Source organism: Pseudomonas sp. EZ-C24, from assembly GCF_014525325.1.
Lineage (GTDB): Bacteria > Pseudomonadota > Gammaproteobacteria > Pseudomonadales > Pseudomonadaceae > Aquipseudomonas > Aquipseudomonas shirazensis.
Map to the genome: position 1 here is coordinate 56411 of NZ_JACDIU010000003.1, position 115343 is coordinate 171753.

94 protein-coding genes and 3 pseudogenes (2 of these 97 running past the window's edge) are annotated in these 115343 nt (G+C 62.8%); 44 read left to right on the forward strand and 53 right to left on the reverse strand.

Annotation, left to right across the window (positions count from 1 at the left end; all coding sequences use genetic code 11):
• Positions 1–105 carry the final stretch of a ParA family protein gene (locus IDM28_RS00730; protein WP_150571527.1) on the forward strand. 669 nt of this gene lie to the left of the window's left edge, so the window shows 105 of its 774 coding nt (coding positions 670–774); its start codon lies beyond the left edge, outside the window; the stop codon is at positions 103–105.
• Here IDM28_RS00730 and trxC read toward each other — a convergent pair.
• From trxC to IDM28_RS00750, 4 genes are all read right to left on the reverse strand, one after another.
• Complete coding sequence (gene trxC, locus IDM28_RS00735; protein WP_101315575.1) at positions 102–536, reverse strand: thioredoxin TrxC; 435 nt, start codon at positions 534–536, stop codon at positions 102–104. The genes IDM28_RS00730 and trxC overlap by 4 nt on opposite strands.
• Positions 537–713: 177 nt before the next feature.
• Positions 714–2174 (reverse strand): protein adenylyltransferase SelO, encoded by a 1461-nt coding sequence (selO, locus tag IDM28_RS00740; protein WP_188035166.1) that lies wholly within the window; start codon positions 2172–2174, stop codon positions 714–716.
• Between the two features lie 75 nt (positions 2175–2249).
• On the reverse strand, positions 2250–5567 hold the full coding sequence (gene mscK, locus IDM28_RS00745) for a mechanosensitive channel MscK (protein ID WP_188035167.1): 3318 nt from the start codon (positions 5565–5567) through the stop codon (positions 2250–2252).
• Positions 5568–5614: 47 nt separating this feature from the next.
• Positions 5615–7357 carry a potassium/proton antiporter gene (locus IDM28_RS00750; protein ID WP_103435727.1) on the reverse strand — a complete coding sequence of 581 codons (1743 nt, stop codon included), beginning with the start codon at positions 7355–7357 and terminating at the stop codon, positions 5615–5617.
• Between the two features lie 160 nt (positions 7358–7517).
• Here IDM28_RS00750 and IDM28_RS00755 point away from each other — a divergent pair, with 160 nt between their 5' ends.
• The gene (locus IDM28_RS00755) at positions 7518–9671 is read left to right on the forward strand and encodes a dermonecrotic toxin domain-containing protein (protein ID WP_188035168.1); all 2154 of its coding nucleotides are present in this window, start codon (positions 7518–7520) and stop codon (positions 9669–9671) included.
• Between the two features lie 36 nt (positions 9672–9707).
• Here the strand turns inward: IDM28_RS00755 and betA are convergent, their stop codons facing one another.
• From betA to betI, 3 genes are all read right to left on the reverse strand, one after another.
• Positions 9708–11405 (reverse strand): choline dehydrogenase, encoded by a 1698-nt coding sequence (gene betA / locus IDM28_RS00760; protein ID WP_101315586.1) that lies wholly within the window; start codon positions 11403–11405, stop codon positions 9708–9710.
• Positions 11406–11482: 77 nt separating this feature from the next.
• Positions 11483–12955, reverse strand: a complete 1473-nt coding sequence (gene betB, locus IDM28_RS00765; RefSeq protein WP_188035169.1) for a betaine-aldehyde dehydrogenase — start codon at positions 12953–12955, stop codon at positions 11483–11485.
• 30 nt (positions 12956–12985) lie between these two features.
• The gene (gene betI, locus IDM28_RS00770; protein ID WP_101315590.1) at positions 12986–13651 is read right to left on the reverse strand and encodes a transcriptional regulator BetI; all 666 of its coding nucleotides are present in this window, start codon (positions 13649–13651) and stop codon (positions 12986–12988) included.
• 423 nt (positions 13652–14074) lie between these two features.
• On the opposite strand from betI, the gene IDM28_RS00775 reads away from it, so the two are divergent.
• Positions 14075–16078: a BCCT family transporter gene (locus IDM28_RS00775; RefSeq protein ID WP_150572675.1), complete on the forward strand. Its 2004-nt coding sequence runs from the start codon at positions 14075–14077 to the stop codon at positions 16076–16078.
• A 167-nt stretch (positions 16079–16245) separates the two neighbouring features.
• Positions 16246–20910 carry a dermonecrotic toxin domain-containing protein gene (locus IDM28_RS00780; RefSeq protein WP_188035170.1) on the forward strand — a complete coding sequence of 1555 codons (4665 nt, stop codon included), beginning with the start codon at positions 16246–16248 and terminating at the stop codon, positions 20908–20910.
• A gap of 3 nt (positions 20911–20913) precedes the next feature.
• On the opposite strand, the gene IDM28_RS00785 is transcribed toward IDM28_RS00780, so the two are convergent.
• From IDM28_RS00785 to gpmI, 4 genes are all read right to left on the reverse strand, one after another.
• A complete protein-coding gene (locus IDM28_RS00785) occupies positions 20914–21678 on the reverse strand; it encodes a divergent polysaccharide deacetylase family protein (protein ID WP_188035171.1) in 765 nt (254 codons plus the stop codon).
• A gap of 7 nt (positions 21679–21685) precedes the next feature.
• On the reverse strand, positions 21686–23002 hold the full coding sequence (locus IDM28_RS00790) for a S41 family peptidase (protein ID WP_150571520.1): 1317 nt from the start codon (positions 23000–23002) through the stop codon (positions 21686–21688).
• 74 nt (positions 23003–23076) lie between these two features.
• On the reverse strand, positions 23077–24378 hold the full coding sequence (locus IDM28_RS00795; protein WP_150572673.1) for a murein hydrolase activator EnvC family protein: 1302 nt from the start codon (positions 24376–24378) through the stop codon (positions 23077–23079).
• A 118-nt stretch (positions 24379–24496) separates the two neighbouring features.
• Complete coding sequence (gene gpmI / locus IDM28_RS00800; protein WP_188035172.1) at positions 24497–26029, reverse strand: 2,3-bisphosphoglycerate-independent phosphoglycerate mutase; 1533 nt, start codon at positions 26027–26029, stop codon at positions 24497–24499.
• A 204-nt stretch (positions 26030–26233) separates the two neighbouring features.
• Here gpmI and IDM28_RS00805 point away from each other — a divergent pair, with 204 nt between their 5' ends.
• The 3 genes from IDM28_RS00805 to secB are packed head-to-tail and all read left to right on the forward strand — an operon-like array spanning position 26234 to position 27427.
• Positions 26234–26647, forward strand: coding sequence for a rhodanese-like domain-containing protein (locus IDM28_RS00805; RefSeq protein ID WP_101315604.1), 414 nt, complete (start codon positions 26234–26236; stop codon positions 26645–26647).
• Between the two features lies 1 nt (position 26648).
• A complete protein-coding gene (gene grxC / locus IDM28_RS00810; protein WP_101315605.1) occupies positions 26649–26903 on the forward strand; it encodes a glutaredoxin 3 in 255 nt (84 codons plus the stop codon).
• Between the two features lie 38 nt (positions 26904–26941).
• The gene (gene secB, locus IDM28_RS00815; RefSeq protein WP_103435737.1) at positions 26942–27427 is read left to right on the forward strand and encodes a protein-export chaperone SecB; all 486 of its coding nucleotides are present in this window, start codon (positions 26942–26944) and stop codon (positions 27425–27427) included.
• A 51-nt stretch (positions 27428–27478) separates the two neighbouring features.
• Here secB and trmL read toward each other — a convergent pair whose 3' ends face one another.
• On the reverse strand, positions 27479–27934 hold the full coding sequence (gene trmL / locus IDM28_RS00820) for a tRNA (uridine(34)/cytosine(34)/5-carboxymethylaminomethyluridine(34)-2'-O)-methyltransferase TrmL (protein WP_103435738.1): 456 nt from the start codon (positions 27932–27934) through the stop codon (positions 27479–27481).
• Here trmL and IDM28_RS00825 point away from each other — a divergent pair.
• A complete protein-coding gene (locus tag IDM28_RS00825; RefSeq protein ID WP_150571220.1) occupies positions 27933–28370 on the forward strand; it encodes a hypothetical protein in 438 nt (145 codons plus the stop codon). The genes trmL and IDM28_RS00825 overlap by 2 nt on opposite strands.
• A gap of 485 nt (positions 28371–28855) precedes the next feature.
• Here IDM28_RS00825 and ntrC read toward each other — a convergent pair whose 3' ends face one another.
• From ntrC to glnA, 4 genes are all read right to left on the reverse strand, one after another.
• Positions 28856–30292, reverse strand: a complete 1437-nt coding sequence (ntrC, locus tag IDM28_RS00830) for a nitrogen regulation protein NR(I) (RefSeq protein ID WP_101315613.1) — start codon at positions 30290–30292, stop codon at positions 28856–28858.
• Positions 30289–31374 carry a nitrogen regulation protein NR(II) gene (gene glnL / locus IDM28_RS00835; RefSeq protein WP_101315616.1) on the reverse strand — a complete coding sequence of 362 codons (1086 nt, stop codon included), beginning with the start codon at positions 31372–31374 and terminating at the stop codon, positions 30289–30291. The genes ntrC and glnL overlap by 4 nt, the downstream gene beginning before the upstream one ends.
• A gap of 262 nt (positions 31375–31636) precedes the next feature.
• On the reverse strand, positions 31637–32170 hold the full coding sequence (locus IDM28_RS00840) for a chorismate mutase (RefSeq protein WP_188035173.1): 534 nt from the start codon (positions 32168–32170) through the stop codon (positions 31637–31639).
• 156 nt (positions 32171–32326) lie between these two features.
• Complete coding sequence (glnA, locus tag IDM28_RS00845) at positions 32327–33733, reverse strand: type I glutamate--ammonia ligase (protein WP_101315620.1); 1407 nt, start codon at positions 33731–33733, stop codon at positions 32327–32329.
• Positions 33734–34235: 502 nt separating this feature from the next.
• On the opposite strand from glnA, the gene thiI reads away from it, so the two are divergent.
• The 4 genes from thiI to IDM28_RS00865 all read left to right on the forward strand — a co-directional run bounded on the left by thiI (position 34236) and on the right by IDM28_RS00865 (position 39262).
• A complete protein-coding gene (thiI, locus tag IDM28_RS00850; protein ID WP_150571217.1) occupies positions 34236–35690 on the forward strand; it encodes a tRNA uracil 4-sulfurtransferase ThiI in 1455 nt (484 codons plus the stop codon).
• 127 nt (positions 35691–35817) lie between these two features.
• Positions 35818–37638 carry a translational GTPase TypA gene (gene typA, locus IDM28_RS00855; RefSeq protein WP_101315624.1) on the forward strand — a complete coding sequence of 607 codons (1821 nt, stop codon included), beginning with the start codon at positions 35818–35820 and terminating at the stop codon, positions 37636–37638.
• A 235-nt stretch (positions 37639–37873) separates the two neighbouring features.
• A complete protein-coding gene (locus IDM28_RS00860) occupies positions 37874–38458 on the forward strand; it encodes a 2OG-Fe(II) oxygenase (RefSeq protein WP_150571216.1) in 585 nt (194 codons plus the stop codon).
• Between the two features lie 6 nt (positions 38459–38464).
• Positions 38465–39262 carry a hypothetical protein gene (locus IDM28_RS00865; protein ID WP_188035174.1) on the forward strand — a complete coding sequence of 266 codons (798 nt, stop codon included), beginning with the start codon at positions 38465–38467 and terminating at the stop codon, positions 39260–39262.
• Between the two features lie 998 nt (positions 39263–40260).
• On the opposite strand, the gene IDM28_RS00870 is transcribed toward IDM28_RS00865, so the two are convergent.
• A complete protein-coding gene (locus IDM28_RS00870) occupies positions 40261–40665 on the reverse strand; it encodes a YkgJ family cysteine cluster protein (RefSeq protein WP_101315626.1) in 405 nt (134 codons plus the stop codon).
• Between the two features lie 183 nt (positions 40666–40848).
• Here IDM28_RS00870 and IDM28_RS00875 point away from each other — a divergent pair, with 183 nt between their 5' ends.
• The 3 genes from IDM28_RS00875 (at position 40849) to IDM28_RS00885 (ending at position 45086) form a co-directional block, all read left to right on the forward strand.
• Complete coding sequence (locus IDM28_RS00875) at positions 40849–43299, forward strand: glycogen/starch/alpha-glucan phosphorylase (RefSeq protein WP_188035175.1); 2451 nt, start codon at positions 40849–40851, stop codon at positions 43297–43299.
• Between the two features lie 176 nt (positions 43300–43475).
• Positions 43476–44486, forward strand: coding sequence for a class 1 fructose-bisphosphatase (locus IDM28_RS00880; RefSeq protein ID WP_101315630.1), 1011 nt, complete (start codon positions 43476–43478; stop codon positions 44484–44486).
• Positions 44487–44489: 3 nt separating this feature from the next.
• Positions 44490–45086, forward strand: a complete 597-nt coding sequence (locus IDM28_RS00885; protein ID WP_101315633.1) for a DUF924 family protein — start codon at positions 44490–44492, stop codon at positions 45084–45086.
• A 53-nt stretch (positions 45087–45139) separates the two neighbouring features.
• Here the strand turns inward: IDM28_RS00885 and IDM28_RS24070 are convergent, their stop codons facing one another.
• Positions 45140–45949 carry a methyl-accepting chemotaxis protein gene (locus IDM28_RS24070; RefSeq protein WP_410524647.1) on the reverse strand — a complete coding sequence of 270 codons (810 nt, stop codon included), beginning with the start codon at positions 45947–45949 and terminating at the stop codon, positions 45140–45142.
• A gap of 45 nt (positions 45950–45994) precedes the next feature.
• A pseudogene (locus IDM28_RS24075) lies at positions 45995–47032 on the reverse strand (cache domain-containing protein); the annotation flags it as partial.
• 222 nt (positions 47033–47254) lie between these two features.
• Here IDM28_RS24075 and bamE point away from each other — a divergent pair.
• Both bamE and IDM28_RS00900 read left to right on the forward strand, forming a co-directional pair.
• On the forward strand, positions 47255–47509 hold the full coding sequence (gene bamE, locus IDM28_RS00895) for an outer membrane protein assembly factor BamE (RefSeq protein ID WP_101315637.1): 255 nt from the start codon (positions 47255–47257) through the stop codon (positions 47507–47509).
• Positions 47506–48078, forward strand: a complete 573-nt coding sequence (locus tag IDM28_RS00900; protein WP_150571212.1) for a lipocalin family protein — start codon at positions 47506–47508, stop codon at positions 48076–48078. The genes bamE and IDM28_RS00900 overlap by 4 nt, the downstream gene beginning before the upstream one ends.
• 4 nt (positions 48079–48082) lie before the next feature.
• On the opposite strand, the gene IDM28_RS00905 is transcribed toward IDM28_RS00900, so the two are convergent.
• Positions 48083–49447: a formimidoylglutamate deiminase gene (locus IDM28_RS00905; RefSeq protein WP_188035176.1), complete on the reverse strand. Its 1365-nt coding sequence runs from the start codon at positions 49445–49447 to the stop codon at positions 48083–48085.
• Positions 49448–49592: 145 nt separating this feature from the next.
• On the opposite strand from IDM28_RS00905, the gene hutC reads away from it, so the two are divergent.
• The 7 genes from hutC to hutG all read left to right on the forward strand — a co-directional run bounded on the left by hutC (position 49593) and on the right by hutG (position 57912).
• Positions 49593–50303: a histidine utilization repressor gene (gene hutC / locus IDM28_RS00910; protein WP_178080811.1), complete on the forward strand. Its 711-nt coding sequence runs from the start codon at positions 49593–49595 to the stop codon at positions 50301–50303.
• Positions 50300–50872, forward strand: coding sequence for a HutD family protein (locus IDM28_RS00915; protein WP_150572665.1), 573 nt, complete (start codon positions 50300–50302; stop codon positions 50870–50872). The genes hutC and IDM28_RS00915 overlap by 4 nt, the downstream gene beginning before the upstream one ends.
• A gap of 167 nt (positions 50873–51039) precedes the next feature.
• Positions 51040–52713 carry a urocanate hydratase gene (gene hutU, locus IDM28_RS00920; protein WP_101315648.1) on the forward strand — a complete coding sequence of 558 codons (1674 nt, stop codon included), beginning with the start codon at positions 51040–51042 and terminating at the stop codon, positions 52711–52713.
• A 72-nt stretch (positions 52714–52785) separates the two neighbouring features.
• Complete coding sequence (gene hutH, locus IDM28_RS00925; RefSeq protein ID WP_181088392.1) at positions 52786–54318, forward strand: histidine ammonia-lyase; 1533 nt, start codon at positions 52786–52788, stop codon at positions 54316–54318.
• 155 nt (positions 54319–54473) lie between these two features.
• Positions 54474–55877 (forward strand): amino acid permease, encoded by a 1404-nt coding sequence (locus IDM28_RS00930; protein WP_188035177.1) that lies wholly within the window; start codon positions 54474–54476, stop codon positions 55875–55877.
• 15 nt (positions 55878–55892) lie between these two features.
• Complete coding sequence (gene hutI / locus IDM28_RS00935; protein ID WP_188035178.1) at positions 55893–57098, forward strand: imidazolonepropionase; 1206 nt, start codon at positions 55893–55895, stop codon at positions 57096–57098.
• Between the two features lie 10 nt (positions 57099–57108).
• Positions 57109–57912, forward strand: a complete 804-nt coding sequence (gene hutG, locus IDM28_RS00940) for an N-formylglutamate deformylase (protein ID WP_188035179.1) — start codon at positions 57109–57111, stop codon at positions 57910–57912.
• Between the two features lie 52 nt (positions 57913–57964).
• Here the strand turns inward: hutG and IDM28_RS00945 are convergent, their stop codons facing one another.
• Entirely contained in the window at positions 57965–58174 is a 210-nt protein-coding gene (locus tag IDM28_RS00945; protein ID WP_188035180.1) for a hypothetical protein, read from the reverse strand.
• Between the two features lie 186 nt (positions 58175–58360).
• Here IDM28_RS00945 and pip point away from each other — a divergent pair, with 186 nt between their 5' ends.
• The 7 genes from pip to IDM28_RS00980 all read left to right on the forward strand — a co-directional run bounded on the left by pip (position 58361) and on the right by IDM28_RS00980 (position 67149).
• On the forward strand, positions 58361–59332 hold the full coding sequence (gene pip, locus IDM28_RS00950; protein WP_101315661.1) for a prolyl aminopeptidase: 972 nt from the start codon (positions 58361–58363) through the stop codon (positions 59330–59332).
• Positions 59329–59766: a D-aminoacyl-tRNA deacylase gene (gene dtd, locus IDM28_RS00955; protein WP_188035181.1), complete on the forward strand. Its 438-nt coding sequence runs from the start codon at positions 59329–59331 to the stop codon at positions 59764–59766. Before pip ends, dtd begins: the two co-directional genes overlap by 4 nt.
• A gap of 263 nt (positions 59767–60029) precedes the next feature.
• Entirely contained in the window at positions 60030–61745 is a 1716-nt protein-coding gene (locus IDM28_RS00960) for a glucan biosynthesis protein G (RefSeq protein ID WP_224785537.1), read from the forward strand.
• On the forward strand, positions 61738–64302 hold the full coding sequence (gene mdoH / locus IDM28_RS00965; protein WP_101315667.1) for a glucans biosynthesis glucosyltransferase MdoH: 2565 nt from the start codon (positions 61738–61740) through the stop codon (positions 64300–64302). The genes IDM28_RS00960 and mdoH overlap by 8 nt, the downstream gene beginning before the upstream one ends.
• Positions 64303–64582: 280 nt before the next feature.
• Positions 64583–65380: a transporter substrate-binding domain-containing protein gene (locus IDM28_RS00970; RefSeq protein ID WP_101322924.1), complete on the forward strand. Its 798-nt coding sequence runs from the start codon at positions 64583–64585 to the stop codon at positions 65378–65380.
• 79 nt (positions 65381–65459) lie between these two features.
• Positions 65460–66422 carry an amino acid ABC transporter permease gene (locus tag IDM28_RS00975; RefSeq protein WP_188035182.1) on the forward strand — a complete coding sequence of 321 codons (963 nt, stop codon included), beginning with the start codon at positions 65460–65462 and terminating at the stop codon, positions 66420–66422.
• Positions 66415–67149: an amino acid ABC transporter ATP-binding protein gene (locus IDM28_RS00980; protein ID WP_101322925.1), complete on the forward strand. Its 735-nt coding sequence runs from the start codon at positions 66415–66417 to the stop codon at positions 67147–67149. Before IDM28_RS00975 ends, IDM28_RS00980 begins: the two co-directional genes overlap by 8 nt.
• Before the next feature lie 41 nt (positions 67150–67190).
• On the opposite strand, the gene IDM28_RS24080 is transcribed toward IDM28_RS00980, so the two are convergent.
• From IDM28_RS24080 to ubiE, 13 genes and pseudogenes are all read right to left on the reverse strand, one after another.
• Positions 67191–68063 (reverse strand): methyl-accepting chemotaxis protein, encoded by an 873-nt coding sequence (locus tag IDM28_RS24080; RefSeq protein WP_371918906.1) that lies wholly within the window; start codon positions 68061–68063, stop codon positions 67191–67193.
• Positions 68046–69134, reverse strand: a pseudogene (locus IDM28_RS24085) (methyl-accepting chemotaxis protein); the annotation flags it as partial. The gene IDM28_RS24080 and the pseudogene IDM28_RS24085, both read right to left, overlap by 18 nt.
• 151 nt (positions 69135–69285) lie before the next feature.
• Positions 69286–70158: a methyl-accepting chemotaxis protein gene (locus IDM28_RS24090; protein WP_410524648.1), complete on the reverse strand. Its 873-nt coding sequence runs from the start codon at positions 70156–70158 to the stop codon at positions 69286–69288.
• A pseudogene (locus IDM28_RS24095) lies at positions 70141–71202 on the reverse strand (methyl-accepting chemotaxis protein); the annotation flags it as partial. The pseudogene IDM28_RS24095 and the gene IDM28_RS24090, both read right to left, overlap by 18 nt.
• Positions 71203–71302: 100 nt before the next feature.
• Positions 71303–72010 (reverse strand): 16S rRNA (uracil(1498)-N(3))-methyltransferase, encoded by a 708-nt coding sequence (locus tag IDM28_RS00995; RefSeq protein ID WP_101315675.1) that lies wholly within the window; start codon positions 72008–72010, stop codon positions 71303–71305.
• Positions 72007–72798, reverse strand: coding sequence for a twin-arginine translocase subunit TatC (gene tatC, locus IDM28_RS01000; RefSeq protein ID WP_101315677.1), 792 nt, complete (start codon positions 72796–72798; stop codon positions 72007–72009). Before tatC ends, IDM28_RS00995 begins: the two co-directional genes overlap by 4 nt.
• Entirely contained in the window at positions 72795–73211 is a 417-nt protein-coding gene (gene tatB, locus IDM28_RS01005) for a Sec-independent protein translocase protein TatB (protein ID WP_188035184.1), read from the reverse strand. Before tatB ends, tatC begins: the two co-directional genes overlap by 4 nt.
• 3 nt (positions 73212–73214) lie before the next feature.
• Positions 73215–73499 (reverse strand): twin-arginine translocase TatA/TatE family subunit, encoded by a 285-nt coding sequence (locus IDM28_RS01010; protein WP_101315681.1) that lies wholly within the window; start codon positions 73497–73499, stop codon positions 73215–73217.
• Between the two features lie 124 nt (positions 73500–73623).
• Positions 73624–73959, reverse strand: a complete 336-nt coding sequence (locus IDM28_RS01015; protein ID WP_101315683.1) for a phosphoribosyl-ATP diphosphatase — start codon at positions 73957–73959, stop codon at positions 73624–73626.
• Position 73960: 1 nt separating this feature from the next.
• The gene (hisI, locus tag IDM28_RS01020) at positions 73961–74353 is read right to left on the reverse strand and encodes a phosphoribosyl-AMP cyclohydrolase (RefSeq protein WP_101315685.1); all 393 of its coding nucleotides are present in this window, start codon (positions 74351–74353) and stop codon (positions 73961–73963) included.
• A 73-nt stretch (positions 74354–74426) separates the two neighbouring features.
• Positions 74427–76037, reverse strand: a complete 1611-nt coding sequence (gene ubiB / locus IDM28_RS01025) for a ubiquinone biosynthesis regulatory protein kinase UbiB (RefSeq protein ID WP_101315687.1) — start codon at positions 76035–76037, stop codon at positions 74427–74429.
• Positions 76034–76657, reverse strand: a complete 624-nt coding sequence (locus IDM28_RS01030) for an SCP2 domain-containing protein (RefSeq protein WP_181105772.1) — start codon at positions 76655–76657, stop codon at positions 76034–76036. Before IDM28_RS01030 ends, ubiB begins: the two co-directional genes overlap by 4 nt.
• Positions 76657–77427, reverse strand: coding sequence for a bifunctional demethylmenaquinone methyltransferase/2-methoxy-6-polyprenyl-1,4-benzoquinol methylase UbiE (ubiE, locus tag IDM28_RS01035; protein WP_101315691.1), 771 nt, complete (start codon positions 77425–77427; stop codon positions 76657–76659). The genes IDM28_RS01030 and ubiE overlap by 1 nt, the downstream gene beginning before the upstream one ends.
• A 124-nt stretch (positions 77428–77551) precedes the next feature.
• On the opposite strand from ubiE, the gene IDM28_RS01040 reads away from it, so the two are divergent.
• Entirely contained in the window at positions 77552–77827 is a 276-nt protein-coding gene (locus tag IDM28_RS01040) for a polyhydroxyalkanoic acid system family protein (RefSeq protein WP_101315693.1), read from the forward strand.
• A gap of 98 nt (positions 77828–77925) precedes the next feature.
• Here the strand turns inward: IDM28_RS01040 and IDM28_RS01045 are convergent, their stop codons facing one another.
• Positions 77926–82656: a DUF6543 domain-containing protein gene (locus tag IDM28_RS01045; RefSeq protein WP_188035185.1), complete on the reverse strand. Its 4731-nt coding sequence runs from the start codon at positions 82654–82656 to the stop codon at positions 77926–77928.
• 200 nt (positions 82657–82856) lie between these two features.
• Between IDM28_RS01045 and IDM28_RS01050 the strand changes: the two genes are divergently transcribed.
• The gene (locus tag IDM28_RS01050; RefSeq protein ID WP_101322926.1) at positions 82857–83276 is read left to right on the forward strand and encodes a phasin family protein; all 420 of its coding nucleotides are present in this window, start codon (positions 82857–82859) and stop codon (positions 83274–83276) included.
• A 10-nt stretch (positions 83277–83286) separates the two neighbouring features.
• Positions 83287–84045 (forward strand): phasin family protein, encoded by a 759-nt coding sequence (locus IDM28_RS01055; RefSeq protein WP_188035186.1) that lies wholly within the window; start codon positions 83287–83289, stop codon positions 84043–84045.
• A gap of 121 nt (positions 84046–84166) precedes the next feature.
• On the opposite strand, the gene IDM28_RS01060 is transcribed toward IDM28_RS01055, so the two are convergent.
• From IDM28_RS01060 to gshB, 14 genes are all read right to left on the reverse strand, one after another.
• Positions 84167–84781: a TetR/AcrR family transcriptional regulator gene (locus IDM28_RS01060; RefSeq protein ID WP_101315700.1), complete on the reverse strand. Its 615-nt coding sequence runs from the start codon at positions 84779–84781 to the stop codon at positions 84167–84169.
• Positions 84782–84785: 4 nt separating this feature from the next.
• A complete protein-coding gene (gene phaC / locus IDM28_RS01065) occupies positions 84786–86468 on the reverse strand; it encodes a class II poly(R)-hydroxyalkanoic acid synthase (RefSeq protein WP_150571197.1) in 1683 nt (560 codons plus the stop codon).
• An 87-nt stretch (positions 86469–86555) separates the two neighbouring features.
• Entirely contained in the window at positions 86556–87407 is an 852-nt protein-coding gene (phaZ, locus tag IDM28_RS01070; RefSeq protein WP_101315704.1) for a poly(3-hydroxyalkanoate) depolymerase, read from the reverse strand.
• Between the two features lie 55 nt (positions 87408–87462).
• Positions 87463–89142, reverse strand: a complete 1680-nt coding sequence (gene phaC / locus IDM28_RS01075) for a class II poly(R)-hydroxyalkanoic acid synthase (RefSeq protein ID WP_101315706.1) — start codon at positions 89140–89142, stop codon at positions 87463–87465.
• A 352-nt stretch (positions 89143–89494) separates the two neighbouring features.
• Complete coding sequence (locus tag IDM28_RS01080; RefSeq protein WP_101315708.1) at positions 89495–89872, reverse strand: gamma-butyrobetaine hydroxylase-like domain-containing protein; 378 nt, start codon at positions 89870–89872, stop codon at positions 89495–89497.
• A gap of 144 nt (positions 89873–90016) precedes the next feature.
• Positions 90017–91363, reverse strand: coding sequence for an ATP-dependent protease ATPase subunit HslU (hslU, locus tag IDM28_RS01085; RefSeq protein ID WP_101315710.1), 1347 nt, complete (start codon positions 91361–91363; stop codon positions 90017–90019).
• A 73-nt stretch (positions 91364–91436) separates the two neighbouring features.
• Entirely contained in the window at positions 91437–91967 is a 531-nt protein-coding gene (gene hslV, locus IDM28_RS01090) for an ATP-dependent protease subunit HslV (protein WP_188035187.1), read from the reverse strand.
• Between the two features lie 294 nt (positions 91968–92261).
• Positions 92262–93533 carry a dihydroorotase gene (locus IDM28_RS01095; protein ID WP_150573449.1) on the reverse strand — a complete coding sequence of 424 codons (1272 nt, stop codon included), beginning with the start codon at positions 93531–93533 and terminating at the stop codon, positions 92262–92264.
• Positions 93530–94534 (reverse strand): aspartate carbamoyltransferase catalytic subunit, encoded by a 1005-nt coding sequence (locus tag IDM28_RS01100; protein ID WP_101315718.1) that lies wholly within the window; start codon positions 94532–94534, stop codon positions 93530–93532. The genes IDM28_RS01095 and IDM28_RS01100 overlap by 4 nt, the downstream gene beginning before the upstream one ends.
• Positions 94535–94546: 12 nt before the next feature.
• Entirely contained in the window at positions 94547–95065 is a 519-nt protein-coding gene (gene pyrR, locus IDM28_RS01105) for a bifunctional pyr operon transcriptional regulator/uracil phosphoribosyltransferase PyrR (protein ID WP_103435772.1), read from the reverse strand.
• 51 nt (positions 95066–95116) lie between these two features.
• Positions 95117–95548, reverse strand: a complete 432-nt coding sequence (gene ruvX / locus IDM28_RS01110; RefSeq protein ID WP_101315722.1) for a Holliday junction resolvase RuvX — start codon at positions 95546–95548, stop codon at positions 95117–95119.
• Positions 95548–96117, reverse strand: a complete 570-nt coding sequence (locus IDM28_RS01115; RefSeq protein ID WP_101315724.1) for a YqgE/AlgH family protein — start codon at positions 96115–96117, stop codon at positions 95548–95550. The genes ruvX and IDM28_RS01115 overlap by 1 nt, the downstream gene beginning before the upstream one ends.
• A gap of 69 nt (positions 96118–96186) precedes the next feature.
• A complete protein-coding gene (locus IDM28_RS01120; protein WP_101315726.1) occupies positions 96187–97086 on the reverse strand; it encodes an energy transducer TonB in 900 nt (299 codons plus the stop codon).
• Positions 97087–97171: 85 nt separating this feature from the next.
• A complete protein-coding gene (gene gshB, locus IDM28_RS01125) occupies positions 97172–98125 on the reverse strand; it encodes a glutathione synthase (RefSeq protein WP_188035188.1) in 954 nt (317 codons plus the stop codon).
• Between the two features lie 236 nt (positions 98126–98361).
• Between gshB and IDM28_RS01130 the strand changes: the two genes are divergently transcribed.
• From IDM28_RS01130 to trhA, 7 genes are read left to right on the forward strand one after another with little or no spacing between them, the layout of a single operon-like run.
• Entirely contained in the window at positions 98362–98763 is a 402-nt protein-coding gene (locus tag IDM28_RS01130; protein ID WP_101315730.1) for a PleD family two-component system response regulator, read from the forward strand.
• Positions 98764–98808: 45 nt separating this feature from the next.
• Positions 98809–99174 carry a twitching motility response regulator PilH gene (gene pilH / locus IDM28_RS01135; protein WP_101322927.1) on the forward strand — a complete coding sequence of 122 codons (366 nt, stop codon included), beginning with the start codon at positions 98809–98811 and terminating at the stop codon, positions 99172–99174.
• Positions 99171–99719, forward strand: a complete 549-nt coding sequence (locus IDM28_RS01140; RefSeq protein WP_101315732.1) for a chemotaxis protein CheW — start codon at positions 99171–99173, stop codon at positions 99717–99719. Before pilH ends, IDM28_RS01140 begins: the two co-directional genes overlap by 4 nt.
• 10 nt (positions 99720–99729) lie before the next feature.
• Positions 99730–101790: a methyl-accepting chemotaxis protein gene (locus tag IDM28_RS01145; protein WP_101315734.1), complete on the forward strand. Its 2061-nt coding sequence runs from the start codon at positions 99730–99732 to the stop codon at positions 101788–101790.
• Between the two features lie 10 nt (positions 101791–101800).
• Entirely contained in the window at positions 101801–106762 is a 4962-nt protein-coding gene (locus IDM28_RS01150; RefSeq protein ID WP_188035189.1) for an Hpt domain-containing protein, read from the forward strand.
• Positions 106755–107216 (forward strand): chemotaxis protein CheW, encoded by a 462-nt coding sequence (locus tag IDM28_RS01155; protein ID WP_101315738.1) that lies wholly within the window; start codon positions 106755–106757, stop codon positions 107214–107216. The genes IDM28_RS01150 and IDM28_RS01155 overlap by 8 nt, the downstream gene beginning before the upstream one ends.
• Before the next feature lie 32 nt (positions 107217–107248).
• Complete coding sequence (gene trhA, locus IDM28_RS01160; protein WP_101315740.1) at positions 107249–107866, forward strand: PAQR family membrane homeostasis protein TrhA; 618 nt, start codon at positions 107249–107251, stop codon at positions 107864–107866.
• A gap of 7 nt (positions 107867–107873) precedes the next feature.
• On the opposite strand, the gene IDM28_RS01165 is transcribed toward trhA, so the two are convergent.
• The 3 genes from IDM28_RS01165 to IDM28_RS23705 all read right to left on the reverse strand — a co-directional run bounded on the left by IDM28_RS01165 (position 107874) and on the right by IDM28_RS23705 (position 110424).
• The gene (locus IDM28_RS01165) at positions 107874–108593 is read right to left on the reverse strand and encodes a 16S rRNA (uracil(1498)-N(3))-methyltransferase (RefSeq protein ID WP_101315742.1); all 720 of its coding nucleotides are present in this window, start codon (positions 108591–108593) and stop codon (positions 107874–107876) included.
• A gap of 82 nt (positions 108594–108675) precedes the next feature.
• Positions 108676–110082 (reverse strand): adenosylmethionine--8-amino-7-oxononanoate transaminase, encoded by a 1407-nt coding sequence (locus IDM28_RS01170; RefSeq protein ID WP_101315744.1) that lies wholly within the window; start codon positions 110080–110082, stop codon positions 108676–108678.
• 81 nt (positions 110083–110163) lie between these two features.
• On the reverse strand, positions 110164–110424 hold the full coding sequence (locus IDM28_RS23705; protein ID WP_150573371.1) for a hypothetical protein: 261 nt from the start codon (positions 110422–110424) through the stop codon (positions 110164–110166).
• Between the two features lie 132 nt (positions 110425–110556).
• On the opposite strand from IDM28_RS23705, the gene IDM28_RS01180 reads away from it, so the two are divergent.
• The 3 genes from IDM28_RS01180 (at position 110557) to IDM28_RS01190 (ending at position 113796) form a co-directional block, all read left to right on the forward strand.
• Entirely contained in the window at positions 110557–112431 is a 1875-nt protein-coding gene (locus IDM28_RS01180; protein ID WP_188035191.1) for a flavin monoamine oxidase family protein, read from the forward strand.
• A gap of 203 nt (positions 112432–112634) precedes the next feature.
• Positions 112635–113186: a cytochrome b gene (locus IDM28_RS01185; protein ID WP_101315750.1), complete on the forward strand. Its 552-nt coding sequence runs from the start codon at positions 112635–112637 to the stop codon at positions 113184–113186.
• Positions 113187–113217: 31 nt separating this feature from the next.
• A complete protein-coding gene (locus IDM28_RS01190) occupies positions 113218–113796 on the forward strand; it encodes a YceI family protein (protein WP_101315752.1) in 579 nt (192 codons plus the stop codon).
• A 60-nt stretch (positions 113797–113856) separates the two neighbouring features.
• Here IDM28_RS01190 and IDM28_RS01195 read toward each other — a convergent pair whose 3' ends face one another.
• On the reverse strand, positions 113857–115343 hold the 3' portion of the coding sequence (locus IDM28_RS01195) for a DEAD/DEAH box helicase (RefSeq protein ID WP_101315754.1). 430 nt of this gene lie beyond the right edge of the window; only the last 1487 of its 1917 coding nucleotides appear in the window; its start codon lies off the right edge, out of view; the stop codon is at positions 113857–113859.

The following is a 115343-nucleotide window of genomic DNA, read 5'->3' on the forward strand; positions in this document are numbered from 1 at the left end:
CGCGAATCGCACCATGCCAGCCTGCCGCTGATCCACCTGGATCCGCGGCACAAGCTGACCCAGCAGTTCGTCGAGCTGCACGCGTTGCTCGAAGAAAACGCCTAAACGCCCTGGCTGCGCAGCCACTCCAGTAATGAGTGGAGTGGAAATGCGCCAGCCTGACGGCTGATTTCGCGACCGTTCTTGAACAGGATCAAGCTTGGGATCGAGCGGATGCCCAGTTGGCTGGCCAGATTGCGGTTGGCTTCGCTATCGAGCTTGGCCAAACGGCAGCGACCGCTCAGTTGCGCCGCTGCCTGGGTGAAGATCGGCGCGAACGACTTGCACGGCCCACACCAGTCGGCCCAGACGTCCAGCAACAAGGGCAGATCGCCTTTGATCTGGCTGGCGTAGTTTGCCTCGCTCAGATCGAACGGCCGGCTCAGCAACACGGCCTGTTTGCAGCGGCCGCATTTGGGCGTGTCGTTCAGGCGCTCGGCCGGCAGGCGGTTGAGGCCGTTGCAGTGTGGGCAGGGGATCACTAGTGGATCGGACATTGTGACTCCTTATGAATGCGATTCTGACCGGAAATTCTGGGGCTGCTTTGCAGCCCTTTCGCGGCACAAGGCCGCTCCTACAGTTGACCGCGTACGTCGGTATTACGCGGTGCCTGTAGGGGCGGCCTGGTGTCGCGAAAGGGGCGCATAGCGCCCCCCGACGTCCTCAAAAGTTACTCACGACGAGCAACTGATTTCCAGATGCTTGCCCCACTCCGGCGGGCGCTCGGCGTAGGCCTGCATGCCCGGCTGCTCTTCGAACGGCCTGCTCAACACCTGATGCAGGCGGCGCACTTCGGTGTAGTCACCGCCATTGGCCGCTTCGATGGCCTTCTGTGCCAGGTAATTGCGCAGCACGTACAGTGGGTTGACCGCATGCATACGCTCGCGGCGGCCCTCGGCGTTGGCTGGCTCGCGCTCACAGCGGGCCAGATAGGTCGCGCTCCAGGCATCGAAGCCGGCCAGATCGACAAAATCGTCGCGTACTGCCTGCAGGGCCGCTGCGGCGGGCTGATCGCCAAGCCGGCGGAAGAACAGCGTGTAGTCGACGCCGCCGCTCTGCATACGTTGCAGCAGGGTTTCGACCAATTGCAGGTCGTCGTCCTCGGCGGTAGTCAGGCCCAGGCGGCGGCGCATCAGGTCGAGGTAGTGGGTCTGGTACAGCGGCAGGAACAGGCCCAGCGCCTGCTTCAGTGCCTCGACCTCGACAAACGGAGTCAAGGCCTGGGCCAGTGCGCTGAGGTTCCAGTGGGCGATGGGCACCTGATTGCTGTAGCTGTAACGCCCCTGATTGTCAGAGTGGTTGCAGATGAAGTTGGCGTCGAAGTCGTCGAGGAAGGCAAACGGGCCGAAGTCGAAGGTGATGCCCAGGATCGACATGTTGTCGGTGTTCATCACCCCATGGCAGAAACCATAGGCCTGCCAGCGCGCGACCAACTCGGCGTTGCGCTCGACGATGGTCTGGAACATCGCCAGGTACGGTTGCTCGGCGCTGCGGCATTCAGGGTAATGCTGCTCCAGCACATGGTCGATCAGCAGCTGCTGCTGTTCTGGCTGGCGGGTGTAATAGAAATACTCGAAGTGGCCAAAACGGATATGGCTCTGTGCCAGGCGCAGGATCATTGCCGCGCTCTCCTGGGTCTCACGCCACACCGGCGTGCTCGAGCCGATCACGCACAGCGCGCGGCTGCTGGGGATGCCCAAGGCGTGCAGGGCTTCGGAACCGAGGAACTCGCGGATAGACGAGCGCAGCACGGCGCGGCCATCACCCATACGCGAATAAGGCGTTTGCCCGGCACCCTTGAGGTGCAGGTCCCAGTGCTCGCCGGCATCGTTGACTACTTCGCCCAGCAGCAATCCGCGGCCATCGCCCAGACGCGGCGTATAGCCGCCGAACTGGTGCCCGGAGTAGACCATCGCCCGTGGGTCGGCGTCTTGCCAGGACTGGTGGCCGCTGAACAGCTCGGCAAACAGCGGCAGCGCTGCCTGCGCCGGGTCGAGATCGAGCAGGGCCATCGCCGACTCGCTGGCCACTACCACCCGCGGCTCGGCGATCGGGTCAGGCAGTACCTGAGTGGAGAAGGCATCGCCGAGGCGGGCGAAGCGATTGTCGAAGGTCAGTTGGTCTAGGGCTTTCACGGGCCGGCTCCTGGCATGGCGGACGAGGGCCAGGCCCTCGCCGCGAGTGTGCGGTGCATGCCGGTTTGAGTCCAGTCAGAACGGTTGAGTGCCTTCGGGTTTTGTCCCGTCGCCACCTTCAACGGCGATCAGCTTCTGTTTGTGGCCCTGGGTGTCCATCAGGAACACTTCGACCTGGCGCACCGAGATCTTGATGTCGTGGGCCTTGAACTCGCGGCTGATGTAGCGGTTGATCTCGTCCAGGGTCGGGTTGCGGTCACCGAGGTCGCGCACGTGCATGCGCAACTCGTGATCCAGCGAGCTCTCGCCGAAGTTGAGGAAATACACCAGCGGTTCTGGGTCTTTCAGCACGCGCGGGTTGTCATGTGCGCCCTTGAGCAGCAGTTCACGTACCAGGTCCAGGTCCGAGCCGTAGTCGATGCCCAGTTTCAGCGTGACCCGGGTGACCGTGTCGGTCAGCGACCAGTTGATCAACTGGCCGGTGATGAAGGTCTTGTTGGGGACGATGATGTCCTTGCGGTCGAAGTCGGTGATGGTGGTGGCGCGGATGCGGATCTTGCTCACCGTGCCGGACAGGTTGCCGATGGTGATGGTGTCGCCGATACGCACCGGGCGCTCGAACAGGATCATGATCCCGGAGATGAAGTTGGCGAAGATTTCCTGCATGCCAAAGCCAATCCCCAGCGACAGTGCAGCCACCAGCCATTGCAGCTTGTCCCAGCTGACGCCCAGGGTCGACAAGGTACTGACGAAACCGACCCCGGCAATCACGTAGGACAGCAGTGTGGTGGTGGCATAGGCGCTGCCCTGCGCCAGGTTCAGGCGTGACAGCACCAGCACTTCGAGCAGGCCCGGCAGGTTGCCGGCCAGGGCGAAGGTGATGCCGATGATCACCAGTGCGCCGAGCAGGTCACCCAGGCTGATCGGCACCATGCTGGCGGCGGCGCCGGTACCGCTGGTGTACTCGTAAAGGGTGAAGTTGTTGAGGTAGGCGAACACCGAAAGCAGGTCTGCCCAGACCCAGTACAGGCCACCGATGAAGCCGCCGAGCAGGGCCAGGCGGATCAGGCGCAGCGATTGCTGGTTGACCTGTTCGATGTCCAGGGTCGGCTCCTCGACGATCACCTCGCCGTCGAGCCCTTCCTTGCTTGCCTGGCGCTTGCTCAGCGCGCGCTGATAGGCCAGGCGCCGCGCGGCAACCGACAGGCCGCGTACGAACGCTGCCTCGATCACCAGCCAGAACAGCAGCAGGTACAAGGTGTAGATCAAACGGTCGGTGAGTTTCAGGGCGGTGTAGTAGTAGCCGAAGCACACGGCCACGAACAACGCCATCGGCAGCGCCGTGAAGGCCACCCCGACGATCTTGCGAAACAGTGACGTGTCGCGGTGCGCCGGGCTACTCAACAGCAGGCGGCTGAGCAACCAGGCCATCAAGGCATAGCAGGTCAGTACTACGCCGATGCCAAGCACGTCACTGGCCAGCGCCGACGGCTGGTGTTCGGCCACGGCGACCACCCCGACCAGCGCCAGCACCACGGTACCCAGACGCCGCACCCAGCCACGCAGGAACTGCACCTGCGGCTTGTGCCAGCGGAAATGCACCTCGGCCACGCCGCCCGGCGCGAGAATCCGGTAGGCGGTGTAGAACACCAGCCAGGCCTGAGCCAGCTGCCACAAGGCAGCACTCAGGTTGGCATTCTGCCCGCGTGCATCGACCTGGAGGATATACGCGCACAAGGCCAGGGTCAGGCTCAGCGGCATCGCCAGCAGCACGTTGATCAGCAGCGCCTGCGGCGTGTGCCACTGGCTGTCGCGTTTGAAGTGGCCGATGTCCTGATGCACCTTGCTCAAGCGCTGATACAAGTAGCGCCGGCGCCACTGCAGCACTCCTATCAGCAGCAATAGCGGCAGGAACAGCAATGGCCGCAGGCTGAGGCCTTGCAGCACTTCCTTGACGCCCGAACCCCACGGCAGGTTGGCCACCTGATCGATCAGGCGCCCGGGCACGCTGCTCAGCCATTCCCAGTCCAGCGGCTTGTTACTGGGGATCCAGAACATCTGCTCTTCCAGGGTGGTGCGCAACCCCTGAGCGGTGCTGACCAGCTGCTTCTGGTTCAGCTGCAGGGTGATCGATTCGTTGAGCAATGCCGAAAGCTCACGGTTGAGCCGTTCGAGCAGGTCGCTGCGGGTGATGGCCACTTCCAACAGTGCCTTGCGCAGTTCGGGCGTGACGTCCTCGGCAGGCTGGCTGGCGAGCACGCCATCGACGTAGCTGACGGGGCTGCTCATCTGCTCGCGCTGCTGGTTGACCTCGAACTGATACAGGCGGATATCGGCGATCTGGTCGGCCAGGTCGCGGTCGAGCTTCAAATGCGGCAGGCTCTGTTTTTGCTTGTAGAGGATCTTGGACAGCAACAGGCTGCCCTTGAGCACGTCGATCTGTTCATCAAGCACCTGATCGGCCTGGGTCAGGCTGTCGAGCTGAGTTTTGGTCTTGAGGTTCTGCTGGGTCAGCTCGTTGAGCCGGTCGGTACTCTTGAGCAGGTAGTCGGAGAGCTTGAGGTTGGCGGCGCTCTCATTGGCCAGCAGGACACTGCCGCCGGACTTCTGCGCTTCCAGCGATTGCTGGGTCACCGCTTGCTGCGACTGCGCAAGGCGTTTGTCGTTGATCAGCGTCTGCAGTTGCTGGATTTCCTGCTCCAGGCGCGCGGTGCGCTCGACCAGCAGGTCGTGCTGAGCGCTGCCCAGGTCCTGCAGCAGGCCGTTGCCGGCCAGTTCCTGGCGGCGCAGCAGGGTTTGCGCGTTGAGCGAGGCGAGCTCGGCGGCGAGCTGATTGCGTTGGTCGGCGGAGAGGGCCTTGCCAGCGTCCTTGCCGGACTTGAGGCTGCTGTTGATCTGCTGGATGCGCGTCTGGTTGTTGCTGATCTGCGCTTGCGCCCGTTCCGGGCGGGTCTGCGAACTGATCATCAGGCTGTTGGCATCGGCCAGCGCCTTTTGCAGCTCGCCTTGCAGCGTGCTGCGCTCGCTGAGCAGTTGCTCGAGTTGCGGCACGCTCAGGTTGGCATAGCGCTGGGTGACGGGAGCCGGTGTGCTCGCCTTGAGCTTGGCCAGCTCGCGTTGGGCCTCGCTGGTCAAGCGCGGCGCGTCGGCCAACTGCTGCTTCAGCGCCTTGAGCTTGGCCGCGCTGTCCTGCTGGCTGGCGAGCAGGCTCAGGGTCTGCTCGAGCACTTGCTGCAGGCTCTTCTGGTCAGCCTCGGGCAGCTTGCGCTCGGCGATCTTGTCGAGGCTGTTCTGCACGCTGGCAGTGGTCGGGGCCTCGGCAGCGGTGGCGCCGAAAGAGAGGGACAGGCACAGCCCGAGCAGGGCTGCGCGAAGGTGCACGCGCAGGGACATAAGCAGAGTCTTGTCAGGGGTTCGTGTGATACGAGGCAAGTCGAGGGCTACAGGAACAAGCCCGGGCCGGGGCGAGTTCCTTCGGGGAATTTGACGCCGACTTTGTCGATCTTGTTCCCGTCCATGACTGCGACCGTCCAGATTGTGCCGTGCCATTCGATCTGATCGCCTACTACTGGAGCGCCTCCGACCTTTTGTCGGATGAACTGCGCCAGCGCCATATCGGCGTTCAAACCGTCCAGTTGCAGGCCATAAAGTGCTGCCACCTGGCCCAGTTCGGCATCGCCTTCGAGAACGAAATCGCCAAAGAAACGCAGGTCCAGGCCACGTTGTGGCGCCTGGCTGAACAGCTTGCCCAGCGCCGGCAGGTTATGCTCGTGGCCGATCACGCAGAGCATGTCGTCCACTTCCAGCACGGTACTGCCGGATGGGTGCAGCAGCTGCTCGCCGCGAAACAGCGCGGCAATCCGCGTGCCTTCGGGCATCTTCAGCTCGCGCAGGGCGGCGCCGATGCACCACTTTTCTGCGCCGAGGCGGTAGACGAACATCTCCCACTCGCTGGTGATGTGTACCTCCAGCGCCGAGCGCGAGATTGGTGCCGGGTCTGGCGGTACCGTGACCTTGAGCAGCTTGGCCATCCACGGCAGGCTGGTGCCCTGCACCAGCAGCGAGATCAACACGATGAAGAAGGCCAGGTTGAAGAACAGCTGCGCTTGCGGCAGCCCCGCCATCAGCGGGAACACGGCCAGAATGATCGGTACCGCGCCGCGCAAACCGACCCAGGCAATGAAGCCCTTTTCACGGTCATGGAAGGCCTTGAACGGCAGTAGCGCGGCGAGCACCGACAGTGGCCGCGCCACCAGGATCATCCACAGCGCCAGGCCCAGCGCCGGCACTGCAATCGGCAGCAGGTCATGTGGCGTGACCAGCAGCCCGAGCACCAGGAACATGCCGATCTGCGCCAGCCAGGCCATGCCGTCGAGCATGTGCAAAATACCGTGGCGGCTGCGGATCGGCCGGTTGCCGAGCACCAGGCCGCACAGATAAACCGCGAGGAAGCCGCTGCCGTGCAGGGCGTTGGTCAGCGAAAACACCACCAGCCCGCCAGCCACTACCAGAATCGGGTAGAGGCCGCTGGCGAGGTTGATGCGGTTGACCATCTGCAGCATCAGCCAGCCGCCGCCCAAACCCAGCAGGCCGCCGATACCGAACTCGCGCAGCAGGTGAGTGAGCAGGCTCCAGTGCAGGCCGGTCTGGCCGCTGGCGATCATGTCGATCAGGGTTACGGTGAGGAATACCGCCATCGGGTCGTTGCTGCCCGATTCGATCTCGAGCGTGGCGGTGACCCGCTCGTTGAGGCCTTTGCCACCGAGCAGCGAGAACACCGCCGCAGCGTCGGTCGAGCCGACGATGGCGCCGATCAACAGGCCCTGGATCAGGCTCAGATCGAACAGCCAGGCCGCGACCATGCCGGTCAGCGCCGTGGTGATCAATACCCCGACCGTGGCCAGCGACAGCGCCGGCCACAGCGCTACGCGAAAGCTCGCCACCCGTGTGCGCAGGCCGCCGTCGAGGAGGATTACCGCCAGCGCCAAGTTGCCCACCAGGTAGGCAGTCGGGTAGTTGTTGAAAATGATCCCGCCGCCGTCGACGCCGGCCACCATGCCGACCGCCAGAATGATGACCAGAATCGGAATGCCCAGGCGCGATGACAGCGAGCTGACCAGAATACTTGCACCCACCAGCAATGCGCCGATCAGGAACAGGCTGTTGATGGTGCTTGCATCCAAGGGCGGTACTCCGGAGAAACGGGGGGACAGGCGGCGCTGTTACGCAGGTTGCGTGCCAACTGATTCTAACCCGAGGCGCTCGCGGGCTGTAAAGCGTTACCGCATATTGATGCGGCATCCAGGTTGAAGTGCGGGCTCCCATTTGCACAGGCCACCGCGCATGATCCACCCCGACGATATACCTCTGGCGGACATTGCCCGCCGTTATCTGGGCCAGTTCCCTGACCTGCATGGGCTGGCCCGTCAGGCCGCCGGCCATGTGCTGCGCCGTCAGCTCGGTCACTGGCTCGACCCTGATCAGGTGTTCTGGCATGAGTTCGACAGCGCCAGCAGCAGCCCGCGGACCTACACCGGTTTTTGCCACGGCGGCCCACCGCGGCGCTCGATGAGCCTGACCGAGCTGATGATCCAGCGCTTCAGCCCGGCGCAACAGGCCAATATCGACCAGTTGTCGGTGTACGGCGGCTTTTATCGAGTGGACGCCAGCCATACCGTTTTCGATGAGCGCAACGAGCTGCGTCTGGCGGCCCAGAGCGTGCTGGAGCAGTGTTGGGCGATGGACTTCGCGGCAACCTACCGCAAGCGTTTGGCGCGGTTTCGAGCCGAGCGCGGCGAGGACTTCTGCCTGTTAGCCCGCTCGCGGTTTCTGGCTGTACTCGGCCAGGCTGCACTGAGCAACGATGAGCGGCACGAAATACTCGCGGCCTCGCTGGTCCGCTCGCAGTTGCCAGCGACCCGCAAGGCTCTGCGCCTGTCGTATGGCGACAACCACCTCAGCGGTTGGGCTCGCCTGAGTCTGGGCGGGGTTGCGGCGCGAACCCTGCTGCTGCGTACGTTGCCCAGTGGCAAACGCTGCCTGTATCTGGCAGGCGAGCATGCCGGCATGGTGCTGCTCAACGATGAGCAGACGCTTGAGGCGTGGCTGGTCGAGCAAGCGGCAACAGCGCAGGGGCAGGAGCGGTTGATGAGCGATTTTGTCGGCAGTGACTTGCTGAGCCAGTCGCTGCGTCCGCGTCTGCAAAAGTACCTGGACTTGCTGGCGCAGCCCGATCATACGCTGCTGATCAGCAGCCAGCCGCTGCGCGGAGATGTGTTCGTGCGCCTGCGTGATCAGGCGTTGGTTACCCTGGCCAGTGATGCCGATGAGCGCCTTACTACCAACGCTCAGTTACGCAGGCAGCGCTGGCTGTCCGGGCTGCAAACTGCGGCGTTGATCCTGGCGCCCATGAGCATTGCGGGTTGGCCTGTGGCCCTGACAGCGTTGGGCATCGGTGTCGGTTGCCTCGCGCTGCATGTGGACCAGGCCATCAATGGTAAGCGCGAGTGGCGCGCAGCTGCCTGGTGGGCGGTGTTGCTGGATATCCTGTTCATCCTCCTGGACAGCGCACTGATGCGCTCCACCGAGCTGTTTGCTCCAGGTCGGTTACCACCGCCGCGCACGCTCCAGGCGCCGCTGGCGATTGCCGACGACAGCTGGGAAGAATTCATGCAGCCCGCCGCTGACGCGCTGTTGGTCCGTTCCGATCAAGCTCTGGCCCGTCAGCAAACGGCGCTGGCGCGGGTGCCGTGGGCCGACGCCGGCCAGGTCGATGAGCGCGGGTGGTATCTGGATGCGTTCAGTGAGCCTTACGCGGTCTATCGCGATGAACTCGGCTATGGCGCACCGGCGATAGCCGAGTACAGCCATGCGCCGCAGCGCTACAACAACCTGTGGCGCGGGCTACCGCTGGACGATCGGCTGGCGGTCTGTATCGACCGTAGCCATGCCCTGGCCGAGGCACTTGAGCAGATTGGTCAGTACAGCCCGGTCACCTTGTATCGCGCTGCTTCAGGTATGCGCAGCACCGGTACTGCGGCTTTTCGCAGTGGTCAGGTCACGGTGGGAGATGTACTGGTGAGTACCGAGTTCACCTCGTTCACCGAGAATCCCTACGTGCTTTGGGAGGTGTTCAACAGCCCTGAGGTGCAGATATCCGGCAGGCCAGCCTTCGATGATGGCGCGGTGGTATATGTGCTGGAAACAGGCGAGCATGTGCGGGCGACACCGGTCGCGGCGTTTTCCAGCAGACCTGATGAGGCTGAGTCGTTGATGCTACCTGGGCGCTATGTCGAGGTCACGCGCATCACCGCCGTCGACAATGCGCGGTATCGCTTTATCGAGGTGCGCCTGAGGGCGCTGGCGCAGCCTCTGCAAGGAGGCCTGGTGCATGATCTGCGTAGTGGCGAGGTGTTTGATCGGGAGGTGCTGGCGCAGCGGTTGGGGGCAGGCGGAGATGATTCATTGATGCGGCGGTTCTTTCCGCTGCCGACGTAACGATTGGGGCCGCAAAGCGACCCCATTTAGCCTGAGTTACGGCTGCTTCACTTCCCGCATCGGCTTGCCTTTGACCGGCGCGCCGTTGGCCACGTAGTACTTGGCGGTGCTGCGCGGCAGCGGCTGGCGGCCACGGATCTTGTCGGAGATTTTCTCGGCGATCATGATCGTGGTGGCATTGAGGTTGCCGGTGATGATGATCGGCATGATCGACGCATCGACCACCCGCAGCCCTTGCATGCCATGCACACGGCCCTGATCGTCGACCACGGCCATCTCGTCGGTGCCCATCTTGCACGAGCAGGACGGGTGGAATGCGGTTTCGGCATGCTCGCGGATGAACTTGTCGAGCTCTTCATCGGTTTGCACGTGGGCGCCCGGGCTGATTTCGCGGCCGCGGTACTGGTCCAGCGCAGGCTGGGCCATGATCTCGCGGGTCAAACGGATACCGTCGCGGAATTCCTGCCAGTCCTGTTCAGTCGCCATGTAGTTGAAGAGAATGCTCGGATGCTGGCGCGGATCCTTGGACTTGAGCTGAATACGGCCGCGGCTAGGCGAGCGCATCGAGCCCATGTGCGCCTGGAAACCGTGTTCCTTGACGCCATTCGAGCCGTTGTAATTGATCGCCACCGGCAGGAAGTGGTACTGGATGTTCGGCCACTCGAATTCAGGCCGGGAGCGAATGAAGCCGCCCGCCTCGAACTGGTTGCTGGCGCCGATACCGGTGCCGTTGAACAGCCATTCGGCACCGATGGCCGGCTGGTTCCACCACAGCAGCGATGGGTACAGCGAGACTGGCTGGGTGCAGGCGTACTGCAGGTACAGTTCAAGGTGATCCTGCAGGTTTTCACCAACGCCTGGCAGGTCGTGTACCACGGGCACGTCGAGGCTTTCGAGCAGTGCACGCGGGCCGACGCCGGAGCGTTGCAGCAGTTGCGGCGAAGCAATCGCGCCGGAGCTGACGATGACTTCCTTGCGCGCACGGGCTTCCATGCGCTCTTCACTGTCGCCGACCAGGTAGGTCACGCCGACAGCGCGTTTGCCTTCGAACAGGATCCGGTCACTCAGGGCATGGGTGACGATGGTCAGGTTCGGGCGCTTCTTGGCCTGGTCCAGGTAGCCGCGCGCGGTGCTCGAGCGACGGCCGTTCTTGGTCACCGAACGGTCCATCGGGCCGAAGCCTTCCTGCTGGTAGCCGTTGAGGTCTTCAGTGCGCGGGTAACCAGCCTGTACGCCGGCTTCGACCATGGCGTGGAACAGTGGGTTGTTGCCGGCTTTGGGCGTGGCAACGCTGACCGGGCCGTCACCGCCGTGATAATCGTTGGGGCCGATATCGCGGGTTTCGGCCTTTTTGAAGTACGGCAGGCAGTCGAGGTAGGTCCAGTCTTCCAGGCCTGGCAGCTTGGCCCAGCCATCGAAGTCCATGGCGTTGCCGCGGATGTAGCACATGCCGTTGATCAGCGACGAGCCACCCAGGCCTTTGCCACGGCCACATTCCATGCGACGGCCGTCCATGTGCGGCTCTGGATCGGTTTCGTAGGCCCAGTTGTAGCGACGGCCCTGCAGCGGGAAGGCCAGCGCGGCCGGCATCTGGGTGCGGAAGTCGAAGCGGTAGTCAGGGCCGCCAGCTTCGAGCAGCAGCACGCTGACGTTGGCGTCTTCGGTCAGGCGGGTGGCGATGGTGTTACCGGCCGAGCCGGCACCGACGATGATGTAATCGAATTGTTGGGACATGCAAGTACCCTCGTTGTGGCGGTGTCAGGGAGCAAAGCGCCCGCGCCATAAGGCGCGGGCCTAACTACACAGGGTGCTTAGAACACCGAGGTGTAGCCGCCGAGCTCGACCTGAACCGACTTGATGCGGGTGTACTGGGCCAGCGAGCTGACGCCGTTTTCGCGGCCGACACCGGATTGCTTGTAACCACCGACCGGCATTTCTGCCGGCGACTCGCCCCAGGCGTTGATCCAGCAGATGCCGGCTTCAAGCTGGTGAATGATGCGGTGGGCGCGGCTGATGTCGTTGGTGCAGACGCCGGCAGCCAGACCGTATTCGGTATCGTTGGCACGGCGGATGACTTCTTCTTCGGTCTCGTAGCTGAGGATGCTCATGACCGGGCCGAAGATCTCTTCCTTGACGATGGTCATGTCGTCGCTGCAGTCGGTGAACACGGTCGGCGCAACGAAGGCACCCTTGGCCAGGTCGCCTTCGCTCAGACGCTCGCCGCCGCAGAGGACGCGGGCGCCTTCTTCCTTACCTTTGGCGATGTAGCCGAGCACGCTTTCCATGTGCTGGAAGCTGACCAGCGGGCCGAAGTTGGTGTTCTCGTCTTCCGGGTTGCCAATGCGGATGCGCGCAACGCGCTCGGCGATCTTGGCTTCGAAGGCGGCTTTCATCGGAGCCGGGATGAATACCCGGGTGCCGTTGGTGCAGACCTGACCGGAGCTGTAGAAGTTGGCCATCATGGCGATGTCGGCGGCCTTGTCGAGGTCGGCATCGGCGCAGATGATCAGCGGCGACTTGCCGCCCAGTTCCATGGTGACTTCCTTGAGCGACGAGCTCGAGGCGCTGGCCATGACTTTCTTGCCGGTGGTGGTGCCGCCGGTGAACGATACTTTTTCGATGCGCGGGTGCTCGGTCAGCAAGGTGCCGACTTCACGGCCGCTGCCGGTGAGGACGTTGAACACGCCATTCGGCAGGCCGGCTTCGGTGTAGATCTCGGCCAGTTTCAGGGTGGTCAGCGAGGTAACTTCCGACGGCTTGAAGATCATCGCGTTGCCGGCCGCCAGGGCTGGCGCCGATTTCCACAGGGCGATCTGGATCGGGTAGTTCCACGCGCCGATACCGGCGGTCACGCCCAGCGGTTCGCGGCGGGTGTAGACGAAGGAACTTTCGCGCAGCGGGATCTGCTCGCCTTCGATGGCCGGGACCAGGCCTGCGTAGTACTCGAGCACGTCGGCGCCGGTGACGATGTCGACGTAACGGGTTTCCGAGTAGGACTTGCCGGTGTCGAGGGTTTCCAGCATGGCCAGCTCATCGTTGCGCTCGCGCAGGATGTCAACGGCACGACGCAGGATGCGCGAACGCTGCATGGCAGTCATCGCGGCCCAGACTTTCTGGCCACGTTCGGCGCTCTCGACGGCACGTTCGACGTCAGCGGCAGTGGCGCGCTGGACGTGGGCGAGGACTTCGCCGGTCGCCGGGTTGATGGCTTCGAAGGTGGCATCGCTGCCAGCGTCGACATAACCACCATCGATGTAGAGTTTTTGCGTTCCGAAACGGGCCATAGAATCCTCGCAAGTGCAGTGTGTGATTGGCTAGCCGCGTTGCGCTCCTGCTAATGAGGCAGTCGCTGCGTGCGATCGTTCAGCCGCCTGGGGCGTTGTATCCAGGGCGTGCTGCTTAGCCAGTTGTAAATCCATGTATTCGTAGGCAATCCGAATTGCCTGCTCGGTATCGAACGCGTCGCCCGAGAGTGCGCCACGCAACCACAGGCCGTCGATCAAGGCTGCCAGGCCACGGGCGGCCTTGCGCGCATGGTAGAGCGGCAGGACGCGGCGAAACTGGCAGCACAGGTTGGAATAAAGGCGGTGATCGTTGATCCGCTGCAACCTGTGCAAGGACGGCTGGTGCATGCTGGCGGCCCAGAAGGCCAACCAGGTTTTCATTGCCGGGCCGCTGACCTGGCTGGCGTCGAAGTTGCCCTCGACGATGACTCTCAGGTGCGCCCGCGGGCTGTCGTCGGTGAGGGCTAGTCGACGGGCGACGGTGCCTTCGCTCAACGCATTCATGAGGTGGCGCATGGTCGCTGCGATCAGGCCGTTCTTGTCCTGAAAGTAGTGACTGATGATGCCGTTCGACACTCCAGCCAAACGGGCGATCAGCGCAATGCTGGCATCTCCCAGACCGACCTGATCGACCGCCTGCAGGGTGGCTTCGATCAACTGCTGACGGCGAATGGGTTGCATACCGACCTTGGGCATCTGGCAAATCTCCTCAGGCCTGCGGGCAGACGACAAGCGGCTGCCTCGGCGAAGGCCAGTCTATTTTGTTTTGATTGAACGTTCAATCAATAAAGAATAAGCTCTGCGACAATTTGTGCCATTGACAGTTGTTTAAGGCTGTCGAAAAGGCATCGATTGGCACCCCAGAAAAACGTGCAACCCCCGGAATACAAGGCGTTGACGGGCATGGGCGCTGCGCGATACAGAATCTGCCGAGCGGTCGCGAGACTGCGCGCAGGGCCCTCGGAGCGGGGCTTGGCTCTGTAGTTGTGCATCGTTTCGCTACGGGATCACGGTTTTCCTGAGTGCTTTTATAACACCTGTCGCAGTGGCATTAATTGACCAATTGCACGGGATTGACTGATTAGCCTCCACCCCAGCACTGCCCGGAGCATTCGTGCAATGAGTTCTGCCTCCCTAACCAAACCCCCCGCCGAGAGGGTCCGGGTCAACAACGTGGTGTTCATCACCTCTGCGCTGCTGATCCTTGTTCTGACTGCCTTGCTTATCGCTGTACCCGACACCGCCGGTGAAGTGCTCAACGTCGCCCAGACCTGGCTGACGCGCAGCTTCGGCTGGTATTACATGCTGGTGATTGGCGGCTACCTGGTGTTCGTCATCGTTCTGGCCTTCTCCGGCTTCGGCAAGCTCAAGCTGGGCGGCAAGGATGACCAACCGGACTTCAGCTACGGTGCCTGGGCCGGCATGCTGTTCTCGTCGGGCATCGGTATCTCGCTGCTGTACTTCGGTGCGTCCGAGCCGCTGGATCATTACTTCAACCCGCCCGAAGGCACCTCGGCCAGCGCAGAAGCGGCGCGCCAGGGCCTGCAGCTGACCTTCCTGCACTGGGGCCTGCACGGCTGGGCGATCTATGCCCTGGTTGGCCTGGCAGTCGGCTACTTCGCCTATCGGCACAACCAGCCGCTGGCCTTGCGTTCGGCGCTGTACCCGTTGATGGGCGAGCGCTGGGTCAAGGGCAGCGCCGGCCATGCGGTGGACATTTTCGGCATGTTCGTGACCCTGCTGGGGCTGGTGACCAACCTCGGTATCGGCTCGATGCAGGTTGCCTCGGGGCTCGAGTACCTGTTCGGCATGACGCACAGCAACACTAACCTGCTGATCGTCATTCTGGTCATGGCGACGGTGGCGACGGTGGCCGCGGTATCGGGTGTGGAAAACGGCATCCGCCGCCTGTCCAACTTGAATATCGTGCTGTTCAGCGGCCTGCTGATCTTCGTTTTGCTGGCCGGCGATACCCTGCACCTGCTCAACGGCTTTGTGCAGAACACCGGCGACTACCTCAACGGCATCGTGCTGAAGACCTTCGACTTGTATGTGTACGAGAACGAAGCGGGCAAGTCCGAGCGCTGGTTGGGCCTGTGGACCGTGTTCTACTGGGCCTGGTGGATTTCCTGGGGGCCGTTCGTGGGCATGTTCATCGCCCGTATCTCCAAGGGCCGCACCGTGCGCGAGCTGGTTGCCGGCGTGCTGCTGATCCCGCTGGGCTTTACCCTGGCCTGGCTGTCGATCTTCGGCAACACCGCACTGGACCTGGTGATGAACCATGGTGCGGTGGAGCTGGGCAAGACGGCGCTTGAGCAGCCATCGATGTCGATCTACCAACTGCTGGAATACTTCCCGGCAGCCAAGATCGTCATCGGGGTGGCGGTATTCGTCGGCTTCGTGCTGTTCCTCACCCCGGCCGACTCCGGCGCGGTGATGATGGCCAACCTGTCGTGCAAGGGCGGCCAGGTCGACGAGGACGCGCCGCACTGGATGGTGGTGTTCTGGTCGGTGGTCATCACCCTGGTGACCATTGGCCTGCTGCTGGCCGGCAACTTCGCCGCCATGCAGACCATGGTCGTGCTCGCAGGGCTGCCGTTCTCGGTGGTGCTGGTGCTGTTCATGTTCGGCTTGTACAAGGCCATGAAGCAGGACGCGCAACTGGAGCAGGAGCGGGCCGAGCTGGCCGCCCGTGGCCGTCGCGGTTTCAGCGAGCGGCTCAGTGCGATGGAGTTGCAGCCGACCCAGGCGGTGGTTCAGCGCTTCATGGACAAACACGTCAGTCCGGCCCTCAAGGACGCCGCAGCGCAGCTGCAGGCGCAGGGTTTCGAAGTCGAGACCCGCTTAGGCCAGTCGCGCAATATGATGGGCCTGCGGGTGATGATGGAAGAGGGCAACCCGTTCGTCTACGAGGTCAGCCTGGACGGCTACCTGGCGGCGCCCAACGAGGCACAGGTGCAAGGCGAGGCCGATGTGCGCCAACGTTATTATCGCGCCGAGGTCTATCTGCACGATGGTAGTCAGGAGTACGACCTGATGGGCTTCTTGCCGGAGCAGATCGTTCGCGACGTGCTTGATCAGTTCGAGAGCCATCGCCAGGTGCTGGGTCGCGTGTACAGCTAGAACACGTGCGCAGCTCTGCTTGAAACAGGCCTTGTCCGTTGGACAGGGCCTGTTTCGTTATAGCGCCAACTGCCTGATGGCGCAGTGTCGACCCCAGCAATAACTAACACCGGAGCACCCTGCACTACGCGTTAGGTTGAGCCTTTTCTCCTCAGGAAAGTGCCGCCATGCCCAGCAACCCATCCGCAACAGCTTTTGATTTCCGTGCCAGCGTAGCTGCTCAATTCGCCAACCGCCCTGGCCTGCGCCAGATCGCGGCTGAGCGGATCATGCAACTCTTGATCGAACACCATCCCATTCTCAAGACTGCCAGACCTGACATGCATTCAGCTGAAGGGCTGATGCTGATGACACCTGGACTTCCTCTCCGACCGCTGGTCGACCTGGTGCTGCAAGCGCTGATGGACGGCAAGTTGCTGGACTTGTCGCCGGTAGACAACGTTGCCCAGTACTTCTGCCTGGAACCGGCTAGGCGCTTTTATGCGATCGAAGACTCCATGACCACCGGCGAGGGCGATGTCATAAAGCCTGAGCGGCTGCAGACAGCCTTCGACGAACTGATCAAGCAGTTGCCAGATGACTTCTGTCAGGCCCAGGTCGACTATTGGCGGGCGACTGGCAACATGGGCGTCGACCACCTGAGCTGGCTGCAGCAACTGCTCAAATCGGCGCTACTCTGCAACTTGCCCTGGCAGGCGCTGGACGAACAGCAGGCGCAGTGCGTGCGCGAGCTGCTGGCACGCGGCAATGTGCCGTCCGGTGTGTATCTGGTGCAGGTCGAACTGGACATTGGCGGGGCTACCTTCAGCGAGACATTGCCAAACCTGCTGATTCAGGCGCAATGGGACGAGCGCGAGTCCCTTCTGTGGTGCGCACCCTCGGGGATCATCCGTGCATTCGACTCGTTCGACGAGTTTGCTGCTGCGCTTGCCGACGAGCTCGGCGTGCGTTACCGCTTCGAGGCCATGACCTGGCACCGCTTTGCGTTGGAGGGCGACTGCTTTGTGCAGCAGGCGGCAATGTTGCTGGATATTCTCCTGGCGACGCTGTCGCGGCTGCGCCCCCCCTTGTTGGCAGATGTCAGCGCGCTTGAGCAGGCATATGCCTCACTGAGCGATCCTGCCAGCTTCTTCATCCCGGCCTATTCCAACGTTGGCGATACCAAACTGATCCTGCCTCCAGGACTGAATAGAGCGTCTTCCGAGGACAGCTTTGCCTACCAGTGTGGCCTGTTCGAGCTGGCCTTGGCGCAGGCTGACTCCGATGGTATCGCTGCACTTGATGGCATTCTTGACCTGCATGGCTACGCCAGCCAGCGTTTGCGTGAGCAGATGTTGAGTGATCATCCGATCGACGCCAACTACTTTGCGGATGACCTGTTGCTGACCCTGAGCGTGGCCAGGGGAGTGCCCGGCGGTGCGGGCGCAGGTGTTGGCGGTGGGGTGGTTGAAACGCGCAAGGTTTCGCTTACCCAGCTTGCCGTAGGCAATTTGAGCTCACTGGCTGGAGCTACCGTGACGGCGATCGAGCATCGGGACGATCAACTGATCATGGACTGGATGAACGTCGAGTACGTCAAGGCACTTATCCAGCGTGTCGACATCGGTGCTCATTATCCGGTGTATGTCGCTGACCGCCTGGATGAGCCGGCCCAGCGTGAGCTGCGCGTCAGTCGTTTCGCACGTGAATGGCGTTGTTCCTTCCTGTTCAGTGCCTTGCAGGCAAAACTGGCAGGTAGCCTGAGTGAGGCCGCGCTGCAAGCCGTGGTCAATTACTGCCGGGGGCTGGATGACAAGCAGTTGCCAGGCAGCATGTTGATGCCACTTGCATTTCGGCGCGAGCCCAGCAGTGAGCACTACGACCTGGTGCGTGGAATGTATGTGCTGTTTTGCGTCGAGCCTGCGGTGGTTGTGCTATATCGGCCGTTGTATGCATCGCGCTCGGTGTGCGAGTTTGCCAGTCTGGATGCGATGATGCAGGCGATTCGTTCCGATATGGCCTTGCAGCAGGACATCCTTGAGTGGATCCTGCCACAGGCTCGAAGCGTGTATGCGCACGGCGGATTTACCGAGCCGCATCTGGGTGTGCCGATCATCGATTCCTCGCTCCTGCCCGAGCGCGTGCAACCGCCTGCGTTCTGGCCGCAGTATTGGCGCGTTGATGTCGACGCAAAGATGTATGCAGCAAACCGCGACCTGCTGGTGGAGCTGGCTGACCGGCAGAGTGTGTCGAATGCCGAGAGCCGTTGGGCCATTCTGTGTGAAGGTGCCTGGTTGCTGTTCGACCTGATTACCTTGCAACTGCGCGGGCCGGTGGCAGTGGTGGCCTGGATGGTGCAACTGGCCAAGAGCGTCGACAATGACCTCACCGCGTTGGCTCAAGCTAGTGCCTTCGGGCGCTCAGCGGCGGTTGTCGACCTGATCCTCAATGCCGGCATGGCGCTGCTGCATGCGCGGTTGCCGCAGTTGCAGGAGCCCGTCCCCGTAGAGCAACCGCCGCTGGATCTGTTGCGCGGGCCGACAATCGCAGGCAACGGTGCATCCACGGCGATGACTCGCCCAGTCCAAGGCAAGGTTTACCTGCCTGGCGAGGTGCTCAACCAGGCCAGCGTGAACCTGGACTTTTCCTTCAGTGGAGGGCAGGGCTTCAATGTCCTGCCTCCTCAACGGCGGCAGACCTTGCTGGCGATGCGCAGTGCTGTATCGCTCAACGGCATTCAGCCGCTGAGTGCTGGCCCTGAACAAGGCTTGTACATCAAGGACGGGCAGCATTACGTGTCGCTGCGCGGGGACACCTACGCGGTGGCGCTCAGCGCCGAAGGCGCACGCATTGAAGGCCGGGACGGCGCCGTCGGGCCGTGGCTGCTGCGCGAGTTCGGAGCGTGGCGTATCGATGCTCGGCTGCGCTTGGATGGCGGTATGCCGCGTAATCGCGTTCAGCGCCTGCAGGAAACCAAGAAGCAGCAGCTTGATCTGCTCAAGAATCAGGAAAGTGCGCTTATCGTGGACAGCGAACCACGGCGGCGAGACCTCGAAAAATATATCAGGCAAGAGTTCGAGAACAAGGCGCTGATCCTTGATCTGGAACAGGAGGCATCACTGGACAGCGTTCAAGTAAGCAAGTTGGCGCTGCTCAGGAGCCTTCAGAAGCGCTACAGCGAGCGTGTTGCCGGTGGCTATAAACGACTGATCGAGGTAGACCGCAAGCATGATCGTATTCTGACCGATATCACTGCCGTCAGGTCCGTTGACCCATTGCTGGATCAGGTGCTGGACGCACAGCGCAGCGATATTCGGCGCAGCCTGGTCGAGAACTGTGGGCATTACTACAACCGTCTGGCGGACATGATCAACGAGGAAGACGTGGAGGAGCAAAGGGAGCAGCTGATGGTCCTCCCGGAAACCGAGGTCGAAATCCAGCATTATCGGGACTTCACCAAGGCGCTTGAGGGCGTGCAGGTGTGGGAGCAGGAGTTGATCGAACTGTCCGGGCCGTTCGACGCCCTGCTCGAGGAAACGCTAAAGGACAGCACGATTCATTTCAAATCCGAGGAAGGCGGCAGAGACACCAAGGCTCAGATGCTCAATCGGATCATCGAGACAAGGCGAGCGAACGCGGTAGACCTTGAATTCCGTATGCTGCAGGACCTTGCCGAGCTTAGTCTGGATCGCCTTGGTGGGGCCGACGAAGCGACCTTGAACGAGTACCAGAACTATCTCAACGGCCCGGCGTTGGCCAGTGCTGGTGCTGCGCACGCCGAGCTGGCGGGTGCGGACCTCGCGCTGAGCGAGCGCCTGGAAGTGCTGAACGGTGTGATGGATGCCTACGAGGAAGCAGCAAGTATGGCCGATTACTTGCTGAGCGTGGGCAAGAGAGTCATCCGAGCGGACAAGCTGCGGCTATACCAGCAGACGCTCGGCAAACTCAAGGATTCGGTCAGGATCGAGATTGCCAGCGACCTGCGTGAACTTGAGCTGGCGGATGTACCGAGGGTGCGTACGCCTCTCTATGCGAAGCGTGGCGGCATACGTCGAGTGGTCCGCACGCACCGTGGCCGAAGCGTGGTGGGAGAGGAGGTGCAGGTCGATGGCGAGTCGGTTATCCAGCAAAGAGATTCCTACTCCAAGGTTTTGAAAACTTTCAGACGCCAGAACAGTGCATGGGTCGAAGACGCCGAGTCCAACCCGCTCGACAGAGCTTCCCCATCGACGCAAGGGCTTGCCAGTGTCCGCCGACGCGGGCGCACGCTGTTGGACGAGATGGATTCGGTGGTCAAGATCGCTCGGCGCTATGTTTCATCTGACGAGCCGTTGGGCTTGAGCACGGTATTGGAGCTGCACCGCGAAAAACTCAGCGAGGTGCTCGCAGCACTGCCTCGCAGCGAAGGCGATGCAGCGTTGTATGAAGATCTTGAAACGGGCATCGAGTCATTGCAGGCGACCCAGGATGACTTGCTCAGATCGATCTACTTCAACACCACTCACCCAACGGCACGAGCGCTCAAGTACCTGCACGAGCAGAAACAACTGACTATTGTACGCACCGTCAAACGCAGACCGCTGCCCCGCAACGACTACCTGGATATCTATGAAATCAAGCGGCTGGCCGTGTCCGGACATGGTCGAGGCATTGGCTTGTGGGAGGCGCATTTCCACTACGCCAGCGAGGGCGCAGCTGACCTTGATTTTGTCGCCGGGCACCTCAAGACCTGGGCGCAGCGCGCGTTGGGCCGCGACGCTCAATTACGTGCAGCGCAGAACAGTGAGGTGTTGGAGATCTACCGCAGCAAGCTGACCAAGGCCGATGTGCTCGGCATCATCCCGTTCGAGTAGGCTTCAGCGATTGCTGTAGCGGCCTTGCTTGCCATGTGCAGGCATGGCCAGATTGCTGCGCACGGCGATCATCTGGCGCAGCTCTATCAGTTCGATGCCCTGGCTTTTGAGCCGGGGCATTTCTCTTTCCAGAACCTCCAGCGTTTGTGCGTAGGGGTGGCCAATCAGCACAGCAGAGCCCTGCCTGCGGGCCAGCTCGACGCCTTCACGCAACTGAGCGGTGATGGCTTCGCTGGTGCGCACGTCGTCCAGAAATACATCCCGTGACACGTGTGCCAGGCAGTCTTCCTGCGCCTTGGCGGCAGCCACGGTAGCGGCACTGGTGCGGCTGTCGACGAAGAACAGGTCACGGCGCTGCAACTCAGCCATCAACCAGGCCATGGCAGTTGGCTCAGCGGTCATGCGGCTGCCCATATGATTGTTCACGCCTGCGGCAAACGGCACCTTGAGCAACCCTGCGTCGAGGCGCCGGGCGAGCTCTTCGGTCGGTAGGCCAGGGTGCCAGGCATATGGGCCGGTGGCCGGGTCCATCGGCATGTGCAGGATCACCGTCTTGCCGGCTTTATGGGCCTGACGGGCGAAGTCACTGGCGTGCGGGGTATCAGGCATCACCGCCATGGTCACCGGGCCGGGCAGGGCAAGGGTGCGCTGGTCGCGCTCGATGCTCTGGCCAAGGTCGTCGATGATGATGCTCATGTAAGCCTTGGCCGGCGCCGCATGGGCGGCGCCGGTCAGCAGGCAGAGCAAGGTCAACAGCAGATAACGCATCAGCGGATCATTCGCCCTTGGTGATGTTCAGGCCTTTGAGCAGGCTCAGTGCCTGGCTCAGCTGGAAGTCATCATCCTGCGGACGCTCTTTGCGCTTGCTGCTGCCGGTCGGGCGGTCGGCGCCGCCGTTGCCGTTACCGAGGTGGCCTTGCAGGTCCGCTTCCTTGAAGTTCTCGGTGTCGGCCTCGGCAGTGAGCTTGGCCTGGCGCACTTCGATATCGGGGACGATGCCCTGGGCCTGGATCGAGCGGCCGTTGGGGGTGAAGTACAGCGCGGTGGTAAGCTTCAGGGCGCGGTCGTTGGCCAGCGGCAGCACGGTCTGCACCGAGCCTTTGCCGAAGCTGTCGGTGCCCATCAGCACACCGCGCTTCTGGTCTTGCAGGGCGCCGGCGACGATCTCCGAAGCCGAGGCGCTGCCGCCGTTGATCAGCACTACCAGTGGTACGCCTTCACTGGCGTCGGCCGGGTCGGCCGAGAAGCGCAGCTCGGAGTTGGCGATGCGGCCTTTGGTGTAGACGATCAAGCCTTTGGTCAGGAAGTGGTCGGCCACTTCGACCGCCGACTGCAACACGCCGCCGGGGTTGTTGCGCAGGTCGAGCACGACCCCGCGCAGCTTCTTGCCGTTGTCCTTGCGCAGCTTGGCCAAGGCCTTGCCGACTTCTTCGCCAGTCTTGACCTGGAACTGGGTGATGCGGATATAACCGTAGCCGCTTTCCAGCAGCTGGCTCTTGACGCTCTTGACCTGAATGACCGCACGGGCGAGGGTCACGTCAAACGGCGTGCCGCCATCGCGGACCAGGGTCAGGGTGATCTTGTCGCCGATCTTGCCGCGCATCTTGTCGACCGCTTCGGTCATGCTCTGGCCACGGGTCGGCGCGCCATTGATCTTGACGATCAGGTCGCCGGCTTCGATGCCGGCACGCGAGGCCGGGGTGTCGTCGATAGGCGAGACAACTTTGACGAAACCGTCTTCCATGCCCACTTCGATGCCCAGGCCGCCGAACTCGCCGCTGGTGCTTTCCTGCAGTTCCTGGAAGTCTTCCGGGCCGAGGTAGGCCGAGTGCGGGTCAAGGTTGCTGAGCATGCCCTTGATGGCGTTCTCCAGCAGGGTCTTGTCGTCCACCGGTTCGACATATGCCGCTTTGATGCGGTCCATGACTTCGGCAAAGGTGCGCAGCTCTTCCAGCGGCAGCGGCGACTTCGCCGTGGCCTCGGGAGCTGGCGTTGCGGCTGGCTTGGCCGGCTCGGCGGCATAGGCCAGGGGCGCGCCGATCGCCAGGGCGACGGTCAGGGCCAGTTGGGTGAGGCGAGGCGAGTGCAGCATGTCGAACGAACTCCTGATCCTGTTGGCGCTCCCGCAGGAGCCTCGGTGCAGCCACCGTAAATAAGTTGAAATGCCTAGCCACGGCACCATTGCGCCGGGTCGCTCGGGCGGCCCTGCTGACGAATGGCAAAGTACAGACCTGCGCTTTCCTGGCCACCGCTGTCACCCACGGTGGATATGGCTTCCCCAGCCTTGACCACATCACCGGCGCTCTTGAGCAGGCGTTGATTGTGGCCATACAAGCTCAGATAGCCATTACCATGGTCGAGAATGACCAGAAGTCCAGCCCCACGCAACCAATCGGCAAATACCACTCGGCCGCCATGCACTGCGCGAACCTGGGTGCCACTGCTGGCGCTGATCATCACACCATCCCATTTGGCGCGGGCATCACCACCACGGGCATCACCGAAGCGTGCCAGCAATCGACCATTGACTGGCCATGGAAGTTTGCCCCGCGCTGCAGAAAACGCACCGCCATAGCTGGCGCCATCGCCGGAAACCATCGGGCCGAGGGTGGTCAGGGCCTTTTTCGGTGGCTCGGCCGGCGCCTCGGCTGGGGCCTGGCGTGCGGCCAAGGCCTCCTGCTGGCGGCGTTGTTCGGCTTCACGCTGAGCGATCAGGGCTTTTTGCCGCGCCTCTTCAGCTTCGCGGGCCTGGCGCGCGAGGGTTTCTTCGATGGTCTTGAGCACCTTGCCCAGCTCGGCCTGGTCCTGCTCGCGGGCTTGCAGCTTCTGGTCGCGCTGCTTCAAGTCGCTGTTGAGCTTGGCCAATACCGCCTTGCGCTTGTCGCGCTCGGCTTCGAGCTCATGCCGGCGGCTGTCGAGGTTGCCGCTCTGGGCGAGCAACTGCGCCTGCTGGCTGGCAATGTCCTTCTCGACATTGGCCAACTGACGCAGGGTCTCGTTGAACACGCGCAACTGCTCCATACGCGCCTTGCTCAGGTAATCGTAATAGGTGAGGGTGCGGGCAAATTTCTCTGGGTTCTGCTGGTTGAGCAGCAGTTTCAGGTATTCCTCGCGGCCGTTGTTCTGATAAGCCGAGCGGGCCTGACTGGCAATCAGGCCTTGTTGTTCAGTGCGGGCGGACTGGAGTTTTTTTTTCTCGGTATCAAGGCGCTCCAGTTCGCCCTCGGTCTTTTTTAGTTCTTGCTGCAGGGCCTCCACCTGCTTTTCCAGGTTACCGATGTCGGTTTCGGTGCTCTTCAGGTCTTTTTGCACACCGGATTTTTCTTCCTGGAGCTTGCCCAGCATCTTCTTGAGCTCGGCGATGTCCTGGCGGGTGGCATCCAGTTGTTGCTGGGTCTGTGCGCGCTCATCGGCAAAGGCCGGGCTGAGCAGGCATGACAGGGCGAGAAGGATCAGGGCGCGGAACATGGAGTGGGCGTACCAGGGATGGAGACTGGCCTAGTATGCCCGCCTGGGCCTGCAAACAAAACGCCCCGCGGCATCTGCAGCGGGGCGTTTGTCTGGAAACAGCGGTGTAGCGGGCGGTTTATTCGACCAGAATCGAAGTCCCGGTCATTTCTGCCGGGATTTCCAGGCCGAGCAAGGTCAGCATGGTCGGTGCTACATCGGCCAGCACGCCGCCTTTACGCACCTTGAGCTGGCGCTTGCCGACATAGATGAACGGCACGGGCTCGGTGGTGTGCGCGGTATGCGCCTGGCCGGTGCTCTCGTCTTCCATCTGCTCGACGTTGCCGTGGTCGGCGGTGATCAGTGCTTCGCCACCGACTTTGTCCAGGGCATCGACAATGCGCCCGACGCAGGTGTCGAGCGCCTCGACGGCTTTGACCGCAGCGGCAAACACGCCGGTATGGCCGACCATGTCGCCGTTGGCGTAGTTGACCACGATCACGTCGTAGCGCTGCTGCTCGATCGCTTCGACGATGCGGTCGGTGACCTCAGGCGCGTTCATCTCGGGCTGCAGGTCATAGGTAGCAACCTTGGGCGACGGGATGAGAATACGTTCTTCGCCTTCGAACGGCTCTTCGCGGCCACCGGAGAAGAAGAAGGTGACGTGAGCGTACTTCTCGGTTTCGGCAATCCGCAGTTGGGTCTTGCCGTTTTTTGCCAGGTATTCGCCAAGCACGTTGTCCAGGCTGGCCGGGGCGAAGGCTGCCGGCGCGGGGATCTTCGCCGAGTACTGGGTCAGGCCGATGAAGGCTGCCACTTTTGGCTGGCGGGTGCGGGCAAACTCGTTGAAGTCAGGCTCGACGAACACCCGCGACAGTTCGCGGGCGCGGTCGGCACGGAAGTTCATGAAGATCACCGCATCGCCATCTTCGACAGTGACCGCTTCGCCAATCCGCGTGGCCTTGACGAATTCATCGCTCTCGCCGCGCGCGTAGGCGGCCTCAAGCCCTTCCACGGCGCTAGCCGCAGTGTGGTCGGCACTGGAATCGACGATCAGGTTGTAGGCCGCAGCGACGCGGTCCCAGCGGTTGTCCCGGTCCATCGCAAAGTAGCGGCCGATGATGCTGGCGATGCGGCCCTTGCCCAGTTTGGCGAACGCTGCGTCGACCAGTTCGAGCGACGACTGCGCGCTGCGTGGCGGCGTGTCGCGGCCATCGAGAAACGCGTGCAGGTAGATCTTCTCGGCGCCGCGCTGCGCGGCCAGTTCGGCCATGGCGATCAGGTGATCCTGGTGGCTGTGTACGCCACCGTCGGAGAGCAGGCCGAGGATGTGCACGGCCTTACCGGCGCCGACAGCCTTGTCGACTGCATCGCAGAGCACCGGATTGGTGAAGAACTCGCCATCGCGGATGGCCTTGGTCACCCGGGTGAAGTCCTGGTACACCACGCGGCCAGCGCCGAGGTTCATGTGGCCGACTTCGGAGTTGCCCATCTGCCCGTCAGGCAGGCCGACGTCCATGCCCGAACCCGAGATCAAGCCGTTCGGCTGGGTAGCGCAAAGGCGATCGTAGACCGGCGTCTGCGCGGCAAGGATGGCGTTGTATTCGACGTGTTCGCTGTGCCCGAAACCATCAAGGATGATCAGGACCAGAGGCTTGGGGGTGTTCGTCATCAATCGCACTCACGGTTGCCAGAAGATGATAAAGACCCGATTTTAGGGCAAATGCGCCACCCCAGGCGAAAATTCATCGTGTTTGCCGACTGGCGCTGCAACGTTTGCAGATGAATGCTGCACGCCTGCCCGGCGGGCGGGCTTTGGTGGGCCTTGGCTGCTGTGTATACTGGCCGACATTTTCAATCGCGTGGAACACACCTGATGGTTGCTAACCTGATTACATTTGCCACAAACCACTTCATTCTGGTGGCGATTTTCTTTGTTCTGCTGATCCTGCTGTTGCTCAACGAAATCCGTCGTGGCGGCCAGAGCCTGAGCAACGGCCAGCTGACTGCACTGGTCAACGCCGACAAAGGCGTGGTGCTCGACATCCGCACCAGCAAGGAATTCGCGGCCGGCCACATCGTTGGCGCCCTGAACATCCCACAAGACAAGCTCGCCAGCCGTATGGCCGAGCTGGAAAAGCATAAAGACAAGACCCTGATCGTGGTCGACAGCATGGGTCAGCAATCCGGTACCCATTGCCGTGAACTGCTCAAAGCTGGTTACACCGCGGCCAAGCTCAGCGGTGGCATTTCCAGCTGGAAAGCCGATAACCTGCCCCTGGTGAAGTGATATGAAGCCCGTCATCGTCTATTCCAGCGACTACTGCCCGTTCTGCATCCGCGCCAAGCAACTGCTGCAAAGCAAAGGCGTGCCGTTCGAGGAAATCAAGGTCGACGGCAAGCCCCAGGTTCGCGCCGAAATGAGCCAGAAGGCCGGCCGTACCTCGGTACCGCAGATCTGGATCGGCAGCACCCACGTCGGTGGTTGCGATGACTTGTACGCCCTCGAGCGCGCGGGCAAGCTCGACAGCCTCCTCGCGGCCTGAGTCACACCGCATTCAACCCATTAGGATTAGGATCAGCCATGACTGAGCAACAGAACAACGGCGCTGCCACTGACGACAACGCAGCACAATTCTCCATGCAGCGTATCTACGTGCGCGATCTGTCTTTCGAAGCACCGAAGAGCCCGCAGATCTTCCGTCAGCAGTGGGAGCCGGCTGTTTCGCTGGACCTCAACACCCGTCAGAAAGCCCTCGAAGGCGACTTCCATGAAGTCGTGCTGACCCTGTCGGTGACCGTCAAGAACGGTGACGAAGTGGCTTTCATCGCGGAAGTGCAGCAGGCCGGTATCTTCCTGATCAAGAACCTTGACCCGGCTTCCATGAGCCACACCCTCGGCGCGTTCTGCCCGAACATCCTGTTCCCGTACGCTCGCGAAACCCTGGACAGCCTGGTAACCCGCGGCTCGTTCCCGGCGCTGATGCTGTCGCCAGTGAACTTCGACGCCCTGTACGCGCAGGAAATGGAGCGCATGCAGGCCGCTGGCGAAGCACCGTCGCTGCAATAAGCACGGCTGCCAGACCGAGAAAAGCGCCCTGTTGGGCGCTTTTTTTGTGGCTCAGACAAAGCCCTGCTGGCGCCAGGCCTCATATACCGTCACCGCCACGGTGTTGGACAGGTTCAGGCTGCGGCAGCCCGGGCGCATCGGCAGGCGCAGCTTCTGCTCGGCGGGCAGGGCGTCGAGTACTTCGGCCGGCAAGCCGCGGCTTTCCGGGCCGAACAGGAAGGCATCGCCTGGTTGGTAGGCAACCTCGTGAAACGGGTGCGAGCCCTTGGTGGTGAAGGCGAACAGACGCGGCTGGCCGAGGCTTTCCAGGCACGCCGCCAGGCTCTCGTGGCGCTTGAGCGTGGCATACTCGTGGTAGTCCAGCCCGGCCCGGCGCAGGCGCTTGTCGTCCAGCTCGAAGCTGATCGGCTCGATCAGGTGCAAGGCGCAGCCGCTGTTGGCACACAGGCGGATGATATTGCCGGTATTCGGCGGAATTTCTGGTTGAAAAAGGATGACGTGAAACATGCACGGCTCCAAGCGTGAAGATGACGAGCATTCTACCCCTGAACCGGATCAGCGTTCGAAAGCGTTCCCGCGGGTAATGCTGTCGCTGGCCATCGTCGGGGTGATGGTCGGCTTGATGATCGGCCGCCTGACCACGCCTGAAGAGCGTGTGCTGGAGCAGATCGGAGTAGTGCAGGGCGGGCTTGACCTGTGGTTCAACGAAGAGCCAAAGCTGCATGGCGAGAACGTCGAAGGTACGGTGGCGATTGTGTTCGAAGCGAAGGGCAAGGCGCAGCGCGGGCAACTGATGCTGGAGGAGAAGCCGGTCGGCTGGCGTTTGCAGAACAGCGACAAGGGCTTGCTGCTGACGGTGGTGGCCGCGCGCCCCCTGCAGGGCGAATGGAGCGCTGCAGAGGACGCGGGACGTTGGCGTGTGCAGGTGAGGCTGCACGAATAAAAGAGGGGATTCCCGGCCTGCCTGTACCGAGGTCCCCAGAACTTGCTCGACTTGCGAATAAAATAGGGGTCACCCGGCCTGCCTGTACCAGGGCCCCCGAAACTGGTTGTGCAATAGCTATTGCAGGGGGCGTGCCAGGTTTTCAAACGCTGTGTTTGTTAGGGTTTGCGGGTGATTAGGCCGGGATTTGATGTCGTTTGTGCCTTGCTGCGGTGCGTTGGGCACGATCTCGGTGCATGGTACAGACTGCGCCGATCCGCAACCGAGCGCGGTCCCTGTAGGAGCGGCCTTGCCGGGGCGCCGGACCGGTCGGAAAGGCCAGCGAAGCTGGCCCGGCGATTCTGTGGCGTTGTGCAGATCCTGGGGCCGCTACGCAGCCCTTTCCGACCGGTCCGGCGCCCCGGCAAGGCCGCTCCTAGAGGGGCGCGATGGACCGGTCGAAAAAGGCCGCTATGCGGCCCGGCGTGTATGGCGTCAAGCGTGGATCAATGATCGTCGCCGTCATCCTCATCGCCGCCGTCGATCTTCATCCCCAGTTCTTTGATCTTGCGGGTCAGGGTGTTACGCCCCCAACCCAGCAACACCGCAGCATCACGCCGACGCCCGGCGGTATGCTTGAGTGCGGTCTCGATCATGATCCGCTCGAAACTCGGCACCGCGCTGTCGAGCAGGTTGGACTGCCCCCGCGCCAACGCCTGATCCGCCCACTGGCGCAGTGCTTGCTCCCAGTTGGTCACCGGCGCAGCATCCTGCGGCAGGTTGAGCAGCTCCGGCGGCAGGTCACCCACCAGCACTTCGCGGCTAGAGGCCATTACCGTGATCCAGCGGCAGGTGTTCTCCAGCTGGCGCACGTTGCCCGGCCACGGCAGGTTGCGCATGAACTCTTCGGTCTCCGGCTTGAGCAGCTTTGGCTCGACCGACAGCTCTTGCGCCGCTCGGCCGAGGAAGTGCCTGGCGAGGGTGGGGATATCCTCACGGCGGTCGGACAGTCGCGGAATATGGATGCGGATCACGTTCAGGCGGTGGAACAAGTCCTCACGGAATTTGCCCGCCTGGACCAGGGTTTCCAGGTTCTGGTGCGTTGCGGCAATAATGCGTACATCGACCTTGACCGGGATATGCCCGCCCACGCGGTAGAACTCACCGTCAGCCAATACCCGCAGCAGGCGGGTCTGGGTGTCGGCTGGCATGTCGCCGATTTCGTCGAGGAACAACGTGCCGCCATCGGCCTGCTCGAAGCGGCCACGGCGCAGGTTGGCAGCGCCGGTGAAGGCGCCTTTCTCATGGCCGAACAGCTCTGACTCCATCAGATCCTTGGGGATCGCCGCCATGTTCAACGCAATGAACGGCGAAGCAGCCCTTGGGCTGTGACGGTGCAGGGCGTGGGCAACCAACTCTTTACCGGTACCCGACTCACCGTTGATCAACACGGTGATGTTGGAGTGGCTGAGGCGGCCGATGGCGCGGAATACTTCCTGCATCGCCGGCGCCTCGCCAATGATCTCCGGCGTGCGCGTCAGCGTCGGCGCGACATGCAGGCCTTGCTGCTCCTGAGCATGTTGGTTGGCCCGCTTGACCAGCGAGACCGCCTCGTCAACGTCGAACGGCTTGGGCAGGTACTCGAAAGCGCCGCCTTGATAGGAGGCAACCGCACTGTCCAGGTCCGAATGCGCGGTCATGATGATCACCGGCAAGCGCGGATGTTGTTCGCGAATCTGCGCCAGCAGGTCCAGGCCGCTGGCGCCAGGCATGCGGATGTCGGAAATGATCACGTCCGGCTGCTGCCGGGCCAGGCGACCCATGACTCCGTCAGCGCTGTCGAAGCTCTGGGTGGTCATGCCCTCCTGTTGCAGGGCTTTTTCCAGGACCCAGCGGATGGAGCGATCATCGTCGACGATCCACACGGTTTCACTTCGGCTCATGGGGCAGTGGCTCCTTGTTCCAGAGGCAGGAAGATCGAGAAGGTGGTGTGGCCGGCATGGCTCTCACACTCGATCAGGCCCTGGTGCTGGCTGATGATGTTCTGGGTAATGGCCAGGCCGAGGCCGGTACCGTCCGGGCGCCCGCTGACCATGGGATAGAAGAGGGTGTCCTGCAGTTCCGCCGGGATGCCGGGGCCGTTGTCGGTGATTTCGACGCGTGCTACCAGGCGATGACGGATGTGGCCAATGGTGAACTGGCGCACGGCGCGGCTGCGCAGGCTGATGCGGCCCAGGCGCAATTCGTTCTGGCTGCTGATCGCCTGCATTGCGTTACGCACGATGTTAAGTACGGCCTGGATCATCTGCTCGCGGTCGATCAATACGTCCGGCAGGCTTGGGTCGTAATCACGCACCAAAGTGATGCAGCCTTGGCTTTCGGCCTCGACCAGGCTGCAGACGCGCTCCAGCACTTCGTGAATGTTGGTCATCGCCAGCGACGGCAGTTTGTTCGAGCCGAGCATGCGGTCGACCAGGTTACGCAGGCGGTCGGCTTCTTCGATGATCACGTTGGTGTAATCGCGCAGGCCGTCGTTGGGCAGCTCGCGGGCGAGCAATTGCGCCGCGCCACGAATGCCGCCCAGCGGATTCTTTATTTCATGGGCGAGGCCACGCACCAGCATCTTGGTGGTTTCCTGCTTGGACAGCTGGGCCTCTTCCTTGGTGATACGCAACAGCCGGTCACGCGGGTGCACCTCGAGCAGCAGCAAGGTCTGGCCTTGATGCAGGATCGGCGTAACCGCGTAATCGACGGTGATGCTTTGCCCGGTCAGCGAGGTCAGTTGCGCCTCGCGCTTGGTGAACGGGTGAGCCTGTTCAACGGCCTGGCGCAGTGAGTTGAGCGCCTCGGTCGACTCGGTGAACAGCTCGCTGATGAACTGCCCATGACTGCGCTGACCGCTGACCGCCAGCAGCATCTCTGCGGCCGGGTTCATGTACTCCAGGCGCAGTTCGGCATTGAGCAGCAGGGTCGCTGTGGTCAGGTTGTCCAGGAGTAGACGGTGCTGCGCATCGCTGATGGTCATGGGGCGTCGTCGACCTCTTTTGGCACATGGGTCGCCCTTGGCTGAGCCAAGAGCGGGCGCGCTGGTGATCCGCGTGATGGTTTGAAAATGCAAGAAACAAACCAAGGCTCCGAAAAGAAGCGCAATTACCGGAAAAAGCCCTGTTCATGCGCTATTGCAGGCCAAAAACTATCGATGAAACGATTCACTTGAACCATATTGGGCTGCATGGCAGAGCAGTAGGTCCCGCCATGCACCAATATAGAGCATCTTGGTCGCGTGCTCAGTTGCAGAGCTGTCCGGTGGCGCGGATCATGCCGGCACGGTGCAGTGCATCGCCTTGGCGTTGCGCCAATGCCAGGGCCAGCTTGCGCGCGCACTGGCGGCTGCGGGTTTGATCGAAAGACGCCAATTGGTGCAGCAGGTCTGTCTGCAGCCCGTCCAGCCGCGGGCGGATGATGCGTTGCAAGTCATGTCGTGGCAGTGCCGGCGCGGCTCCGGCGAGCTGCCATTGCGACAGCCGCGCATACTGCACCAGCTTGTTGGCCTCTATCTGATCATCAAAGAACGCCGCTGCACGCGCAGGGTCAAGGCCATAGCCAGGCGCCGCGTTGCGCACGGCAGCAATGATGGCTTGCTCGCGCTCGGTTGCCTGGACGGGCTGGGCGTTATCCCATTTATGCAGCGCCACCACATCGGCCACGGCCAGTCGCCGCTCGACCAGGTCAAGCAGGGGTGAGAAGGTGGGGTCGTCAGAGGTGGCGCTGCAGCCGCTCAGACCGAGGGCGCAGGCGAGGATAAAGGGGGCAAAGCGCATCGGCAGTCTCCTTTTCAGTGGAGGCTGGAAGTGTGCGGTGATGCTGAGGGTGCGCAAGTCGGACGCTTCTGAAAATCCTGTCTGGCGAAACGGAAAACGGCCTCCCGAGGGAGGCCGTCTTCAGTTGATGCCTAGCGACGACAGGCGTCGCTTACATCAGCAGCTGTAGTACAGCTCGTATTCCAGCGGGTGTACGAAGGTGCGCACCTTGATTTCTTCTTCGCTCTTCAGCTCGATGAAGGCATCGATGAAGTCGTCGGAGAACACGCCGCCCTTGGTCAGGAACGCACGGCCTTTATCCAGCTCTTCCAGAGCTTCTTTCAGGCTGCCGCAGACTTGCGGAATGTCCTTGGCTTCTTCTGGTGGCAGGTCGTAGAGGTTCTTGTCGGCAGCATCGCCTGGGTGAATCTTGTTCTGGATGCCGTCCAGGCCAGCCATCAGCAGGGCTGCGAAGGCCAGGTATGGGTTGGCCGACGGGTCCGGGAAGCGCGCTTCGATACGGCGAGCTTTCGGGCTGCTGACGTAAGGAATACGGATCGATGCGGAACGGTTACGGGCCGAGTAGGCGAGCATTACCGGTGCTTCGAAACCTGGGACCAGACGCTTGTAGGAGTTGGTCGACGGGTTGGTGAAGCCGTTCAGTGCCTTACCGTGCTTGATGATGCCGCCGATGAAGTACAGGGCGGTATCGGACAGGCCGGCATAGCCTTCGCCAGCGAAGGTGTTCTTGCCGTCTTTCCAGATCGACATGTGCACGTGCATGCCCGAACCGTTGTCACCGTACAGTGGCTTCGGCATGAAGGTAGCGGTGCGGCCGTAAGCGTCGGCAACGTTGTGCACGACGTATTTCAGGGCCTGGACTTCGTCAGCTTTCTTCACCAGGGTGTTGAACTTGACGCCGATTTCGTTCTGACCGGCAGTCGCCACTTCGTGGTGGTGAACTTCAACGATCTGACCCATTTCTTCCAGTGCGTTGCACATGGCAGTACGGATTTCGTGGTCGTGGTCGAACGGAGGTACTGGGAAGTAGCCGCCTTTGACGCCTGGACGGTGGCCTTTGTTGCCGCCTTCGATGTCAGCACCGGTCATCCACGAGCCTTGCTCGGAGAAGATCTTGAACATCGAACCGGAGATGTCGGACTGGAACTTCACTTCGTCGAAGATGAAGAACTCAGGCTCTGGACCGGCGAACACGGTGTCACCCAGGCCAGTGCTCTTGAGGTACTCTTCAGCGCGCTTGGCGATAGCACGTGGGTCGCGATCGTAGCCGAGCATGCTCGACGGGTCGACGATGTCGCAGGTGATGATCAGGGTTGGCTCTTCGGTGAACGGGTCGAGCACAGCGGTATCGTCAACCGGCATCAGGATCATGTCGGAGGCTTCGATGCCTTTCCAGCCGGCAATCGACGAACCGTCGAACATCTTGCCGACTTCAAAGAAGTCTTCGTCCAGACCATCACGCGCCGGCATGGTCACGTGATGCTGAGTGCCTTTGGTGTCCGTGAAACGCAGATCAATCCACTTGACGTCATGATCTTTGATGAGTTGAACCGACTTCGACATGTTGTCCTCCGGAGGGTCTAGAGCGCGGTGGGCCGCTGCCCTGGAAAAAGGGTGTTGCTGGGCGCGGATAGTCGGCCAAGCTTACCTGCCTCACAAGAGAGCAAATTGCATGCCAGTGCCCGAAAATGGCGAGTCTGAGATAAAAGCGGGCGTTCAGGGGCACTTATTGGTAGTGGTCCGAGCAAAAGCGCACCTTTTAGATGCGGAAATTGCGAACTGCGCACCAAATTAGTGCGCATCTTTGCGGGGGCGTTTTCTGGAACCTCTTCGCGGGTAAACCCGCTCCCACAGAGATAGCGGTGGAGTCGGGCATTGCACCATCCTGTGGGAGCGGGTTCACCGGGACGCCGGATCGCCGCTAAAGAGCCGGCACAGGCGCGGCAAAATCAATCTCTTGCACTCATCTCAAACCTTTCTGTTCAAAAGTTGGTCAAATCCTGAGCAATTTCCGCTATAATTCGCGCCCCTCATTTTCGGCAGGCCCTGGGCGCGCTGTTTACCCATGAAACTCATCGTCAAAGTCTTCCCAGAAATCACCATCAAGAGCCGGCCGGTGCGCAAGCGCTTCATCCGTCAGCTCTCGAAGAACATCCGCAACGTGCTCAAGGATATCGACCCTGAGCTGAAGGTTGACGGTGTCTGGGATAATCTCGAAGTGGTCACCCGCATCGAAGACGAGAAGCTTCAGCGCGAGATCATCGACCGGCTGTCGTGCACGCCGGGGATCACCCATTTCCTTCAGGTAGAGGAATACCCGCTGGGCGACTTCGACGATATCGTCGAGAAGTGCAAGGCGCACTACGGCCATCTGCTGGCCGGCAAGCGCTTCGCCGTACGCTGCAAGCGTGGCGGCCACCACGACTTCACTTCGATGGATGTCGACCGTTATGTTGGCAGCCAGTTGCGCCAGCAGTGCGGCGCCGCCGGTATCGACCTGAAGAACCCGGAAATCAAGGTGCGGATGGAAATCCGCAATCAGCGCCTTTACGTCATCCACAATCAGCATCAAGGTATCGGCGGTTACCCGTTGGGCGCGTTGGAGCAGACTCTGGTGTTGATGTCCGGTGGTTTCGATTCCACCGTGGCTGCCTACCAGATGATGCGTCGCGGCCTGATGACCCACTTCTGCTTCTTCAACCTCGGCGGCCGTGCCCACGAGTTGGGGGTGATGGAAGTCGCTCACTACCTGTGGAAAAAATACGGCAGCAGCCAGCGCGTGCTGTTCATCAGCGTGCCGTTCGAAGAAGTGGTCGGCGAGATTCTCGGCAAGGTCGACAACAGCTACATGGGCGTTACCCTCAAGCGCATGATGCTGCGCGCAGCGGCCAACATCGCTGACCGCCTGCAGATCGACGCGCTGGTCACTGGTGAGGCGATTTCCCAGGTGTCGAGCCAGACCCTGCCCAACCTGACAGTGATCGACCAGGCCACTGACAAGCTGGTCCTGCGTCCGCTGTTGGCCAGCCACAAACAGGACATCATCGATACCGCTTATCAGATCGGCACAGCCGAGTTTGCCAAGCACATGCCAGAATACTGCGGCGTCATCTCGGTCAACCCGACTACCTGCGCCAAACCGCAGCGGGTTGTATATGAGGAGGCCCAGTTCGATATGCAGATCCTGGAGCGCGCGCTGGAACGTGCTCGCTTCATCTCGATCGACCATGTGATCGACGAACTGAGCCAGGACATTCAGATTGAAGAGGTGGCCGAGGCCACTCCAGGCCAGATCGTCATCGACATTCGTCACCCCGATGCGCAAGAGGATCAACCTCTGGTGATCGACGGTATCGAAGTCCAGACCATGCCTTTCTATGCCATCAACAGCCGCTTCAAGCAGCTCGATGGCAACCGTCAGTACCTACTTTATTGCGACAAGGGCGTCATGAGTCGCCTGCATGCGCATCATCTGCTCAGTGAGGGACATGCCAATGTGCGTGTTTATCGTCCGGCATAAACTGCCAGGGCTGTATGGCGGCAGCATCCGCCATCGCCCTCCCGACCCGCGGGCCCGCTGAGCCTTTTACCTTCATATTGGCCGTCTAGAATAGGCGGCAACCGAATCCTCTGATCGAGATACATTTGTGATCGAAAATCTGCGTAACATCGCCATCATCGCCCACGTTGACCATGGTAAAACCACTCTGGTCGACAAACTCCTGCGTCAGTCGGGCACCCTGGAGCGTAACGAGCTCAATGACGAGCGCGTCATGGACTCCAACGACCAGGAGAAAGAGCGCGGTATTACCATTCTGGCGAAAAACACCGCCATCAACTGGAATGGCTACCACATCAACATCGTCGACACCCCCGGCCACGCCGACTTCGGTGGCGAAGTTGAGCGTGTAATGTCGATGGTCGACTCCGTGCTGCTGCTGGTCGATGCCCAAGACGGCCCTATGCCGCAAACTCGCTTCGTGACCAAAAAGGCATTCGAAGCTGGCCTCAAGCCAATCGTTGTAATCAACAAGGTTGACCGTCCGGGCGCGCGTCCTGATTGGGTTCTGGACCAGATCTTCGATCTGTTCGACAACCTCGGCGCTACCGACGAGCAGCTGGACTTCCAGGTCGTCTACGCCTCGGCCCTGAACGGCATTGCCGGTCTGGACCACACTGCCATGGCCGAAGACATGACCCCGCTGTACCAAGCGGTTGTCGACCACGTTCCACCACCTGCTGTTGACCGTGACGGCCCGTTCCAGATGCAGATCTCCGCTCTGGACTACAACAGCTTCCTCGGTGTTATCGGCGTTGGCCGTATCGCCCGTGGTCGCGTCAAGCCGAACACCCCGGTTGTTGCCATCGATACCGACGGCAAGAAGCGTAACGGCCGTATCCTGAAGCTGATGGGTCACCACGGTCTGCACCGTGTCGACGTTGAAGAAGCTGCCGCCGGCGACATCGTCTGCATCAGCGGTTTCGACGAGCTGTTCATCTCCGACACCCTGTGCGACCCGCTGACCGTCGAGGCGATGAAGCCTCTGACCGTCGACGAGCCAACCGTTTCCATGACCTTCCAGGTCAACGACTCGCCATTCTGCGGTAAAGAAGGCAAGTTCGTGACCTCGCGTAACATCAAGGATCGTCTGGACAAAGAGCTGCTGTACAACGTTGCACTGCGCGTTGAAGAAGGCGACTCGGCAGACAAGTTCAAGGTTTCCGGCCGTGGTGAGCTGCACCTGTCGGTACTGATCGAAACCATGCGTCGCGAAGGCTTCGAGCTGGCCCTGGGCCGTCCGGAAGTGATCATTCGTGAAGTGGACGGCGTCAAGCAAGAGCCGTTCGAAAACGTCACCATCGACATCCCAGAGGAAGCTCAGGGCAAGGTCATGGAAGAGATGGGCCTGCGTAAAGGCGACCTGAGCAACATGGTCCCGGATGGCAAAGGCCGTGTGCGTCTGGAATACAACATCCCTGCTCGTGGTCTGATCGGTTTCCGTAACCAGTTCCTGACCCTGACCAACGGTGCTGGCATCCTGACCTCGATCTTCGATCGCTACGCTCCAGTCAAGTCGGGCCACATGTCCGGCCGTCAGAACGGCGTACTGGTTTCGGTTGAAACCGGCAAAGCTCTGACCTACTCGCTGGAAACCCTGCAGGCGCGCGGCAAACTGTTCGTCGAGCACGGTCAAGAGATCTACAACGGTCAGATCATCGGCCAGAACAGCCGCGACAACGACCTGGGTGTAAACCCAACCAAAGGCAAGAAGCTCGACAACATGCGTGCTTCGGGTAAAGACGAAACCATCGCTCTGGTTCCGCCAGTTCGCTTCACTCTGGAACAGGCTCTGGAATACATCCAGGAAGACGAGCTGTGCGAAGTCACGCCTAAGTCGATCCGTCTTCGCAAGAAGATCCTCGACGAAAGCGAGCGTACCCGCGCTGCCAAGAAAGCCAAGATCTGAGTCCAGATCTAGCTGAATGAAAACGCCCCCGGTCGAAAGGCCGGGGGCGTTTTTTTTGCAAGTTTCATAATTCGCTACGATGCACTGCTGAAGAATAGCGCTCGTCGTAGATGTGAGTTTCATAAAGCCATCAGCGACAATACCTCCCCCGCAGCCTATATTTCCCGCTGTGCAGCTCTCTTGTGCTGATTTAACTTCGGTCTTCACTTGTTATGTTTGATAAGGAGATTGAACTATGTCGGTTGTCATTGCGGGTGAACGTATTTGTGTGATTGATGATGGAATAACGGACGAAGAGCATACCAAGATCTTGAAACTGCTGACCGGCTCGCTTTGGCGATATGGCTGGCCCTATCCCTATTCACCTCTTGATCGTCCCTGCTGGCACAGCTTTATTGCAGGTACTCGCAGAGACGAGCTTGAAGATTGTGAGCTAGAGCTGCGGGCTCGACCTGATTGGGCATTTCTCGCGGATATCTGGGCGCGGATCAAAGCGGTGCACCTACCCTCGGCAAAGCTATTAGGTGTCTACGCCAATGGCCAAACAAGTAGTCAGGACGGTCCTATCCACCACGACAATACAGTCGAGCTGCCCGGCAAAACGGTCATGCTGTTCTGCAGTGAGTATTGGGCTACGTGTTGGGGAGGAGAGCTGGTCTTTTACGATACTGCCAAAGAAAATATTATGCTGTCCGTGCAGCCCAAGCCGAAGAGAGTCGTAGTGTTCAATGGCGAGGTGCCGCATGGCGCGCGGGCGCCGGCAGCAAATTGCAACAGGCTGCGCATGAGCATCGCTTTCAAGACTCTGATCAGGGAGTAACGAACGATGTCGAAAAAATTCGAAATCATTCTGGGGTACGTCGATAAGCCCGTAGCGGTTGGCGGCGCAGCTGCCTCCCTTACGGATCAGTACAACACCGATAAGTCCGGGTTCTCCCTCGTCAACCAGACAGCACAAACCGGTGCTACAGTCGCGAGCGTGATCTCTATCGTAAAACTGACCGCGGGATTCACACCGTTTCTCAACATAAAAGCCAACACGCTTGCGGCGACGACGGTATTTCTAAAGATCACAGCTGAATACAAGACTAATCAAAAATTTGATAATGGAGATGTCCTGAGTCTTATTGGTAATGTTGCCGGGATTGTCGCAAGCATTACTTTGCTCGCCGGTGCAAGCGGTCCAGCACTTGTATTTACTGGCGTAGGTGTTACCGCAACTGCCGCGGGGATAGTGACCTCCGATGCGGTTAAAAATTTGTATCAATCTTTGATTTTGCCAGTTGTCGAAAAACATTTCGCCACAAATACGAATGCGGCATATCCAGGTTATTGGGTGGCGCCGGATTTGGCACTTGTGTCGCTCGCGAAAATCAGCGCAAGCTATACGAGCCAAATTGCTGTCAGTCGCTGGGACCCTGACTCACATGAAGTAGGGCTGGGGCGTGACGATACCTATCCGTACGGAATAACCGCCGGCGGTGGGGGGTATTTCGAGCCCGGTGGAGATGGTGGCGTTATGATATTCCCGTTGCCGGAGTATCCAGGGTGGAGCATTGACATCGGACCCATTCAGGTCATCGCGCCTGGTGGGGGTGGTGCTGGGCTTGATAGATATCACTAAGGGCCGGCGGTGCCGATGTGCCCGGCTTGAGTAAGGGGGGGCATTTGTACTCATTTTCCGAGTTCTTGCGATTATTAAAAGTGTCTCCTCCCTTGAGGTCCGCGGGAGCGCTTTCGGCTTGTTTAGTTACCATGCTTGCGTGCATTGCACTTTTTGTCAGTCAGCGTGAAGTGTACGTTGCCCCTGATATGTCTAAGTTGACAGCCCTCGAGGGGAGAGTCTCTGGTTATCCGAGCAGTTGGGAAGTTGATCGTTCGTTGATGCACTTCAGTGTAGCGTACACGCTTGATGGGAAACGGGAGGGAAAACGTATTTATACGCCCCATAAGCTGTACAAAGCCTCTGGCCTTCGGATCAATTCCAAGGTGGTGCTCGTGGCAGAACGCGTAAATGGTGGGAGCGTAGTGCGTGAGCTGGCTACGTTGGACGGTCGAGTTCTCTTCAATGATCGACTCTATCGACAGGTTGTGGATATGAACAACGCCTCGATAGAAGCGGCAGTCGTCATGGGTAGTGTGGTTGCACTACTGCCTGCCATAGGTGTGATAGTCATGCTGGTGCGTCATCGGCGCCAGCGTGTCTCGCAGAGCACGTTCGAAACATAGCGCCTTCACAGTCGCTCTGCTGGGGGTGAGCACCGGCGTTGCAGGCTGCTTTATGTGTACCTGGACCACAGAAAAAAAATGCCCCCTGTCAAAAGGCCGAGGCGTTTTTGTCTGAGGATTTTGGGGTCGCGCAGCAGCGCTAGGATTTCAGCTTCGCGGCCGATATCGCCGGGCCAGCGCTGCTGGCCTTTCGCGACACAAGGCCGCTCCTACAATTGACCGCGCATGCCGATCGTACGCGGTGCGTGTAGGAGCGGCATTGTGTCGCGAAAGGGCTGCGCAGCGGCCCCAGATTTCAGTTTAGCGCTGCTGGCTTTCCGACCGCTCCAGCGCCGCAGCGAGCCGCTCAGGAGGGCGGCTTAGATGGGAGAGGCCGCGACGCAGCCCCGACCATCAGCGCCCGACCACCTTCGGTTTATACGCGCAGAAGCCCGGCCGTGGGCCGACCTTGGGGTGGTTGCGGCAGGTATCGGGGCGCTTGTCATAAATGGTGCACAGGCGGCTCTTACGATCCAGATAGAGACAATCATCGTTGCTCATTCGGGTCAAGGTGAAGATCCCCGACTTCTGGTTGAACCGCTCGATGATGCCGTCCTTCTGCAGGCGCTTGGCAACGTTCTTGGCCGGCTCGTCCTTGTCGAAGTCATCGACCACGCCGATACGGATCAGGTCTTTGATCTTCACTTCCACCGGCAGCGTGCAGCAGGTCGAATGGCAGCCCCCGCACATATGGCTGGAGTAGCGCTGCCAGGTATCGAGGCGGTCGACTTCAGCCGCGGCAATCAGGGTCGGTTTCATAGTTATAAGGAGCGAATCACGGTGGAGGGGCGCGCGATGATACCGGAGTTGTTCAAATTGTGAACAACCTTTCGCCCGATTATGCTTGTCGGCATGAAAACTGCGAACAACAACTGCCAGCCCCTGTCGAAGGGTCTAGTCTGAACACTCTCCTGCCTTCGCCCACTTGCCCGAGGATGTCACATGTCTCAGCAACCCAAAGCACGTGACGTCGAGGTCACCGAGTTTCGTGCCGCTGTATTGGCCAAGCTGACCTACGCGGTTGGCAAGGACCCGGAGCACGCCTTTGATCACGACTGGTTCGAAGCCATTGCCCTGGCTGCGCGCGACCATATGGTCGATCACTGGATGGACCACACCCGGCAGGCCTACCGACGTAGTCAGAAACGCGTCTACTACCTTTCCCTCGAGTTTTTGATCGGCCGGCTGCTGTACGACAGCCTGAGCAACCTCGGCTACCTGGAAATCGCCCGCGAGGCGCTGGATGGCCTCGGTGTCGACCTTGATCGCATTCGCCTGCTGGAGCCGGACGCCGCGCTCGGCAATGGCGGCCTTGGCCGGCTGGCGGCGTGCTTCATGGAAAGCATGTCGACTCTGGGCATTGCCGCCCATGGCTACGGTATCCGCTACGAGCACGGCTTGTTCCGCCAGGCCGTGGTCGATGGCTGGCAGCAGGAGCAAACCGAGAACTGGCTGGATTTCGGCAACCCGTGGGAGTTCGAGCGGGCCGAGGTGATCTATCCGATCAGCTTTGGTGGTGGCGTCGAAACCGTGACGGCTGCCGACGGCCAGCAACGGCAGATCTGGACCCCTGGCGAAACCGTGCGGGCGGTTGCCTACGATACGCCGGTAGTCGGCTGGCGCGGGTCCAGCGTCAACACCCTGCGCCTGTGGCGTGCACGCGCGCTGGAAGAGCTGCACCTGGAGCGCTTCAACGCCGGTGACCACCTGGGTGCAGTCGCCGAGGTGGCCCGCGCCGAGAGCATCTCGCGCGTGCTCTACCCAGCCGACAGCACCGAGGCGGGCCAGGAACTGCGCCTGCGCCAGGAGTACTTCTTTGTTTCCGCCTCGCTGCAAGACCTGCTGCGCCGGCACCTGAACATGCACAAGAGCTTGCTCAACCTGCCTGATGCGGCGGCGATCCAGCTCAACGACACCCACCCCTCGATTGCGGTGGCGGAGCTGATGCGCTTGCTGGTCGACCAGCATGAAATCCCATGGGACAAAGCCTGGGAAGTAACCGTCGGTACCCTGGCCTACACCAACCACACACTGTTGCCCGAAGCGCTGGAAACCTGGCCGGTGGCGCTGATGGAGCGCATGCTGCCGCGGCACATGCAGATCATCTATCTGATCAACGCCTACCATATCGATGCCCTGCGGGCCAAAGGCCAACACGATTTCGACGTGTTGCGCGCGGTGTCGTTGATCGAAGAAGACAACGGCCGTCGCGTGCGCATGGGCAACCTGGCGTTTCTCGGTTCGCATAGTGTCAACGGCGTGTCCGCGCTGCACAGCAAGCTGATGAAGAGCACGGTGTTCGCCGAGCTGCACAAGCTCTACCCGGATCGGATCAACAACAAGACCAACGGCGTCACCTTCCGCCGCTGGCTGCACCAGGCTAACCCGCAGCTGACTGCGATGCTGATCGAGGCCCTCGGGCGCGAGGTGCTGGATGACGCCGAGGTGCGCCTCAAGGACCTTGAGCCGTTCGCCGAGCAACCGGCGTTTCGCAAGCAGTTCGCTGCGCAGCGGCTGCACAGCAAGCGTGCCTTGGCGAGCATCATCCAGGACCGCGTCGGCGTGACGGTCAACCCCGAAGCGATGTTCGACGTACAGGTCAAGCGCATCCACGAGTACAAGCGCCAGCTGCTCAACCTGCTGCACACGGTGGCGCTGTATCAGGCAATTCGCGCCGAACCGAGCACCGACTGGGTGCCGCGGGTGAAGATCTTCGCCGGCAAGGCGGCCGCCAGCTATCACCAGGCCAAGCTGATCATCAAGCTGTCCAACGACATCGCCCGGGTGGTCAACAACGATCCGACCGTGCGCGGGCTGCTCAAGGTGGTATTCCTGCCCAACTACAACGTCAGCCTGGCCGAGAGCATCATCCCGGCGGCGGACTTGTCCGAGCAGATTTCCACCGCCGGCTACGAAGCGTCTGGCACCAGCAACATGAAGTTCGGCCTCAACGGCGCGCTGACCATCGGCACCCTGGACGGCGCCAACGTCGAGATGTGCGAGCAGGTCGGTGCAGAGAACATGTTCATCTTTGGGCTGACGGCGCAGCAGGTCGAGGCGCGCAAGCGCGCGGGTGACTTTGGTGCCAGTGCAGCGGTGGCCGAGTCGCACCGCCTCAGCGATGTGCTGCACGCCATTCGCAGCGGGGTGTTCTCGCCGGATGACCCGTCGCGCTATACCCAGTTGATCGACTCGCTGCTCGACCATGACCGCTTCCTGGTCTGCGCCGATTTCGACGCCTACTGGGACGCCCAGCGCAAGGTCGATGAGCTGTGGCATCAGCCGGAACAATGGTGGCGGATGGCGGTGCTCAATACCTCGCGGATGGGCTGGTTCTCATCGGACCGGACCATACGCGAGTACGCCACCGAGATCTGGAAAGCGTTGGATTGAGCTGACCATGGCAGGGCACCTGGCCGACCGCCGGCCGGTGCCGTGCTGAACTAGACTCCGGTTCGACCGTCTGATCGGCCAGGCGAGTGTGTTTGCTAGCTAGCCTTTACGCCAAACCATCGGCATTACTGTAAACTGCGAGGGTTTTTCACCCTCTTTCCCTTTCGGAGCCATACATGTCCCGCGTTACCCTGAGTCGCTATCTGATTGAGCAGACCCGCAGCAACAATACTCCTGCCGATCTGCGCTTCCTGATCGAGGTGGTGGCGCGCGCGTGCAAGGAAATCAGCCACCACGTGTCCAAAGGCGCCCTCGGCGGCGTGCTGGGCAGCATGGGTACCGAAAACGTACAGGGCGAAGTGCAGAAAAAGCTCGACGTGATCTCCAACGACATTCTGCTCGAAGCCAACGAGTGGGGTGGTCACCTGGCCGGCATGGCGTCCGAAGAAATGGACAACGCCTACCAGATCCCGGGTAAATACCCGAAGGGTGCCTACCTGCTGGTGTTCGACCCACTGGACGGCTCGTCGAACATCGATGTCAACGTTTCGGTCGGCACCATCTTCTCGGTTCTGCGCTGCCCGCAGGAATACCTGAGCCAGAACGAAACCCTCAACGAAAACGCCTTCCTCCAGCCTGGCACCGAGCAGGTCGCCGCCGGTTACGCGATCTATGGCCCGCAGACCATGCTGATCCTGACCCTGGGCAACGGCGTCAAAGGCTTCACCCTGGACCGCGAGCTGGGCAGCTTTGTCCTCACTCACGAGAACATCCAGGTGCCGGAGACCACTGCCGAGTTCGCTATCAACATGTCCAACCAGCGTCACTGGGAAGCGCCGATCCAGCGCTACGTCGGCGAGCTGCTGGCCGGTGAGACCGGGCCGTTGAAAAAGAACTACAACATGCGCTGGATCGCCTCGATGGTGGCTGATGTGCACCGCATCCTCACCCGTGGCGGTCTGTTCATGTACCCACGCGATTCGCGTGAGCCGAGCAAGCCAGGCAAGCTGCGCCTGATGTACGAGGCCAACCCGATGTCGTTCATCATCGAACAGGCCGGCGGCGCGGCCACCAACGGTGAGCAACGCATCCTCGACATCCAGCCGGACAGCCTGCACCAGCGCGTTTCGGTAATCCTCGGCTCGAAGCAAGAGGTCGAGCGCGTTACGGCCTACCACAAGGAATAAATCATGCTCGCACCTTGGCAGCCGTTGCTGGAGTGGTGGTTCGGTCCGGGCAAGAGCCCGCAGGCCGTGGCTGACGAGAAGAGCACGCTGTGGTTCGGCAAGCACCATGATGACGAGGCGCGCGAGCGTTTCGGCGCGCTGTGCGAGCAGGCCCTGGCGGGTGGTCTCGAAGACTGGCAGCAAAGCCCGCAGGGCTGGCTTGGCCTGATCCTGCTGCTCGATCAACTGCCGCGCATGATCTACCGCGACACGCCGCGCGCCTTTGAAGGTGACCGGCGCGCGCAGGTGGTGGCCATGCAGGGTTTGCAGCATGACTGGGATTACCAGTTGCTGCCGATCCAGCGGGTGTTCGTGCTGTTGGTGCTGGAACACGCCGAGGTGCTCGACTGGCAGCACCTTAGTGTCGAGCGCTATCGGCAGTTGCTGGACGAGCAACCGGAGGCCAACCGCCGCCTGTTCGAAGGCTTCCTTGACTACGCCGAGCAGCATCAGCGCGTGATCGAGCGCTTTGGCCGGTTCCCGCAGCGCAATCTGCTGCTGGACCGTCCGAGCACCGATGAAGAGATGGATTTCCTGCTCGAGCCGGGTTCACGGTTCTGATGCAGCGCTGAGCGGCTGCCCCATCTGCGTAGGCGAATGGGGCAGCACCCGGCTCAGATTCTGAAACTGCCAACCAACTGTTGCAACCGTTCGACCTGGTGTTCCAGGTCGTTGCAGGCACGCAAGGTGCTCTGCAGGTTGTGCACGCCTTCCTGATTCAGCGTATTGATCTCGCTGATGTCGAGATTGATCGACTCGACCACCGCCGTCTGCTCTTCGGTGGCGGTGGCAACCGACTGGTTCATGCCGTCGATCTCGCCGATGCGCTGGGTCACGCTGCCCAGGCGTTCACCGGCCTGGTTGGCAATCCCCACGCTGTGCTCGCTCTGCTGCTGGCTCTGGTTCATGGTGCTGACCGCCATCTGCGCGCCGGCCTGCAGCTCTTCGATCAAACGCTGTACCTGCTGCGCTGATTCCTGAGTGCGGTGGGCCAGACTGCGCACCTCATCGGCAACCACGGCAAAACCACGCCCGGCCTCGCCGGCGCGGGCGGCTTCGATGGCAGCGTTCAGCGCGAGCAGGTTGGTTTGCTGCGAAATGCCGGTGATCACATCGAGGATCTGGCCGATGTTGCTGGTGTGCGAATTGAGTGTCTGGATGTTCTCGCACGAGTCACTGATGCGCGCCGACAGCTGATGCATGGTGCTGATGGTTTGCCCGACCACCTGCTGGCCTTCTTCGGCCAGACCGCGCGCGGCGGTCGAATGCTGCGAGGCGAGCGCGGCGTTCTGGGCGATTTCATGGGCGGCGGCACCGAGCTGATTGATTGCAGCGGCAACGCTGCTGGTGCGGCTCGACTGCTGATCGGCGTTGTTGATCGAGGCGTTGGAGGCAGTCACCACCTGGCCGGCCACGGCATTCACCTGGCCGGTCGCCGAGGCGACTTCGCGGATCGACTCGTGGATACGCTCGACAAAGCGGTTGAACGACTGGGCAAGGCTGCCGAATTCGTCCTGAGCATGGATGGTCAGGCGCCGGGTCAGGTCGCCTTCGCCCTCGGCAATGTCACGCATGGCGCGGCCCATGGCGTGCAGCGGCTGCATCAGCACGCGAATCAGCAGGCCGAGCAGGGCAATGATGGCGATGATCGCGATCAGCGTCGCCACGGCTGCCGACGTGCGCAGCTCGCCGAGCATGGCGAAGGCGGCATCCTGGTCGAGCACCAGCGCGACATACCAGTCGACCGACGAGATGCCGTCGACGTGGGTGAAGTTGATGAACTGCTTGCGCCCGTCGAACTCGACTTCCTTCAGCCCGCTGCTGATCTGCGGCGTGTCGCCAGGGAACAGATCGGCGAGGGTTTTCAGGGCCAGCTCAGGCTTGGGGTGGATCATGATCTTGCCTTCGCCGTTGACGATGAAGGCATGGCCATTGCCATCGAAGTCCAGCGCGTTGATCAGCTTGCTGATGGTCTGCAGGTCGGTGTCGACGCCACTCACGCCGAGCAGGCGACCGCCCTGTTGCACCGGCGTGGCCAGGGTGATCACCAGCTTGCCAGCCGAGGCGGAAATGTACGGCTCGGTGACGATAGTCTGGTTGGCAGCAGTCGCCGCCTTGTACCAGCCACGCTGGCGCGGGTCGTAGTCGGCGGCACGGTTGCCGGCGGGTACCGATTGCATGCTGCCGTCCTGGCCGCCGAAGTAGCTCAGCTGGAAGTTGTTGGCATACACCGGCAGTGCCAGGGCACGGTCCAGGCTCGGCTTGCCGGGGCCATCGACGGCCACTTGCTGGGCCAGGCTGTCGAGCACCTGCACGCGGCTGTCGAGCCAGTTGCGGATGTTGCCTGCAGTCAGGCTGCCCAGGTCCTGCAGCGACGTCTGCGTGTCGCTGCGCAGCGACTGGCGTTGCCGGTAGTCGTTGAACAGTACGAAGCAGGTGAAGGCGACCGCGACTACGAGGGCTGCGGCCAGCAGGATCTTGTGGCTGAACTTGAGATTTTTGGTCATGGCTGAGTCTGCGCGAATGCACGTCGAAGGGCAGGGGGTAGGGCAGGCTGCTGCTCCACTGCTCGTTGTGTCGACTTGTGCGGGTAAAACATGAGTCGTTGGCCGGTCAGACGACCAACGGCCGGCATTTAAGCGCTGCGGTCAGGGAACCACGGAGGCTTTTTGCTCTCCAAGGTCTCCACAGGCGCCTCGCCTGATGTCCGTGTCCAGGAGTGTCCCTTCATGTCGTTGCGTTCCCTCGCCCTGTTGTCGTTGTGCGTCGTGCTGACTGCGTGCAGCAAGATCAACCAGGAAAATTACTCCAAACTCAGCGCCGGCATGAACCGCGCGGCGGTCGAACAACTGCTGGGTACACCTACCGAGTGCTCGGGCGCGCTGGGCATGAGCAGTTGCACCTGGGGTGACCAGAACAGCTTCATCAGTGTGCAGTATGCAGCGGACAAAGTATTGATGTACTCCGGGCAGGGCCTTAAATGAGGCACGTGAGTCTGCTGCTTGGGCTATGCCTGAGCCTGTTGCTGGGCGGCTGCGCCACGGGTAGCCATGACCCGTTGGCGCCGAAGACGGCAGGCGCCGTCGACCTCAAGCGCTATCAGGGCAAATGGTTCGAGCTGGCCCGCCTGCCGATGTACTTCCAGCGCGACTGCGCGCAATCCGAGGCGCATTACAACGCCCGGCCTGATGGCAGCATCGGCGTGCTCAACCGTTGCCGCATGCTCGACGGCCAGTGGATCCGCGCCGAAGGCAGCGCCACGCCGCAGGAGGCCGGGCATACCGACAAGCTCTGGGTCGAGTTCGACAATTGGTTCACCCGCCTGGCGCCTGGTGTGGCCAAGGGCGAGTACTGGGTGTTGTATGTCGACTCGCGTTATCAGACCGCATTGGTCGGCAGCCCGGACCGCAAGTACCTGTGGGTCCTGTCGCGTACGCCGAGCCTGCCGGCCTGGGAGCGCGAGAGCCTGCTGGCCAAGGCGCGTCAGCAAGGCTACGACACCAATCGCCTGATCTGGCGCGTAGCCGACCGCGACATCGCCGCCGCACACTGAGCCCTCAGCCAAGCAACTGGCCGAGCACCTCGGCAAACGCTCGGTTGCTCTCGGCTTCCTGAGCATGGCGGCCCTGGCGCACCACCCACGCGCCGTTGACCATCACGTCGCGGATCTGGCGGTCGCCGCCGGCAAACAGCCAGCGGTTGAGAATGGCGTCGCCTTCGGCAGTAGCGATGTACGGGTCCTCACCGTCGAGCACCAGCCAGTCCGCGCGCTTGCCCACCGTCAACTCGCCGATCGGCTGCCCCAGGGCTTGCGCGCCACCGCTGAGCGCTGCGTCATAAAGGGTGCGGCCAACCATTGGCTGGTCGCTGCGATAGAGCCGATTGCGGCGCTGATCACGCAGTCGCTGGCCGTATTCGAGCCAGCGCAGTTCCTCGACCACGCTGAGTGACACGTGGCTGTCCGATCCAATCCCCATGCGCCCGCCCCGTGCCAGGTAGTCGACCGCGGGGAAGATGCCGTCGCCCAGGTTGGCCTCGGTGGTCAGGCACAAACCAGCTACCGCGCCGCTTTCGGCCATCGCTGCGACCTCGTCCGGCGCCGCGTGGGTGGCATGTACCAGACACCAGCGGCGGTCGACCTCGACGTTTTCATATAGCCATTGCAGCGGACGACGCCCGCTCCAGGCCAGGCAGTCGTCGACTTCCTTTTGCTGCTCAGCGATGTGAATGTGTACCGGGCAGTCCTGCTCGCCGCTGGCCAGCACCGTGGCAATCTGCTCGGGAGTGACCGCGCGCAGCGAGTGGAAGCACAAGCCCAGGCGCTGCGCCGGTTGTGCCGCCAGCACTGGTTTGAGCTGTTCGTGCAGGCGCAGGTATTGCTCGCTGCTATTGATAAAGCGGCGTTGGCCCTCGCTGGCGGGCTGGCCGCCGAATCCTGCGTGGCTGTACAGCACTGGCAACAACGTCAGGCCAATCCCGGCGGCGCTGGCGGCGGCACTGATGCACCGTGACAGCTCGGCGGGATCGGCATAGCGCTGGCCATCGCGATCGTGGTGCACGTAATGGAACTCGGCGACCGAGGTATAGCCGGCCTTGAGCATCTCGATGTACAGCTGGCGGGCGATGACCTGCAGTTGTTCCGGGCTGATCTGGCCAACCATGCGGTACATCAGCTCGCGCCAGGTCCAGAAACTGTCGTTGGGGTTGCCGGCCACTTCTGCCAGGCCCGCCATGGCGCGCTGGAAGGCGTGCGAATGAAGGTTGGGCATGCCCGGCAGCAGCGGCCCGGCCAGGCGCTCGGCGCCGTCTGCCGAAGCATCGACCTGCAGGCTGGCAAGCTGGCCTTGGGCGTCGACCTCTAGACGGACGTTATGCGCCCAACCGCTGGGGAGCAGGGCGCGCTCGGCAAAGTACACGGACATGTAAGCATCTTCCTGTTCTTGTTAGCTTGTATATACATATACAGGCGTTTGCCTGCCCGGTAAACTGCGGCAAGCTACTGCTCACTCAAACCGCACAAGGATCAAAGCCGTGCCGACACCTCCTGTCTCCGCGCTGGTTGCCCAGATGGGCGAAGGGCCGGCGCCGCTGTATGCCCGGGTCAAACAGATGATCGTCCAGCAGATCGAAAACGGCAGCTGGCCGCCGCATCACCGGGTGCCGTCCGAGAGCGAGCTGGTCAACCAGCTGGGTTTCAGCCGCATGACCATCAACCGCGCCCTGCGCGAGCTGACTGCTGACGGGTTGCTGGTGCGCATGCAGGGGGTCGGCACGTTCGTCGCCGAGCCCAAGAGCCGTTCCGCGCTGTTCGAGGTCAACAACATTGCCGACGAGATCGCCGGCCGTGGCCATCAGCATAGTTGCCAGGTGATCGTGCTCGGCGAAGAGGCCGCAGGTTCCGAGCGCGCCCTGGCGCTGGATATGCGCGAAGGCCAGCGGGTATTCCACTCGTTGATCGTGCATTACGAAAACGGCGTGCCGGTGCAGATCGAGGATCGCTACGTCAACGCCGCGATTGCCCCGGACTACCTCAAGCAGGACTTTACCCGGCAGACACCCTATGCCTACCTTTCGCAGGTGGCGCCACTGACTGAAGGCGAGCACGTGGTCGAGGCGATTCTGGCCGAGCCGGACGAGTGTCGCCTGCTGCAGATCGATGCCGGCGAGCCATGCCTGCTGATCCGCCGCCGCACCTGGTCGGGTCGCCAGCCGGTCACCGCCGCGCGCCTGATTCACCCCGGTTCCCGCCATCGCCTGGAAGGACGCTTCAGCAAATGAGCCAGATGCAGTTGCTACACGCGGCGGATTACCCGCGCATGCCATGGAAGAACGGCGGCGGGTTTACCGAAGAGATCGCCCGCGATGCTGGCGATGGCCTGGATGGATTTGGCTGGCGCCTGTCGATTGCCGATATCGAAGAGTCGGGCGGCTTTTCCAGCTTTGCCGGGTACCAGCGGATCATCAGTGTGCTGCAGGGGGATGGCATGCGTCTGGTGGTCGACGGCCAGCTCAGCCGGCCGTTGCTGGCGTTCGATGCGTTTGCCTTCGGCGGCGAGAGCCAGGTTCAGTGCAAGCTGCTGGGCGGGATGATCCGCGACTTCAACCTGATCTACGCGCCGCAGCGCTATCGGGCGCGGTTGCAGTGGTTCGATGGCACCAGCCGCCTGTATAGCTCGGCGTCGACGCTGTTGCTGTTTGCCGCTGGTAGCCAGGTTGAAGTGCAGATGGCCGGGCGCGAGCTGCAGCGGCTTGGGTTGTATGACTGTTTGCGCCTGGAGGGCAACGACGGGTTGCTGGAGTTGGACGTGCAGGGGCGGTTTTGCCTGATTGAATTGATCACGGTTTGAGATTGCCGGGGCGCCGGACCGGTCGGAAAGGGGTGCGTAGCGCCCCCGGCTATCTAACGGCGAGCTCCGAATAATTTGGTTGTCCATGCTTGTACATACAAGTAAAGGTGTGTTTGTATATTACTCATCGACACCCCGCCGTCGGATGACCGCAAAGGACCTCTCCCGTGACTGACAACAACAAATACCGTGACGTAGAAATCCGTGCCCCACGTGGCAACAAGCTGACCGCCAAAAGCTGGCTGACCGAAGCGCCGCTGCGCATGCTGATGAACAACCTCGACCCACAAGTGGCCGAGAACCCCAAGGAGCTGGTGGTGTACGGCGGCATCGGCCGTGCTGCGCGCAACTGGGAAAGCTACGACAAAATCGTCGAGACCCTGACCCGCCTGGAAGACGACGAGACCCTGCTGGTACAGTCGGGCAAGCCGGTGGGCGTGTTCAAGACCCACAGCAACGCCCCGCGCGTGCTGATCGCCAATTCCAACCTGGTGCCGCACTGGGCCAACTGGGAACACTTTAACGAACTGGATGCCAAGGGCCTGGCCATGTACGGCCAGATGACCGCAGGCAGCTGGATCTACATCGGCAGCCAGGGCATCGTCCAGGGCACCTATGAAACCTTCGTCGAGGCCGGCCGCCAGCATTACAACGGCAGCCTCAAAGGCAAGTGGGTGCTCACTGCAGGCCTTGGCGGCATGGGTGGCGCACAGCCGCTGGCCGCAACCCTGGCCGGTGCCTGCTCGCTGAACATCGAGTGCCAGCAGAGCCGCATCGACTTCCGCCTGAGCAGCCGTTATGTCGACGAACAGGCCAGCGACCTCGATGACGCCCTGGCGCGTATCGCCAAATACACCCAAGAAGGCAAGGCGATCTCGATTGCCCTGCTCGGCAACGCTGCCGAGATCCTGCCTGAGCTGGTCAAGCGTGGCGTGCGCCCGGACATGGTTACCGACCAGACCAGCGCCCACGACCCGCTCAACGGCTACCTGCCTGCTGGCTGGAGCTGGGAGCAGTACCGCGACCGTGCGCAGACCGACCCGGCGGCAGTGGTCAAGGCCGCCAAGCAGTCGATGGCGGTGCACGTCAAAGCCATGCTCGACTTCCAACAGCAAGGCGTGCCGACCTTCGACTACGGCAACAACATTCGCCAGATGGCCATGGAGGAGGGCGTCAGCAATGCCTTCGACTTCCCCGGTTTCGTTCCGGCTTATATCCGCCCGCTGTTCTGCCGCGGCGTAGGCCCGTTCCGCTGGGTGGCGCTGTCGGGTGACGCCGAGGACATCTACAAGACCGATGCCAAGGTCAAAGAGCTGATCGCCGACGATGCCCATCTGCACCGTTGGCTGGACATGGCCCGTGAGCGCATCAGCTTCCAGGGTCTGCCGGCGCGGATCTGCTGGGTTGGCCTGGGCCAGCGTGCCAAGCTCGGCCTGGCCTTCAACGAGATGGTCCGCAGCGGTGAGTTGTCGGCACCGATCGTGATCGGCCGCGACCACCTCGACTCTGGTTCGGTGTCCAGCCCCAACCGCGAAACCGAATCGATGCAGGATGGCTCCGACGCCGTGTCCGACTGGCCGCTGCTCAACGCCTTGCTCAACACTGCGAGCGGCGCGACCTGGGTGTCGCTGCACCACGGCGGCGGCGTTGGCATGGGCTTCTCGCAGCACTCGGGTATGGTCATCGTCTGTGATGGCAGCGATGAAGCTGCCGAGCGTATTGCTCGCGTCTTGACCAACGACCCGGGCACCGGCGTCATGCGCCACGCCGATGCGGGCTACCAGATCGCCGTTGACTGCGCCAACCAGCAGGGCCTCGATCTGCCGATGATCAACGGCTGATCAGCCGCCGCCGACAACGCCGATACTGAATAACAAGAAGGGGCCTGCGGGCCCCGCCAATGGAGTAGCGAAGTGACCGAACTGACCCTCAAGCCCGGTACCCTGACCCTGGCCCAGCTGCGCGCCATTCATGCCGCACCCGTCAAGCTGCGCCTGGATGACAGCGCGGGCCCGGCGATCGATGCCAGCGTCGCTTGTGTCGAGCAGATTCTCGCCGAAGACCGCACCGCCTACGGCATCAACACCGGTTTCGGTCTGCTGGCCTCGACCCGCATCGCCCGTGAAGACCTCGAGAACCTGCAGCGTTCACTGGTGTTGTCGCACGCCGCAGGCATCGGCGCGCCGCTGGACGACGCTTTGGTGCGGCTGATCATGGTGCTCAAGATCAACAGCCTCAGCCGTGGTTTCTCCGGCATTCGGCGCAAGGTCATCGATGCGCTGATCAGCCTGGTCAACGCCGAAGTCTATCCGCACATTCCGCTGAAAGGCTCGGTCGGCGCCTCCGGCGACCTCGCGCCGCTGGCGCACATGTCACTGGTGCTGCTCGGCGAGGGCAAGGCCCGTTACAAGGGGCAGTGGCTGGAAGCTAACGAAGCACTGGCTGTGGCCGGCCTCGAACCGCTGACCCTGGCCGCCAAAGAGGGCCTGGCCTTGCTCAACGGCACCCAGGCGTCTACCGCCTATGCCCTGCGCGGCCTTTTCTACGCTGAAGACCTGTTTGCCGCCGCGATCACCTGCGGCGGCCTGACCGTCGAAGCCGCGCTGGGCTCGCGCTCGCCGTTCGATGCGCGCATCCATGAAGTGCGCGGCCAGCGCGGCCAGATTGACGCCGCGGCCTGCTACCGTGACCTGCTCGGTGACTCGACCGAAGTGTCGCGCTCCCACGAAAACTGCGGCAAGGTCCAGGACCCGTACTCGCTGCGCTGCCAGCCACAGGTGATGGGTGCTTGCCTGACCCAGTTGCGTCAGGCCGCGGAAGTGCTGGCGATCGAATCCAACGCTGTCTCCGACAACCCGCTGGTGTTCGCCGCCGAAGGTGATGTGATTTCCGGCGGCAACTTCCACGCCGAGCCGGTGGCCATGGCCGCTGACAACCTGGCCCTGGCGATTGCCGAGATCGGTTCGCTGAGCGAGCGTCGCATTTCACTGATGATGGACAAGCACATGTCCCAGCTGCCGCCGTTCCTGGTCGAAAACGGAGGGGTCAACTCCGGTTTCATGATCGCCCAGGTCACCGCCGCAGCATTGGCCAGTGAGAACAAGGCGCTGTCGCACCCACACAGCGTCGACAGCCTGCCGACCTCGGCCAACCAGGAAGACCACGTGTCGATGGCGCCGGCAGCAGGCAAGCGCCTGTGGGAAATGGCCGAGAACACGCGTGGCGTGCTTGCCATCGAATGGCTCGGTGCCTGCCAGGGCCTGGACTTGCGCAAGGGCCTGAAAACCTCGGCCAAGCTGGAGCAGGCGCGCCGCGCCCTGCGTGCCAAGGTTGCCCACTACGAGCGTGACCGGTTCTTCTCGCCGGATATTGAAATGGCCAGCGCGCTGCTGGCCGAAGGTACGCTGACCGGGTTGTTGCCGGCTGGAGTATTGCCAAGCCTGTGAAAAGCTGGGGGCCTGCTGCGCAGGCCTTCGCGGGTGAACCCGCTCCCACAGGATTTGCAGCGCCGCCGTAACCTGTGGGAGCGGGTTCACCCGCGAAGGGCCGCAAAGCGGCCCCCAACGCGCTAATCCGTCCATAAAAATAAAAGGGACGCAGCATGCAACAATCTCAAGGTCTAAAACGCGGGCTGACGTCCCGCCACATCCGTTTCATGGCGCTCGGCTCGGCGATCGGCACCGGGCTGTTCTATGGCTCTGCCTCAGCCATCCAGATGGCCGGCCCAGCGGTACTGCTGGCCTACCTGATCGGTGGCGCCGCCGTGTTCATGGTCATGCGCGCGCTCGGCGAAATGGCCGTGCACAACCCGGTCGCCGGCTCCTTTGGCCAATACGCCAGTACCTACCTGGGGCCGATGTCCGGCTTTGTGCTGGGCTGGACCTACGCCTTCGAGATGATCATTGTCTGTATCGCCGACGTGACCGCCTTCGGTATCTACATGGGCTTCTGGTTCCCTGAAGTGGCGCGTTGGATCTGGGTGCTGGGCATCGTCTTCCTGATCGGCGGGCTCAACCTGTGCAACGTCAAAGTGTTCGGCGAGATGGAATTCTGGCTGTCGCTGCTCAAGGTCGGCGCGATTGTCGCGATGATCCTCGCCGGGCTTGGCATCATGGCCTTCGGCATGGGCCAGGTCGGTAGTGGCTCGGCGGTCGGCGTGAGCAACCTGTTCGAGCATGGCGGCTTCATGCCCAACGGCATTGCCGGGGTGATCGCCTCGTTTGCCGTGGTGATGTTCGCTTTTGGCGGTATCGAAATCATCGGTATCACTGCTGGCGAAGCGAAAGACCCGCAGCGAGTCATCCCCAAGGCAATCAACGCCGTGCCGCTGCGTATCCTGCTGTTCTACGTGCTCACCTTGTTTGTCTTGATGAGCCTGTACCCCTGGCCGCAGATCGGCAGCCAAGGCAGCCCGTTCGTGCAGATTTTCAGCAACCTCGGGATAGGCTCGGCCGCTGCCGTGCTCAACGTAGTGGTGATTTCTGCGGCAGTGTCGGCGATCAACAGCGACATCTTCGGTGCCGGGCGCATGATGTACGGCCTGGCGCAGCAGGGCCATGCCCCGCGTGGCTTTGCCCAGTTGTCCAAGCATGGTGTGCCGTGGCTGACGGTTGTGGTGATGGGCGCGGCGCTGCTGATCGGCGTGGTGCTCAACTATCTGATCCCGGAGAACGTGTTCCTGCTGATCGCCTCGATCGCCACTTTCGCCACGGTCTGGGTCTGGTTGATGATCCTGCTCACCCAAGTGGCGATGCGCCGCAGCATGAGCCGTGAGGAAGCAGCCAAACTGAAGTTCCCGGTACCGTTCTGGCCCTATGGGCCGGCCCTGGCGATTGCCTTCATGGTGTTCATCTTTGGTGTGCTCGGCTACTTCCCGGATACTCAGGCAGCGTTGCTGGTCGGGGTGGTGTGGGTGGTGTTTCTGGTCGCGTCCTACCTGCTCTGGTGCAAGCCGCGTGCAGGTCAGGGTCAGTTGGCCGAGCAGCAGGCCGAGCTGCACCGCTAGTAACGGAGGAAGTGTATGGCAACGTTATGGCAGCACTGCCATGTGGCAAGCATGGTCGGCGGCAGCTATTCGATCATCGAGGATGCGGCGATCATCACCCGCGCCGGTCTGATCGAATGGATCGGCCCACGCGCCGAGCTGGCGCCACAGGCCGACCTGGAGACGGTCGATCTGGGCGGTGCCTGGGTCACCCCGGGGCTGATCGACTGCCACACCCATGCGGTGTTTGGCGGTAACCGCAGTGGCGAGTTCGAGCAGCGCCTGCAGGGTGTCAGCTATGCCGAGATTGCCGCCCAGGGCGGCGGCATTGCCAGCACCGTGCGCGCCACCCGCGCGGCCAGCGAAGAGCAGTTGCTGGCCAGCGCTCGGCAGCGGGTCGAGGCGTTGATGCGCGATGGGGTGACCACCCTTGAGATCAAGTCAGGCTACGGCCTGGACCTGGCCAACGAGCGCAAGATGTTGCGCGTGGCCCGGCGTCTGGGCGAAGCGCTACCGCTGACCGTGCGCAGCACCTGCCTGGCCGCTCACGCCTTGCCGCCGGAATATGCCGGGCGCGGCGATGACTACATCCAGCACATCTGCGATGAGCTGCTGCCAGCGTTGGCCGGCGAAGGCCTGGTCGATGCGGTCGATGCCTTCTGTGAACACCTGGCGTTCTCGCCGGCGCAGGTCGAGCGGGTGTTCATCAAGGCCCGCGAACTGGGCTTGCCGGTCAAGCTGCATGCCGAGCAGTTGTCATCGCTGCACGGCTCCAGCCTGGCTGCCCGTTATCAGGCGCTGTCGGCCGATCACCTGGAGTTCATGACCGAAGACGACGCCATTGCCATGGCCGCGGCGGGCACCGTCGCGGTGCTGCTGCCGGGCGCGTTCTACTTCCTGCGCGAAACCCAGCTGCCACCGATGGACGCGCTGCGTCGGCACGGGGTGAAGATCGCCCTGGCCAGCGACCTCAACCCTGGCACCTCGCCTGCCCTGTCGCTGCGGCTGATGCTCAACATGGGCTGCACGCTGTTCCGCATGACCCCTGAAGAGGCGTTGGCCGGGGTTACCGCGCATGCCGCCACGGCACTGGGCCTGGGCAGCACTCACGGCACGCTGGAAGCCGGCAAGGTCGCCGACTTTGTCGCCTGGCAGATCGATCGCCCGGCCGACCTCGCGTACTGGCTGGGCGGCGACTTGCCCAAGCGGGTAGTGCGCGGCGGTGTGCAATCAACTTTTTGAGCGAGGCCTCATGGACAACGTATTGAGCTTTCACCAAGGCCGCCTGCCGCTGCTGATCAGCATGCCCCACGCCGGCCTCGGTTTGACCGCCGCCGTGCGTGACGGCCTGGTCGAACAGGCGCGCAGCTTGCCCGATACCGACTGGCATATCCCACGGCTGTATGACTTCGCCCGTGAACTGGGTGCCAGCGTGGTCGCCGCGGAGTACTCGCGGTTCGTCATCGACCTCAATCGGCCAGAAGATGACCAGCCGTTGTATGCCGGGGCCACCACCGGGCTGTTTCCGGCCACCCTGTTCGACGGCGAGCCGCTGTTCGTTGCCGGCCTTGCGCCGTCTGCGGCGCAGCGGGCGGAGTATCTCGAGCAGATCTGGCGCCCCTACCACGACACCCTGCGCGGGGAACTGGCGCGTCTGCGTGAAGAGTTCGGCTATGCACTGCTGTGGGATGCGCATTCGATCCGCTCGCACATCCCGCACCTGTTCGACGGCAAGCTGCCGGACTTCAACTTCGGTACCTTCAATGGCGCCAGTTGCGACGCGGCACTGGCCGAGCAACTGCAGCGCACCTGCGCCCAGGCGCCGGGCTACAGCCATGTGCTCAATGGACGCTTCAAGGGCGGGCACATCACTCGTCACTACGGCGCCCCGGCCCAACACGTGCATGCCGTGCAGCTGGAGCTGGCGCAGAGCACCTACATGAACGAAACCGAGCCGTTCGCCTATCGTGAAGACCTGGCCCAGCCTACTCAGGCAGTGCTGCGCCAGTTGCTCGAAGTGATGCTTGCGTGGGGGCAGGCGCGGTACGCGCGCTAGACGCGCACGGCACAGGGCTGTGCAGTTGCTCGAGACCAGGCAGGCGCAGGCTTCACTCGGGCGCGGACGCCTGGTAAGCCTGCACTCCAGCGGCGGCGTCGCGCCGCAGGTATTTCAGATTGCCGTGCTGGTCGTGCACGTTGATGACGATGTTGTAGCCCTGCGCTACGGCGGCTTGCTGGGCCGCATCGGCCATCAGCATGGCGCTGCGCAGCTCCAGGCGCGGGTCGTCGGAAGCAGCGAACGCAGCAGGCGCGAGCAACGCCAGCAGGGCGACATGCAGGATTTTCTTAGGGTGTTTCCGGCTGTTGAAAGAGCGGGTCGCTATCCTAAAGGCGGTAGCACTGCGCAGGTGACGCAGACTGTTAGCGTGCGTTGCCGATGCGCCCTGACATGATTCGGGTTTATGATGGCGGCAGCCGAAGAATAGCCCTTCATGGAGTGCGCAATGCAGACCCTGTACCCGCAGATCAAACCTTACGCCCGTCACGATCTGGCCGTGCAAGCGCCGCATGTGCTGTATGTCGACGAGAGCGGTTCGCCAGAAGGTCTGCCGGTGGTGTTCATCCACGGTGGTCCGGGTGCCGGCTGCGACGCGCAGAGCCGCTGCTATTTCGACCCGAACCTGTACCGCATCATTACCTTCGATCAGCGCGGCTGTGGCCGCTCCACCCCGCACGCCAGCCTGGAAAACAACACCACCTGGGACCTGGTCGAGGACATGGAGCGTATTCGCGAGCACCTGGGCATCGACAAATGGGTGCTCTTCGGCGGCTCGTGGGGCTCGACCTTGGCCCTGGCCTACGCACAGAAGCACCCAGAGCGCGTGCACGGGCTGATCCTGCGCGGCATCTTTCTCGCCCGCGCCCAGGAGATCCGCTGGTTCTACCAGGAAGGCGCCAGCCGGCTGTTCCCTGACTACTGGCAGGACTACATCGCACCGATCCCGCACGACGAGCGTGGCGATCTGGTCACGGCCTTCCACAAGCGCTTGACCGGCAACGATCAGATCGCGCAGATGCACGCCGCCAAGGCCTGGTCGACCTGGGAAGGCCGCACCGCCACCCTGCGGCCCAATCCGCTGGTGGTCGATCGCTTCTCCGAGCCGCAGCGTGCACTGTCGATTGCCCGTATCGAATGCCACTATTTCACCAACGATGCCTTCCTCGAACCCGATCAGCTGATCCGCGACATGCCCCGCATCGCCCACCTGCCGGCGGTTATCGTGCATGGCCGCTATGATGTGATTTGCCCGCTGGACAACGCCTGGGAGCTGCACCAGGCCTGGCCCAACAGCGAGCTGAAAGTGATCCGCGACGCCGGCCACGCCGCGTCCGAGCCGGGTATCACCGACGCGCTGGTGCGCGCCGCCGACCAGATGGCCCGGCGCTTGCTGGACCTGCCGTTGGAAGAAGCGTGAAGGCCCTGCTGCAGCGCGTGCTGAACGCCCGCGTCGAAGTTGCCGGCGAAGTGGTCGGTGCGGTCGAGCAGGGCTTGCTGGTATTGGTGGCGGTCGAGCCTGCAGATACACGCGAGCATGCCGACAAACTGTTGCACAAGCTGCTTAACTACCGGGTGTTCAGTGATGCCGATGGCAAGATGAACCTGTCGCTGAAGGACATTGGCGGCGGCTTGCTGCTGGTGTCGCAGTTCACCCTGGCGGCCGATACCCGCAGTGGCATGCGCCCGGGCTTCTCGACCGCCGCGCCACCTGCACTTGGCGCTGAATTGTTCGAGTATCTGATGGGTCAGGCGCGGACGTCACACGACGACGTAGCCAGTGGCCGTTTTGGCGCAGATATGCAGGTCCATCTGGTCAATGATGGCCCCGTAACATTTATGTTACAAATCTGAGGCGAAATAACCGCTTGTTTGTACAAAACAAGAGGGTTTTGACGATAAATAGTTGTTGCCGCCTGATGCGTTGTCACGCGGCCTGCTAGATAATCGCGCGGCTGTAGGGACCTGCGTTCGCAGGTTCGTTGTACCAAGACTTGAGGACTGTCTGGAGCCGTTTGGGGAATCATTGAGCCCTTACGGGGTCCGAACAGTGCTCGCCAACCCGGCATTTGTAGCTGGCCGTTGGTTTCATGATCTGTTTTCGGCGAGGGTTGCTCGTGATTGTAAGTCCCCGTAATGCACCAAAGATCCCCGGCAATCGGTTGCGTACCGCCCTGGCGGCTGGCGTGGCCTTGGTCGGCCTGCTGAGCGCGGGTCAGCTGTGGGCATTCAACCTTGACGATGTCGCCGCCAAGGCGAAGGATCTGGCCGGTCAGAAGTACGAAGCACCGAAGAGCAATCTGCCGACGGTGTTCCGTGACATGAAGTACGCCGACTACCAGAAGATCCGCTTCCTCCAGGAAAAGGCCGAGTGGGCTCAGGACAAGACCCCGTTCAAGCTGTCGTTCTATCACCAGGGCATGCACTTCGACACGCCAGTGAAAATCAACGAAGTCACTGCCTCCAAGGTTGAAGAGATCAAGTACGACGCCAGTCGTTTCGATTTCGGCGACGTGCCGCACGACGCCAAGACCGTGGAAAACCTCGGCTACGCCGGTTTCCGCGTCCTCTACCCGATCAACAAGGCTGACAAGCAAGACGAAATCATGACCTTGCTTGGCGCCAGCTACTTCCGCGTAGTCGGTAAGGGCCACGCCTACGGCCTTTCTGCACGTGGCCTGGCCATCGACACCGCGCTGCCGTCGGGTGAGGAATTCCCGCGTTTTACCGAATTCTGGGTCGAGAAGCCCAAGCCTGCCGACAAGCACCTGGTGATCTACGCCCTGCTTGATTCGCCGCGCTCCACCGGTGCCTACAAGCTGACCGTACGCCCGGGCAACGACACCATCGTCGACGTCAAATCGCGCATCTACCTGCGTGACCACGTCAGCCGTCTGGGCGTTGCACCGCTGACCAGCATGTATCTGTTCGGCCCTAACCAGCCGTCCAAAGTGCTCAACTACCGCCCAGCCCTGCACGACTCCGAAGGCCTGGCGATCCATGCAGCCAATGGTGAATGGCTGTGGCGTCCGCTGAACAACCCGCGCCACCTGGCCGTGAGCAACTTCAGCGTGGAAAACCCGCGTGGTTTCGGCCTGATGCAGCGCCACCGCGCCTTCAGCGACTATGAAGACCTCGACGACAACTACCAGAAGCGTCCAAGCGCCTGGATCGAGCCGCAAGGCGACTGGGGCAAGGGCACTGTCGATCTGGTCGAGATTCCGACCGCAGATGAAACCAACGACAACATCGTTGCCTTCTGGAGCCCGGAAACCCTGCCTGAGCCAGGCCAGTCAGCGGATTACAACTATCGCCTGCACTGGACCATCGACGAGGCCAAGTTCCAGGCCCCTGATCTGGGTTGGGTCAAGCAGACCCTGCGTTCCACCGGTGACGTCAAGCAGTCCAACCTGATCCGTCAGCCGGATGGCAGCGTAGCCTTCCTGGTCGATTTCGCAGGTCCCGTGCTTGCCGCTTTGCCTGAAGACAGCACCGTGCGCAGCCAGATCAGCGTTGGCGACAATGCCGAGGTGGTCGAGAACAACCTGCGCTACAACCCGGAAACCAAAGGCTGGCGCCTGACCCTGCGGTTGAAGATCCAGGATCCGAAGAAGTCCACCGAGATGCGTGCAGCGCTGCTGCAGGACGTCCCGGTAGAAGCGCCAAAACCGGCCAAGGACAGCAAGCATGCCAAGGCTGCGGCCAAGCATGCCAAGGCTGAAAAGCCTGCCGAGCAACCTGCTGCAGACGCGGCAGCCACCCCTGCGGCCCCGGCCACCACCGAGAAAGTGTTGACCGAGACCTGGACCTATCAGTTGCCTGCCGATGAGTAATTCGAACCTACGGCCAGTCTCGGTTGCCGAGTATCTGGCCCACCTGCCCCTGAGTGACGAGCAGCGCGCGCAACTGGCCGACTGCAACTCATTCAGCGAGCTGCACCAGCGTCTGGCGGCCGATCCGGCCGCCGGCTCTGCCGAGGCGTCGGTGGCTGCCCGCCTGACCGTCGGCAGTGCCGGCGAAATGGAAGAGGCCGAGATGCTCGGCGTTGACAGCAATGGCAACCTGAGCCTGAAGATCGCTCCGCCGATCACTCGCACCCGGGTGTTGCCAGAGCCATGGCGGACCAATGTGCTGGTGCGCATGTGGCGGCGCATGACCGGCCGCCCCAACGCCCCGCAACCACCCCAGCGCGAGCTGCCGGCGGCACGCTGGCGCTGGGTCGGCTCGATGCGCCGTTACATCCTGCTGACCTTGATGCTCGGCCAGACGATTGTTGCTGGCTGGTACATGAAGGGCATCCTGCCGTACCAGGGCTGGTCGTTCGTCGACCTTGACGAAGTGTTCAGCCAACCGCTGTGGGACACCGTGGTGCAGGTCTGGCCGTATGCCTTGCAGACCTCGATCCTGATCCTCTTCGGCATTCTCTTCTGTTGGGTTTCGGCCGGCTTCTGGACCGCCTTGATGGGCTTCCTGGAGTTGCTCACCGGGCGCGACAAGTACAAGATTTCCGGCAGCAGTGCCGGCAACGAGCCGATCGATGCCCAGGCGCGTACTGCGCTGGTCATGCCGATCTGCAACGAAGACGTGCCGCGGGTGTTCGCCGGCCTGCGCGCGACCTTCGAGTCGGTCGCCGCCTCGGGCAACCTCGACCGCTTCGACTTCTTTGTACTCAGCGACTCCAACGATCCGGATATCGCCGTGGCCGAGCAACAGGCCTGGCTTGAAGTGTGCCGCGAGGCCAAAGGCTTTGGCCGGATCTTCTATCGCCGCCGCCGCCGCCGCGTCAAACGCAAGAGTGGCAACCTCGACGACTTCTGCCGTCGCTGGGGCAGCGAGTACAAGTACATGGTCGTGCTTGACGCGGACAGCGTCATGAGCGGTGAATGCCTGAGCAGCCTGGTGCGCCTGATGGAGGCCAACCCGGACGCCGGTATCATCCAGACCGCGCCCAAGGCGTCGGGCATGGACACCCTGTATGCGCGTCTGCAGCAGTTCGCTACCCGCGTGTACGGCCCGCTGTTCACCGCTGGCCTGCACTTCTGGCAGCTGGGCGAATCGCACTACTGGGGGCACAACGCGATCATCCGCATGAAGCCCTTTATCGAGCACTGCGCGCTGGCGCCGTTGCCGGGTAAAGGTGCCTTTGCCGGCGCGATCCTCTCCCACGACTTCGTCGAAGCAGCGCTGATGCGCCGTGCCGGCTGGGGTGTGTGGATTGCCTATGACCTGGACGGCAGCTACGAAGAATTGCCACCCAACCTGCTCGACGAGCTCAAGCGTGACCGTCGCTGGTGCCACGGCAACCTGATGAACTTCCGCCTGTTCCTGGTAAAAGGCATGCACCCGGTGCACCGCGCGGTGTTCCTGACCGGGGTGATGTCGTACCTGTCCGCGCCGTTGTGGTTCTTCTTCCTGGTGCTGTCGACGGCGTTGCTGGCGACCAACACCTTGATGGAGCCGCAATACTTCGTTGAGCCGTTCCAGCTGTACCCGCTGTGGCCGCAATGGCACCCGGAGAAGGCCATTGCGCTGTTCTCCACCACGGTGGTGTTGCTATTCCTGCCCAAGCTTTTGAGCATCATCCTGATCTGGGCCAAGGGCGCTACCGAATTCGGTGGGCGCTTCAAGGTGACCGTGTCGATGCTGATCGAGATGCTGTTCTCGATGCTGCTGGCGCCGGTACGGATGATCTTCCACACCCGCTTCGTGCTTGCCGCGTTCCTCGGCTGGGCAGCGACCTGGAACTCGCCGCAGCGTGATGACGACTCCACGCCGTGGAGCGAAGCGGTGCGTCGGCATGGTCCGCAGACCCTGCTCGGTGTGGCCTGGACGGTGCTGGTAGCCTGGCTCAACCCAAGCTTCCTGTGGTGGCTGGTGCCGATTGTTGGTTCGCTGATGCTGTCGATTCCGGTATCGGTGATTTCCAGCCGCGTGGGCCTCGGTCTGCGCGCCAAGGACGAGAAGCTGTTCCTGATTCCTGAGGAATACGCCACGCCAACCGAGCTGCTCGCCACTGACCAGTACACCCACGAGAACCGTTGGCATGCATTGAACGACGGCTTCGTGCGGGCTGTGGTCGACCCGCGGCAGAATGCGCTGGCCTGCGCCATGGGCACTGCCCGGCATGGCCAGTCGGCGGCGATCGAGGCACTGCGTGAAGAGCGCATCGCCAAGGCGCTGGAAGTCGGCCCGGCCGCGCTGGATGGCAATACGCGCCTGGCGCTGTTGAGCGACCCGGTCGCGCTGTCGCGTCTGCACGAGCGGGTCTGGGCTGGCGAACATGCAGCCTGGATCGACGCCTGGCGCAGTTCGATCAACAGCGATCCGCATTCGCCGTTGTTGCCGTTGCATCCCGAGGGTGATGGGCAGCCGACGTTGGTCGGCGCCTGATACAACCCTGAGGGCCGCGCTGCGGCCCTTTTCGCGACACAAGGCCGCTCCTACAGGTACAGCGCGATCCCGTGTAGGAGCGGCCTTGTGTCGCGAAAAGGGCGCAGAGCGCCCTCCAGGGCCCCCGAGATACGCATTCTTTTTGGCCAACAAAGTCCCCCCCAGCTCTAGGTCCCGAGCCGCGCATGCGTTAGCATCGCTTCCGGTATTCCGAGCAGGCCAGTACGGCCGTGCCAACAATAAGATTCGTACTCTTTCTTTGCTAGGGGACTTGGTGATGATGAAGAAATACCTGTCGCGACTGCTGGTCGGCGTCACGGCGCTGGTCGCGGTGACTGCGGCCCAGGCCGGCGCCATCGACGATGCGGTCAAGAGCGGCACCCTGCGGGTCGGTATGGACCCCACCTACATGCCGTTCCAGATGACCAACAAGCGTGGCGAGATCATCGGCTTTGAAGTCGATATCCTCAAAGCCATGGCCAAGTCCATGGGCGTCAAACTGGAGACCGTCTCCACCGCCTACGACGGCATCATCCCCGCTCTCCTGACCAACAAGTTCGACATGATCGGCAGCGGCATGACCCTGACTCAGGAACGCAACCTGCGCCTGAACTTCAGCGAACCGTTCATCGTGGTCGGCCAGACCCTGCTGATCCGCAAGGAGCTGGCGGGCGAGATCAAGTCGTACAAGGACCTGAACAGCGACAAGTACCGCATCACCTCCAAGCTCGGCACCACCGGCGAGATGGTTTCCAAGAAGCTCATCAGCAAAGCCAAGTACCACGGCTATGACAACGAGCAGGAAGCGGTCATGGACGTGGTCAACGGCAAGGCCGATGCCTTTGTCTACGACGCCCCTTACAACGTGGTGGCGGTCGAGAAGGCCGGCGCTGGCAAGCTGCTGTTCCTCGAAGAACCCTTCACCTACGAGCCACTGGCATTCGGCTTGAAGAAAGGCGACTACGACAGCATCAACTTCATCAACAACTTCCTGCACCAGATCAAGCACGACGGCACCTATGATCGGATCCACGACAAGTGGTTCAAGAACAAGGACTGGCTCAAGGAAATGGAATAAGGGCCCAGGCCACAAGCCCAGGCTTTGACCCCCGACGCGCAGGCAAACCCTGCGCGTTCGCATTTACGGAAGTACCCACGTGATCAAACACAAGAAAGCCCAGTGGCCCTGGCACGGGCTGACCGCGCTGGTGCTGGTCGGTCTGGCCATCAGCCTGTACCTCGCCACGTCGATGATGGCCTACGAGTGGCGCTGGAACCGCGTCCCGCAGTATTTCGCCTACCAGGCTGAAGAAGCCCAGCGCGCCGCCAGCTATGGCACGGTTGCCGAGATCGTAGTCCAGGGCGACAACGCACGCGTTACCCTCAAGGGTGAAGGCGGCGAGCAGCAAGTACTGGACGTGGTCAAAGACAGCCTGCAACTGAGCCGCGGCGATGACGTTGCCGAAGGCGACCAGATCGGTGTCACCCGCCATTGGGCGGCCGGGCCGTTGGCCTGGGGCCTGTGGACCACGCTGTGGCTGTCGGTGGTGTCCGGGGCGCTGGGCCTGGTGATCGGCCTGTTTGCCGGGCTGTGCCGGTTGTCCAACAACCCGACCCTGCGCGATCTGTCGACGGTCTACGTCGAGCTGGTACGCGGCACGCCATTACTGGTGCAGATATTCATCTTCTATTTCTTCATCGGCACGGTGCTCAACCTCTCGCGCGAGTTCGCCGGGGTGGCCGCGCTGGCGCTGTTCACCGGCGCCTACGTGGCCGAGATCGTGCGTGCCGGGGTGCAGTCGATTGCCCGTGGGCAGAACGAAGCCGCGCGCTCGCTGGGCCTGAATGCCAGCCAGTCGATGCGCCATGTGATCCTGCCGCAAGCGTTCAAGCGGGTGTTGCCGCCGCTGGCCGGGCAGTTCATCAGCCTGGTCAAGGACACCTCGCTGGTCTCGGTGATCGCCATCACCGAACTGACCAAGAGCGGGCGCGAGGCGATCACCACCTCGTTCTCGACCTTTGAAATCTGGTTCTGCGTGGCAGGGCTGTACCTGCTGATCAACCTGCCGCTGTCGCACCTCGCCAGCCGGCTCGAGCGGAGGCTTGCGCAAAGTGATTGAAGTCCGTGATCTGTTGAAAGTGTTCGACACCCGCGGCCAGATGGTGCGCGCGGTGGATAACGTCAGTACCGGTGTAGCCAAGGGCGAAGTGGTGGTAGTACTGGGCCCGTCGGGCTCGGGCAAGTCGACCTTCCTGCGCTGCCTGAACGGCCTCGAGCACTTCGATGCCGGCCACGTGTCGATCAACGGCATACCGCTGGCCGACCCGAAAACCGACATCAATGCTTATCGCCGCGAAGTCGGCATGGTCTTCCAGCACTTCAACCTGTTCCCGCATATGACCGTGCTGGAGAATCTGTGCCTGGCGCAAAAGGTCGTGCGCAAACGCAACAAGGCCGAGCGTGAGGCCAAGGCACGGGCGTTGCTGGACAAGGTCGGGATAGCCGAAAAGGCCAACGAATTCCCGTCGCGGCTGTCCGGTGGCCAGCAGCAGCGCGTGGCGATTGCCCGCGCATTGGCGATGGAGCCGAAGGTGATGCTGTTCGACGAGCCGACCTCGGCGCTCGACCCGGAAATGGTCGGCGAGGTACTCGACGTGATGAAGACCTTGGCCAAAGAAGGCATGACCATGGTCTGCGTGACCCACGAAATGGGCTTTGCCCGCGAGGTGGCCGACCGCGTGCTGTTTTTCGATCATGGCAAGTTGCTGGAAGATTCGGCACCGGCGGCGTTCTTTGATTCGCCCAAAGACCCGCGCGCTCAGGCTTTCCTGCGCCAGGTGCTGTAAGCGCAGGGCCCGTCGCCAGCCGGACTGGCGACGGGCTCGGGTTACAGGCTGAAGCGACCGACCATGCTGCGCAGTTGCCGGCCCAGCTGCTCCAGCTCGCCGCTTGAGGCGGCGGTCTGCTCACTCGCCGCGCTGGTCTGATCGGACACATCACGTACGCTCAGCACGCTGCGGTTGATCTGCTCGGCGACCACGCTTTGCTCCTCGCTGGCAGTGGCGATCTGCTGGTTCATACCCTGAATATTAGACACCGTCTGGGTGATCTGGCCCAAGGCATCGCCGGCTTTGCGGCTCAGCTCGACGCTGCGCTCGGTGAGCTGCTTGCTGTCGTCGAGCAGTTGCGTGACCTGATCGGTACCGCTGTGCAGGTTGTCGATCAACTGCTCGATCTCTTCGGTCGACTGCTGGGTTCGTTGCGCCAGGCCGCGTACTTCGTCGGCAACCACGGCAAAGCCACGGCCCGCCTCGCCAGCTCGCGCTGCTTCGATGGCGGCGTTCAAGGCCAGCAGGTTGGTCTGGACCGATACTGACTTGATCACATCCAGAATACTGCCGATGCGCTGGCTCTCAGCCGCGAGGTGGTGCATGGCCTCCAGGCAGTGGTCCATCTGCGCGGCCAGCTGCTCGATCTCAGCCACGGCCAGGGTCACTACCGCATCTCCCTGTTGCGCCTGCTGATCGGCACTGGTGGCCGCCTGTGCAGCGTGCTCGGCGTTCTGCGCGACCTCCTGCACGGTGGCGCTCATCTGGTTCATGGCCGTGGCGACCTGGTCGGTATCCTCCTTCTGCTGGTTGATCCGTGCCTTGGTGTCCTGGCTGGCGACAGCCAGTTGCGAGGCAGCGCTGGAGAGCTGGCCGACGCCCTGATCGATGCCGCCGATCAGCTCGCGCAGGCTCACGGTCATGTCGCGCATGCTGGCCTGCAGCTGGCCCAGCTCGTCGCGCCGCTCAACCGTGTCCAGCTGGCTGAGGTCGCCGCGGGCAATACGCGCGGCCTGGGCCAGGGTCTGGCGCAGGGGCTGGATGATCTGGCCGGTGATCAACCAGGCGGCGATTACCCCGACCACCAAGGCCAACAAGGCGACGCTGGTCAGCAGCGAGCGGTCTTCAACCGCCTCATGGTCGCGCTGCTCGATCTTCTGCTTGGCCAGGGCAACGCTGGCGGCGCTCAGCTGGTCGCCGAGTTTCTCCATGTTGTCGTGCAGTTGCTCCACCTCGATCGCAGCGCTGCGGTACTGCTCGAGGCTGCTGCGATAGCGCGCCAGCTCGGTGCCTGGCCGCTCCCTCAGGGCGCGCGGCAGGCCCAACGGTGCAAGGGCACCGCGCAATTGCGCAAGCGTACTGTCGGCGGCGGCCAACGCCGAGTCGCCGACCTTGGCGAAGGCCTCCAGCGGCGAGTAGGTATAGGCCGGCAGCAGGCTTTGCTGGTTGGCACCCTCGACATGCCGCGAAAAGCTGTCCATGAGGCTGATCAGGTTGCTCTGTTGGCCATCGGCCGAGAGCTTGAGCAGGGTCTGGTTCTGCAACTCGTCTATGGCCTCACCCAGCGTGTGTTCCTGCTGCTGCATACCGACGCGCAGCTGGCCGCGTTTGGCCACGGCTTGCTGGAGCAGGCCGAAGTCTTCGCGCAGGCGCTTGAGCTGATCCAGTTTTTGCGTGAGCAGCTGGCGTGACTGGTCGACTGAGCTGCGTTGCTGGAGGGTGGCGAGCATGCTCTCGAGCTGCTCGATGATGGCACTGATGCGCGTCCTGCTGGTGTCGTCGGCGAGCACCCGGTAGGTGATCCGTTCTGCGCGCAGGTCCTTGCTCAGGTCGTTGATGCGGGTGATTTCGCTGAGCTGTTGCGAGCGACTGATGGCGCCGTCGAGGGCGTTCCAGCCACTTATTGTGGTGGCCAGGGTAAGCAGCAGCACCACGCTGAAGCCCAGCGCCAACTTGAGCCTGACGCTCAGGTTGCCGAGCGTGCGATTGATAAAGCCGAACATGGCATACCTCCGTCCATTCAAGATGACCACGGACTGTGGCCATGCCTGCTCATCGGCGCGGAGGTTGTAGGACTTGACCTGCAAATCCTGTAGGAAAGTTCACTGCGCGGCCTAGGAAAATTCCTAGGCCGCACGCAGTTCGGCTGCTCGTCTAGAGCCGGAAGCGCCCCACCAGGCCCTGCAGGTGGGTGCCCAGGCGCGCCAGCTCGACGCTGGAGCTGGCGGTCTCTTCACTGGCTGCCGAGGTTTGGTCGGAGATATCGCGCACGTTCATCACGCTGCGGTTGATCTCTTCGGCGACCGCGCTCTGCTGCTCGGCGGCAGTGGCAATCTGCTGGTTCATGGCCTGGATCGACGACACCGTGCGGGTGATCGTCTCCAGCGAACCGCCAGCACGGCGGGTCAGCTCGACGCTGCTCTCGGTCAGGTCGCGGCTGGCGTCCATCACGCTGGCTACACGCTGAGTACCGCTCTGCAGGCCGGCGATCAGCGCTTCGATCTCTTCGGTCGACTGCTGTGTGCGCTGGGCCAGGCTGCGCACTTCGTCGGCCACTACCGCAAAGCCGCGCCCGGCCTCACCGGCGCGGGCGGCCTCGATGGCGGCGTTGAGGGCGAGCAGGTTGGTCTGCTGAGCCACTGCCTTGATCACATCGAGCACGCTGCCGATCTTGTCGCTTTCGCCCTTGAGCTGATTCATCGCTTCGCTGGAGTTGTTCACCTCGCTGGCCAGACGCTCGATCTGAGCGATGGCTTCGCCGACCACGCGATCACCTTCGCGGGCCTGCTGGTCGGCCGCCAGGGCCGCCTCGGAGGCCTGTTCGGCGTTGCGCGCAACCTCATGCACGGTGGCGGCCATCTCGTTCATGGCGGTGGCGACCTGATCGGTCTCGACCTTTTGATTATTGACCCCGGCGCTGGTCTGCTCGGTGACTGCCGACAGCTCTTCAGCCGCACTGGCGATCTGGGTGACGCCGTCGCCGATACCGCCGATCAACTCGCGCAGGCTCACGGTCATGCGCTGCATGCTGGCCTGCAACTGGCCGAGTTCATCGCGACGGTCGATCTGCAGGTTCTGGCTGAGGTCGCCGCTGGCTACCCGTTCGGCTGCGGTCAGGGTGTAGCGCAGTGGCACAACAATCTGGCGGGTGATGGCCCATGCCGCGATCAGGCCGAGCAACAGGGCCAACGCGGTGGCGCCGGCGAGCACGGTCTTGGCTTGCTGGGTGCCTTGGTCGCGCACCTCGGTTTGCGAACTGCTCATCTGCTTGCTGGTGTCGATCAGCACAGCGCCTTGCTCGGTCATGCGCTGCAGTGCCTGCTCGGCGGCGGTCTGGGCACTGGCAAACTGATTGACCGCATCGCGGTAGGCGGCCAGCGCTGTGGAGGCGTCATCCAGGCCCGCGGCATATTCAGCCGGCAGCTTGGTCGGCAGCGCGTTGAGCACGGCCAAGGCCTGGTCGATGGCCGTCAGAGCGGTCTGTTGGAATTCAGGTTTACCGCTGTAGGTGTAACCGCGCACCTGGAAGCGTGCCTGCTGCAGCAGGGCGCTGACCTCGACCGCGTGTTGGTACTGGTTGACATCGCCGGCCGCTAGCAGGCGCTGCTGGACCTGGCTGATCAGCGCAGCGGCCTTGTCGGCACTGTCGCCGAGCACGCTGCGGCTGGCATCGCGTCGCTGGCCGGCCTGGCGGATGTCAGCAAAGGCTTGCTGGTATTGACGCACCGCCTCACGTTGCTGCTCCAGGCGCTGTAGGTCGGCAGGTTGCTCAATTTGGCCGAGCATCAATTGCACCTGACGGTCCAGGTTGCCCAAGGCTGTTTCCAGCGCGGCGACGCCTTTCTCGTCGCGGTCACGCTCATATTGCTGGCGAGCGATGCGCAGTTCCTGGGTGTACTGATGGATCACCGAGATGTTGCCCAGCGTGTCACCGCGCGAGGTAACGCCGTTGATGCCGGACCAGCCGGTCAAGGTGATTGCCAGGGTCAGCAACAGGACCAGGCCAAAACCAAAGCCGAGCTTGCGGCTGACACTCATATTTCCCAGAGACTGGGCAACCCACTGGAACATGTTCGACTCCCCCGGCGTTGGCGCTGCAGATTTTTTCTTGTGCTGCTCAGGGCATCGGCCTTGGCTGGGGAAACTTGACGGAAAAGTTCTGACCGATCAGTCAGAAAATGCGCGAGAGCAGGGCAGTGACGGCGGTCTCGACCCGCAGGATGCGTGCACCCAACTGCACCGGTTGCAGGCCTGCCTTGGCCAGCAAGTCGACTTCATAGGGGATCCAGCCGCCTTCCGGGCCGATTGCCAGGGTGACCGGCTGCTGCACGGCGCGAGGGCAGGCCGGGTAGTCGCCGGGGTGGCCAACCAGACCCAAGGTGTCGGCGGCGATGGCCGGTAGCCGGTCTTCGACGAACGGCTTGAAGCGCTTCTCGATGATGATTTCCGGCAGCACCGTGTCGCGCGCCTGTTCCAGGCCGAGGATAAGGTTTTCGCGGATTGCCTCGGGGGTGAGAAACGGCGTTTGCCAGAAGCTCTTCTCGACCTTGTAGCTGTTGAGCAGGATCAGCCGTGGCACGCCGAGGGTGGCGATGGTCTGGAACAGCCGGCGGAGCATCTTCGGCCGCGGTACGGCGAGGATCAGGGTCAACGGCAGCTTGGCCGGTGGCTGCTGATCAAAGCTGACCTGCAGCTCCGCTTCGTGCCCCTCCAGGCGAACCACGCTGGCTTGGCCCATCAGCCCGTTTATCTGACCCACGCGCAGGTTGTCGCCCACTGCAACGCGATGAATCTCCTGCATGTGGGTGAAGCGCCGATCAGCCAGCACGACGCGGTCGGCCGCGATGAAGTCGGCCTGTTCAAGCAGCAGCAGGTTCATGGCTGGGTCGCTGGCGGCTGGTCTTCCGGATCGTCGGCAGCGGGTTCATCGAGCGGGCCACGCTTGCGGATCAGGCCACCACAGAGCACGCCGATTTCGAACAGCAACCACATCGGTACGGCCAGCAGGGTCTGCGAAAAGATATCCGGCGGAGTCAGGACCATGCCGACCACGAAGCAACCGATGATCACGTAGGGGCGGATCTTGCGCAGGTATTTGACGTCGACCACGCCGATCCACACCAGCAACACCACCGCCACCGGGATCTCGAAGGCCACGCCAAAGGCGAAGAACAAGGTCATGACGAAGTCGAGGTAGCTGGCGATGTCGGTCATCATCGACACCCCTTCCGGGGTGGCGCTGGCGAAGAAGCCGAAGATCAGCGGGAACACCAGGAAGTAGGCGAAAGCCATGCCGGCATAGAACAGCACGATGCTCGACACCAGCAGCGGGATCGCGATGCGTTTCTCATGGCGATACAGGCCCGGTGCGATGAAACCCCAAATCTGGTGGAGGATCACCGGGATCGCCAGGAACAGCGAAACGATCATGGTCAGCTTGAACGGCGTCAGGAACGGCGAGGCCACGTCAGTGGCGATCATCGTCGCGTTGGCCGGCAGGTGGTCGCGCAGCGGCGCCGAGACCAGGGTGTAGATCTGCTGGGCAAACGAGAACAGCCCGGCAAAGATCAGGAAGATCACCGCGATACAGCGCAGCAGGCGTGTCCGCAGTTCGGTCAGGTGCGAGACCAGCGGCATCGGCTGGTCGTGGTCCGGTCTATCGCTCATGGGGCTCGTGGCGTCTGGGGCGGCTCAGGGATGGCGGCCGGGGCAACAGGCGTGCTCGGCTCGGCGGGCACTGCAGTAGGGGCCTGCACGGCGGCTGGTGGCTCTGCCAGCGGCACGATCGGCGCGCCAGCGTCTACCGGCGGTTGGGCTGGCTTGGGTGGCTCTGCCTGTGGGTTGAGAATGCGCCGGGCCTCCTGCTCCATCGACAGGATGTGCTCGTTGTGCAGCTGACGGCGGATGTCGTCAGCGCCGATTTCGCGCTCGACTTCCATCTTGATGCTGTTGAAGCTGCGCTTGAGCCGGCCGATCCACAGCCCCGCCGTACGCGCGGCGCCGGGCAGGCGCTCGGGGCCGAGCACCACTAGGGCGACCAGGCCGACGAGCAGCAACTCGCTGAAGCTGATGCCGAACATGGGTCAGTCTTTCCGCTGCTGCTCTTGGACCGGCTGGGCCTGGCCCTCGAGGGTGGTGTGCGGTTGAGTCAGTGGCGCTGTGGTATGCGGCTGCTGGGTTGGCGGCACTGGCTGCACCGGCGGCGGGGTCTGCTCGGCAGGTTTGTGCTCTTCATCGCTCATGGCCTTGCGAAAGCCCTTGATCGACTCACCGAGGTCACCACCGAAGTTTTTCAGCTTCTTGGTGCCGAACACCAGGACCACCACGACCAGCAGGACGATCCAGTGTTTCCAGTCAAAAATACCCATTTTGTACTCCTGAAAAAGGTGTGTCGGCTTCGCCAATACGCTCCTTGTACAGGAGCGGCCTTGCCGGGGCGCCGGATCGGTCGGAACAGGCTGCAAGGCAGCCCCATCAATCAGTGCATCACTATCAGGCCGAAGGCTGCCGCGCTGCCTTCTCATCATGCCCGGACAAACCAAAGCGGCGGTCCAGCTCATCCAGCACCGCCTGCGGATGTTGCCCCAGTGCCGAAAGCATCACCAGGCTATGGAACCACAAGTCAGCCGTTTCGTAGATGACATCACTGCAGTCGCCGCTGTGCGCAGCGTCCTTGGCAGCAATAATGGTCTCGACCGACTCTTCACCGACCTTCTCGAGGATCTTGTTCAAACCCTTGTGATAGAGGCTGGCAACGTAGGAGCTGTCCGGGGCCGCGCCTTTGCGGGCCTCCAGTACTTCGGCAAGACGGGTCAGGGTATCGCTCATGTCAGTGGCCTGCGCGGTAAATTGCATCGGGATCTTTCAAAACCGGGTCGACGCTGACCCATTGGCCATTTTCGAAGACGCGGTAGAAGCAGCTTTCGCGGCCGGTGTGGCAAGCGATCTGGCCCAGCTGCTCGACCATCAGAATGATCACATCGGCGTCGCAGTCCAGGCGCATCTCGTGCAGCTTCTGCACATGGCCGGACTCCTCACCCTTGCGCCACAGCTTGCCACGCGAGCGCGACCAGTAGATAGCACGGTTTTCGGCGGCCGTCAGAGCCAGCGCTTCGCGGTTCATCCAGGCCATCATCAGCACCCGACCGCTTTTATGGTCCTGGGCAATTGCCGGCACCAGGCCATCGCTGTCCCACTTGATCTCGTCCAGCCAGTCTTTCATCGTCGACTCCAAAACCGGACCCGCTTCGCTATCGGGCCTGTTGCATTAGTGTGCCAGCCAGCAGCGTGGCTGGCTATCGGCGTACCACCAGGTACAGCCCGGCGCTGAGCATCAGCCAGGCCGGCCACGCCGCTGGCGCACCCAGGCTGACGGCGCCCGTGGCAAGGATGGCGCCACCAGCGAGCAGGCCGGCACCGAGCAGGCGCAGCGCCCATTGATCACCGTTACGACGGCGCTGGGGCATCTGCGGGTCGTGCAGGTGCGGTTGCGACAGGCGCTCGAGCAGGTCGCGGGTCATGTCGGCCAGGTGCGGCAGTTGCTCGGCCTGACTGTAGATATTGCCCAGCACCGCCTTGGGGCTCATGCGCTCGCGCATCCAGCGCTCCAGAAACGGCTTGGCCGTGCTCCACAAGTCCAGATCCGGGTACAGCTGACGGCCCAGGCCTTCGATGTTGAGCAGAGTCTTTTGCAGCAGGACCAGTTGCGGCTGGACTTCCATGTTGAAGCGCCGCGCGGTCTGGAACAGGCGCATCAGCACCTGGCCAAACGAGATGTCCTTCAGCGGCTTCTCGAAGATCGGCTCGCACACGGTGCGGATCGCGGCTTCGAATTCATTGACCTTGGTATGCGCCGGGACCCAGCCAGAGTCGATGTGCAGCTCTGCTACACGGCGATAATCACGGCGGAAGAAGGCGATCAGGTTGCGCGCCAGGTAGTCCTGGTCTTCGGCGGTGAGGCTGCCGACGATCCCGCAGTCGATGGCGATGTACTGCGGGCTCCATGGCTTGACCGTGCTGACGAAGATGTTGCCTGGGTGCATGTCGGCATGGAAGAAACTGTCGCGGAACACCTGGGTGAAGAACACCTCGACGCCACGCTCGGCCAGCAGCTTCATGTCGGTGCGCTGGTCGGCCAGGGCCACCATGTCGGTGACCGGCACGCCATAGATGCGCTCCATCACCAGCACCTTGGGCCGGCACAGGTCCCAATACACTTGCGGCACGTACATCAGATCGGAGCCTTCGAAGTTGCGCCGCAGCTGGCTCGAGTTGGCCGCCTCGCGGAGCAGGTCGAGCTCGTCATAAATGGTTTTTTCGTAGTCGCCGACCACTTCCACCGGGTGCAGGCGGCGGGCATCGGCGGACAACCGCTCGGCGCCCTTGGCGATCAGGAACAGCCAGGCCAGGTCCTGGGCGATGATCGGCTTGAGGCCAGGGCGCACCACCTTGACCACTACCTCTTCGCCGGTCTTCAGGCGTGCGCTATGGACCTGGGCGACCGAGGCCGAGGCCAGTGGCTCGACGTCGAAGCGGCTGAACACTTCGCTGACCTTGGCGCCCAGTTGCGCTTCGATCAGCGCCACTGCTTGTTGCGGGTCGAATGGCGGTACGCGGTCCTGCAGCAACATCAGCTCGTCGGCGACGTCGCTTGGCAGCAGATCGCGGCGGGTCGACAGCAACTGGCCGAACTTGATGAAGATCGGACCCAGGTCCTGCAGCGCCAGGCGCACCCGTGCGCCTCGGCTGAGCGGCGAGGGCTTGCGTGGCAGCCAGCGCCAGGGCATGAGCAAACGCAGGCTCATCAGCCACCAGGGCAGCGGTTGCTCGAACAGAATGTCATCGAGGCGGTAGCGAATCACTACACGCTGGATACGAAACAGGCGGCGGACGGCGAGCAACTTCATGCGTTATCGCTGGTATCAAGGGATCGGGCAAGGCGGCGGATGCGCGCCTCGAGGCGTTCGACATCGACCTTGACGCGGTCGAGCTCGCTGAATGCGGCCTCGGCTTCGCGGCGGCCGACCAGGGTACGGGATTCTTCGGCAAGGTACTCGGAGAGGTTCTGGCTGAAGCGCGCCAGGCCCTGCCGGGTCCAGCGTGCACGCAGGCGCAGGTGGCCGGCGAGCAGGGCGGTGGGCACCGGGCCCAGCCAACGCGACAGCTCGTACTCCCAGTCCAGCTCGAGGTCTTGCAGCACGGCCACCAGGTCGAGCAACACGGCGCTGTCGCCGTGCAGCTGCACCTGCGGGCTGTGCAGTACAGCGGTCTTGTCCTTGGCCAGGGCCAACTGGACCAGGCTACTGGCCGGTGCGCGCAGGGTGCAGTCGGCCTCGCTTTCCCAATGCGCAGCCAGCAACAGGCCATCTTCATCGGGCAGGATGTACAGCTGCAGGGCCGGCTGCAGACAGTCGATGGCGATCACCTTGCCTTCCAGCGCGGCCAGCCGCGGCAAGGCCGTGCTGTCCAGACGCAGGACGCGGTTGAGGCCATGCTCGACGCTGGCGAGCAGCCCGGCCAGCAACATCAGGGTTTGATCCCCCGGTGCACGGCGACGATACCGCTGGTCATGTTGTGATAGGTGACGCGGTCGAAACCGGCATCGACCATCATCGCCTTCAGCGTTTCCTGATCGGGGTGCATGCGGATCGACTCGGCCAGGTAACGGTAGCTTTCCGAGTCATTGGTGATCAGCTTGCCGGCCAGCGGCATGAAGGCGAACGAGTAGGCGTCGTAGGCCTTGGACATCAGCTTGCTGGTCGGCTTGGAGAACTCCAGCACCAGCAGGCGACCACCGGGCTTGAGTACGCGCAGCATGGAGCGGATGGCATCGTCCTTGTGAGTGACGTTGCGCAGGCCGAAGGCGATGGTCACGCAGTCGAAGTGGTTGTCCGGGAACGGCAGCTTTTCCGCGTCGGCCTGGACGAATTCGATGTTGCCGGCCACGCCACGGTCGAGCAGGCGGTCACGGCCGACCTTGAGCATCGACTCGTTGATGTCGGCCAGCACGACCTGGCCAGTAGGGCCGACCAGGCGCGAGAACTTGGCTGCCAGATCACCTGTGCCACCGGCGATATCCAGCACCCGGTTGCCACTGCGCACACCGGACAGCTCGATGGTGAAGCGCTTCCACAGGCGGTGCATGCCGCCCGACAGCACGTCGTTCATCAGGTCGTATTTGGCGGCTACGGAGTGGAAAACCTCGGCGACTTTCTTCGCTTTCTGGCTTTCTGGCACATCTTTGTAGCCGAAATGAGTGGTGGGTTCGGCGTGTTCGCCTTTGCGCTGGTCGTTCATATCGCATCACCGGAAAAAAGTATCGCCATTCTAGGGGCAATGGGCGGATTTGTCTTGGCGGGGTGTGCCCTCGGGCAGGGGCGGGCATAATGGCGCCATTGTCTTTATATCCAGGATTGCCCGCATGACCCAGATCAGCGTTGAACGCAAACACGCCCTCGGCCGCGAAGCCGCCCGCGCCAAGGCCGAGGCGCTGGTCGACAAACTGACCCGCGAATATGGCCTGGAGGCCAACTGGCAGGGTGATCGGGTCGAAGTTTCGCGCAGCGGCGCCAAGGGCAGCGTCGAAATCGGCGACGACCTGATCCGCGTTCAATTGAAGCTGGGCATGATGATGTCGATGATGAGCGGCACCATCAAGGGCGAGATCGAACGGGCATTGGACAAGGCCTTGGCCTGAGCCTCCAGTCTTGAGGCATGTGCCGCCTCTGTGGGAGCGGCCTTGCGTCGCGATGGGCTGCGCAGCCGTCCCAGTACAGCTGCGCTCAGTGAGGCGTGCTAGGGGGCGGAAAACGGGAACAGGTCTTCGATCTGCTCCAGGCGTAGATCCCCGCGGTAGATGCGCACCCGCTCCGCCGGGTTGACTGTGCGCTGCAGTTGTTCTTCCCGGCTCATCGCGCGTGGCTCCCAGAACTTCAGGTGGCCTTTGGCAAACGCGCGTGGCGCGGCTTGTGCGCTGGAGTAATGGAAGTGCGCTTCCCATAGCTGCTGGTGCGGCATCGTGCGGTTGATGGCGTAGACATCCAGGTAATCCTTGTCCTTGAGCCGTTTACGCAGCGTGGTCGGCACGCGTTGGATCTGTACCTCGCCTTGCGCCACCAGAAAGTGCAACGCCTGGCTGTCAGGGTGGCGGGTATCAAGGTAGGCCTGCGTCAGCAGGCGGCGCTTTTCACTTTGCATTTGCCCGATGGCCTCACGCAGTTGGGTGGCAAGCGCCTGCTCCTGGCCGGCTTCAAGCTGCGTGGCAATGCCGTCCATGTCCTGGATGTGCCAGTCCAGCAGGTCGGCGAGGCTGTTGGGCTCGTTCAGGTAGCGGGCGGCCAGTGCGAGCCTGGCGTCCTTGCGCGCCAGCAGGCTTGAGCCAACACGGCGCAGGTAGGCGTTACCGGGCGGGGTCGGCGCGGCTTTGGCCGCCTCGGCCCATTGGCCGTCACGCTGCTCGTAGTGGCTGACTGCCTGGTCGGTGAGCGGATCATGCTGGACTGCAAGCGTTCCTTGATCGTTTTGCTCGGCGAGCAGCGGCTTGCCGCGAGCGGTGCGGATCAAACGACGGTTGCCCGGTCGTTCCCTGTGGGTCATCGGCACAACTGGCGGCGTGGCGCCACTGTCGTTGTCGCGCAGGGTGTTGCTCAATTGCTCGACGGTCAGTGCTTCCAGTTGGGAAAGCTCGCGGATGTAGTCCTCGACCCTGGGCTTGTCCACCGCAGGCTCGTCGAGCGACAACAGTTCGTGGGCCTTGCCCAGCGAGGCGCGGTATTCGCGCAATGCGTTGTCCAGCACCTCCACCCTCTCCGCGGGTTCCAGGGCGGTGCATTCGAGGCTGTCATGGCTGAGCATGGCCTGATGAAAGTCACTGCTGCGAAGACCCGCCTGCAGGCGCAGCACTGCTTCAAAACTCTCGGGCTCCAGACGCGTCCTGTCGATCACCAACTGGGCGAGATCGCTGAAGATCTGTCCACGCACCATGAGGGTCGAATAGGTGCGATACGCAACCGCCTTGCTCATCTTTTCCTGCTGGTTCTCGAACTGGATTCGGTGGTCGGCGTAGATCATGCGGATGTTGGCGTCGAGCCTTTCGCTGACGGTGAGCATACGCTGGTGGGTGGTGAGGGCCTCGGCGACAGTGCGGCGAAACGTGGTGGCAAATTCGATCTCGGCTGGCTCGACAGGAAGGCGTGCGAGCTCCCGTGATTGCTGACTGAGAGAGTCGTAATCGGTCAGCTCCAGTAACCGATGATAAAGGTACTGATCGTTGTTTATGGATTGCTCATACCATTGATTGAGGGCCCGACGGGCGCGAGCCTCAGGGTCCATGCGCTGGTACTGCGGTTCGCCGAGTTCAGTGAAAAGCGCAATATTGGACTCGATCAGCACGGACTGTTTCTCGAAAATGGAGGCCATTATTCCGAGGATGGGGCGGTGTTGCTTGCGCTGCCCATGCAGGTTTTCCAGACGGATACGCAGATCATCCGGGAGCGCTGCGCGCGCATCAGGCGGCAGTTTTTCCATGTCGCTCCGAAAAGCTGCGGCTTCTTGATCATAGGCGCTGAGCAACTGCGCATTGCGTTCTGCGAGCGGTGCCAGCTTGGTCAGCTCGCTGTCGTTGTTGCGGCGACGCTGCTGCAGCGCGTTGAAATGGTCCACTTTCTCTGCGACCGCCTGGCGCCTGCTTTTCGGCATCCCGCCGGCCAGCCTCAGGTCGAGCCGCCACTCGCCGTTCCAGCGGGTGATCCAGGGGCCCTGGGCACGTTCGCGATCAGGCAGGTAGTAACCGTCCGGCGCGCCGCCCCACTGTCCCGACCACTCACTCTGGCTCTGCTCGGGGCCGACGATGCGGACACCGGCAAAGGTCTCCTGGACTTCGTAGGGCTCGTGGTCGAGCGCCACATAGTGACGTTCATTCACCTTGAACAGGCCGCGCAGGCGGCCGTGCGGCTCGGCGCTGTGCCCGGCGAGGGAGATCCTTGCGCGCAGGCCGGCCAGTGTCTCACGTTGCGCTGCGGGCAGATGGCCAGGGCCTTGCCCACCCTGCCAACCACTCACCCGCAAAGGTGCCGGACGGCCTTGGTCGACGGGTTCCTGCCAGGGCGCCGGAGAGGGTTCCTCACGGTTGAGCGTGGCGCCGGGTTCGTGCGGTCTTGGCCCTTCGAGACGTGGCTTGAGGGGTGTGGACAGTGTGTCCGGTTGCGCTCCGCTGGCATGACCGTGAACCAGCAGCATGGCCAGGTTGGTCAGCACGTCAGTGACAGCCAGGGCCTTCTCTTCAGGCGTACCCCGCTCCAGCGCGGCGAGGTCATCCTTGAGTGCCACCAGGCTGATGATCAGCCAGGCCACTGACGCGGCTGGACCGCGTAGCACCGATGCGACCGTGTTGAAGGCCAGCCAGGCCAGTTGACTGATCAGTGCCCAGCGTTGTTGAGCGTTGGAGACGCTTTGCCTGGACGCCAGCACCAGCAGGGCCTTGCCGCGGGCCTGGAACATGTGCTGGTCAAGATCGCCCTGCCAGGCGCTGAAGCGCACCTTTGCCGGCTGGCGCAATCGACTCAGCAGTGCATCCAGCATGTCTGCAGGGGCCAGCAGGTGCGCCAGTTCAGACAGATTGCGGTGCAGGTGCGGTCGCTGGAAACCACCGTCTTCATAGATCGCGCGAGCGTCGTCGTCCATCCAGTCCAGCATGTCTTGCTGCAGGGGCTGATCGGCGAGAACGCTGTCCATCAGATGCTCGAGGTCGTCGAATTCGCGTACGACCTGCTCGTTGCAAAGCGCCCGGTAAAGCACCCAGGGCCCGTTCGCCTGGAGCCGGATCAGGAACATGCCCTGGACCTCATTGGCCGCAGCCGCTTGCGGCGCACAGAGAAACGCCAGCGGGGCCATGTCGTGGACGCTGGAGCGATCCCCGGGCCGGTCACAGAAATCGGCCAACGCCTGCCAGCTGCGGTCACGCAACTGGCCAGCGATCTTCGCCTGGAGGGCTCCGAGCAGCAGATGGCTGCGCCATTCGCGGGCGTGCAGCCGCACCCGGCGGGGCGTGTTGCGGGCATCCTGCAGCGCGGCGTTGACGTACCCCGGGTAGCGCCCGCCGATGTCGACTGTCCGTATCAACCTGTCGACATACTCAGGAGTCAGCCATTGAGGCGGTTGCGAGCCGTCGGCCAGAAGAATGCCGGTCACCGCTTCATGCTCGCCGACCTGCAGGCGGGTAATGGCCAGCGCGGTGAGCGACTCGGTTCTGTGGTATTGAAGATCGAAGGTCAGCGAAGAGGTCTGCACCCTTTGGGCAATGCTCGCCAGCACCTGGTCTGGCTGTAACAGCCTCCCCTGGGGATGATCCGCGTGCATCTGTTCACGCAGGCAGCGTGAGGCGTATTGGTTGAGGTCTTCGATATCACCCCACGAGGTCTCGCCTTTGGCCAAGGCTTGGCTGGCGGCTAACTGGAGCATGGCCGTCTGGTACTGGAAACGATCGCCCGCGCTGGCCTGGGCCAGCCAGCCCGGTACTTCGATGGTGGGTTGGGCCGCTGGCGGCCACGGCTGATCGAGAAAGCCGGCCGCAGGGTCACTGAGCAGGCTCAGCGCCGCTTCAAGTTCACGCGGGGTAGCGATATCGGCCAGTCGCAGGCGGCCAATCTCATCGAGGATGCCATTGAGCAGCTGGCGGGCCTGATGTGCGAACGTATCCTCCTCCAGCGGCGCCTTCGCCCACACCATCGATTCGAAGTGATACCGCTGTGCCAATTCGTCGCGCAGGGCGCAGGCGAGGGCGGACAGGTCGTGGTAACCGTGCACGGTGCCGGTGGGCTTGCACCAGAGCAGCAAGTCACGATCGGCGTGGCGTGCACAGAGCAACGTGCTGCTGAGTGAGAGGCAGTGCTCGACCCCCGCGCTGTTCAGCCTGACCTGCAGGGCATGGCACACCAGGCCATCGCTGCGGCCCTCGAGCAAGCCGTACAGCACGCTCTTCTCGGCGTCGCCGAGGCCCTGGCGCTGGATGTTGGCCAGCAGGTTTGCTTTCAATAACTGTTGCATCCAGCGCAGAGCGGAGATTTCCGAATCGCCTTCGCGGGCGTTCCAGAAGCCGATCTGGGCTTGCTGGAAACTGTCGATCACGCAGGCCAGCAGGGCGTCGAAATCCTGGTTGAGGTCGGCCATGCGCAGATCGATCTCTGGCTGGCCTGGCCCGGCTTGCTGCGGGTGAAACACCTGTCCCGTTGCCAGGCTGAGCTGATCGGTCGGCGCCAACGCCATGCGCTTTCCGCTGAGCAGATGGGCGATCAGCGTGTCGACCAGCGGGCTTTGCCCAGGCCCTGCGCCGGGGGCTTGGGCGTGGATAATGCCGAAGCCTTCGAGCGATTCGAGCTGAGGGTAGCTGGTACGAATCCACGGATAGCGCCTGGCAAGCGTCTCCAGGCCTTCGTGGGCAATGACCTGGCGCAGGCTGGGGCGGTTGGCGAAGCGCGCCGCGACGAGGCGTTGGATCGAAGCGACGGGCGTTGGGGCGGCAAGCGGCATGGTGCAGGTCTCCAGTGCGAAAGGAGCTCGTACGCTAGGCCAGCGGCGGTGGTGGCCTGCGGTAAATACATCAAACGTGGGCCTGGTCGTTGCGGTTGCGTCGCTTAGGGTGAGAATTCTAATTTTTCTGCATACCGTTGTGCTCAAGCCCGAAGTCCGTGGGCAGTTCCTCCATCCCCTATGAGCGAGAGGTGCAGAGCATGGCCAAGATCAATCTGAAGAAAAAAGACGACGCCCAAGGCACGCTGGACGAAGTGCGTAACTATGCGCGCAGAGTCTGGCTGGCAGGCCTGGGCGCCTATGCCCGAGTCGGCCAGGAGAGCACCGACTACTTCAAGGAGCTGGTCAAGGCTGGCGAAGGCGTCGAGAAGCGTGGCAAGAAAGTCATCGACAAAAAGCTCGATGCCGCCAACGAGCAGATCGATGAAGCCGGTGAAGAAGTCAGCCGCGTACGTGGCAAGGTTGAAGTTCAACTCGACAAAATTGAAAAAGCTTTTGATGCGCGTGTCGCGCGTGGCTTGAATCGCCTCGGCATTCCGTCTAAACATGACGTTGAGGCGTTGTCCATCAAGTTGGAACAACTCCACGAGTTGCTCGAGCGTGTCGCGCGCAAACCATAAGGAGAGCAGGATGGCTGGCAAGAAGAATATCGATAAAGAAGGCGGCTCCTGGATCGGCGGAATCGAGAAGTACTCCCGCAAGATCTGGTTGGCTGGCCTGGGTATCTACTCCAAGGTCGATCAGGACGGCCCCAAGCTGTTTGATTCGTTGGTCAAGGACGGCGAAAAAGCCGAGAAGCAGGCGAAGAAGACCGTTGATTCGGCAGCTGATGAAGCCAAGTCGGCAACCACTTCGCGCGTTGCCGACGTCAAGGAGCGCGCGCTGGGCAAGTGGGGCGAGTTGGAAGAAGCCTTCGACAAGCGCCTCAACAGTGCTATCTCGCGCCTCGGTGTACCGAGCCGCAACGAGATCAAGGCGCTGCACCAGCAGGTCGACACGCTGACCAAGCAGATCGAGAAGCTGACTGGCGCGTCAGTGACGCCGGTGTCCAAGGCGGCCGCGAGCAAATCTGCTGCAAAACCGTTGGCCAAAGCAGCCGCCAAAACCGCCGGCGCCAAGCCTGCAGGCAAAACGGCAGCCGCCAAACCAGCGGCTAAAACCGCAGCGGCCAAGCCTGTAGCCAAGCCGGCGGCCAAGTCTGTAGCTGCCAAGCCTGCGGCGAAACCGGCAGCGGCCAAGGCAGCGGCAGCGAAGAAGCCTACGCCGAAGAAAGCGCCGGCCAAACCGGCAGCCAGCGCCGCTCCGGCCGCTACCGCAGCACCCGCATCTGCCGCGGCTCCGGGCAGCAGCACGCCGTCGGCACCAACGGGTACCGATACCCTGATCTGATAACGCGTCGTCTTCTTCGCGGGCGAGCCCGCTCCCACAGGTACAGCGCCGATCAGCAGCTCAGCGCAGGCTCCGTGGGAGCGGGCTTGCCCGCGAAGGCCCCAACGCCGGAACCTCAGGTCTACCCCTCCAGATACCGCACCGCCAACTGCTCCGCCGCGGCCCGCGCCTGTGCTTGCAGATGCGGCGCCACCAGCATCATCACCTGGTACACCACCACCCCGACGTCGGCCGCGCGGCCGATCACGCGCTGATAGTCCAGCGAGAACATCAGGGTCATGGTGATCTGCTCGACCAACTGCCCCAACGCCTGAGTATCGCTGGTGACCTGTCCGTGCGCCTTGAGGCTGGCCAGCAGCGCCGCCAGGGTGCGCTTGATCGCGTTGATCAGGCTGCGCATGCCGCGGGCCAGCTTGGGCAGGCGCCCGGTCAGGTTCGACAGGTCCTGAAACAGGAAACGGTACTGGGCCATGCGCTCGACGATCAGGTGCAGGAACAGCCAGTAGTCCTCGGCGTCCAGGCGCACGTCCAGCGGCGGATCGAGCAGCGGCATCAGGGCCTCTTCGAAGCGCTCGAACAGGCCGTTGACCAACGGCTCCTTGCCGTGGAAGTGGTAGTACAGGTTGCCCGGGCTGATGCCCAGCTCGTTGGCGATTTCCAGCGTCGACACATTCGGTTCGCCCTGCTGGTTGAACAACTGCAGGGCACACTCAAGGATACGGTCACGGGTCTTCATCGAGTCAGCGCACCAATACGTAAGTGCCAGGTGCCGGCGCCAGGGGTGGATAGGTGGTGTTGCCCAGGCTGCTGCGCGGAGCCTTCAGTGGCCCCGAGCGCTGGCCGATCCACTCCAGCCACAGTGGCCACCAACTGCCTTCGCTGCGCTTGGCATCATGGAACCAGGCGCGCGGGTCGCTGCTCAGGCGCGGGTTGTCGAGGTAGTAGGCCTTGGGGTTGCCGGGCGGGTTGATGATGCTCTGGATATGGCCGCTGTTGGCCAGCACGAAGCGTTGCTTGCCGCCGACCAGCAGCGCCGAGCGGTACACCGCATCCCAGGGCGTGATGTGATCGTTGCTGCCGGCGACATGAAAGCTGTCCAGCTCGACCTGCTTGAGATTGATCGGCGTGCCGCACACCTCCAGGCCATCGGCGTGGGCCAATGGGTTGAGCTTGAAAAAGTCCAGCAGGTCGCCATGCAGGGCTGCCGGCAGCCGCGTGCTGTCGGCGTTCCAGTAGAGGATGTCGAAGGCCGGCGGGGTCTTGCCGAGCAGGTAGTTGTTGACCCAGTAATTCCAGACCAGATCGTTGGGCCGCATCCAGGCAAAGATCCGCGCCACTTCAGCGCCGTCGAGCACGCCGCGCTGGTAGGAGCGGCGCTTGGCGGCTTCGACTGTCTGCTCGTCGGCAAACAGGCTGGCCGGGCTGTCGAACTGGCTGTCGAGCAGGCTCACCAGATAGGTCGCGCTGCGCACCTTGCGCAGTTGCTTCCTGGCCTGCAGATGGCCTTGCAAGGCCGCCATGGTCAGGCCGCCGGCGCAGGCGCCGAGCAGGTTCGGGTCGCGGTTGCCGGTAATGCTGCGGCAAGCATCGAGCGCTTCCTCCAGCGCCTGCACGTAGCTCGACAGGCCCCATTCGCGGTGACGCGGTTCCGGGTTACGCCAGCTGACCATGAACACCTGCAGGCCGTTCTTGAGCATGTACTGGACGAAGCTGTTGCCGGGGCTGAGGTCGAAAATGTAGTACTTGTTGATCTGCGGCGGCACGATCAGCAGCGGCCGCGCATGCTGTTGCTCGCTCATCGGCTGGTACTGGATCAGCTCCAGCAGCTCGTTGCGAAACACCACCGCGCCGGGCGTGTTGGCCACGTTGCCACCCACGGCGAAGGCGCTCTGGTCGACCTGGCGCGGCATGCCGTCGTTGTGGCGCAGGTCGTCAAGCAGGTGGCCAAGGCCGCGCAGCAGGCTCTGCCCGCCGGTGTTGAGCAGCTCTTTGACGGCCAGCGGGTTGAGCAGCGAGTTGCTCGGCGCCAGCGCGTCGTTGATCTGGTTGAGCAGAAACTGCGCGCGGGCGCGATCATCTGCCGACAGTGAACTGTGCTCGATCCACAGCCGCGATTGTTTCTGCCAGGCCAGATACGCCTGCAGGCCGCGTCGGTACAGCGGGTTGTCCTGCCAGGTCGGGTCAGCAAAGCGGGTGTCACGCGGGTGCGGCTGTAGCGGCGAATCGCCGAGCATCACCCGGCCCAGTTGGCTGCCCAGGGCGAGCAGGTGGCGGGCGGTGTGTAGCGGATCGCGCAGGCCCTGACGGCCAACCTGGCGCAGTGTCGAAATCAGGTCGCGACCGCGCAGGCCGGTGATGGCGTTCTGCACATTCATCACCGTGACCGGGGCGGGTGAGTTGCCTTTGGCCGGCTTTTCTTGCATGACAACACTCCCTCGTTGTGATGGCGTCGGTTGCACCAGCGCGGTCGCGGCGTCACTGCCCGAACAGCGCCAGATGCACAGGTGTAGCTAGGTGCCGCTGGCGGGGCGCGGGTGCATCCGTGCGCGCTGCCGTTCCTGCTCGAGAAACTTCATGATGATCGGCGCCACCGCTTCGGCCCGGGTAATCAGGAACAAGTGACCGTCGTCGATGATGTGCAACTGGGCGTTGGGGATGCGCCAGGCCAGCAGGCGCATGTTGATCAGCGGAATCAACGGGTCATCATCACCGGCCAGCACCAGGGTCGGCTGGCTGATCTTGTGCAGCCAGTGAATGCTGGTCCAGCCAAGGCCGGCGAACAGTTGCCAGTAATAACCGAGCTTGCCGCCCGAGCGCACTTTTGCGGCATGCCGGGCAGCCAGTTCCGGGTCGCGGCGAAACGCGCCGCCGTAGATCAGCGGGGCGATACGTATCACATGGGATGGCTGCACATAACGCCGCGGGCTGGCCATCATCCACAGCACCTTGGGCTTGCCCGGCACCATCACCGCGCCGGCCGCCGTGGCCGCCAGCACCAGCTTCTTGCAGCGCTCGGGGTAATCATGGGCGAATTGCTGGGCGAGGGCGCCGCCCCAGGACACGCCGATGACGTTGACCTGGCCGTAGTCGAGGTAGTCGAGCATGCGCGCGGTCAGCTTGGCCAGGCCAGGAAAGCGATATGGCTGGCGCGGCGTCGATGAGCCGCCCACACCGGGCACGTCGAAGGCAATTACCTCGAGGTCCGGGTCAAGCGCCTCGATAAATGGAAACACCAGCTCAAGGTTGGCGCCGATGCCGTTGAAGATCAGCAACGGCGTCAGGTGCGGCTTGCCTGGGCGAACCGCCGTGCGGATGGACTGGTCGTCCAGCTCGACGGTGCGAAAAACATAGGGTTGCGGCATGCGCGAAACTCTGTGAGGAACGAAGCGCCACGGCGCTAGGCCGTGGCGGTCATGCTCAACGTTCGTGAACGTAGGTGCCCGGTGCAGCTTCGCCGGCGACATAGGCCCGATTGCCCAGCCGCGCTGGGGCTTTTTTCAGCTCGCCCGCACGCTCGCCGAGCCAGGCTTGCCAGTGCAGCCACCAGGAGTCGGCGTGCTTGATGGCGTTTTCCTGCCAGGCCAGCGGGCTGTCCGGGCGATCTTCACCGGTCATGAAGCGCGCCTTGGGATTGCCTGGCGGGTTGAGGATGCTCTGGATGTGGCCGCTGCTGGACAACACGAACTCGATCTTGCCACCGAACAGATGCGCCGAGCGGTAGCAGGCCTGCCACGGCGTGATGTGGTCGGCGGTGCCGGCCAGGCTGTAGATATCGCACTTGACCTGCTTGAGGTCGATGGCCGTGCCGCACACTTCCAACGCTTGGGGGCGGGTCAGCGGGTTGTTCTTGAACATCTCGATCAGGTCGCCGTGGAAGGCCGCCGGCAAGCGCGTGGTGTCATTGTTCCAGAACAGGATGTCGAACACCGGCGGCTCGTTGCCAAGCAGGTAGTTGTTGACCCAGTAGTTCCAGATCAGGTCATTGGGGCGCATCCAGGCAAACACCTTGGCCATGTCGCTGCCTTCGAGTACGCCGGCCTGGTAGGAGTGGCGCTTGGCTGACTCCAGGGTCTGCTCGTCGACAAACAGCGCGACCTGGTTGTCCATGGTGGTGTCGAGCACGCTGACCAGCAGGGTCAGGGCGTTGACCTTGTTCTCGCCGAGCGCGGCATAGTGGCCGACCAGCGCGGTGCAGGTGATGCCGCCGGAACAGGCCCCAAGCATGTTCAAGTCCTTGCTGCCGGTGATCGCCAGCACCGCGTCGACCGCTTCCTTGAGCGCATCGATGTAGGTCGACAGGCCCCATTCGCGCTGGGCCTTGGTCGGGTTGCGCCAGCTGATGATGAAGGTCTGCTGGTGCGAGCGCAGGCAAAAGCGCGCCAGGCTCTTGTCCGGGCTCAGGTCGAAGACGTAGAACTTGTTGATCTGCGGCGGCACCACCAGCAACGGCCGGGCGTGCACTTGTTCGGTGATCGGCCGGTACTGGATCAGCTCGAGCACGTCGTTGCGAAACACCACTGCGCCTTCGCTGGTGCCGAGGTTCTTGCCCACTTCGAACGCGTCCTTGTTGACCTGGCTGGGCATGCCGCCATTGCTGACCATGTCCTTGGCCAGGTTGGACATGCCATCGAGCAGGCTCTTGCCGCCGGTTTCGAAGAAGCGTTTGACCGCTTGCGGGTTGGACAGGGTATTGGTCGGCGACATGGCCTCGGTCATCAGGCCGATGACGAACTGGCCGCGGCTGATGTCCTGTGGCGACAGGTCGCTGGTGCTGATCCAGTCGTTGAGCTCCTGGCGCCAGGCCAGGTAGGTCTGCAGGTAGCGTCGGTACAGCGGGTTTTGTTGCCAGGCTGGATCATTGAAGCGGCGGTCGTCGCCGGCCGGTTGCAGGCTGGACTTGCCCAGCAGCACGTTTTTCAGTTCCAGGCCAAAGTGGGCGACGTGCTTGGCGCTGTGCAGCGGCTGGCGGATGGCCTGGCGCAACACCGTACGCGCCGTGCTGAGCAGATCCTTGCGGCGAATGCCGATGATCGGGTTCAGGCCCAGGGTGTTTTCCGAGGCCTGGCGCTGCAAGTCATCGTTGTTCTTGTTACTCATCTACGACGCTCCGTTGTCCTGAGACGAGTACCGGCTGGCTGAGGCAGATACACAGCACATGCCGGTACAGATCGCTCGGGTGACCAGTTATAAGGAACAGCGCTGCGGCGAGCGGATGCGTAGTGGTGATGAGCTGCGGGGGATTCTGCGTGTGAAGACAGCCTGCTTTCGCTCGCGACCTCTACAACAACCGGCTCGGCCCTGCTTGGCTGAATGCAATGCAGGGAGCTTGCCAGCTCCATTGGTTACCCGACTTTCATGTATTGCGCAAGACAGCCCAAACCCTGGCTGGCATCAAGCCATTCAAGCAGAGCAAATTAGAAAATGCGCTCTAAACATGACAATCCTTGCGCTAGAGCATCAGCTTGACCACAGATTCGGCAGGATCGCGGGATTTGCCGGCCTTGCGCAGCTCGTCGAGATAGTCGGCCCACAGCTCGGCCTGACGCAGGCTGAGTTGTTCGAGGTATTCCCAGGTGAACAATCCGCTGTCATGGCCGTCGTCGAAGATCAATTTCAGTGCATATTGGCCGGCCGGTTCCACGCCGATGAGGCCGACGTTGATCTTGCCGAATTGCAGGATGGGTTTGCCGTGGCCCTGGACCTCGGCGGAAGGCGAGTGCACCCGCAGGAATTCGGCGGGCAGCTGGTAGACCTCGCCGGGGGCGTAGGTCAGGGCGAGGGTTTTCGAGGCTTTGTGCAGGTTGATCGCGGTTGGGAGGCGGGGCATGGGTCGGGATCTCTTTCGGAGCTGAGGGCCATGGGGGCCGCTCCGCGACCCTTTCGCGACACAAGGCCGCTCCTACAGGGGACCGCGATGTCTGTAGGAGCGGCCTTGTGTCGCGAAAGGGCTGCGTAGCAGCCCCCAGCAGTCTTACAGAATATACCGAGACAGATCTTCGTTCTGCGCCAGCTCACCCAGATGGCCGTTGACGTACTCGGCGTCGATCCGGATCGGCGTGTCGTCATGCGCGCTGGCCAGGTCGCCAGCACTGAACGAAACCTCTTCGAGCAGACGCTCAAGCAGGGTGTGCAAACGACGCGCACCGATATTTTCGGTCTTCTCGTTGACCTGATAGGCAATCTCGGCCAGACGCTTGATGCCGTCGGCCGCGAACTCGATGGTGAGGCCTTCGGTCTTGAGCAGCTCGCGGTACTGTTCGGTCAGCGACGCGTGCGGCTCCTGCAGGATGCGCTCGAAGTCTTCCGGGGTGAGCGCCTTGAGTTCGACGCGGATCGGCAGACGGCCTTGCAGCTCGGGTACCAGGTCGCTCGGCTTGCTCAGGTGGAATGCACCGGAGGCGATGAACAGAATGTGGTCGGTCTTGACCATGCCCAGCTTGGTGTTGACCGTGCAGCCTTCGATCAGCGGCAGCAGGTCGCGCTGTACGCCTTCACGGGAGACATCGGCGCCGCCGACATTGCCGCGCTTGGCCACCTTGTCGATCTCGTCGATGAACACGATGCCGTGCTGCTCGACCGCTTCGAGGGCCTTGGCCTTGAGCTCTTCTTCGTTGACCAGGCGGCCCGCTTCTTCTTCGCGGACCATCTTCAGCGCTTCCTTGACCTTGAGTTTGCGCGACTTGCGCTTGCCCTTGCCCATGTTGGCGAACAGGCTCTGCAGCTGGTTGGTCATCTCTTCCATGCCGGGCGGAGCGGCGATGTCGACGCCCATGCTCTCGGCTACTTCGATCTCGATTTCCTTGTCGTCCAGCTGGCCTTCGCGCAGGCGCTTGCGGAACAGCTGACGGGTGTTGGTATCGCTGCTCGACGGCGCGGCTTCTTCGGCAAAGCTGCTGGCGCTGCGGGCCTGTGGCAGCAGTGCATCGAGTATCCGGTCTTCGGCGGCATCTTCGGCGCGGTGGCGCACACGGATGATTTCCTGCTCACGGAACAGCTTCAACGCAGCGTCGGCGAGGTCGCGAATGATCGACTCGACGTCGCGGCCAACGTAGCCGACTTCGGTGAACTTGGTCGCTTCGACCTTGATGAACGGCGCGTTGGCCAGCTTGGCCAGGCGACGGGCGATCTCGGTCTTGCCGACGCCGGTCGGACCGATCATCAGGATGTTTTTCGGCGTGACTTCAGCGCGCAGCTCAGCCGGCAGCTGCATGCGCCGCCAGCGGTTGCGCAGGGCAATGGCGACGGCGCGTTTGGCGTCGTCCTGGCCGATGATATGGCGGTTGAGTTCGTGGACGATTTCGCGGGGGGTCATGGACATGATCTATTCGGTCCTCGGGCACAGTAATCAGTGTGGAAAAGTCCCGCGCTGAGCGGGACGCCAGAACAACTGATCACTCGGCCAGGTCCTGCTCCTCGATAGTCAGGTTGTGGTTGGTGAACACGCAGATGTCACCGGCGATGTGCAGCGCGGTTTCGGCGATTTCGCGAGCCGACAGCTCAGTCTTGTCCAGTAGTGCGCGGGCAGCGGCCTGGGCGAAGGCGCCGCCGGAACCCATGGCGATCAGGCCGTCTTCTGGCTCGACCACGTCACCGTTGCCGGTGATGATCAGCGAGGCGTCTTTGTTGGCCACGGCGAGCATGGCTTCGAGGCGGCTCAGGGAGCGGTCGGTGCGCCATTCCTTGGCCAGTTCGACGGCGGCGCGAACCAGGTGACCCTGGTGTTTTTCCAGCTGGCCTTCGAAGCGCTCGAACAGGGTGAAGGCATCGGCAGTGGCCCCGGCGAAGCCTGCAATGACCTGACCGTGGTACAGGCGGCGGACTTTTTTCGCGTTGCCTTTCATCACGGTGTTGCCGAGGGATACCTGGCCGTCGCCCGCCATGACGACTTTGCCGTGGCGGCGGACTGAAACGATGGTAGTCAAGGGAGAGTCTCCACGCAGCGGGGCGAAAATGCCTGATGCAGACTCATATGGGGGGAGGGGGGGAAGATTTCAACCTTGGCGGATGGATGGTTGGTTTCAGGGCCAAGCGATGCCCGATGGGGTACGCGGTCGGCGTAGGAACGGCCTTGTGTCGCGAAAGGGTCGCGGAGCGGCCCCATATTTTCAGCTTCGCCGCCGACATCGCCGGGCCCGCTGTGCGGGCCTTTCGCGACACAAGGCCGCTCCTACAGATCGCGGTGTTCGCGGTCGGTGCAGGAACGGCCGCGCCAAGCCTCAGGCTTCGTGGCAGATGTGGCCGTCCACCAGCGTATAACGCACCGCACTCGGCAGGCAGTGGCCGATGAACGGGCAGTTGTCGCCGCGCGACAGCCAATGCTCACCGGCCACGGTCGAGGCCTGTGGATCAAACAACACCAGATCCGCCGCACCGCCAACCTTCAGCTCACCTGCCGGCAAGCGCAGTGCCTGGGCAGGCCCGCTGGTCAGTCGCGCAAGCAAGGTCGGCAGATCCAGCAGGCCATCCTCGACCAGCGTCATCGCCAACGGCAGCAACAGCTCGACACTGCTGATACCAGGCTCGGTAGCGCCAAACGGCGCCAGTTTGGCATCGCGCTCGTGCGGCTGGTGATGGCTGGAAATCGCCTGGATCACCCCCGACTTGACCGCTTCACGCAGGCCATCGCGATCCGCCGCGGTACGCAGCGGTGGCTGCACGTGGTACAGGCTGGAGAAGTCGCGCAGCGCTTCGTCGGTGAGGATCAGCTGGTACAACGCTACGTCGGCCGTGACCGGCAGGCCCAGTGCCTGCGCCTGGGCAATCAGGCGGGCGCCGCGGGCGCTGGTGATCTGGGTGAAGTGCGCACGCACGCCACTTTGCTCGACCAGCAGCAGGTTGCGCGCCAGGGCGACGGTTTCGGCGCTTTCCGGGATGCCGGGCAAGCCGAGGAAGCTGGCCATCGCACCTTCGTGGGCCAGCCCGCCGAGGGCCAGGTCATGGTCCTGGGAGTGGAACACCACGGTCAGGTCAAAGGTGGCGGCATACTCCAGCGCGCGCGCCAGGGTGCGGTTGTTGGGGATCTGCTTCAAACCGTTGCCAAATGCTACGCAGCCGGTATCACGCAGGGCCACCAGCTCGGCCAGTTGCTCGCCTTCAAGCCCCTTGGTCAGGGCGCCGATCGGGTAGACCTTGCTGTTGCCGGCTTCACGGGCACGGTCGAGCACCAGCTCGGCCACTGCCGAGGTGTCCAGCACCGGCTTGGTCTGCGGTGGGCAGCACAGGCTGGTGACGCCACCGGCGACGGCCGCGCGGGTTTCGCTGGCGATGTTGCCCTTGCGGCTGTAGCCCGGCTCGCGCAGGGCGACGTCGAGGTCGACCAGGCCCGGTGCGGCGACCAGGCCGTTGGCGTCGATACTGCGGCTGGCGCTGAAACCGGCCGGGGCGGCGCCGATGGCGACGATCTTGCCCGCTTCCAGGTGCAGGTCGCTGATGCTGTCCAGGCCGCTAATCGGATCGATGACCCGGGCGCCAAGAATACTGATGCTCACAGGGCGTGCTCCTGGTCCAGTTGTCGTTGCGTGTTCTGCCCGCTCATGGCCATCGACAGCACCGCCATGCGCACGGCGATGCCGTAGGTGACCTGGTTGAGGATTACCGAATGTTTACCGTCGGCGACTGCCGATTCGATCTCGACGCCGCGGTTGATCGGCCCCGGATGCATGACGATGGCATCCGGTTTGGCCCCGGCCAGGCGCGCCGTGGTCAGGCCGAACAGGCGGTAGAACTCGCCTTCGCTGGGCAGCAGGCCGCCAGCCATGCGCTCACGCTGCAGGCGCAGCATGATCACCACGTCGACGTCCTTGAGGCCTTCGGCGAGGTCGGTGTAGACCTTCACGCCGTACTGCTCGATGCCCACCGGGATCAGGGTTTTCGGGCCGATCACGCGGATGTCCGGGCAGCCCAGGGTCTTCAGCGCGAGCATGTCGGAGCGGGCCACCCGCGAGTGCAGGATATCGCCGACGATGGCTACCGAGAGGTTCTCGAAGCTGCCTTTGTGGCGGCGAATGGCGAGCATGTCGAGCATGCCCTGGGTCGGGTGCGCGTGGCGGCCGTCGCCACCGTTGATCACGGCAACGTCCGGGCACACGTGCTCGGCGATGAAGTGCGCCGCGCCCGAGTCGGAGTGGCGCACGACGAACATGTCGGCGGCCATGGCCTCAAGGTTGCGCAGGGTGTCGAACAGGGTCTCGCCCTTGCTGGTCGAGGAGGTCGACACGTTCAGGCTGATGACGTCGGCTGACAGCCGCTGGGCCGCCAGCTCGAAGGTGGTGCGGGTGCGGGTGGAGTTTTCGAAGAACACGTTGCACACGGTCTTGCCGCGCAGCAACGGGACTTTCTTCACTGCCCGGTCGCCGACTTCAAGAAACGAGTCGGCAGTGTCGAGAATCTCGGTGAGCAGTTCGCGGGGCAAACCATCAAGCGAGAGGAAGTGGCGCAGCTGGCCCTGATCATTGAGCTGCAGCGGGCGCTTGGCGTCGAGTGGCGTCATCGCGGGGGACTCTTAAAGGGCGGAAGCGGTAGCAAGGTCCTGGCGCTCGAGGGCGAGCGGGGCCGGGCCGGTCAATTTTACCCGCTCATGGGCTGCCAGTGACAGCGTGGCGCCGAGCACGTTGGGCCGGATCGGCAGTTCGCCGGCATCCAGGTCAAGCAGGCACACCAGGGTGACGCTGGCCGGGCGGCCATAATCGAACAGTTCGTTGAGGGCAGCGCGAATTGTGCGCCCGCTCATCAGCACGTCATCGACCAGCACCAGGTGCTGACCTTCGACCTCGAACGGCAGCTCGGAGGGGCGCACTTGCGGGTGCAGGCCGTTCTGGCTGAAGTCGTCGCGATAGAACGACACATCCAGGGTGCCCAGCGGGCTGCTGTCGGCAAGCTCCTGCTGCAGCGCCTGAGCGACCCACACACCACCGGTGCGGATGCCGATGAAGCGCGGCTCGGCAATGTTGCGGCGGGCCAGGTGGGCGCGAAGGTCGACGGCCATCTGCCGGATCAACTCGGCGGGGTTGGGTAGGCTCATTGCGTGCTCCTCGGGGCGCCGGCAGACCCGGCGGCAAAGCGAAAGGTGGAATCAGTGACCGGTATTGGCCTCCAGCCAGCCCTGCAGGAGCAGCGCGGCGGCGATGGCGTCGACCGGGTTGTCGCGATAGGTGCCGCGCTGACCGCCACGGGCCATGCGCTCGCCCTTGGCTTCGAAGGTGGTCAGGCGCTCGTCGTGGGTGTGCACCGGCAGGTTATAGCGGCCGTGCAGGCGGTTGGCGAACTTCTGCGCGCGGGCGCTCATCTCGCTGGGGGTGCCGTCCATGTTCAGCGGCAGGCCAACGACGATGGCGTCGGGTTTCCATTCCTTGATCAGTTTTTCCACCTGGGCCCAATCCGGAATACCGTCCTGGGCACGCAGGGTGCACAGCTCGCGGGCCTGGCCGGTGATGACCTGGCCAACCGCCACGCCGATCTGTTTGGTGCCGTAGTCAAAGCCCAGCAGCAGGCGCACCTCGGCCATCAGGCGTGACCTGCCTGGCTGGTCAGCAGGCTGAGGTTGATGCCCAGTGACGCTGCTGCCGCACTCAGGCGCTGGTCGCTGGCCAGGCTGAAGATGATTTCAGGGTCGAATGGGCAGTTGAGCCAGGCGTTGTCGGCAAGTTCGGCCTCCAGCTGGCCGGCTTCCCAGCCCGCGTAACCGAGGGTGATCAGGCTCTGCGCCGGGCCTTCGCCGTTGGCCAGGGCAAACAGCACATCCTGCGAGGTCGACAGCGACAGGCCTTCGAGCTCGATGGTGGCCTCATAGCTGCGCTCGCTGCTGTGCAGAACAAAACCGCGGTCGGTCTGTACCGGCCCACCGATGTAGATCGGTACTTGCAGGGTACTCAACGGCGGTTCTTCGTCCGGGCGCAACTGCTCGAGGATGTCTGCCAGGTTGAGTTCCTGCGGCCGGTTGACCACCAGGCCCATGGCGCCATTGGCGTTGTGCTCAACGATATAGGTCAGGGTCTGGGCAAAGTTCGGATCGGCCATGTGCGGCATGGCGATCAGGAACTGATGCTTGAGGTAACTCGGAGTGAGGTTTTTCATGGGGGTAGTGTGGCGCCAGGCGACGCCAGCTTCAAGCTGCAAGCTGTGAGAAAAAACCACTGACGCGGTTTAGTTGCTCGACAGCCGGTCGCCGCGGGCAAAGCGCCAGGTACGAATGATCTCCAAACGGTCGAATTCGGCCAGATCACCGGTAAACGGCGCGAACGGCGCGGCAAGGCGAACGATGCGCTGCGCGGCCTGATCCAGCAGCGGTTGGCCGGACGACTCCAGCACCAGCACCTCGAACAACGAGCCATCGCGGTTGATCGAAACCATCATGCGCAGGTTGCCGTAGATCTGCTGGCGACGGGCTTCGTCGGGGTAGTTGAGGTTACCGACCCGCTCGACCTTCTTGCGCCATTCCTCTTTGTACCAGGCACCTTTGTCGCGCATGGTCGAAGCCGCGTTCAAACGATGGATCTTGGGCCGCTTGGCATACAGCTGCTGCTCGTTGGACAGCTCGGCTTCAAGGCTGGCGATCTGGCTCGACAGCTGCGAGCTGTCAAATTCCGGGGTCGCCGCAGGAGGCTTGGGCTGGGCCTTGGTTTCCTTGGGCTTGGGTTCGACCTTCTGCGCCTTGGCTGCCGTGGTGGCGACTGCGGCCTTCTGCGGAGCGGGTGGCGTTTCGCGCTTGGCGGCCGGCGGAGGCGTGACCTTGTTGATCTTGCTGTCCTGAAACGGCGCCAGCTCGGTGGTTTTGGGCACTGCCTTCTTGTCCAGGGTACCGCTGCCTTGCTGGTTGTCCTGGGCCTGGAAGTCGGCCTTCTCAGGCGCTTTCTCGCTCTTGAAGGTTGCCAGGGTGATATCCATGGTGTGGCGGATTTCACTCGGCTTGACCACCGTGAAGCCGACCCCGAGGATCAGCGCCAGGTGCACCAGGGCAGCCAGAAACAAGGTAAAGCCAAGCCGGTCCACCGGGCGAACGCGGGGTGGCAGCAGGTCGGCAGGGATGTCAGCGGGCAGCGTCATCGGGTATCCAGCAATCGCCAGGCGGGGCAGCAGGTCAAAGGACCGGCATCATACCGCACTGAGCGATTGCGCTTCGCGTCGGTGGTCAGCGCGCCTTCAGCTTGCGATCAATGGCGTCCATCAACTGCACGCCGATCTGGGTGCCGTAGGCGTTGTCGATTTCGCGGATGCAGGTCGGGCTGGTCACGTTGATTTCGGTCAGATGCTCGCCGATCACGTCCAGGCCGACGAACAGCAGGCCCTTTTCGCGCAGGGTTGGCCCGACCTGGGCGGCGATCCAGCGGTCGCGCTCGCTCAGTTCGCGCGCTTCACCACGGCCGCCAGCAGCCAGGTTGCCACGGGTTTCGCCGCTGGCCGGGATGCGCGCCAGGCAGTACGGCACCGGCTCGCCGTCGATCATCAGGATACGCTTGTCGCCGTCCTTGATTGCCGGCAGGTAGGCCTGCGCCATGATCTGCTGGGAGCCAAGCGCGGTCAGGGTTTCGAGGATCACCGACAGGTTCGGGTCACCGACCCGGTGGCGGAAGATCGAGGTGCCGCCCATGCCGTCCAGCGGCTTGAGGATCACATCGCCATGCTCGGCGGCAAACGCACGGATGATGTCCGGGCGGCGGCTGACCAGGGTCGGCGGGGTGCACTGCGGGAACAGTGTGGCGAACAGCTTTTCGTTGCAGTCGCGCAGGCTCTGCGGGCGATTGACCACCAGTACCCCGGCAGCTTCGGCCTGCTCCAGCAGGTAGGTGCTGTAGACGAACTCCATGTCGAACGGCGGATCCTTGCGCATCAGGATCACGTTGAGGTCGCTCAGCGGTGCGTCGATTTCAGCGTCCAGCTCGAACCACTTCTCGGGATTGGCGAATACCTGCAGCGGGCGCATCTTCGCCCGCGCCACGCCTGCGCTCTGGTACAGGTCCTGCTGCTCCATGTAGAACAGCGTCCAGCCGCGGGCCTGGGCTGCCAGCAGCATGGCCAGCGAACTGTCCTTTTTGTAGGAGATGGACGCGATAGGGTCCATGACAATCCCGAGGCGAACGCTCATGGGGGAATTCCTCTTGGCGGCAATTGGCCGCGATGGCAATAGATAAAGTGGCTCAGGGTGGCGCCGCGCGCGCCGTCGGTCAAGGGGGCGGCGATGGCAAAGGCTGTCAGGATGCGTGCAGCTTCAAGCTGCACGCTATAAGCTGCTGGTAAATGCGCACAGTTGCTGGCGCAGCGCTTTGTCCGGGCGCGTGAACCTTGTACTGTGCGGCGCAACGTCATTGTCGGTAGGCGATTATGGAACAACCCCTGAAGGTGATGGTGATCGACGATTCACGCACGATCCGCCGCACTGCGCAGCTGCTGCTGGGTGAGGTCGGCTGTGAAGTGATCACCGCCAGCGACGGCTTTGACGCGCTGGCCAAGATTGTCGACCATAGGCCGCGGATCATCTTCGTCGACGTGCTGATGCCGCGTCTGGACGGTTACCAGACCTGCGCCGTGATCAAGCACAACAGCGCCTTCAAGGACACCCCGGTGATCCTGCTGTCGTCGCGTGATGGCCTGTTCGACAAGGCCCGTGGCCGCGTCGTCGGCTCTGATCAATTTTTGACCAAACCATTCAGCAAAGAAGAATTGCTTGAGGCGATCCGGGCCCATGTGCCGGAATTTGCCGCTCAGGCGCAACCTGCATCCTGACCGCGCCTGGCATGGCGGCGGCACTTTCCTTCAATGGGGAACAGCATGGCCCGAGTTCTGATTGTCGATGATTCGCCGACAGAGTTGCACAAACTCACCGCGATCCTGGAAAAGCATGGCCATGAGGTGCTCAAGGCCGACAACGGCGCCAACGGCGTGGCGCTGGCCCGCCAGGAAAAGCCCGATGTGGTCCTGATGGATATCGTCATGCCCATCCTCAACGGCTTTCAGGCAACTCGCCAGCTGAGCAAGGACGCCGCTACCAGCGGCATCCCGGTAATCGTCATCACCGCCAAGGACCAGGAAACCGATCGGGTCTGGGCGGCGCGCCAGGGCGCGCGTGATTTTCTCATCAAGCCGGTTGATGAAGACTCGCTGCTGGCCAAGCTGAAAGCGGTGCTCGACATTTGACCACCCGCCGCGCCTCGCTGACTGCGTTCGAGCTGCTGCTCGACATCGATCGCCGCTGCCGTCTGCTGGAGGCCGATCAGCCGTCGCAGGACAGCCGGCTGCAACAGTGGAGCGGGATTGGCTTTCGCGTTGCCGAACAGTGGTTCGTGGCGCCCATGGTCGAAGTCGCCGAAGTCTTGCGCGAGCCGCGCAGCAGCCGCGTCCCCGGCGTGCAGCCGTGGGTCTGCGGGGTGGCCAACCTGCGTGGGCGGCTGTTGCCGGTGATGGACCTGAGCAGTTTTTTTGGCCTTGGGCCACTGCCGCCAGGCAAGCAACGGCGGGTGCTGGTGCTGGATCACGAGGCACTGTTTGCCGGCTTGCTGGTCGATGAGGTGCTGGGGTTGCAGCACTTCAGCCTGAGCAGCCTTGAGCTGTCGCCACCGCAGCCGTTGCTGGCGGCGGCGACGCCGTTTGTGCAGGGCCATTTTGCCCGTGAGCACAACTGGGCCATCTTCAGCCCGCTGGCCCTGGCCCAGGCGCCGGGTTTTCTTGATGTAGCGTTGTAGAGGATCGACCGTGAACAAGCCTGTCAGCCCCGTCACTCCACCGGCCGTGACCCCGCGCGTGCGCAGCAGTGCGCAGATCACCGTGCTGTTCGTGGTGCTGATCCTGTCGATCATCCTTCTGTTCGCCAACTTCGCCTACCTCAACACCCAGTCCAATTACGACAAGCAGTACATCGGCCACGCCGGTGAGTTGCGCGTGCTGTCCCAACGTATCGCCAAGAACGCTACCGAGGCTGCTGCCGGCAAGGCCCTGGCGTTTCGCCTGCTGTCGGATGCGCGCAACGACTTCGAGCGGCGCTGGGGCTACCTGCGTGAAGGTGACAAGGCCACCGCGCTGCCGGCAGCGCCAGCCAAGGTCCGCGATGAAATGGAAGCGGTGCGCCAGGACTGGGAGACGCTGCGCAAGAACACCGACGTGATCCTCGCCAGCGAACAGACCGTGTTGTCGCTGCACCAGGTCGCGGCCACCCTGGCCGAGACCGTGCCGCAGTTGCAGGTCGAATACGAGAAGGTGGTCGAGATCCTCCTGCAAAGCGGTGCCCCCGCCGCGCAAGTGGCGGTAGCCCAGCGCCAGTTGTTGCTGGCTGAGCGGATTCTGGGTTCGGTCAACACCGTGCTGGCCGGTGATGACTCGGCAGCGCAGGCGGCCGATGCCTTTGGCCGCGATGCCAGCCGCTTTGGTCAGGTGCTTGAAGGCATGCTCGGCGGCAACCCGGCGATCCAGGTCACTCGGGTCGAGGACGCCGATGCCCGCGCGCGGCTGGCGGAGATTGCCGAGCTGTTCCAGTTTGTCTCCGGCAGTGTCGATGAAATCCTCGAAACCTCCCCCGAACTGTTCCGCGTGCGCGAAGCGGCGAGCAATATTTTCAGCCTGTCGCAAACCCTGCTCGATGAAGCCTCGCACCTGGCCAACAGCTTCGAGAACCTGGCCAACGGGCGCACCCTTGATACCGTTGGCGGCTACGTGCTCGGCTTGCTGGCGCTGGCCTCGATCATCCTCATCGGCTCGGTGATGGTTCGCGCGACCAATCGCCAGCTGCGCGAAACCGCGGAAAAGAACGAGCGCAACCAGCAGGCAATCATGCGCCTGCTCGACGAAATCGAGGAGTTGGCCGACGGCGACCTGACAGTGACGGTGTCGGTCACCGAAGACTTCACCGGGGCCATCGCCGACTCGATCAACTACTCGGTGGACCAGCTGCGTGACCTGGTCACCACCATCAACCACAGCGCCCTGCAGGTTGCCGCCGCCGTGCAGGACACGCAGAACACCGCACGCCAGCTGGCCAAGGCCTCTGAGCAGCAGGCCGAGCAGATCAGCGAGGCCTCGGTGGCGGTGGGCGACATGGTCGAGTCGATCGACCGGGTGTCGGCCCACGCCTATGAGTCGGCCAAGGTCGCCGAGCGTTCGGTGGCCATCGCCAACAAAGGCAACGAGGTGGTGCACAACACCATCCACGGCATGGACAACATTCGCGAGCAGATCCAGGACACCGCCAAACGGATCAAGCGCCTGGGTGAGTCGTCTCAGGAGATCGGCGACATCGTCAGCCTGATCGACGACATTGCCGAACAGACCAACATTCTCGCCCTCAACGCAGCGATTCAGGCCTCGCTGGCCGGTGAAGCCGGCCGCGGTTTTGCCGTGGTTGCCGACGAAGTCCAGCGTCTGGCCGAACGCTCGTCGTCGGCCACCCGGCAGATCGAGGCGTTGGTGCGGACCATCCAGACCGACACCAACGAGGCGGTCATCTCCATGGAGCAGACCACCGCCGAAGTAGTCCGCGGAGCGCGTCTGGCGCAGGATGCCGGGGTGGCTCTGGCGGAGATCGAAGGCGTCTCGCAGACCCTCGCCGAGCTGATCCACAGTATTTCCGATGCCGCCCAACTGCAGACCTCTTCAGCCGGGCAGATTTCCCACACCATGGCTGTGATCCAGCAGATTACCGCGCAGACCTCGAGCGGCTCCGGCGCCACCGCCGACAGCATTCGCCACCTGGCGCGGATGGCCAGCGAGATGCGCCGCTCGGTCTCCGGTTTTACCTTGCCGGCCCCGGCCGAACCCCGCTGAGGAGTAACCCATGGCCTCGGCAGCAGTAAGCCCCGAACGTCACGACACGGTCGCCCTGGCCTGGACCAAGGCGCCCATTCTCGACTGCTTGGCCCAGGCCCGGCAGGCGCTTGAGCGGTTTGCCGGCGACCCGACGGAGCTGGCCACGCTGGCGCTGTATGTGGATAACCTGCACCTGGTCCACGGTTGCCTGCGCATGCTTGAACTGCGCGGGGCGACGCGCCTGGCCGAAGAACTCGAGCTGCTCGGGCGGGCCATGGCCGACGGCCAGATCAGCCCGCGCGGCGACTGCCTCGGCGCGATGTTCCGTGGCCTTGAACAGCTACCGCCTTACCTTGAGCGCCTGCGCGGCGCCCGCCACGACCTGCCGCTGGTGATGCTGCCGTTGCTCAATCGCCTGCGTGAGTGCCGTGGTGTCGAGCCATTGGCCCAAGGCAGCCTGATGGGTGAAGCGGCGCAGCGCCTGGCCGGTGCTGCCGACCTGGCTGACCTGGACCTGTCGCTGGGCAACTGGCGCGAGCAACTACAGGCTGGCCAGGGCCGCGACGCCCTGCGTTCGGTGGTGGCGGCGCTGTGCGATGACCTGATGCGGATCAAGGACTGCCTCGATCAGTTTGTCCGAGGCGAGCAATCGCGCGAGCAACTGGACGCCCTGGTCGCGCCCTTGCGTCAGGTCGCAGACACCCTGGCAGTGTTGAATTTCCAGCAACCGCGGCGGGTCATCATCGATCAGGTGTTGGCGTTGCAGGCTCTGGCACAGGATCAGCAGAGCGTCGACGATGCGCTGTTGATGGACGTTGCCGGGGCCCTGCTGTACGTCGAGGCAACCCTCAATGGTATGGTCGGCCCGCTGGAAGAAAGCGGCCAGGGCAGCATGCCCGGCTCGGACATGGCGCACATCCGCCACGTGGTCCTCAGCGAAGCGGTGTCGGTGCTGCAACAGGCCAAGGACCTGATTGGCGACTGCCTCGAATCGGGCTGGCCACGTCAGCGCCTGCAAGCCTTGCCAGGGTTGTTGCAGCAAGTGCGCGGTGCACTGGCGATGCTCATGCTGCCTGCTGCCGCCGAGCTGTTTGCCGGTGCCGCAGGCTATGTGCAGGGCTGGCTGGCGCATCTGGATGAAGAGCCACAGCTGGATGAACTGACCCACCTGGCCGATGCGCTGTGTGCCGGCGAATGCTATTTGCAGTGGCGCGTGGCTGATCCTCTGGCCGACGCCCAGCCGTTCATCGACATGGCCAGGTCCAGCCTGGCGGCGCTTGGCGTGAACTGTGGGCATGGCGCACTGGCCGATGAAGGCGAGGAAATCGACGCCGAGTTGCGCGAGGTATTCCTCGAAGAAGCCACCGAGCTGCTGCCCGAGATCGAACGCCACTGGCTGCGCTGGCGTGCCGACAACAGCCTGCGCGAGGCGCTGATCGAAGTGCGCCGGGCTTTGCACACGCTCAAGGGCAGCGGCCGCATGGTCCGCGCCGAAGCTCTGGCGGAGCTGGCCTGGGGTGCCGAGCGGCTGATCAACCGGGTGCTCGAAGGCCGGGTCGGCCTGGCCGGGCAAGGCCTGGTCGCCTTGCAGCAGGCTTTCGTGCGCCTGCCGGACCTGCTCGCCGACTTCGCCGTGGGCCATTTGCCGCCGCTGGCCGAGGTCGAGCATCTGGTCAGCCAGTTGCACGCGCTGGCCGTCAACGAAGCCCCTGTCGCGGCGGGGCTGGATGGGCTTGATCCGCAGTTGCTGGAGATCTTCCGTAACGAGGCGCAAGGTCATCTGGCCAGCCTCGAGGCGTTTCTGCTAGCTGCCGACAGCCATGGCACGCCGGTCAGCGACAGCTTGCAGCGCGCGCTGCACACGCTCAAGGGCAGCGCCGCCATGGCCGGGGTGATGCCGATCGCCGAGCTGGCCACGGCCTTCGATCGGCTCGCGCGGGAATACCGCAGCCATGAGTTGCGCCTGCAACAGACCGAACTCGACTGGCTGGAAGCCGCCCACGCGCTGTTCCATCTGGGCCTGGCGCAGCTGCACAGCACACCGCTGGCGCCCATCGCCGGCGCCGCCGAGTTGATCGAACAGGTTGGTCAGGGCGTCGATGCTCAGTTAGCGGCATTGCACGACGAATCCTCGGCCAATCGCCGTAGTCGGCGTGACCCGCAGCTGATCGCCAGCTTTCTGGCCGAGAGCATGGATATTCTGCTCGATGCCGAGTCGCTGCTGGCGCGCTGGCAGCAGCAACCGCAGCAGCGTCAGGAGCTGGAAACCCTGCTCGACGAACTGACCAATCTCAGCCACGGCGCGAACCTGGCCGACCTCTGGCAAGTGGACGAGGTCTGCGAGGCGCTGCTCGATCTGTACGGTGCGGTGGAAGAGGGCAGCCTGGTCGCCGACACGCGCTTTTTCAACCAGGCCCGCCAGGCCCACGACGTGCTGATCGACATGCTCGACGAGATTGCCGCCGGGCAGGAAGTCAGCTCGCGCAGCGAATGCGTCGACGGTTTGCGCGCACTGCTCGATCAAGCGCTGGCGCCCGATGGCACCGGCTTGATCGGCCGTGATGGGGTCACGCCGCTGCCGCCCCTCGAATATGCGCAAGTAGTGCAGCCAGCGCTGCTCGAAGCACCGCCCGAGCCAAGTCAGGCTCCGGCTACTGTAGAGCCTGTTGAACCCGCCGAAGCGGCGGACAGCCCAGGTGATCAGGAGCTACTCGAGGTGTTCCTCGAAGAAAGCTCGGACATCGTCGAAAGCTCTGCGGCAGCGCTGGCCCGCTGGCAGGCCGACCCGCGCAGCAGTGTCGAGGTCGAGACCCTGCTGCGCGACCTGCATACGCTCAAGGGCGGCGCGCGCATGGTCGAAATCGCCGCGATCGGCGACCTCGCCCATGAGCTGGAATTTCTCTACGAGCTGCTTGCCGCTGGCCGCCTGCCGCCGACCGCAGCGCTGTTTGCCCTGCTGCAGAACTGCCACGACCGCCTGGCGCACATGCTCGATGCGGTGCGCCTGGGCGAGCCGCTGCATGCGGCCACGGCGCTGATCGACTACATCCGCAACTTCAGCAGCGCGGCGTTGACCGACAGCGCCGCCGCGCCGGCCATCGCCAGCGAAGCGGCAGTGCCCGCTGAACCGGCAGCGGTTGCCCCGGAGCGGGCGCCGGGCGATATGGTCAAGGTCGATGCCGAGCTGCTCGATGATCTTGGCAACCTGGCCGGCGAGCACGCGCTGATCCGCGGCCGTATCGAGCAGCAGGTCAGCGACGCCCAGTTCGCCCTCAGCGAGATGGAAACCACCCTTGAGCGCATGCGTGATCAGTTGCTGCGCCTGGAGATAGAAACTCAGGCCAGCAGCGCCAGCCGTTATCAGGCTGAAAGCGACAGCTATGACGATTTCGATCCGCTGGAAATGGACCGCCATTCACAGTTGCAGCAACTGTCGCGGGCGCTGTTCGAATCCGCCTCGGACCTGCTCGACCTGAAGGAAACCCTGGCTCAGGGGGCGCAGGAAGCCCACGGCCTGCTGCAGCAGCAGGCGCGGGTCAACAGCCAGTTGCAGGAGGGCCTTACCGCTACCCTGATGGTGCCGTTCGAGCGCCTGGTGCCGCGTTTGCAACGTGTCGTGCGGCAGGTCTCCAGCGAACTCGGCAAGCAGGTCGAGTTGGTGGTCGGCAATGCCGAGAGCGAGCTTGACCGCAGCGTGCTGGAGCGCATGGTGGCGCCGCTTGAACACATGCTGCGCAACGCCGTCGACCATGGCCTGGAGTCGCGCGAGGCGCGCCTGGCTGCCGGTAAACCTGAGCAAGGTACGATCCATCTGAATCTGCTCCACGAAGGCGCCGACATCGTTATCGAGATGAGTGACGACGGTGCCGGGGTGCCGCTCGCGGCGGTGCGCGACAAAGCCATCAAGCGCGGCCTGCTCGATCCGCGCGCGCGCCTGAGCGACCACGAAATCCTCCAGTTCATCCTCCGCCCCGGTTTCTCGACGGCAGAAAAGATCACTCAGATTTCCGGCCGCGGGCTGGGCATGGATGTTGTTCATGAAGAGGTCAAGCAGCTCGGCGGCGCCATGAGCATCGCTTCCAGCCCCGGCAAGGGCGCGCGCTTCCAGATCCGCCTGCCATTCACGGTGTCGATCAACCGCGCCTTGATGGTCCACCTGGGTGATGAGCAATACGCCATTCCGCTCAACACCATCGAAGGCATCGTCCGCGTGCCCCCCAGCGAACTGGCTGCCTGCTACCAGCTGGATACGCCGAGCTACGTGTATGGCGGCCACGCCTACCAGCTGCGCTACCTGGGCGAGTTGCTGCAAAGCGGTGTTGCCCGGCCTGGCCTGCTTGGCCAGAGCGTGCCGCTGCCGGTGATCCTGGTGCATTCGCAGGAAGCGTCGTTCGCGATCCAGGTCGACAGCCTGTCACCCAGCCGCGAGATCGTGGTCAAGAGCCTCGGCCCGCAGTTTGCTGCAGTGCCGGGGCTGTCCGGGGCAACCTTGCTCGGTGACGGTCGGGTGGTGCTGATTCTCGATCTGCTTGGCCAGCTCCGCGGCCAGCAACGGCGTCTGGCCCGGCTGCCCAGCGGCGATGTGCATCAACAGCGGCAGTTCGAGGCCGCGCCTCGGCAACGGTTGGTGATGGTGGTCGACGATTCGGTAACGGTGCGCAAGGTCACCAGCCGCTTGCTCGAGCGCCACGGCATGAGCGTGCTGACCGCGAAGGACGGCGTTGATGCCATGGCCCTGCTGGCAGAGCATCGGCCTGACGTACTGCTGCTGGACATCGAAATGCCCCGTATGGATGGCTTTGAAGTGGCCACGCGGATCCGTCAGGACCAGCGCCTGAAGGACCTGCCGATCATCATGATTACCTCGCGCAGCGGCCATAAGCACCGCGACCGAGCCATGGCCATCGGCGTCAACGAATACCTGGGCAAGCCGTATCAGGAGTCGCTGCTGCTGCAAAGCATTGCCCACTGGAGCCAAACCCATGCTTGAACATATCGCCGGCCAACGCAGCAGCCTGACCGGCCTGCTGCTGCCCCTGGGTGATCGGACCCTGGTTCTGCCGAATGTGGCTGTGGCAGAGTTGATCGGCCAGCGTGCGTTGTCTTGTCAGATCGGTGAGCCAAACTGGCACCTGGGCTGGCTCGACTGGCGCCAGCAACGCTTGCCGCTGATTGGTTTCGAGGCGGCCTGTGGCGGCCAGACGGTGTGCGGCGCGCGCGCGCGGATTGTCGTGCTCAATGCGTTGGGTGATACCGGCCTGCGCTACCTGGCGTTGCTGCTGCAGGGCATCCCGCGGGCGTGCAAGCTGGACAGCCAGCTCAATTATGTCGACGTGCCGTTGAACGCGCTGGAGCTGGCGGCGGTCCAGGTAGGCGAGCAAGTAGCGCGGGTGCCGGACCTGGTCGCGCTGGAGCGGATGGTGCGCGAGGCGGCGCTGCGCTGAAACCCGGAACTAGCAAGGAGGTCTTTGACTGCATGTATTACGGTGAACGCTTCAATGCCTGGACGCACCTGGTCGGTGCCATCTTGGCTTTCATCGGTGCCAGCTGGCTGATCATCACCGCCGGCCTGCAAGGCGACCCATGGAAGATCATCAGCTTCTCGATCTACGGCGGCACCCTGGTGCTGCTGTACAGCACCTCGACCCTGTACCACAGCACCCGCGGCCAGGCCAAAGTGATCATGCGCAAGCTCGATCACCTGTCGATCTACCTGCTGATTGCCGGCAGCTACACTCCGTTCTGCCTGATCAGCCTGCGCGGCCCGTGGGGCTGGAGCCTGTTCGGCGTGGTCTGGGGGTTGGCGGTGATCGGCATGCTGCAAGAGATCAAGCCGCGCTCGGAAGCGCGGATTCTGTCGATCATCATCTATGCGCTGATGGGCTGGATCGTGCTGGTAGCGGTCAAGCCGCTGCTGCAGACTTTGGGCACTGCCGGTTTTGCCTGGCTGGCGGCCGGTGGTGCGTGCTACACCATCGGCATCATCTTCTTCGCCTATGACAGCCGCTTTCGCCACTGGCACGGCATCTGGCACCTGTTCGTGATTGCCGGCAGCCTGCTGCACTTCATCGCCATCAGCTTCTACGTGCGCTGAGCAGCAGTTAAAAATCGCCCCACAGCTGCTGCGCTACTGCGAGCGCCACTACCGGCGCGGTTTCGGTACGCAGCACGCGTGGGCCGAGGCGCGCGGCATGGTAGCTGGCGGCCTTGGCCTGCTCGACCTCGGCGTCGGTCAAACCGCCTTCAGGGCCGATCAGAAACGCCAGCCGCTCAGGCCGCTGGTGACTGGTCAGCGGCTCGGCGACCGGGTGCAGCACCAGCTTCAGGTCAGCCTCGGTTGCCTTCAGCCACTCGGCCAGGGTCAATGGCGGATTGATCAGCGGCAGGGTCGAGCGGCCGCATTGTTCGCAGGCGCTGATCGCCACCTGGCGCCAGTGCGCCAGACGCTTGTCGGCGCGTTCGTCCTTGAGCCGCACTTCGCAACGTTCGCTGACGATCGGGGTAATCTGGTTGACGCCCAGTTCGGTGGCTTTCTGGATGGCCCAGTCCATCCGCTCGCCGCGCGACAGGCCTTGGCCGAGGTGCACGTGCAGGCTTGAGTCGGCCTGGCCGGGCAGAGCCTGGTCGAGGCTGACGCGCACGCTCTTCTTGCCCACTTCAAGCAGCTGGCCGAGATACTCCTGGCCGCTGCCATCGAACAGCTGCACGGCATCGCCGGCGGCCATGCGCAGCACGCGGCCGATGTAATGGGCCTGGGCTTCGGGGAGGTCGTGTTCGCCGATGGACAGCGGGGCGTCGATAAAGAAGCGGGACAGTCTCATGGTTCTGCTCTGGAATTAGGGAAGACACATACACCTCGGCGGCGGGAGAGCCCGCCGCCGAGGCCTGCTGCACGGGCTGTGCTCAGCCCGGATCGCGAAAGTCGGGATGGAAATTCTGCGGCACGGCCACGCTGATGCTGTCGCGGGTGGCGATATCGATACCCTCGGTGGCCACCTCGGCAAGGAAGTCGATCTGCTCGGGGGTGATCACATACGGCGGCAGGAAGTACACCACGCTGCCCAGCGGGCGCAGCAGGGCGCCGCGGGTCAGGGCATGTTCGAATACCTTGAGTCCGCGCCGTTGCTGCCATGGGTAAGCGGTTTTGCTGGCTTTGTCCTCGACCATTTCGATGGCCAGGGCCATGCCGGTCTGGCGCACTTCGGCCACATGCGGGTGATCGACCAGGTGCGCAGTGGCGCTGGCCATCCGCGCTGACAGGGCCTTGTTGGCCTCGATGACGTTATCCTGCTCGAAGATATCCAGGGTTGCCAACGCGGCAGCGCAGGCCAGCGGGTTGCCGGTGTAGCTGTGCGAGTGGAGGAATGCGCGCAGGGTCGGATAGTCGTCGTAGAAAGCCTGATAGACATCATCGGTGGTCAGGCAGGCCGCCAGCGGCAGGTAACCGCCGGTGAGGGCCTTGGACAGGCAGAGGAAGTCCGGGCGGATGCCGGCCTGCTCGCAGGCGAACATCGTCCCGGTGCGGCCAAAGCCCACGGCAATCTCGTCGTGGATCAGGTGCACGCCATAACGGTCGCAGGCTTCGCGCAGCAGCTTGAGGTAAACCGGGTGGTACATGCGCATGCCGCCGGCGCCCTGGATCAGCGGCTCGACGATGACTGCCGCGACAGTGGCGTGATGCTCGGCGAGGGTCTGCTCCATGGCCAGGAACATCGTCCGCGAGTGCTCCTCCCAGCTGACCCCTTCAGGGCGCAGGTAGCAGTCCGGGCTGGGCACCTTGATGGTGTCGAGCAACAGCGTCTTGTAGGTCTCGGTGAACAGCGGCACATCGCCCACCGACATCGCTGCGATGGTTTCACCGTGGTAGCTGTTGGTCAGGGTGACGAAGCGCTTCTTGCCGCTCTGGCCCTTGTTCAGCCAGTAATGGAAGCTCATCTTCAGCGCGACTTCGATGCACGACGAGCCGTTGTCGGCGTAGAACACTCGGTCCAGCCCGGCTGGAGTCATGGCTACCAGGCGCTCGGACAGCTCGATCACCGGCTGATGGCTGAAGCCAGCCAGGATCACGTGTTCGAGCTGGTCGACCTGGTCCTTGATGCGCTGGTTGATGCGCGGATTGGCATGGCCGAACACGTTGACCCACCACGAACTGACGGCGTCCAGGTAGCGCTTGCCTTCGAAGTCCTCGAGCCACACGCCGTCGCCGCGCTTGATCGGGATCAGCGGCAGCTTTTCGTGGTCTTTCATCTGGGTGCAGGGGTGCCACAGGACCTTGAGGTCACGTTGCATCCACTGATCATTGAGGCCCATCGGCACTTCTCCTGGCGGCACGGCTTGGTTTGACCGCACAAGCCTAAGCAAAGGTGCCGGCCACCACAACCGTGATCAGGCTCAATGGCGCACAACGGGCTGCCAGCTCAGGGCCGGGATGGGCACGGTGCCGGCGTGGGTGGTGGAGATGGTCAGGGTGCGAAATGGCCCCAGCAGCAACTGGCGGGTGGGCGAACTGGCGTAGTGACCAGGCACGCTTTCGGTGCCGGCCAGGCCTGACAAGGTCAGCCAGAAAGTAGTGGTGCTGTTGCATGGCTGAAAGTCCCGCTGCGGTCGTCGACGCCACTGTCCGACGAAAGCGGCGCTGCTGGCTACTGACAAAAATGCCAGTTGCGTAAGCGGCTTGGCATCGCCCTGCTGGCAGGGTGCCCACGGGTGACGTATTCTTAGCGCAATTTTCTCGGGGCTTCTTTCCCGTTTTCATCGACCTGTTTTCAACCGGAGTTTGCCGACATGGCTGCTGCTTGGGTGCGCCTGTGCGCGTTGGTATTGATCGGATTTTCCAGCACCTCGGCGCTGGCGCAGGACAAGACACCCACGGCAATCGTCGTCGGTGGCGGCCTGGCCGGCTTGACGGCTGCCTACGAGCTGCAGAACAAAGGCTGGCAGGTCACGCTGCTGGAAGCCAAGGCGGGCATGGGCGGGCGCTCTGGCCTGGCCACCAGCGAATGGATCGGCAACGGCAAAGCCCAGCCGGTACTCAACCAGTACCTGGATCGCTTCAAGCTCGATACCTTGCCGGCCCCTGAGTTCGTGCGCACGCCGGGCTACCTGATCGATGGCGAATACTTCAGCGCAGCTGACCTGGCCGTCAAGCAGCCGGCAACTGCCGAAGCGCTCAAGCGCTACGAGAAAACCCTCGACGATCTGGCCCGCTCGATCGACGACCCGCTCAACCCGCAGGCCAACAGCACGCTATTCGCCCTCGACCAGATCAACGTCGCCAACTGGCTCGACCGTTTGCAACTGCCCGCCACTGCGCGGCAATTGATCAACCAGCAGATTCGCAGCCGTTATGACGAGCCTTCGCGCCTGTCGCTGCTCTATTTCGCCCAGCAGACCCGCGTCTATCGTGGCGTCAGCGACCGTGACCTGCGTGCTGCGCGCCTGCCTGGCGGTAGCCCGGTGCTGGCTCAGGCCTTCGTCAAACAGCTGAAAACCATCAAGACCAACGCACCGGTTACCGCGATCGTCCAGGACAAGGACGGCGTTACCGTCAAGGTCGGCGCTGTCGGCTATCGCGCCGACTACCTGGTGATGGCGGTGCCGCTGCGGGCACTGGCCAAGATCCAGATGACCCCAGGCCTGGACAACCAGCATATGGCTGCGATCAAAGGCACCAACTATGGCTGGCGCGACCAGATACTGCTCAAGTTCAAACAGCCTGTGTGGGAAAGCCGGGCGCGGATGTCGGGTGAGATCTTCAGCAACACCGGCCTGGGCATGCTCTGGATCGAGCCGGCGCTGAAAGGTGGTGCCAACGTGGTGATCAACCTCTCGGGCGACAACGCCCGTCTGTTGCAGGCCTTTGGCGACAAGCAGATGGCCGACCAGGTGCTGATCCGCCTGCATGCGTTCTACCCGAAGGCGCGCGGCGCATTCACTGGCTATGAAGTGAAGCGCTACAGCGCCGATCCCGGTACTGGTGGTGCCTATCTGGCATATGGCCCTGGTCAGATCAGCAAATACTGGCGCCTGTGGGAGCGCCCTTTGCAGCGCATCAGCTTTGCTGGTGAGCATACCGACGCGCTCTACCCAGGCACGCTCGAAGGCGCCCTGCGCAGCGGCCAGCGTGCTGCCGGCCAGGTGCAGGACCTGCTGGCAGGCAAGTCGTTTGACCCGGTCAAGGCCGTGCCTGTGGCGGCAGCTGCCGCAACCGGCGCCGCAGCGGCCAAGGGCGGCTTCTTCTCCAATCTGTTTGGCGGCGGCGACAAGGCGGCCAAGGCGGACAGCGCGCCAGCCAAGGACGAGCCGGCCAAGGCCAAGGACGCCGAGCCAGCCAAGCCTGGCTTCTTCTCGCGCCTGTTTGGTGGCGCAGAAGAGCCTGCAGCCAAGCCGGCACCTGTGGCCAAGGCTGCGGAAGTTGCACCAGTAGCACCGGCGCCTGAACCAGCGCCAGTGGTTGCGCCGGTACCGGAGCCTGCGGCCAAGCCTGCACCGGTCAAGCCTGCGGCAAGCAAGGCCGCACCAGCCAAGCATGCGCCTGCGCATAAGCCAGCTGCCAAATCGGATGCCGCGAAGAAGGCCGCAAACAAGCCTGCGCAAGCGAAAAAGGCTCCCGCCAAGGCCGAGCCGGTGAAGAAACCGGCGACCAGCAGCCAAGGCTGATTGATCCAACACCCCCAAGGGCCGCATCGCGGCCCTTTCTTATTCTGCGAGCGTACCGGGCTGGTCTAGGGTTAATGTTTCCTTAATAACCGGTCGAGAGAATAAGCATCGATTAATTCGATCTACCAAAGCAGTTTTTTCCGCTTTTATTCGATACGTTTCGCGCTAGTCTGTACGCAGCTTCAAGGGAGAGCGCCGCCAACATGCAAGTACGCAATTCATCAACTCGCTACGGCCTGGTCAGCATGGTCATGCACTGGGGTGTAGCGCTGGCAGTCTTCGGGCTGTTTGCCCTGGGCCTGTGGATGGTCGATCTTGACTACTACGACCCGTGGCGCAAGGCCGGCCCGGATCTGCATAAAAGTATTGGCCTGGTGTTGCTGGCGGTAATGCTGCTGCGGGTGCTGTGGCGTTTCATCAGTCCGCCGCCGGCAGTGCTGGCCAGCCATGACCGCTTCACCCGAGTTGCAGCCAAACTGGGCCACCTGGCTTTATATGCAGGGCTGTTTGCGGTAATGATCGCCGGGTACCTGATCTCTACCGCCGATGGCGCGGGGATCTCGGTGTTTGGCCTGTTCGATGTGCCGGCATTGCTCAGCAACCTGCCCGACCAGGCTGACACCGCTGGCGTGATCCATTTTTACCTGGCCTGGGGGCTGGTGATTTTCGCCGTCCTGCATGGCCTGGCAGCACTGAAACACCACTTTATCGACCGTGACGCGACCCTGACTCGTATGCTGGGCCGCAAAGCTTGACCCTCAACCTCAATTGCAAGGAATCGAAAGGATGTTGAAAAAGACTTTTGCCGCTCTGGCGCTCGGTACCGCTCTGTTCGCCGCTGGTCAGGCCATGGCTGCTGACTACAAGATCGACAAGGAAGGCCAGCACGCGTTCGTTGACTGGAAGATCAGCCACCTGGGCTACAGCTTCATCCACGGTACTTTCAAAGACTTCGACGGTAGCTTTACCTGGGATTCGGCCAAGCCTGAAGCCAGCAAGATCAACGTCGACCTGAAGACCGCCAGCCTGTGGTCGAACCATGCCGAACGTGACAAGCACATCGCGAGCAAGGACTTCCTGGACGTCAGCAAGTATCCAGAGGCCAAGTTCGTCTCCACCGCAGTCAAATCGACCGGTGACAAGACCGCTGATGTGACCGGCGACCTGACCCTGCACGGTGTGACCAAGCCGGTAACCTTCAAGGCTACCTTCAACGGTGAAGGCAAGGATCCATGGGGCGGCGAGCGCGCTGGCTTCAACGCCACCACTACCCTGAACCTGAACGACTTCGGCATCAAGGGCCCAGGCCCAACCTCGCAGACACTGGATCTGGATATCAGTGTTGAAGGCGTGAAGCAGAAGTAATCAGCCGCAAACGAAAAAGCCGCCCATCAGGGCGGCTTTTTCATGTCTGCAAAACCGTAATCAGCGATTACGGGTCAGCAGGGCCGGGCGCTCGCCACGCGGGCGGCTCGGCAAGTCTTCCAGCTGCTCAGGCGTTGGGTAACGCTCGAGCTTGGATTCCTTGCGGATGATCACTGGCTGGCTTTGCGATTCACGCGGGTTGCGTACTGCTGGCTCTTGACGAGCGCTGTCGTCACGGGCTGGGCGGTTACGGCCCGGGTTGCCGTCGCGACGGCCACCACCAGCGTTGCTGCCGTTGTTGCTGCGTGGGCGCTTGTCGCCAGCACCCTGACGTGGCTGGCCGCTGCCGCCGTTGTTGCTGCGGCCTTTTGCTGGCGCACCGGCACCGCGAGTGCCGCTGCCTTGGGTTTGGCCGGCACCAGCTGCAGCGCCTGGGCGACGGTTGCGGCCTTGGTTCTTGCCATTCTGGTAAGGGCTGACGTAGTCGGCCTTGTTACCGAAGTTATCCACGTCGTCGTCGAGGAACGCTTCCGGGTCACGGTTGCCGTTGCCATTACCGTTGGCTGGCGCCGATGCTTCGCGGCGCTCGCCCTGTGGCTGGCGCGGCTTGTTCTCACGTGGCTTGCGCGGCTGCTGCTGGCGCTCACCTGCAGGCTTGTCGGCCGGCTTTTCAGCGGCGCTGCTCTGCTTGGCGCGGCCTTTGTCCTTGCCCTTGTCCTTGCGTCCGCCGTTGCTGTCTTTGCTGGCGTCGCTGCGCGGCTGGTTACGACCACCGCGGCCGTTGGCCTGCGGGCGCTCACGGACTTCAGGCTTCTCGACTTCGACGGTGCTGGCGTCAAAGCCCATCAGATCGCCGTCCTGGATCTTCTGGCGAGTGACGCGCTCGATGCTCTTGAGCAGTTTCTCTTCGTCCGGGGCAACCAGCGAGATGGCTTCACCTGAGCGACCGGCACGGCCAGTACGGCCGATGCGGTGCACGTAGTCTTCCTCGACATTCGGTAGCTCGAAGTTGACCACGTGCGGCAGCTGGTCGATGTCCAGGCCACGCGCGGCAATGTCGGTTGCGACGAGGATGCGCACTTCGTTGGCCTTGAAGTCGGCCAGGGCCTTGGTGCGTGCGTTCTGGCTCTTGTTGCCGTGGATCGCTGCAGCCGGCAGGCCGTGCTTCTCAAGGTACTCGGCCAGGCGGTTGGCGCCATGCTTGGTGCGGGTGAAGACCAGCACCTGTTCCCACGCACCGAGGGTGATCAAGTGCGCCAGCAGGGCACGCTTGTGGCTCGCCGGCAGGCGGTAGACGCGCTGTTCGATACGCTCGACCGTGGTGTTCGGCGGCGTGACTTCGATGCGCTCGGGGTTGTGCAGGAGCTTGTCGGCGAGGTCGGTGATGTCTTTGGAGAAGGTCGCCGAGAACAGCAGGTTCTGGCGCTTCGCCGGCAAACGGGCGAGGACCTTCTTGACGTCATGGATGAAGCCCATGTCGAGCATGCGGTCGGCTTCATCGAGGACCAGGATTTCGACGCGGGACAGGTCAACCTTGCCTTGGCCGG

Coding starts and splice junctions, on each gene's coding strand:
- hutI (WP_188035178.1), top strand. CDS start 55,893: ATGGCAACGTTATGGCAGCACTGCCATGTGGCAAGCATGGTCGGCGGC.
- IDM28_RS01190 (WP_101315752.1), top strand. CDS start 113,218: ATGTTGAAAAAGACTTTTGCCGCTCTGGCGCTCGGTACCGCTCTGTTC.
- hslU (WP_101315710.1), bottom strand. CDS start 91,363: ATGTCCATGACCCCCCGCGAAATCGTCCACGAACTCAACCGCCATATC.
- IDM28_RS01015 (WP_101315683.1), bottom strand. CDS start 73,959: ATGAGCGATACCCTGACCCGTCTTGCCGAAGTACTGGAGGCCCGCAAA.
- hutC (WP_178080811.1), top strand. CDS start 49,593: ATGGGCGAAGGGCCGGCGCCGCTGTATGCCCGGGTCAAACAGATGATC.
- tatB (WP_188035184.1), bottom strand. CDS start 73,211: ATGTTCGGCATCAGCTTCAGCGAGTTGCTGCTCGTCGGCCTGGTCGCC.
- IDM28_RS01100 (WP_101315718.1), bottom strand. CDS start 94,534: ATGACGCCACTCGACGCCAAGCGCCCGCTGCAGCTCAATGATCAGGGC.
- phaZ (WP_101315704.1), bottom strand. CDS start 87,407: ATGCCGCAACCCTATGTTTTTCGCACCGTCGAGCTGGACGACCAGTCC.
- IDM28_RS24090 (WP_410524648.1), bottom strand. CDS start 70,158: ATGCAGCGCATGACCGTGAGCCTGCGCGAGTTGATCGGCGGTATCGGC.
- IDM28_RS00785 (WP_188035171.1), bottom strand. CDS start 21,678: ATGCGTTATCTGCTGTTGACCTTGCTCTGCCTGCTGACCGGCGCCGCC.
- IDM28_RS00930 (WP_188035177.1), top strand. CDS start 54,474: ATGCAACAATCTCAAGGTCTAAAACGCGGGCTGACGTCCCGCCACATC.
- IDM28_RS00875 (WP_188035175.1), top strand. CDS start 40,849: ATGTCTCAGCAACCCAAAGCACGTGACGTCGAGGTCACCGAGTTTCGT.
- IDM28_RS00825 (WP_150571220.1), top strand. CDS start 27,933: ATGCACGGCTCCAAGCGTGAAGATGACGAGCATTCTACCCCTGAACCG.
- IDM28_RS01170 (WP_101315744.1), bottom strand. CDS start 110,082: ATGGGCCTCAATGATCAGTGGATGCAACGTGACCTCAAGGTCCTGTGG.
- betA (WP_101315586.1), bottom strand. CDS start 11,405: ATGTCCCAACAATTCGATTACATCATCGTCGGTGCCGGCTCGGCCGGT.
- IDM28_RS01150 (WP_188035189.1), top strand. CDS start 101,801: ATGGCCTCGGCAGCAGTAAGCCCCGAACGTCACGACACGGTCGCCCTG.
- IDM28_RS00795 (WP_150572673.1), bottom strand. CDS start 24,378: ATGTTCCGCGCCCTGATCCTTCTCGCCCTGTCATGCCTGCTCAGCCCG.
- IDM28_RS01030 (WP_181105772.1), bottom strand. CDS start 76,657: ATGTTGCTGGCCGGGCTGCTCGCCAGCGTCGAGCATGGCCTCAACCGC.
- gpmI (WP_188035172.1), bottom strand. CDS start 26,029: ATGACGAACACCCCCAAGCCTCTGGTCCTGATCATCCTTGATGGTTTC.
- trmL (WP_103435738.1), bottom strand. CDS start 27,934: ATGTTTCACGTCATCCTTTTTCAACCAGAAATTCCGCCGAATACCGGC.
- IDM28_RS01050 (WP_101322926.1), top strand. CDS start 82,857: ATGGCCAAGATCAATCTGAAGAAAAAAGACGACGCCCAAGGCACGCTG.
- IDM28_RS00915 (WP_150572665.1), top strand. CDS start 50,300: ATGAGCCAGATGCAGTTGCTACACGCGGCGGATTACCCGCGCATGCCA.
- trhA (WP_101315740.1), top strand. CDS start 107,249: ATGTATTACGGTGAACGCTTCAATGCCTGGACGCACCTGGTCGGTGCC.
- IDM28_RS00995 (WP_101315675.1), bottom strand. CDS start 72,010: ATGAACCTGCTGCTGCTTGAACAGGCCGACTTCATCGCGGCCGACCGC.
- ubiE (WP_101315691.1), bottom strand. CDS start 77,427: ATGAACGACCAGCGCAAAGGCGAACACGCCGAACCCACCACTCATTTC.
- glnA (WP_101315620.1), bottom strand. CDS start 33,733: ATGTCGAAGTCGGTTCAACTCATCAAAGATCATGACGTCAAGTGGATT.
- IDM28_RS00840 (WP_188035173.1), bottom strand. CDS start 32,170: ATGCGCTTTGCCCCCTTTATCCTCGCCTGCGCCCTCGGTCTGAGCGGC.
- IDM28_RS01010 (WP_101315681.1), bottom strand. CDS start 73,499: ATGGGTATTTTTGACTGGAAACACTGGATCGTCCTGCTGGTCGTGGTG.
- grxC (WP_101315605.1), top strand. CDS start 26,649: ATGAAGCCCGTCATCGTCTATTCCAGCGACTACTGCCCGTTCTGCATC.
- pip (WP_101315661.1), top strand. CDS start 58,361: ATGCAGACCCTGTACCCGCAGATCAAACCTTACGCCCGTCACGATCTG.
- IDM28_RS01180 (WP_188035191.1), top strand. CDS start 110,557: ATGGCTGCTGCTTGGGTGCGCCTGTGCGCGTTGGTATTGATCGGATTT.
- hisI (WP_101315685.1), bottom strand. CDS start 74,353: ATGAAAGACTGGCTGGACGAGATCAAGTGGGACAGCGATGGCCTGGTG.
- IDM28_RS00790 (WP_150571520.1), bottom strand. CDS start 23,002: ATGCTGCACTCGCCTCGCCTCACCCAACTGGCCCTGACCGTCGCCCTG.
- IDM28_RS01115 (WP_101315724.1), bottom strand. CDS start 96,117: ATGAAAAACCTCACTCCGAGTTACCTCAAGCATCAGTTCCTGATCGCC.
- IDM28_RS00905 (WP_188035176.1), bottom strand. CDS start 49,447: ATGTCCGTGTACTTTGCCGAGCGCGCCCTGCTCCCCAGCGGTTGGGCG.
- betI (WP_101315590.1), bottom strand. CDS start 13,651: ATGCCCAAGGTCGGTATGCAACCCATTCGCCGTCAGCAGTTGATCGAA.
- mdoH (WP_101315667.1), top strand. CDS start 61,738: ATGAGTAATTCGAACCTACGGCCAGTCTCGGTTGCCGAGTATCTGGCC.
- pilH (WP_101322927.1), top strand. CDS start 98,809: ATGGCCCGAGTTCTGATTGTCGATGATTCGCCGACAGAGTTGCACAAA.
- pyrR (WP_103435772.1), bottom strand. CDS start 95,065: ATGAGCCTACCCAACCCCGCCGAGTTGATCCGGCAGATGGCCGTCGAC.
- bamE (WP_101315637.1), top strand. CDS start 47,255: ATGTCGTTGCGTTCCCTCGCCCTGTTGTCGTTGTGCGTCGTGCTGACT.
- IDM28_RS00805 (WP_101315604.1), top strand. CDS start 26,234: ATGGTTGCTAACCTGATTACATTTGCCACAAACCACTTCATTCTGGTG.
- IDM28_RS01155 (WP_101315738.1), top strand. CDS start 106,755: ATGCTTGAACATATCGCCGGCCAACGCAGCAGCCTGACCGGCCTGCTG.
- tatC (WP_101315677.1), bottom strand. CDS start 72,798: ATGAGCGATAGACCGGACCACGACCAGCCGATGCCGCTGGTCTCGCAC.
- IDM28_RS00865 (WP_188035174.1), top strand. CDS start 38,465: ATGTCGAAAAAATTCGAAATCATTCTGGGGTACGTCGATAAGCCCGTA.
- glnL (WP_101315616.1), bottom strand. CDS start 31,374: ATGACCATCAGCGATGCGCAGCACCGTCTACTCCTGGACAACCTGACC.
- ubiB (WP_101315687.1), bottom strand. CDS start 76,037: ATGAAGTTGCTCGCCGTCCGCCGCCTGTTTCGTATCCAGCGTGTAGTG.
- mscK (WP_188035167.1), bottom strand. CDS start 5,567: ATGTCCCTGCGCGTGCACCTTCGCGCAGCCCTGCTCGGGCTGTGCCTG.
- IDM28_RS01120 (WP_101315726.1), bottom strand. CDS start 97,086: ATGACGCTGCCCGCTGACATCCCTGCCGACCTGCTGCCACCCCGCGTT.
- phaC (WP_101315706.1), bottom strand. CDS start 89,142: ATGAGTAACAAGAACAACGATGACTTGCAGCGCCAGGCCTCGGAAAAC.
- IDM28_RS00780 (WP_188035170.1), top strand. CDS start 16,246: ATGCCCAGCAACCCATCCGCAACAGCTTTTGATTTCCGTGCCAGCGTA.
- hutG (WP_188035179.1), top strand. CDS start 57,109: ATGGACAACGTATTGAGCTTTCACCAAGGCCGCCTGCCGCTGCTGATC.
- IDM28_RS00870 (WP_101315626.1), bottom strand. CDS start 40,665: ATGAAACCGACCCTGATTGCCGCGGCTGAAGTCGACCGCCTCGATACC.
- gshB (WP_188035188.1), bottom strand. CDS start 98,125: ATGAGCGTTCGCCTCGGGATTGTCATGGACCCTATCGCGTCCATCTCC.
- thiI (WP_150571217.1), top strand. CDS start 34,236: ATGAAACTCATCGTCAAAGTCTTCCCAGAAATCACCATCAAGAGCCGG.
- phaC (WP_150571197.1), bottom strand. CDS start 86,468: ATGCAAGAAAAGCCGGCCAAAGGCAACTCACCCGCCCCGGTCACGGTG.
- IDM28_RS01055 (WP_188035186.1), top strand. CDS start 83,287: ATGGCTGGCAAGAAGAATATCGATAAAGAAGGCGGCTCCTGGATCGGC.
- secB (WP_103435737.1), top strand. CDS start 26,942: ATGACTGAGCAACAGAACAACGGCGCTGCCACTGACGACAACGCAGCA.
- IDM28_RS01165 (WP_101315742.1), bottom strand. CDS start 108,593: ATGAGACTGTCCCGCTTCTTTATCGACGCCCCGCTGTCCATCGGCGAA.
- IDM28_RS00775 (WP_150572675.1), top strand. CDS start 14,075: ATGAGTTCTGCCTCCCTAACCAAACCCCCCGCCGAGAGGGTCCGGGTC.
- IDM28_RS01080 (WP_101315708.1), bottom strand. CDS start 89,872: ATGCCCCGCCTCCCAACCGCGATCAACCTGCACAAAGCCTCGAAAACC.
- betB (WP_188035169.1), bottom strand. CDS start 12,955: ATGGCCCGTTTCGGAACGCAAAAACTCTACATCGATGGTGGTTATGTC.
- IDM28_RS01185 (WP_101315750.1), top strand. CDS start 112,635: ATGCAAGTACGCAATTCATCAACTCGCTACGGCCTGGTCAGCATGGTC.
- IDM28_RS24080 (WP_371918906.1), bottom strand. CDS start 68,063: ATGCGCGACATGACCGTGAGCCTGCGCGAGCTGATCGGCGGCATCGAT.
- trxC (WP_101315575.1), bottom strand. CDS start 536: ATGTCCGATCCACTAGTGATCCCCTGCCCACACTGCAACGGCCTCAAC.
- IDM28_RS00755 (WP_188035168.1), top strand. CDS start 7,518: ATGATCCACCCCGACGATATACCTCTGGCGGACATTGCCCGCCGTTAT.
- IDM28_RS01060 (WP_101315700.1), bottom strand. CDS start 84,781: ATGAAGACCCGTGACCGTATCCTTGAGTGTGCCCTGCAGTTGTTCAAC.
- ntrC (WP_101315613.1), bottom strand. CDS start 30,292: ATGAGCCGAAGTGAAACCGTGTGGATCGTCGACGATGATCGCTCCATC.
- ruvX (WP_101315722.1), bottom strand. CDS start 95,548: ATGGCCGAGGTGCGCCTGCTGCTGGGCTTTGACTACGGCACCAAACAG.
- IDM28_RS00900 (WP_150571212.1), top strand. CDS start 47,506: ATGAGGCACGTGAGTCTGCTGCTTGGGCTATGCCTGAGCCTGTTGCTG.
- IDM28_RS01040 (WP_101315693.1), top strand. CDS start 77,552: ATGACCCAGATCAGCGTTGAACGCAAACACGCCCTCGGCCGCGAAGCC.
- IDM28_RS00880 (WP_101315630.1), top strand. CDS start 43,476: ATGTCCCGCGTTACCCTGAGTCGCTATCTGATTGAGCAGACCCGCAGC.
- IDM28_RS00885 (WP_101315633.1), top strand. CDS start 44,490: ATGCTCGCACCTTGGCAGCCGTTGCTGGAGTGGTGGTTCGGTCCGGGC.
- IDM28_RS01130 (WP_101315730.1), top strand. CDS start 98,362: ATGGAACAACCCCTGAAGGTGATGGTGATCGACGATTCACGCACGATC.
- IDM28_RS00860 (WP_150571216.1), top strand. CDS start 37,874: ATGTCGGTTGTCATTGCGGGTGAACGTATTTGTGTGATTGATGATGGA.
- IDM28_RS00970 (WP_101322924.1), top strand. CDS start 64,583: ATGAAGAAATACCTGTCGCGACTGCTGGTCGGCGTCACGGCGCTGGTC.
- IDM28_RS01045 (WP_188035185.1), bottom strand. CDS start 82,656: ATGCCGCTTGCCGCCCCAACGCCCGTCGCTTCGATCCAACGCCTCGTC.